Below are 115343 nucleotides of genomic sequence, written 5' to 3' on the forward strand. Positions count from 1 at the left end.
CCCCCCCCCCCCCCCCCCCCCCCCCCCCCCCCCCCCCCCCCCCCCCCCCCCCCCCCCCCCCCCCCCCCCCCCCCCCCCCCCCCCCCCCCCCCCCCCCCCCCACCAAGCGCATGCGTGGCCCACGCAACGCGGCAGGCAGGAGCAGGATCCTGCCGGGGCAGTTACTGCAGCGCGGAAGTGAGGCGAGAGAGGTTGTCGAGCAGTTGCGAGCGCAGGGGCTGCTTGCTCCACTCTTCCAGCGTGAGCTCTCGCGAGTTCTCGTGGTAACACGCCACGACCTCGTCGAGCTCGCGGACGAAGATCTCGCTGTAGACCACCATCGAGATCTCCATGTTCAGGCTGAACGAGCGCTCGTCCATGTTGGAGGAGCCGATGACCGCGACCGAGTCGTCGATGCTGAAGTGCTTCGAGTGCAGGATGTACGGCGGCTTGAACATGAAGATGCGCACGCCCGCTTTCAACAGTTCCTCATAGTAGGAGCGTTGCGCGTGGTACACCATCGGCTGGTCGCCGATCTCAGACACGAACAATTCGACCTCGACGCCGCGCGCCGTCGCCGCGCGCAGCGCGTTCATAATGGACGACTCGGGCACGAAGTACGGGCTCGTGATGCTGACGCGCTTGCGTGCCATGTACATCAGCGAGACAAACACTTGGAGGTTGTTCTCGTCCGAGAAGCCCGGTCCGCTCGGCAGCACCTGGCAGTGCAGGTTCTGGTCGCAATGCTCGACCGCCTCGAGCACCCACTCCTCGCTCAGGAGCTCGTCGGTCTCGAGGTACCAGTCGCTCACGAACACCGCGTTGAGGCCGAGCACCACCGGTCCCTCGACCCGGACCATGAGGTCCTTCCAGTGCAGTCCGCGACGAATGTTGGACTTCTTGTTGTAGGTCGAGTCGACGAGGTTCTGCGAGCCCATAAAGCCGACCTTGCCGTCGACCACCATGATCTTGCGGTGGTTGCGGAGGTCCGGCCGCTGGTACTGCCAGCGCCAGGGGCGCACCGGCAGCATGTACGACCACTCCGCGCCGACCTGCTTGAGCATGCGCACGGTCTTGCGGTTGCCCGGCGCACGCACCGCCGCGATGTGATCGAGCAGCACCCGAACGGTGACGCCGCGGGCGGTCGCCTCGCGGATGGCCTCGAAGAAATCGGCGGTCGCCTGGTCGTAGGAGAGGATGTAGAACTCGATGTGGACGTAGCGCTTCGCCGCGCGAATCTCGGCGGTCATGTCTGCGATCGAGCCGTCGTAGTCGCGGCTAATGGTGGCCGAGTTACCCGAGAGCATGGGCTGCGCGCCGAGGTTTCGCCCCAGCACCGTGATGTCGTGTAGCCAGGGGTTCGCGTCAGTGTCGGTGTCGGGGCCGACGTGCTGGTCTTCAAACGCCAGCTCAGAGCGATCGGCGACCTCCGCGATGAGCTGATGGATCTTGTCTTGCTTCGCCACCCGCCCGCGGGGCAGACGGTTGCTCCCGATGATGAGGAACAGGATGATGCCGGGCACCGGGAGGAAGAAGATCGCCAGCAGCCAGGCCATGCCCGAGGTCGGCTTACGATTGCGCGGGACGACAAAGAGGGCGACGATACGGATGGTCATGTCGATGGCCAGCGCAATCATCGCTGAGTTTGCGGGCAGCACCCAGGTGAATTCCACGTCTGCCCCTTCGTCGACGGATAGTATGCACCACCCTATCGGCGCGCGGGCCGTCCCGCGGAATGCCCCGCTCAGAGCACGGGGCTAATCTTTCGCGGGCAGGCCCAGCTTTGCCCGTTCCTCAGCCTCGATCTCGCTGTACACCTTCCGCGCCGTGCGGTCGGCACGCAGGATGATGCGGATGACGTAGAAGAAGAAGATACCGATCAGCACGGTCGGGGTGAGCGACCAGAGCGCGTTGACCCACCAGTTTTCCATGAGGACAGACTACCTGGTCAGCTCCTCGCAAAGCTGGGCGACGCCGGATACAACAGGCCCGGCGCCACCCACCGCGCTACTTGACGAGCGGGAAGAGGATCGTCTCACGGATCCCGAGGCCCGTGAGCGCCATGAGCAGGCGGTCCATGCCCATGCCCATGCCGCCCGACGGCGGCATGCCGTGCTCGAGGGCGCGCAAGAATTCCTCGTCGATGGGCATCGCCTCGACGTCGCCCTTGGCGCCCATCGCGGCCTGCTCGACGAAGCGCTCGCGCTGCACGACCGGGTCCACCAGCTCGGAGTATCCGGTGGCGAGCTCGAACCCTCGAATGTACAGGTCCCACTTCTCGACCACGCCGGCGATCGAGCGGTGCTGACGGGTGAGGGGGCTCGTCTCGACCGGGAAGTCCATCACGAAGGTCGGACGCGTCAGCCCGTCCTTCACGAAGTGCTCCCAGAGCTCTTCAACGAGCTTGCCGTGGTTGGGCAACGGCACCTCGACGCCTTCCGCATCGGCCAGCGCCTGCAGCTCTTCCACTGACGTGGAGGGCGTGATCTCGCGGCCGGCCGCCTCAGACAGCGTGCCGTACATCGAAATGCGGTCCCACTCTCCGCCCAGGTCGAACAGCGTGCCGTCCGCCCAGAGGACGACCTGGGTGCCCTCGCGCTCGGTGCCGCGGTTGACCGCCAGGGCGGCCTTTTGGATCAGTTCCTGCGTGAGGTTGGCAATCGATGTGTAGTCGCCGTACGCCTCGTACGCCTCGAGCATCGCGAACTCAGGGCTGTGCGTCGAGTCAGCGCCCTCGTTGCGGAAGTTCCGGTTGATCTCGAAGACGCGCTCGAGGCCGCCGACGACCGCGCGCTTGAGGTACAGCTCCGGCGCGATGCGCAGGAACAGCTCGGTGTCGAACGCGTTCGAGTGGGTGACGAAGGGACGTGCCGAAGCGCCGCCGTGCATCGTCTGCAGCATCGGGGTCTCGACCTCGAGGAAGTCGTGCTCGGCGAACGTCTCGCGCAGGCTCGCCATGGTCTTGGCGCGCGTGAACACGTTGGTGCGTGCCTGCTCGCGCACGATGAGGTCAAGGTAGCGCTGACGCACCCGCGTCTCCTCGTTCAGCTCGCTGTGGAGGTTGGGCAGCGGGACAACGGCCTTCGCCGCGATCTGCCACTCGGACACCATGATCGACAGCTCGCCGCGGCGGCTCGAGATGACCTGGCCGCGCACGAACAGGTGGTCGCCGAGATCGACGAGCTCCTTGTAGCGCGCGAGCGACTCCTCGCCCACCTCGGCCAGGCTCACCATGGCCTGGATCCGGGTGCCGTCGCCCGACTGCAGCGACGCGAAGCAGAGCTTGCCCGTATTGCGCTGGAAGACAACGCGACCCGAGACGCCGACGATCTCGCCCGAGGCCGTGTCGGGGACCTCCTCGAGGTGGCCAAACTGCGCCCGGACCTGGCCGATCGTGTGCGTGACCGGCACCGACACCGGGTACGCGCCGCCGCCGAGGTCGGTGGCCTCGGCGTTGAGCCGATCGCGCTTCGCGAGACGCACGGCCTTCTGCTCGAAGATTTCCTCTTCGCTCTGCAGGGCAGAGTCAGTGGGCGCGTTCGCGGGCGTAGTCTGATCGCTCATCGTGGCGGGGTCCTCCGGGGGTTGGGTTTCGGACCAGTCTACCGGGGGTCTTCCTCGACAAACGGCCCGTCAGGATCCTGCCTGGCCGCGATCAACAACGCCTCGTCGACGGACGCGCGCACGAGCCCGCTCACGACGCGACTCGGGCGGTCGAGCCCGAGAGCGCGCAGCGCGTCGGTGGCCTGGCGCACGACGGCAGCCGAGAGCTCGACAGCAGCATCGATGGCCTCGCCGTAGGCCGCCCGATCCGCCTCGGCCACGACCACTGGTTCCGCGCCGATCTCGACCGCGAGGGCCTGGCCGATCGGCAGCACGGGGGCCGGTGCCGTGACCGCGACCGTCGCCTCGTGCAGGCGACTCACGTCCATACTCGTGCCGGTGAACACGAGCGCGGGGTGAAACGCGATCGGAATCACGCCGGCGGCCATCGCCGGGGCGAAGACCCCGATGCCGAGAGACGCGACGGTGTGGAGCACGAGCTGCCCCGGCTGCCAGGCACTCGTCTCGGTCAACCCGCGCACGAGCCCCGGGAGTTCGTCGCCGGGTACCGCGAAAATCACGAGCTCGGAGCGGCGAACGACCTCCGGAATATCGAGCACCGGGACCCCCGGCAGCATCGCCTCGACGCGCTCGACGCGATCCTCCCCGACGGCGGTGATGCCGGTGATCGCGTGGCCGGCCCCCGCGAGGGCGCGGCCCAGGACGGGCCCGACCTTCCCGGCACCGATGATCCCGACGCCGAGGCGCCCCGCGGGACTCATCGCTCGGCCCCCGGGGCCTCTGACTTGTGCGAGTCCTCCCAGCCGGCCTCGACCGCCGCCGCAACGATTGCAGAGAATGCCGCCTGCGCGTCGACAAGCGCGAGGCCCGAGACGCGGGTCCGCACGGGGCCGAGCACCGTGTGCGTGGTGAGTGCCGCGAGCCCCAGCGGGCGATGGAGCAGCCCGCGGTGTAGCTGCACCGACTGGATGCGCACCATCGGCACGAGCGCCAGCCTCCGGGTCGCCACTCCCCGGCGCAGTCTCACGTGCGCCGCGTCTGCCGAGGTCGCGGCCGAAACTTGCAGACCGTTCCTACGTCGCGCGAACCACAGGATCCAGGCCGCACGCTTCGGCGAGCCGACGAAGCCGCCCGAGCGTCCCATCATCGCCTCGCCCAGTTCGTCCGGCGACATGCCATGCGCCGGCAACAGGACATCGAGCACGCGCGCGGCGTCCGCGAACTTCCCGACGGGCAGCATGGTGTTGAGCAGTACGCCAGTGCCGCCGCCGCTCGTCGGGCCGAGACCCGCGGTCGTGATGCGCACGTGCCACCAGCCGAATGGGCGCCAGCCGAGCGGCTGGAAGACCTCGATGGCGTGGATGCGGCCGCGCGGAATGGTCTCGGTGACGGTGGAGAGCAGGCCGGTCGAGACCCGGACACCCTGTTCGCTCAGCGAGAGGTGGAAGTTCATGCTGCGGGTGAAGCTCGCGAAAGTCACACCGAAGAACGTGATCACCGTCGGCACCAGCATGAAGAGCAGCACGCTCTCGCCGAGGATGCCGGCGATGATGATGCCGGCGATGCCGACCACGAAGATGATCGTCGGCCACGACAGCAGCGTCGCCCCCAACAGGCGACCGGCCGGCACGGAGACAAGAGAGTCGCCGGCGCCCGCGTCTAGGTCGAGGTCAGCGAAATCCTCAACGCGGTTCGCCAGTTGACCGGGCATTGCCGCGAGGGCCGGATCGCGGTGCGGCAGGGTCTCCCCCGCGGGCGAGCCTTCCGGCGAAAGGGCGGACGCGGGCACGGCCGGATCCTGCGGACTTGGCGCGACCCCCGCGCCCGTCCGGCGCGCCGCGACCTCGGCGAGAATGTGCTCTCGCTCGGCCTTTGCATCTCGATGTCCGAGGTAGTTGAGCTTCACCTTGCCGTCTTGGCCGGCGGTCGCGACCTCGAGCATGGTGAGCCCGAGCAGCCGCGCGAGCAGCGGGCGCTGCAGGTTCACCCCCTGAATGCGGTCGAGCGGGGCGCGACGGTGCTGACGGAACAGGATCCCGCTGCGCGACTCGACCGACTCGCTCGTGATGCGATAGGTGTGCATGCGCCAGCCGAGCCAGGAAAACAAGACAACGAAGAGCAATACCCCGAACACTGCGAGGAATGCGACGAGGACGAGGTTGCGTTCCAGGATGACATCGATGAGGTCACCGCTGCTCCCCGATTCCTCAGCCCAGGGCACATCGACGAGCACGATTGCGACCAGCCGGTCGCGCAGATTCGCGAGCACGATGCCCGCGACGACGAGCACAAAAAGCCCGCCGCGCAAGAGCGGCGACAGCGGGTGCAGCCGCCGCCAGCCGTCGGACGGTTCGGGCGCCGCGGCCTCGGGCACCGGGGCCCCGGGCGTCAGATCGGTCACAGGCCCGACCGGCGGGTCTCAGCGAGTGCCACGAGCTGATCGCGCAGCTCGAGCGCGTCGGCCTCGCGCAGCCCGGGCAGTTGGACATTGGTCGCGGCAGCGGCGGTGACGAACTTCAGCGTCGTGAGGCCGAGGGCGCGCAGCACTGGCCCGCGGTGGGTGTCAATGAGCTGCATGCGCCCATAGGGCACGGCGACCACGCGCTCGAACATGATGCCGCGCCGGAAGAGCAGGTCGTCCTGGCGCAGCTGGTAGCCGATCGCCCGCACCCGGCGCACTCCGAAGGCGGCGTTGACCAGGATGAGCGCGGCGACAGCGCCCAGGATCCAGGGGAAGAACGGAGGGAGCTCGTCGTCGGCCAGGACCGGCACCACCAGCCACAGCACGCCGACGATCAGCAGCGGAACGACGTTGCCGACGAGGTCGACCCAGACGTAGGAGGGCGACACCCGGCGCCACTGCCCGGAGTCGCTGGCGGGCACGGTCTCAATTGCCGAGTCGGTCATTGATGAGTCTCTCTGCGCATCTGTCACGCTCCCATTCTGCCGGACGGGCGCCCGCGAGGGGGAACTGACCTACGCCGGCTGATCGGCCGGGTCTGTGCCCCGATCGGAATCGCGTGCCTCATCCTGGTCCTGCGGGGGCACCCGGCAGAGCCGCTCGGCGATGACGCCGCAGACGAGCAGGGCGACGGCGGCGATCAGGGTTGCGAGCATTGGCACCCAAATGCTGACGCTCGTCGGGACGGGACGCCCCGCGAGCGAGAGCAACAGGCCGGCCCCGAACCCGCCGATCAGCCCGCCCACGAACTGCGAGGCGCGCGCCGCGGCGAGCACCCGCACCGCTTGGAACGGGTTCACCGGGCCCGTTTCCGGGCGGCTCACCCGCCGGCGCAACAGCACCGCGAGAGTGAGCAGCACGGCCCCGAGCACGACCATCGTCGCCGGCAGCGAGTAGGGCGGGGCGAGGGGAGGCTGACCCGAACCCGAGCGCGCGAACTGCACGACCAGGCCGACCGCGAGACCCGTCGCCGCGAACGCGAGGACGACGAGTGGGTGAGTGCGCTGCAGCTTGGGGTTCATCGGGTCTCCCGCACCGCGGCGTCGGCGGCTTCGGTCGTGGCTGAGAGTGGCAGGGTCGTGTCGCCCACACGCGCGAGCAACTCGGCCACGCGGCCGTGGCCCATCAGCACGGCGTCGGGTTCGAGCGCGAGCCAGGGCGCGAGCACGAAGTCGCGTTCGAAGGCGCGCGGGTGCGGGACGGTGAGGCGCTCGTCCTGCACCACACGACCGCCGAAGAGGATGAGGTCGACGTCGAGCGTGCGATCGCCCCAGCGGGCCTCGCGCGTGCGCCCGTGGGTTGATTCCATGCGCTGGAGCAAGTCGAGCAGTTCGTGCGGCGACAGCGTGGTCGTGGCCCGCGCGACGCCGTTGACATAGCGGGGCGCCGACTCGTCCGGGCCGTCGAGGGTGAGCGCGATGGTTTCGCGCAGCGGCGAGGCAGCGAACTCAATGATCCCGTGGCTACCCGCGAGCTCCCGCTGGGCCGCCGCGATGGTGCCGCTGCGGTCGCCCAGGTTCGACCCGAACGCGAGCAGGATCGGCACGACCTGCGCGATCATCGGGCGCCCTCGGCGGCGGCGAGCCGCACGACGGTCACGGACACGTCCGCAAACGGGACCGTGATCGGGGCGTTCGGCTTGTGAACGGTGATGCGTGTCGCGGTGACGCCGGCGAAGCCGAGGGCGACGGCGGCGACCCGCTCGGCGACGGTCTCGATCAGGTCGACCGGGTCGCGCTCGACCGAGGCGACGATGGCGGCTGCGAGCTCGCCGTAGTGCACGGTCCGGGCAAGCTCGTCGCCGGCCGAAGCCGCCGCGAGGTCGACCGCGACGGTCGCGTCGATCACGAAGCGCTGGCCGTCCGAACGCTCGTGCGCAAACACGCCGTGGTGGGCGAAGGCCTCGAGGCCGACGAGGTCGATCCGGTCGCCCGCAAAGTGGTTCATGAGCGCTCCCCCGGCTCGTTTCGGTCTTCCGCGAACGCCCACGCGCGTTCCACCGCGAGGGCCTGCACTGTGCCGGGCACGTCGTGCACACGCACCGCCCAGGCGCCGGCCCGCGCCGCGAGCGCCGATACGACCGCGGTCGCGAGGTCGCGGTCGCGGGGGCCGAGCTCCGCTGCGGCGTGCGCGCCGGCGGCAGCATGATCCTGGGCCGCGCCGGCGGCGGGCAGCGCCTCAAGTAGCTCGCCGAGCATCCGCTTGCGCGACGCCCCGACGAGCACTCGCGTGCCGGGGTCGGCGAGTTCGCCGAGTCGGGCCAGCAGCGCCCAGCCCTGTTCGGAGGTCTTATCGAAGCCGAGGCCAGGGTCGACGATGATGCGCTCGGCGGCGATGCCCGCTTCGCGGGCCGCGGCGACCCGCAGCGCGAGCGCACCCCGCACCTCGCGCACGACGTCGCGGTAGTCCGAGCGGCGATGCGCCACGTCAGGGATGCCGCGCCAATGGCCGAGTGCGATCTCGGCGCTGGAATCGGCGACGACGCGCAGCATGTCGGGGTCGGATTCACCGCCCGAGACGTCGTTGACGAGGCGCGCTCCGGCCGCGACCGCGGCCTCAGCCGTGCGTGCTCGCAGCGTGTCGATCGAGACCGGGATGCCGCCCTCGGCGAGCGCACGCACGACGGGGAGTACCCGGCGCAGCTCGTCGTCGGGGGCCACACGGGTCGCCCCCGGTCGGGTTGACTCGCCACCGACGTCGATGAAGTCGGCGCCGAGGCGCGCGAGCTCGAAGCCGCGCGCAATGGCCACGTCGGTGGCCGCGAAGTCGCCGCCGTCGCTGAACGAGTCAGGGGTGACGTTGAGCACCCCGAGGACGAGGGTCATCGGGTGGCCCCGGCCGACTCTCCTGCCCGGTCGGTCGACCGGTCGCCCATCGAGATCAGGGCCATCACCTCGGCGCGTTCGACCGCGTCGACGTACACACCGCGAGACGCGATCGTGACTGCGGAGCTGTCGGCCTGGCGCACGCCGCGATCGGTCACGCAGCCGTGCTGCGCCTCGATCACCACGAGCACACCGTGTGGGGCAAGCGCGGTGTCGACCGTCTCGGCGATCTGCTCGCCGAGGCGTTCCTGCAGCTGTGGGCGTGCCGCGAGCACTTCGACGACGCGGGGCAGCGCCCCGAGGCCCACGACCCGCGCGTGGGGGCGGTAGGCGATGTGGACGCGACCGCGGAACGGGAGCAGGTGGTGTTCGCACACGGACCGCAGCGTGATGTCGCGCATCAGCACCAGCTCGCCGGTGTCTTCGCCGACCGGGACTGCCTCGGAGAGCAGCTCCGCCGGGTCAACCCCGACGCCCGCGAAGAACTCTGCGTACGACTGGGCGACCCGGTCGGGAGTCGCTGCCAGCTCCTCCCGATCGGGGTCCTCGCCGATCGCCAGGAGCAGTTCACGCACTGCGGCGCGGATCCGCTCCTGATCGATCCCCGCCGCGTGCGTCATGAACCGGCCGGATCGGGCGAAGTCGCGGGAGGATCCGCAGGAGGCGCCGCGGGCGTGCTTTCCGCGGTGTCTGCTTCAGCGGCGGGCGCCGCGTCGCTCGAAAGGCGAGCCGCATCGGTCGATGCCGAGGCGGGCACCTCGATCGGCGGACGCGTCGAGACCGGGCGTTCGTCGTTTGACAGCCAGACGGGGCGGGGGTCGAGGCGGCGGACGTCCTTGAAGATCTCGGCCAGCTGGTTGTGGTCGAGCGTCTCCTTCTCGAGCAGCTCGAGCGCGAGCTTGTCGAGTACGTCGCGGTTCTCGACGAGCACTCGGTAGGCCTCGTCGTGCGCCTGCTCAAGGATCGCGCGCACCTCGGCGTCGACCTTCTCAGCAATGCCCTCGGAGTAGTCGCGACTTTGGCCGAACTCCCCCATGAACGCGCCCCCCTGTGCCTGGCCCAGGCGGACCGGGCCGAGCGTCGCGGACATGCCGTACTCGGTCACCATCTTGCGCGCTGTCGAGGTCGCCTTCTCGATGTCGTTCCCGGCGCCGGTGGTGGGGTCGTGGAACACCAATTCCTCGGCCACGCGTCCGCCGAGGGCGTAGGCGAGCTGATCCTGCAGCTCGTTGCGGGTAATGGAGTAGCGGTCCTCCAACGGAATCACCATCGTGTACCCGAGGGCGCGTCCGCGGGGCAGGATCGTGACCTTCGTCACCGGATCGCTGTGGTTCATCGAGGCCGCCACCAGCGCGTGACCACCCTCGTGGTACGCGGTGATCAGCTTTTCCTTGTCGCGCATGACGCGCGTGCGGCGCTGCGGGCCGGCGATGACGCGGTCAATCGCCTCGTCGAGCGCGCGGTTGTCGATCAGCTGCGCGTTCGAACGGGCGGTCAGGAGTGCCGCCTCGTTGAGCACGTTCGCGAGGTCGGCACCGGTGAACCCAGGGGTCTTGCGCGCGACGACGTCGAGATCGACATTCTTCGACAGCGGCTTGCCCTTCGAGTGCACCTCGAGGATCTTCTTCCGGCCAGCCATGTCGGGGGCGTCGACGCCCACCTGGCGGTCGAAACGACCCGGGCGAAGCAGCGCGGGATCGAGCATGTCCGGGCGGTTGGTCGCCGCGATCATGATGACGTTCGCCTTGGGGTCGAAGCCGTCCATTTCGACAAGCAGCTGGTTCAGCGTCTGCTCGCGCTCATCGTGGCCGCCACCCATGCCCTGGCCGCGACGCTGGCCGACGGCATCAATCTCATCGATGAAGATGATGGCGGGGGCGTTCGCCTTCGCGTCCTTGAAGAGGTCGCGCACCCTGCTCGCGCCGACGCCGACGAACATCTCGACGAAGTCCGATCCGGAGATGGAGTAGAACGGCACACCGGCCTCGCCGGCCACCGCGCGGGCGAGCAGGGTCTTGCCGGTTCCGGGAGGGCCGTACAGCAGCACGCCCTTCGGGATCTTGGCACCGACGGCCAGGAAGCGGGCGCCGTCCTGCAGGAAGTCCTTGATCTCGCCGAGTTCTTCGACGGCTTCGTCCGCGCCAGCGACGTCGGCGAAGGTGACCTGCGGGGTCTCCTTCGTGGTGAGCTTGGCCTTCGACTTGCCGAACTGCATGACCTTGTTGCCGCCGCCCTGCATGGAGGACAGCATCCACCAGAAGAACAGGCCGATCAGCAGGATCGGCAGCATGAAGCCGAGGATGGACCACCAGACGTTGGGCTGGGGCACCATATCGGTGAAGCCGTCCTTGGGCTTTGCCTCGTCCACCGCGGCAACCACGGCGTCGCCCCGCTGCGAGACGTAGTAGAAGTACACGTCGGTGCCGTACTTCTTGTCGGCCTCGGTCAGCGTGAGGTTGACGCGCTGGTCAATGTCGACGATCTCGGCGTGAGCGACTTTGCCGTCTTGCAACATCTCGAGGCCGTCTTGCGTGCTGACCTCACGCACGCCGCCCCCGGCGAGCAGCGACCAGCCGATGAGCACAATGATCGGCGCCAGGATCAAGTACAGGAGGGGACCGCGAAAGATCTTCTTGCCCGCGGGGAGTGTCTGTGCCAAATCGGCGCCTTTCTGGGATGCATGAACCGCTTGGTTCGGCACTTGTCAGAGTAGCCGGTGCTTCCCACACGACCGCTGGGTTTCTGCCGAGGGCGAAACGCCCGGCACCCAGCAGTCGTGTGGGACAGCCCGTGCTACATGTGGGGCTACTCTCCGGAGTAGACGTGCGGCGCGAGAATCGCGACGTCGCGGAGGTTGCGGTAGTTCTCGGCGTAGTCGAGGCCGTAGCCGACCACGAACTCGTTCGGAATGTCGTAGCCGACGTACGCGACATCGACCTCGACCTTGAGCGCGTCGGGCTTGCGGAGCATCGTGCAGATGCGCACGGACTTGGCTCCGCGGTTCTCGAGATTCTCCTTGAGCCAGCTCAGCGTCAGGCCCGAGTCAATGATGTCCTCGACGATCAGGACGTCGCGCCCCATAATGTCGGCATCGAGGTCCTTGAGGATGCGCACAACGCCGCTCGACTTGGTGCCCGCGCCATACGAGCTGACAGCCATCCAGTCCATCTGGGCCTGGAAGCGCAGCGCACGGCTGAGGTCGGCCATCACCATGACGGCGCCCTTGAGCACGCCGACGAGCAGGGGCGGAGTGTCGCCGTAGTCCGCCTCGATCTCGCGGGCCAACTCCTGCAGCCGCTGGTGCAGTTCAGCCTCAGTGTGCAAGGTGACCGTGAGGTCGCCTCCGAGATCGTGAGCGTCCATCGATTTCCTACTCTCCGTGATCCTGCGAGTCCGCCCCGCCTGGGGTGACGCCTAAGGCGCGTTCGGGTGCGGTCGCCGCCGTAAATACCAGCCGGTCGCCAGTACGTACAACTCTAATGCCGGGCAGGTGCAGGGTTCCCTGTCCGTGCCAATTGGTCACGAGCTCCGCGACTGCGACGGTGTGCCCGCGGGCGAGCGAGACCCCGAACTCCGCCTCGGCGACTGTCCGAATGATGCGATGCCGAAGCGCCGCAGGGTTCGCCGCGAGCGCCGCGACCGACACCGAGATTCCCGCCTCGGCGTGCTCGACGATCTCCTCGATCGTCTCGGCGATCATCTCATCGAAGGCCTCCGCGTCCTCGCGGGCGAGCTCGGCGGTGCGAGCGAGCGCCTCGGCGATTCCCGGCCCCAGCTCGCGCTCAAGCATCGGGAGGACGCGCTCACGCACCCGCACGCGCGAAAACGCGGGGTCTGCGTTCTGCGGGTCAACCCACGGCGCTAGGCCAGCATCGGCGCAGGCGGCAAGCGTCGCGCTGCGAGGTAACCCCAAGAGGGGGCGCAGGATCCTGCCCCGGCGCGGCGGGATCCCGGCGAGGCTGCGGGTGCCCGAGCCGCGGGCGAGGCCGAGCAGCACCTGTTCGGCCTGGTCGTCCCGGGTATGCCCCGTCAGGATCCAGCTCGCGCCGAGCGCCGCTCGCGCCTGTTCGAGCGCGGCATAGCGGGCGTCTCGCGCTGCCGCCTCCGGACCGCCGGCGCCCGGCGTGCCGTTGACGTCCACGGCGACGACGCGCACCGGGTCCAGCCCGAGCCCACGCGCCGTCCCGGCCACTTGCTCGGCGACCCGGGCGGATCCTGTCTGCAGCCTGTGGTCGACGACGATCGCGCCAGCGGCAAGGCCCAGGCGTGGCGCCTCGAAGGCCGCCGCGGCCGCGAGGGCCAGCGAGTCGGCACCGCCCGACAGGGCCACGAGCACGAGCTCCCCGTCGCGCGCTCCTGCGAGTTCGAGGGCGGCTCGGACGGCGCGGCGGGCGTCAGCGATCGCGGGGGTCAGTCGGGGGCGTCGGGTCACCCCTCCACGGTACTCGCCTCGCGCACCCCCGAGCCCGGCCGCGAAATCCCGCGCTCCCACCGAGATCCAGTACCCTGGATCGCGTCGCCCGCCGCGTTTCGCCGCGGGCAGCACCCACCCACCGCGCCGAGCAGCCTCTCTTCTGGGGCCGGCGCCCAAGCACGAGGAGCTGGCATGACCGCCGAGTTCGATGCCGTCATCGAAATCCCCAAGGGGAGCCGCAACAAGTACGAGGTCGATCACGAGACCGGCCGGGTGTACCTCGACCGTGTGCTCTACACGGGCTTCGTCTACCCCACCGACTACGGCTTCTTCGAGGAGACCCTGGGCGAGGACGGCGATCCGCTCGACGTGCTCGTGCTGCTCGACTTCCCCGTCTTCCCGGGCGTCGGCATCAAGGTGCGCCCCGTCGGCGTGCTCAAGATGAGCGACGAGGCCGGCGGCGACGACAAGGTCATCGCCGTGCAGTACAAGGACCCGCGCTGGAGCCACATCCAGGACGTCGCGGACATCCCCGAGTACACCCGCAAGGAGATCGAGCACTTCTTCGAGCACTACAAGGACCTCGAGCCGAACAAGTGGGTCAAGGTCGACGCGTGGGGCTCGGCGGCTGACGCCGAGAAGCTCATCGTCGAGGCGCAGGAGCGCCTCGCGGCTCAGGGTCACTAAGACCGAGACGAAGCAAAAAGGCGGGGATCATGTGATCCCCGCCTTTTTCATGCCCCGAACGGCATCACCCTGTTACCAGTACAGCCCACGCTGCGCCATGAACGCGCGCGGATCGACGTAGCCACCGATGAGGACCTCGTAGTGCAGGTGCGGCCCGCTGGTGTTGCCGGTCATACCGACCCAGCCGATGACCTGGCCGACGTTCACCCACTGGCCATTGCCGACGTTGACCCCGTCCATGTGCGCGTAGCGGGTCTGCACGCCCCCGTCGTGGTTGATGTGCACCATGATGCCGCCGTAGTTGTCCTTGTAGCCCGCGTACGTCACGGTGCCGCTCGACGCGGCAACGATCGGGGTGCCGCGGCCCACCGCGAGGTCGAGCCCCGTGTGGCCGTAGTAGCCCCAGTAGTTTGTGCTGACCCAGCCGCCGACGGGGCGGGCCCAGGCGCCACCGCCGCCGCCACCGTTGTTGCCACCCCCGTTGCCGCCGCCGGTCTGCGGCGGGTTATTTGCAGCCTCCTCGGCAGCCTTGCGCGCGGCCTCGATTTCGGCGAGGCGCTGCTGCTCGGCGCGATACGCTACGCCGGCTTCGTAGTCGGCCGCCGTCTTCGCGGTCTTGTCTTGCAGCGCCGCGAGCTTCTCATTCAGGTCGGCCTGCAAATCGAGGTTCTTCTGGTACTCGACCCGCGTCTGCTCGACCGCCGCGGCGGCCGCCTCAGCCTTCTGCTCCTTGTCAGCAAAGAGCCGCTCGCGCTCAGCGCGCGCGGCCTTCGCCTGGTCGCCGAGCGATTGGGCGGCGTTCTGGGCAACCTGCGCCTCTTCCGACAGGCTCGTGTTGCGCTCGGTCGCCTTCGTCATCATCGCGAGGCGCTCGAGCAGCACGTCCGCCGTGCCCTCCTCCGCGCCGAGGAAGAGTTCCATGTTCCGGTCAACGCCGCCGGAGCGGTACATCTGCGAGACGAGCACGGCCGCCTGCTCGGCGGTGCGCTCGGCCTCGACCCGGCTCGCCTCGGCCTGGGCCTCGAGCGCGGTCGCCTTCTCATCGGCTCGCAGGAACTCCTGCTCGGCGTCGACCGCCTCCTGGTTCGCGACCGCGGAGGCCTGTTCGAGCCGGGCGAGCTCGGCCTGGACGTCGGCGATGTAGCCCTTGATCTCGCTGACCTTGGCCGCCACCGCGGCCTGGTTCTGCTTCGCAGCGACTACGTCATCCCAGCTGGGGTAGTTCACCGCGACGGCAGCGGGCGCGCCGAATGCCACACCGGCAAGCAGCACCGCGCTCGTCGCAAGCGCGGCCAACGCCGCACTCCATCGTCTCGATCGGCTCACCTGTAGCGCCTTCATTCCGCCCCCGCTATCGTCGTCAATCCGCGCGCCAAGGACGCACAATCGGGTTCCACGCTAGCAGGTGGCGTTTCAGGGCCTTTTCGACACGCGCTCGGGCAGGATCTGACCGGGTACTAGTGCCGCTCCCCCAGCGATCCGATGCGGTCGCCCGAAGCGGGGTCGAAGAGGTGGACGCGGCCCGTCGCCGGCAGCACGGTGACGCGCTCCCCTGCCTCGGGGTGCTCGCGTCCATCAACTCGTACGACGACCTCGGTGCGCGTGCCCGCAATGTCCGCGTGCCCGTAGAGGTAACCGTCCGCGCCGAGTTCCTCGACCAGGTCGACCTCGATCTCGAGGCCGGGCTCGCCGGCCACGGCGATCTTGAGATCCTCGGGGCGCACGCCCGCGATGACCTGGCCCCCGGTGACCCGCGGGCGAACGTCTGAAGCGATCGGCAGCGTCGCTGCGCCGAAACGAAGCCCCGCCTCATGCACGTCGACCGGGAAGAGGTTCATTGCGGGGCTGCCGATGAAGCCGGCGACGAACACGTTGCGCGGGCGGTCAAGCAATTCGCGCGGAGTGCCCACCTGCTGCAGCACCCCCAGCTTCATCACGGCGATCCGGTCCCCCATGGTGAGCGCCTCAGTCTGGTCGTGCGTGACGTAGACGGTGGTGACGCCCAGCTCGCGCTGCAGCGACGCGATCCTGGTGCGGGTCTGCACCCGCAGCTTGGCGTCGAGGTTCGAGAGGGGCTCGTCCATGAGGAACACCCGGGGCTGGCGGACGATCGCGCGGCCCATCGCGACGCGCTGGCGCTGGCCGCCCGAGAGCGCCTTGGGCTTGCGGTCGAGGTACTCGACGAGGTCGAGCTGCTCGGCGACGGCGCGCACGCGCTCGGCTCGTTCAGCCTTGTCGACGCCGGCGATCTTGAGCGCGAAGCCCATGTTCTCGGCGACCGTCATGTGCGGGTAGAGGGCGTAGTTCTGAAACACCATCGCGATGTCGCGATCCTTGGGTGCTGCGCGCGTCATGTCCTCGTCGCCGATGAGCACTCGGCCGCTGTCGACCTCCTCGAGCCCGGCGAGCATGCGCAGCGCGGTCGACTTGCCGCAGCCCGAAGGGCCCACCAGCACTAGAAATTCGCCGTCGGCGATCTCGAGGTGGAGGTCGTCCACTGCGGGACGTTCGGTCCCGGGGTACTGCAGGGTGACGCTGTCATAGGTGACGCTAGCCATGGTGCTGCTCTCTTTCACCGGCGGTACGTGCCGGGCGATCCTTCGTGAATGGGAGTGCCGACGACAGTGTCGGCGCGGCCAGTCTGCCACCTTGGGCGCGCAGTGCCAAGTGGCCCGGCAGGATCCTGCGGGTGCGCGCTCTCTCGGCGTCCGGCCCAGAGGGCGCGAGGTCACAACTCGGTATCACCTGCCCAAACCGGCGGAACTCCCGCTTGCATCAAATTAGTTCGTACGCTTTACTAACCACCATGACACGCACGGACGCAATGACGCGATCGGCCGACAACGCCGCCCCTGGCAGAAGCCTTCGCCAGCACGCGAAGGCGCTCCCCGAGCACGCCCGGTCGACGAACCGCACGCTGCTCCTGCAGACGCTGTACCGCTCGGAACCCATCAGCCGAGCGGACCTCGCCCGCGTCACCGGCCTCACCAAGGCCACGGTGTCTGACCTCATCGGCTCGCTGCTCGGGGACGGCCTGGTTCGCGAGCTCGGTCAGCGTGAGAGCGTTCGCCCGGGAAAGCCGGCCGTGCTGCTCGACATCAAGCGCGACGCCTACGTGATCATCGGCATTGACCTGAGCGAGCACGACCGCTTCCGCGGCGCGGTGCTCGACCTCGACGGCCGCGTGCTGCACGAAAGCGCGATTCCGCTGGACGGCGCGACCGGCGAGGATGCCCTGTCGCGCGTGCTCGCGCTCACGGACGCTCTCCTCGCGCTCACCACGGCCCCGGTGCTCGGGATCGGCATCGGGACCCCGGGCGTCGTCACCCTAGACGGCGTCGTCCGCACCGCCCCGAACCTGGGCTGGAGTGAGCTCGCGCTGCGCGACCGGGTCGCCGCGCACACCGGCCGCGCCGTCTCGGTCGGCAACGACGCAAACGTCGCGGTGCTGGCCGAGCACAACTACGGCGACTCCGGCAGCGACCTCATGCTCATCACCGTCGGCCACGGCATTGGCGCCGGGCTGCTCGTCGCGGGCGCACCGGTGCACGGCAGCCGCTTCGCTGCGGGCGAGATCGGCCAGGTCATGGTCGGGACCGACCTCGGCCTCGACGCCCCCTATACCCGCGAGCAGGTGCTCGAGCACTGGCTCACCGTGCCCGCGCTCACCGCCGCGCTCGCAGGAACAGACGATGCGGGGCGGAGGGCAGTGCTCCGAGAAGCGGGGCAGCGCCTCGGAGTGGCCCTCGCCCCGGTCGTCGGTGCGCTCAACCTCGCCGAGGTGGTGCTGGCGGGCCCCGAAGACCTGCTCGACGGACCGCTCGCCGATGCAGTGCTCGAGACCATCCGGCACCGCACCATGCCCGACTCGCACGACGACCTCGTCCTGCGGATGACGTCGCAGGGCGCCGACATCGTCCTCCGCGGAGCCGCTGCCCTCGTGCTGCACACCGAGCTCGGGCTCACCTAGACCTCCACATTTCTCCATTCGATTGACCCCGATGGTGCAGCAACCGCCGCACCGCCCCTCTGAAAGGAATTCACAATGAAGAGAAAGCTTGCGGGCCTCGCCGCCGTGGCCACAGCTTCCGCTCTCGTGCTGACCGGCTGCACGCCCTCGGGCGGCGACGCCGGAGCAGACGCCAGCGACAAGACCATCACGATGTGGGTCATTGGCGGTGACACCCCGGACGAACTTCGCACATATCTCAAGGATGAGTTCAAGAAGGAAACCGGCGCCACCCTCAAGATCGAGGAGCAGGGCTGGGGTGACATCATCACGAAGCTCACCAGCTCGCTTCCCGACGAAAACAACACCCCCGACGTCACGGAGATCGGCAACACGCAGTCGCCGACGTTCACGAACGTTGGCGCCTTCCTCGACATCAGCGACATGTACGACGAGCTCGGCGGGTCGGACCTGTTGCAGTCCTTCGTCGACGCAGGCGCGGTCGACGGCAAGAACTACACGCTGCCGTACTACTTCGGTTCGCGCTACATGTTCTCGCGCACGGACGTCTGGGATGCCGCGGGCGTCGCCAAGCCGACGACGCTTGACGAGTTCAACGCGGCGGTCAAGACGATCACCGAAAAGAACCCGAAGGGCATCGAGAATTTCTCGGGCTTCTACCTCGGCGGCCAGGACTGGCGCGACGGCATCTCCTGGATCTTCGCGAACGGCGGCGATATCGCCACCCTGCAGGACGGCAAGTGGGTCGCGACACTCGATTCGCCCGAGTCGCAGAAGGGCCTCGAGCAGTTGCAGGGCATCTACCGCGACGCCTCGCGCGCGCCGAACGACGCTAAGGACGCGAACCAGTACCAGTTCCTCAACGACTCGGACACGGTGACCGCCGAGGACGGCAGCACGACCGACCTCTCACTCGCCGCCGCCACCATCATGGCGCCGGGCTGGGCGCACTGGTCGATCGGCGACCTCGTCACGGGCGAGGATGGCAAGCCTGCCCGCGAGTGGAACGACGCCACCTTCGGCGCCTGGGTGCTGCCCGGCAACGACGGAAAGCCCGCCCCGGTCTTCGCCGGCGGCTCGAACATCGGCATCTCGGCCAAGACTCAGAACCCCGAGCTCTCGAAGGAACTGATGAAGATCATCTTCTCCGAGGAGTACCAGACCATGCTCGGCAAGAACGGTCTGGGCCCGGCGAACCAGCAGTACACCTCGTCGCTCGGGGACGATCAGTTCGCGAAGGCGCTCATCGAGTCGGCGTCGAACTCGAAGCTGACCCCGGCCGCTCCCGGCTGGGCCGCCGTCGAGGCCGCCAACGTCATGGAGGAGTTCTTCTCGAAGATCCGTGACGCTGATGACCTGAACGCCCTGGCGCTCGAGTACAACGCAAAGCTCGACGCTCTCCTCAACACCCAGTAGTTCACCGATCGAGTGGGCGGGGCCGCGCAGGCGGTCCCGCCCGCCGTATCCTGGCACCCCACACGAATCGAGGCGCACGTGAGCCAGACCGCAGCCCGCCCACGCAGGCGAAGCCTCACCCCCTACCTCCTCCTCCTTCCCGCCATCGTGATCGTGCTCGTCGCGCTGGGCTACCCCGTGCTGTGGCAGGTATCGACCTCGATGCACAGCTTCGGCCTGGCCCAGCAGTTTGGCCAGCCGGCGCCGTTTGTCTGGTTCGAGAACTACCTCACGCTGTTCAGCGACCCATACATGTGGGTCGTGGTCGCGCGCTCGGTCGCCTTCTGCGCGGTCACCGCGACCGTCACGATGGCGATCGGCATTCTGCTTGCCCTCCTCATGAGCTCGGTCAGCGCCGCTGTACGCATCACCCTGCAGATCTCGCTCCTGCTCGCCTGGGCAATGCCCGTCGTTGCTGCGATGACCATCTGGAACTGGCTCTTCGACTGGCGCCGCGGCATGATCAACTGGCTGCTCACCCAGGCCGGCCTGCCGTTCAACGGCCACAACTGGCTCGCCGAGCCACTGTCATTCTTCTTTGTCGCGATGATCATCGTCGTCTGGATGAGCGTGCCGTTCGTCGCATTCTCCGTGTACGCCGGCCTCACCCAGATCTCGGGCGAGGTGCTTGAGGCCGCGCAGATGGACGGCGCGAGCGGCTGGCAGCGGCTGCGGCACATCATCCTGCCGCTCGTGCGGCCCGTCCTCGGGATCGTCTTCCTGTTGCAGCTGATCTGGGACCTGCGGGTCTTCACACAGATCAAGCTCCTGCAGGATCAGGGCTCCATTCAGAGCGAAACCAACCTGCTCGGCACCTACATTTACCAACTCGGAGTTGGCTCGAGCGACTTTGCGATGGCGAGCGCCGTCTCGATGTTCGTGCTCGTGCTCACGATCGCGCTCAGCTGGGCGTACGTCCGCCACCTGCTCAAGGAGGACTCAGCCTCATGACCCACGCACTCTCCCGGCCCGCGACCCTCGCCGAGGCCTCCCCCGAAGCATCGGCGACGGCCCCGCTGAAAGTCGTCTCCGCCCGCGGGCGCGGACGCGGACGGCGCCCCGCCAGGATCCTGCTGGGCGTGCTCGGCGTCGCGGTGGCCCTCGTCTGGGCGGTTCCCGTCTACTGGATGATCAACTCGTCGCTGCTGCCGAACGTCGTCCTGCAAAAGACCACGCCGACCTTCCTGCCGTTTGGCGGATCCCTCGACAACTTCGCCTCGGTACTCACGAGCGGCAGCTTCTTTCCCGCGCTCGGCATCTCGGTCGTCGTCGCACTGATCACCGTGGTGTTCTGCCTCGCGTTCGCCTTCCTCGCGGCGCTCGCCATCAGCCGTTTCCGGTTCCGCGGCCGCAAGAGCTTCGTCGTGGCGGTACTCCTCATCCAGATGCTACCGGCGGAGGGGCTGTTTATCGCGCAGTACAAGCTCATGGGGTCACTCGGACTCCTGAACTCGGTGATCGGCGTCAGCATCATCTACATCGCCGCCGTTGTCCCCTTCACCATCTGGATGCTGCGCGGGTTCGTCGCCGGGATCCCGAAGGACCTCGAGGAGGCCGCGATGGTCGACGGCCTCAGCCGCACACAGGCGTTCTTGCGCATCACTTTTCCCCTGCTCGCCCCGGGGCTCGTCGCCAGTGGCGTCTACGCCTTCCTGCAGGCATGGAACGAGTTCACGGTCGCGCTCGTGATCCTGCAGGACTCCAGTTCGCAGACCCTTCCGCTCTGGCTGCGCGGGTTCATCCAGCAGTCCGCCTCGCGGGCAATCGACTGGGGCGAGGTGATGGCCGCGTCGACCCTCGTCGCCCTCCCGGTCATTGTCTTCTTTATGTTTGTGCAGGGGCGCATGACGAGCGGGCTCGTGAGCGGGGCGGTGAAGGGGTGACCGGGGATCAGCGGCCGAACGACCAGCTGCTCCGCGACGTTCGCGCGACCCTGATGCCCGGCTTCGTCGGCACGACCCTGCCGGCCTGGCTCGAACGGCGGCTCGCGGGCGGGCTCGGCGGCGTGGCCATCTTCGGCGGCAACGTCGACACGCTCGCCCAGCTGCGCGCGCTCACCGACGCGGTGCGCGCCGCGAACCCCGAGTCGGTCATCGCGATCGATGAGGAGGGCGGCGACGTCACCCGACTCTTCTATACCGAGGGATCGCCCTACCCCGGCAATGCCGTGCTCGGCCGCATCGACGATGTTGGCTACACCGCCGAGGTGGCCGCACGCGTCGGCCAGGCACTTCGCGCCGCGGGCTGCACGCTCACGATGGCCCCCGATGTCGACGTGAACGCGAACCCGCGAAACCCCGTCATCGGCGTGCGCAGTTTCGGGGCGGACCCCGCGCTCGCCGCGCGCCACTCGGCAGCCTGGGTACGCGGCGTGCAGGGCACCGGCATCGCCGCCTGCCCCAAGCACTTCCCGGGTCACGGGGATACTGCGCAGGACTCGCACCTCGCGTTACCCGTCGTCGACGCGTCGCCCGAGCTGCTCGCTGCGCGCGACCTGCCGCCGTTTGCCGCCGCCATCGACGCGGGCGCGCGCTGCATCATGACGTCGCATATCCTCCTCCCCCAGATCGACCCCGCAGGGCCCGCGACCTTCAGCGCCCCCATCCTGCAAGGGTTGCTCCGCGATCAGCTCGGCTTCACCGGGGTGATCGTTTCGGACGCCCTCGACATGCGGGGCGCGAGTGGGGAGATCGGCATCCCCGAGGCGGCGGTGCGCGCGCTGGCCGCCGGCTGCGACCTCCTCTGCATCGGCACCGAGAACACCGACGGGGAGCTAGCCGAGATCGAGGCCGTCCTGCTCGCCGCGGTCGACGCCGGCAGGCTTCCGGCCGCGCGCGTGCGGGAGGCTGCGGCCCGTGTGCGGGCGCTCGCGAGCCCGCTGCCCGCGGCGGACGAGCAGCCCGGACCAGCGGCCGCGATCCTGGCCGAGTTCCCCGAGGAGGACGAGGTACAGCGTGTGCTGGCGTCGTTTCGCGGGGTGACCGAGGCGCGGGCGTGGATCGCCGCACACCCCGGCGCGGCGATCGTGCGGGTCGACACCGAGGCGAACATCGCGGTGGGCGTCGCCCCGTGGGGGCCATTCGCTGCCGCGCTGCGACCCGCGGACTCGGCCGACGCCCGCACGGCCGCGTCTGACTTTCTGGCGCGCACGCTGGTCCCGGTCAACGCCGAGACGCCGATACCCTGGGACTGCGGCGCGAACGCCGTGCTGGTGCTGGGGCGAGACCTGCATCGACACGAGTTCGCACGCGACGGCATCGACGGACTCCGCGAGAGCGGAGCATCGGTGTTCACCATCGACACCGGCTGGCCCGGGCCCGACCGCGGGTACGCCGAGCTCGCCACCTATGGCGCGTCCCGACTCGTCGGCGCCGCCCTGCTCTCGCTCGTTCAGGAGGATCCGAGATGACTACCCCCACCCTGCTGCGCGTCGGCCTGGACATTGGCGGCACGAAGACCGAGGCGGTGGCGCTTGACCCCAATGGTCGGCTCGTCGGGCGGCTCCGCATGCCGACCGAACTCGGGGCCGAGCGCGTGCTCGCGACCGCCGAGCGCGCGGTGCGGGGGCTGAGCTTCCAGACCGGCCGGCCGCTGTCGGCTTTCGCCTCGATCGGCATCGGGATCCCCGGAGCCGTGGACCGTGAAACGGGTGAGGTGCGGCACGCGTTCAACTTGGACCTCGCCGAGCTGCAGCTCGGTCGCCTCCTCTCCGAGCTGGTCGGCGTGCCCGTGCGCGTCGAGAACGACGTCACCGCCGCGGCGCTCGGCGCGAACCATCTGCTCGAGCTCGACGGCACCATCGCTTACCTGAACCTCGGCACGGGCCTCGCGGCAGGAATCGTCGTCGACGGCGCCCCGTGGCGCGGTGCTCACGGAGTCGCCGGCGAGATCGGCCACCTGCCCATCGATCCCAACGGCTATGCGTGCCCGTGCGGACAGTTCGGCTGCCTCGAGACGGTTGCGAGCGGCTCGGCGATCTCCCGCGCCTGGCCGCACGGCGGCGAACACCCGGCACAAGACGTCGTGCGCGCCATGGAGGCGGGCGACGTTGAGGCAGCCGCGGTGGTGGCGCGCCTCGTACAGGGCGCCGCATCGTGCGTGCGCGTGCTCGCCCTCTCGCTCGACCCGCAGTCGATCATCATCGGCGGGGGCCTGCGCCTGCTCGGTGAACCACTCATCGGCGGCATTCGGGCGACCCTCGAGCAGTGGGCCGAGCAGTCGAGCTTCCTCGCGGCGCTCGACCTGCCCCGCCGAGTGCGCGTGCTCCCGAAGCACTCGTCGGCTGCCGCGGTCGGCGCCGCAATTATCGGGGCATAGCCCGAAGCTCGAGCCGGCGCGCGTCCTCGCGCACCCCGGCGACCCACACGTCGCGCACGTTCCAGTCGGCGTCGAAGCGCACGAGGTCGGCGGTGAATCCCGGCCGGAGGGCGCCGAGCCGGAGCTCGCCGCCGGACCTGTCGAGCCCCAACAGGCGCGCCGGGGTCATGGTCGCCGCGGCGACCGCGGCGCTCGGGGTGCAGTGTGCATCCGTCACCGCGCGCCGAACTGCCTGGTCGAGGGTGAGTGTTGATCCTGCGATCGTGTCGGTCCCTGAGAGCCTCGCGACGCCTTCCGCAACCGAGACGTCCTGCCCGCCGAGCTGGTATGCGCCGTCAGCTTCGCCCGCCGCGGCCATGGCGTCGGTGATGAGCGCGACGCGGCCGGGCGCGAGGGCGAACGCAAGCGCCGCGATGCGCGCATCGAGGTGCACCCCGTCGAGGATCAGTTCCAGCGTGACTTCGGGCCGATCAAACGCGGCCGCCACGGGGCCTGGGTCACGGTGACCGAGCCCGGGCATGGCGTTGAACGCGTGGGTCAGCAGCCGGGCGCCAGCGTCGAAGGCGCGCTCGGTGTGCTCGAGGTCGGCGGCCGTATGGCCGATGGCCGGGACCACCCCGGCGGCGGCGAACGCCGCAATGGCGTCGAGGCCTCCCGGCAGTTCGGGCGCGATCGTGATCTGGCGCAACACACCGCGCCCCGCCTCGATCAGGGCGGTCACCACGTCCGTGTCTGGCGCGCAGAGCGCCTCCAGGCGATGTGCGCCCTTCCGCTCGGGCGACAAGAACGGCCCCTCGAGGTGCGCCCCGAGGACGGTCGGGTCCTCCGCCACGAGCTCGCTCGCCCAGCCGAGGCGATCAATCAGCTCAGGGACCGGAGCCGACACAAAGCTCAGCAGCGAGCGGGTCGTGCCGTGCGCCCGATGGGTGGCGATCGCCGCTCGCGCCGAGGCGGCCCCGTCGTCGACGGAGGCCCCTCCCCCACCGTGCATGTGCAGGTCGATCAGACCCGGGCTCACCCGGTCACCCTCGGCGTCAACCACCACGGTCGCGTCCCCCACAAGGGAGCTCCAACAGCCGCCGGTGCCCACACCGGAAATCCGCCCGTCCGTCACCGCGATCCAGGCGTCAGGATGTTCGCCGTCGACGTCCACCTTGCGTGCTCGATGCAGGATCAGCTCGGCCGGGGCGAAGGTCATGCCCCAACATTACTCAGGAGAGGCCCCCGCCCGCAGTACTTCTGAGCAGGAATCTTAGGCGCGCTCCTCTCGCTCAGCACGCGGCACGATGAGCTCTGGCCCGTCGCCCGTGATCGGCCGGACTGCGACCGGGTTGAGCAACGCGGCAACGCGCTCGGCGCCGCCCGACACCGCTCCCAGCATGGCGTGATCGGCACGCTGCTCGGGGTCGAGCCAGTCTGCGGCGAGCGCGTCGTCGAGGAACACCGGCATGCGGTCGTGAATCGACGCGAGGGGCCCGGTGGACTCGCGCGTCAGCACGGTCGCCGAGAGCCGCCACCCTTCCCCCTCGGGTGCACCGGGCTCCCGCCACCAGGAGTAGAGGCCGGCGAGCGGGAGTAGGCCGTGCCCGCCGATGACGTGCGGGGTTTTCACCTTTCCCTCGGTCAGCCATTCGTAGTACCCAGTCGTCAGAACCGCACACCGTCGCGCGACCAGCGAGGTCGCGAATGTGCGCTTCTCGGCGACGCTCTCGATGCGCGCGTTGAACGTTGGGTACTTCGTACCGAAGGCTTTCTCCCAGGGCGGGACGATGCCCCACCGGGCAAGCTCAACGCGATGCGTTTCGGGCGCCTTTCGCGGGCGGATCAACAGCGGCACCGGCTGCGTGGGGGCCAAGTTCCAACTCGGCGTGGGCGGCGTGCCGAGGGCTTCGAGCCCCTCGCCAACCCACCGGACGATGTCCCGATCGGACTCGCCGATCGCCATCCCTTCGTAGTCCACCACAACTCTGCCGCACATGTGCACAGGGTACGCCCGACGCCCGACACGGAACCCATGCGCAGGCCCGACATCGCCGCCGATTGGATGCGGGAGTTCCTCGGGCGCGGGCCGAAACGGGGAGGCCACCGGCTACACTAAATCCCGCATGAGCTGGGGGGCGCTGCAACAGGACACGACTGGGGGCCGTCTGATGCGCGCGAATTCTGCGGTGGACCCCGCACAATTGCTCGATCGCCCCCGCCTCCGGCTCAGGCTGAGCACGTCCGACGGCGGTCCCGCCGGCTTCATCCTGCTCAATGCCCCGGCCGGCTACGGGAAGTCCACCCTCGCGAAACAACTGCTGGACTCTCTTCCGGCGCACGAGTATCGGACACTCTGGATCCACACGACGGCAAGGACCAAATCGTCGTTCTGGCGACACCTGCGTGCGCAGTTGGAGGAGCGCCCGCACCCCACTGGCGAACCAGACGACGAATCGCGAGCGCACGAGTGGGTCCTCAACCACGTTTCACTCCTGCCCGCACCCCTCATACTGGTCATCGACGCCTACCATCGCGTCAGCGACGCTCAGACCGACCTCGCGTTGCTCGAGCTCAGCGGCGCGAGCGCCCGTATTCATCTGGTGGTACTCGCCCGAAGCGTGCGCCTCCTTGACGGTCCCCTGTTTGCCGACGAAGTACTCACGATCGGTCCGGAGGAACTTGCGTTCGACGCGGAGGAACTCGGAACACTCGCGTGCCACTGCCGCACGCCACTGCACTCGCGCCTGCGTCAATCGCTTGAGCTCACGGGCGGCTGGCCCCGTGCGGCGAGCGCGGTACTGCGCGCAGAGTCCCGTGATGCGGTCGCTTCTTCGCGGCCGTCAAGCGCCGAGCGTGCGTCAGCTTCCCCCGCGCTGCATCCGCAGCTGGCACGCCTGGCGATCGATTCGCTCGATCTCCTGAACGACGAAGCCCGTGCCGTGATGCTCGCCGCATCGGTGCTGGACACGATCAGCCTGGAGCAAGCGGCTGAACTCCTGGAATCGACCGAGGACGAAGCGATCCTGCAGATTCAACCGTTGCTCGAGCACGGGCTGTTGTCGCTGACCGGGCTGACTCACCGAACGGTGTATCGAGCGCACCCCGCAATTCGGGCCGGGCTTGCCGACCTTGCCCGGCGTTCCTACAGTGCACTCGACCACGCGACGCTCCTGCGCGGCTCCGCCCGTGAGCGCGCCTCACAGGATCCGCTCAGCGCGCTCCGCATGTATCTCGAGTCCTCGTCTCTTGCCGATGCGGAAGCGGTACTCGCCGCACACTTCACCACACTCACCGATCGCGGCGAGGAGTGCACCCGGCTCCTGCGTCCCCTCACGGATGAAACGCTGCGGGAGTTCCCGACGTTCGCCGCGGCCCGGATGCTCCTAGAGTTCTCAGATCGCACCGTCTCGCACGAACACCTGCACCGCCTGACGCGGCTGATGCAAGAGGGGGCATCGCGCCGCCTCGAAGCAGATTTGCACTCGGCTCCGACGCTCGCCATCGCGCATCGCGTGCAAGTCATGATCGGCGAGCGCTTGGGTGGAAATATGCCCAGTGCCCTCGCGATCGCCCGTGAACTCGAGCCACTCATCATGTCGCGCGCGCACTCCCCCGAGGAGGTTCCGGGGCAGGATCACCGAGACAGCCCTGGCACCCAGCCGGTGTTCCTCGAGGAGCTGGGGTTCACCGCCTTCATGGGTGGCGACCGAGCGCTCGCCCGGCGCGTCTGGCAACGCCTCGACCATCAGATACAGGTCTCTTCGAGTGACCTCGTCCCGCCGGCTGTCGGCGTCACGAGCCGGCACGCCGCGTGGCGCCTCGCCGCCTTGTACGGCCTCGCCCTGGTGGAGGCCGACGACGGGGACTTCATCGTCGCCGCCGAGATCATCGCCCAAGCCGACGCACTCCAGGAAGAGTCCGGCGTGAGCGCCCCGTCGCTGAGCTGGATCAACGGCGAGGTCGCCCGAGCACACCTGTCCTACGAGTCCCTCGATGCGGACATGCTCGCCCAGGCGATGGCACGCGTCGCACCGTGGAACGATCGCTTCGAACAGTGGCCGATGATCCTCATGGCGGACGTTGAGGCGACCCGGTATCTGCGCGGCCCCGATTGGGCGATTCCGCACCTGCGGGCCGGAATCTCGCAGATCGAGCGCGCCCGACACGGCGTCGGCGTCTGGGGCGGGTATCTCGCGCTGTACCAGGCAATGCTCAACACCACGCTCGGGGATTTCACCATCTCCGGGCGGATCCTGCGCTCGTTGCCCGCGGAGAATCTCTTCGTGCAGATCGAGCGAGCCCGGCTCTCCCTTTTCTCGGGAGACAACGTTCGCGCACTGCTCGAGGTCCAGCAGATTGGTCTCGCCGGCATCTCGAAGCGGCAACGCATCGATAAGTTCTTGATGGCCGCAATTGCTGCGTGGGGATGTGGCCTGCGCGACGAGGCAATCGAGTCCCTGAAACATGCGGGTGAGCTCGTCGAGCGCAACGGTTTGTCGATGATGTTCCGCACGGTCCCGTTCGAGCCCCTGCGAGCGATCGCCGTCGCAGCGCGGGCTGCTGGAGCGTACGACCTCGTCGAGCGCATCGACCGCGTCCCGATACAGGCGCGCGGCGTGGTGCGAGAGCGCCTCACCACCATGGAGCAGCGCGCCCTCGAGACGATGGTGACGCATCCGTCGCTCGCGGCCGCCGCCGAGCACGTTTCGATCGCTCCAGCGACGATGAAGCGGCATCGCCTCGCGGTGTATCGAAAACTGCAGGTGGGAGGTCGCGAGGAGGCGATCCTGCAGGCCACCCGCATGGGACTGCTCGTGCAGCAACGACCGGCTGCGGTCGAACCGAACCCCCACTAGCGGTTGCCCCGGTTTGCGTGCAGTTTCGCGTCGGCGAACCCTTGGCGTGAGACGTAGGTGGCAATGACCGTCAGCCCTCCGGTGGCATAGAGCGCCCACCAGGGAACGCCCGGGATCGTCGGTGCGTCGCCCGCGCGCTTCGAGTCTTCAGACGGCGTCGGAGTCACCCGCTCGCCGGTGAGGACGATGCGGTGCGAATTGATGCCGAGCGGCGTGCAGGTAATCAGGGTCACCCAGTCATGCCCGGGTTCCGCCCGCAGCGAGTCGGTCTCGGCGGGTTCGATAACCTCTTTCGCCCGCACCTCATAGGTCAGTACTTCACCAAACACCTCGACCGTGAACCGGTCCCCCAGCTCGACCCCGTCGAGATTGCTGAACATGGTCGCGTTCGCGAGCCCGCGGTGCGCAGTGATGACGGAGTGCGTGTCGACACCGCCCACGGGAAGACTCGACCCCTCAAGGTGCCCGGCCCCGAGCAGGAGCACCTCATCGCTCGTGCCGTGATAGATCGGAAGATCAACGCCGATTCTCGGGATCTTGATGCGCGCCATGATCCCGTCGTCAGTGGCCCGCAGGATATCGTCGTAGCGAAATGAGTCGTCGGTCATCACGCCCTCGCCGACCGGCATGTTGGCGTTCGCCCCCAGCAACACCCCGGCGCTCATCGCGTCGTTGTAGGCGTGCGCCGTCGCCAACTGCTCTGCCGCGGTCGGGCGCACCCGACTGACCGCCTCACCGTATTCGCGAATGGCCTGCGACTGGTTGTAGGACGACAGCCAGGCGGCGGTCATGGGGTACAGGCCGGCCACCATTGCAGCCAGCAAGATCACGCCGACCCCGATGGTCAAGATGCTCGGGCGCCATCCCTGCTTCGGCCCGCCGCCCCGCCGCGGGCCAGAGCCGTGTCCCCCGGCACTACGCATCTTGCTGCGCTCGCCCTGCGAGGCGCATCTTGCGGCGCTGCAGGATCAGGGCGACCACGGCCAGCAGGCCGAGGCCGCCGGTGCTGCCCCAGAACACGGCCGCTCCCATTCCGCCGGTCAGCGGGAGCGTCGGCACTGGCGCTTGCCGGTTCACGATATTGCCGTAGTCGAGCTCGCTGTACACCTCGATGTCGATCGGGCTGATGCGGAGATATCCTGCCGGGGCCTGCGACTCGGTCAGGCGATACTTCCCTATCGTGAGGTCACGGACCGTGAACTTGCCCACCGCAGGGTTCGAGTCGGGCCCCGTGCACTCGGCTGCCGAGGCCGCGACGCAGTCAACCACGCTCATCGCCCTCGACGGGTCCAGCATCGGCACCGCCGCGCGGTCGAACGGCGTCAAGGTCCACGCCGAGCCCGCCAAGAACTGGGCCGGCGTGTGATCGTTCACCTTGTTCCACGACAACGACACCCGCACCGGGTGCTCGGTGCAGTGTGTGCTGCCAGGAGCACAGACGGGCGGGGGCTCCTCGCCGAGCGCCATCAGGAAGTTCCCGAGTTTGCCGGTCGCGTGGCTCGGGAGCACGGTCTTCACACGCACCGAGTAGGTCACCGTGGCGGTCACGCCCCCGTTGAGCTCGCCGGTGATATGCAGCGCAGAAGTCGGCTGGTTCAGCGGCTGCGAGGCGGCCGTGAGTGCGGCATGGCTGACGATTGCTCCGTCAAGCTCCGCGTCGTCGACTACGTCCTGCAGCAGGTCGACATGGTTCACGTCGACGGGGGTGAGCCCCGCGTTTGTGAACGTCAGCGTGTACTGCACGAGTTGCCCCGGGACGATCGTCGTGCCCGACGCCGGGTTTGACGTCTTCGCGAGTACAAGTCTGCCGGGGTGAGGCACCGCCGTGGTAGTGCTCGAGTTGTTGTTCAGGTTGGGATCCGCCTCATTGCCCAGCACCTGCGCGGTGTTCACGATGTTCGGCAGCGGCGCTACCAGAGACGTCTTGACGGCGGCCGTCACCACGATTTCTGTGCTTGCCCCGGCAGCGAGCGCGCTCAGTCCACAGCTGAGCTCACGTTCCACAGCACTGATGGTGCACCCGGGGGTTGTCGTGGCCGGGTCGACCAGCTCATCCGGAATCCGGTCGGTCACGATGCTGCCGCTCGACTGGCCGGGGCCGTGATTCGTCACGGTCATCGTGTACCGAACGGCGTCGCCCGGAGCGTACTCCGCCGGCCCAGTCTTCACGATCTCGAGGTCAACCGGCGCACCGGGCGACGAAGCACCGTCGTTGTTGCTGCTACTCGTCCCCCTAGTCGTGCCCACGAGGGAGAAGGTTGGGCTGTCTCCGTTGGGGTCTTCGATGGCGATCTGATACAGATTTCCAGACGCATTGTCCGACAGCTGCAGGTTGCCGTTGCCGAGCGTCCACGCTGCGCCGAAGGTCTTGCCGCGCAGAGCGGCGAGGGGGCCAGCGGCCGGAATAGCCCAGCTGGCAACATCTCTTTCATCGGGGTTAATGCGATAAATTCTGGTGCTCGAGACTCCCCAGATCGCATGCCCGCTCCAGACGATATCGGCGACGCCAGGAACTGGGGATTTGAGATCGATTCGTTCCGCCGTGTACTGGCCGTTGTCATTGGGCACGACGTTGACCTCCCACAACCGGCTGTCCGCGGCGTAGCTGCGCACGTAGAGGAAATTGTTGTTCGTTATTTCACCGCCGAAAGTGCCCTGCATGTACGAGTCGTTGGGGTTGGTGATTGCCGGAAGCCCGACGACTGATCCGAGTACCTCAGCGATCATGGCATCGGGGGCGGTCGACACGGCCTTGGTCTTGCGCCCAATCTGCACCAGCCTGTTTCCGGCTGCATCGCCTTTCTGAATCGCGTACAGCAGATTGTCGTTCGTGTTGTAGCCCATGGCATTGAACTGAAGCGTGTTCTGGAAGCCCAGGTTGTCAAGCACAAGGGTGCCGACTCCCTGCTGGCCAGCAAAGAGGGTCGTCGGATCCCCCTGGCCGACGAACACCTGCGGCCTATTGGGGTCGAAGGAGTCTTTCGCAACCGCCTGCGCCGGGGGAGCCGCAACCAGCGCCTGCCCGCCAAACGTCGAGAGTCCGAGAGCGAGCACCAGCAACGCGCGAGTGGCGCGTAACCGACGGGTCGTCGGTCGGGATCCTGCGGTGCTGCGACGCATAGTGCGGCCTTACGCTTTCGAAAACTGTGCCAACGGACTGCGGGGGCGCTCAGGTGATCATGCACCCCCGCAGAGTGACCTGAGCTAGAGCTGTGCCCGCGTGCGGCGGCGGTTCACCAGCATCAGGCCACCGGCGATGGCGACGCCAGCGATGCCCGCCGCAACCAGCAGCACCTGTCCCGCAGCACCGGTGAGCGGCAGTTCGGGAACGTCCTGCTGGGTGTTCGTGATCACGGGGTTGAAGTTGCTCGCGATCGTGGTCACGCCTGTCTTGACCTGCACCGGGGTGAATGCGCTCGAGGGCAGCACGTACCCTGCGGGAGCCTTCGTCTCCTTGAGCACGTAGCACCGCTGGCTCGCGTTGATCGATGTATTCACGCTGTCACTCACGAACAGGCCAGGAATCGTGACGACGCCGTTTGCATCGGAGACGAACTTGGTCGCGCCACCGACACTGATGGGGCCTTCGTTCTCGACGGGCTTTGCTACGCCACAGTTTGGCGCGTACGGGAGATCGGCGTTGTACACCTCGAACTCGGCGCCCTTGAGCACACCATTTGCGTCCAGAGTGCCGGCCGCGCGCTTCAGGACCTCAATGCTGCCCCATCGGGTGGTCACGGGGTTTGAGTCGAGCGACTGCCCCGGTGTGTTGCTGAACTGGGCAACGTTCTCAATGACGCCGGAGCCAATCGAAACCACCGTGGCGACAAACTCAATCGTGATGACGCTGCCCGCCTGCGCATCCTTCGGCGTGGCATTCAACCAGGCAATACCCGCCGGAGTGAAGGTCACCTTGACGGTGTTGTCTGCAATGGGGGCCCCGACCGAGTAGTAGCTCGCGTCGAGCACCTGCGTGCCGACCTTGACGGACTGCACACCCGTGCCGACCGGCTCGAGCCGCGCGTCCAAGGCATCGGATATCTCAAACTTGGTCCAGGCGTTCTCCTGCTGGGGAATCGTCATCGTCACGGGGAAGGTCAGAGTAGACCCGAGTCCGGTGCCGGGTCCGATCGGCTTGACCGTCTTGACGAGCGTGCCCGCGCCATTCTTCGGGAAGGCGTGTACGTCGTACACCCAGCCGTTCTCGTGGGGCATGGGCACCGTGAGGACAAACGGCGCTGCCCGGTCGACGATATTCGAGGGCGCATCGGTCTCGCAGACCATGTATACGCCGATCGGCAACGCCTGGGTCGCTGTGCCAGTGGCGCTCGTCAGGGGCATGACCTGTCCGGTACCGATCGAGTATCCAGCGGGCGCGGTACACCCAGCGCCCGGGACGATCGCGTTCAGGGAATCCCAGGTGGCTGGGTCTTCCAGGTCTATCTCAGCGCCCAGCGTCGTGAGCAACGGGTAGACCGTGAACTCGACGCCCGCGACCGGATTGGTGTAGTCATCAGCGTCGGGAGCGGCGCTGATGTCGCCGACGGTGGGGGTACCCGTCTGATGCAGGTACTTGTGCACGGTCAACGAGCCGGGCTTCGAGAAATCGATGTTCCCGAAGCTCGGGGGCTCGGCAAATGCTGCGGTGGCGCCACCCGTCAATGCAGCAGCGCTGAGCGCGAACGCGCCCAGCAGCGCTGCGACGCGCGAGGTCTTGTGGTTCTTCATGGGGTTCGGCTCCATTCGAGATTGGTGCAGAACGCACCACCTGGCAAATGAAGTGCAGCGGCGAATCTTCAGCAACACTGCTCGCCGAATACCTCAGCGCATGACTTCTGTACTCATCTAACGTCGTAAGTAACGACTGACCCCCATCGTCTACACCCACTTCTACACCTGTGGCGAGAGGCGCCGACGGCGCACAACAGAGGCCGTTGATACCCCCGGGGGGTGGGTATCAACGGCCTCAGCTCAATGGGGCATCAGCCCGGTCAGTTTGCCCTCCGGCGGAGCAGGCGAAGCGAGAGTGCTCCGCCGCCGATCACGAGCAGCGCAGCCGCGATCATCACGGGAGCGAGGCTGCTCGTTCCGGTCTGCGAGAGGACCGGAGCGGCGGCACCCGGCGTCGGGATCACGGCGATCGTTACGCTCGCGCTCGCTCCGCCGTACTCAGCGGTAACCACGTGCGAACTCGCAGTGAGAAACGTCACCGTACTGCCATCGATGACGTCTCGCGAATGATCGCTCGTGAACGTCGCTTCGTCAGAGACGTCGCGGGTGTTGCCGTACGCGTCCTCCACCGTTGCGGTGAGCGACACCGACGAACCCTGCGAAACCTGGTTCGCGCTGGCTTGGAGCGTCAGCGTGGCGAGGCTTCCCGCGCGGACGATCGAGCCGGCCCGCGCCTCGATCGCAGCGTCGCCCCGCAGCGTCGCGGTGAATGTCCGTGATCCTGCCCGGGTAACGGTGGCCTGGTCGCCGTCCAGCACATCCGACGCCTCGGAGCTCGCGAAAGTTACCTGGTCAGTCACATCGCCGAGGCTCTGCCCGCCCGCGGCAAAACCCTCCGCGCTCAGGGAAATCGTGTCGCCCGCAGCCGCCGATGACGGCACGGTCAGCACCAGCGATGCGAGGGCCGCAGCGGTCACCTCGATCTGGGTGGTGGCGCTCAGCGACCCGGCAGCCGACGTGATCGTGAACGCTCCAGCCGAGTGGAAGCTGAGCTGGTTGCCGTTCACATCCACTCCCCCGGGGGCGCTGGAGAGCACCGCGGTGGCGGACACATCAGCGACCTGGTTCCCGAACTCGTCACGCAGGATGGAGACGAAATCGAGCTCGCCAAATTGGTCGACGATTGTGGCACTCGGGGTGAGCTGCAGTTGCGAGGCCTGCGCCGGGGTGACCACGGCGGAGGTGCTCGCGCTCAGCCCCCAGCCCGAGGCGGTCAACGTACGGGTCCCTGCCGCAGTCGCGCGAACAGCGTTGCCGGTCACCACGTCACTCGCAGTATCGCTCCCGAAAGTGACGTCATCCGTGCAATCACCAAGCGATACGTCGTCAATACCTAAGCACTCTGCGCTGAGCGTTATGCTCTCGCCGGCGGCGCTCGTTTCGGGCTCCACAGACACGGCAATACGTGAGGGGACCCACTGCGCGAACAGGCTGACCGCTGTGCCGTCAATACCGGTGGCCTCGGGCCGAGGCACCATCACCGTCGCCTCAGTGAAGGGCTCACCGCTGCCATCCGCGGCAGTATTCCACCCGGCGAAACTCCAGCCGGTCGCGGAGGAAAGGACCGGAAGCGGGCGGTCACCCGCTGCAAAGGTGGGCGCGAGCACGCGGGTGGCACTGTCGGGCACGCCGGCGAGGTTGCCGTTCAGCGCGACAACGAAGTGATTCTCGTTGATGTCGGCCGCCGTCACCAGAGCGTTGGGGAGCGTAATGGCGCCCAGATTGTTCCAGACCCCCTGCGCACGCAACCCGCCCGAGCCCGTGATGAGGCCCGTGGCACCGATCGTGTTTCCCGCGAGGTTTGACCGCAACGATCGCACGAAGGTGCTCGCGGGAACTCGGAGGGTGCCGTGTACGGTGAGCGCCCCATCGAGTTCTCCGTAGCGCCCGGCGCCAATCGCCGGAACGGTTGGTTCGCTCGAGAACGCGGTGACGACCGCGCCAGCTCCAATCGTCACGGTCTTGGCGCTTCCGAAGTACCCACCGCCGATCCCGGCAGCCTGCGCTGAACGAGCGTTGACGACCGCGTTGCCGCTGATCACGATGTCAGAGATATTGATCGAGTTCACGGCGGACGCGCGCGAGCCGCCGCCGATGCCTGCTCCGGACACGCTCTGCGCATCGACGACGCCTCCGCTGACCGTGATGGTGGGGCGCGCATATGAAGTGAGCCCGGCAGAGCCGATCCCGGCGCCTCGCTGCGCGCTCGCGTGTACCGAACCCCCAGTGATCCGAATGGGAAAGTCCCCCGTGGCGATGTCATTCTGGGTAGTCCCGATGCCTGCACCGCCCGCTGCGGTGGCCGTCACGGTCCCTCCGGCAATCGTGACCCCCTGCGGCGCTGCGGTGGGAACGGGGTAACCGCCAATACCCGCTCGCGAGTGCGTCCCGCTCGCGTCGGCGAAGATTGTGCCGCCCGCGATGGTGAGATGCGCCCCCGTGGTCGAAATCGCGGCACTCGGGGTGTACGGCACCCCCGAGGGCTCAACGTAACTCGCATCGAGCCTGCCGGTGCCCGCCGCGGAGCGATCATCGATCGAGAACGAGGTTCCCGGCTTCAACGCGATCGACTGCGTCGCGAGCGAGAATCCGTTCAGGTCGAGGGTCGCGCCCGATTCGAAGGCCAGGTAACCGATTCGTGCACTCGTTGTTCCGATGTCTGCAGTGAGCCGAATCGTCTCGCCGGCGGGGGTGGTCGCCGCCGCGATTCGCAGGGCTCCTTCATCCGCGACATCGTGGATCCCCGTCGCATACGCCGGAGAGGCGGGCAGGAGCGCGGCGGCGAGCGCCACGACAATCGGAACCACCAAGTGGCGGGGTCTGGTCTGCATCGGCTCACCTTCGGCATTGCGTGAGAGCCGCGAGATGTCGTCCCGTGGCCCAGAGCGATCCGCCGTGCATCCGCAACAGACGAGGCGCTCAGTCCCCATCCAATGTCACCCGAGCGCGAGCGCGCGATTGATCTACACCCGTTTCTGCACCTCGGAGCCCGTGCGCCGCGCTGGCCCCGTTACCTGGTCCGGGCGGGGAGCAGCGTCACGCTGCCAGCCGACACCTGCGCCTCGATCACGTTTGCTGACCCCGGTCGCGTCTGCAAGCGGTTGTCCAGCTGCCCGGCCGAGACCTGCGATTCCACCGCGTACGCAACGTCGGCAACCGTGAGCTCCAGAGACCCTGCGCTGACGTCGAGATCCACCTCTCGCGGGGCGGCGCCGGTGAGCTCGGCGACGATCTTGCCTGCCGATACGTCAAAGCTTGCCTCCTGCACGCCGTCGAGTCGGAAGTCCGCCCGGCCAGCGCCAAGCCCGACGCTGAGGGAGCGGGCCGAGCCCGTCGCCACTGCCTTCCCGGCAGAGACATCCACGTCGAGATCACGGAATTCGCCCGCTGCGGTGAGGCTTCCCGCACCAAGTGTCAGATCGGCGTCGAGCTTGCCCGCGAGCGAGTTCGGCAGGGTGAGCACGACCTGGTCGTCGCCGAAGTTGCAGCCGAAGAGACAGAAGCCATCCCCGAACCAGCTGCCGCCCGAGCGCACGACGAGCTCGTCGCCCGATCGCTGCATCCGCCAGTCTTGGCGGTTGTTCCCGGTAATCTCGAGCTCTGCCTCTCGAACATCGGCGAAGCGAAGCTGGAACTGCCCCGCATTGGCGTCGACGCTCAGTTCGGTGATTCCCGCGGGGTCGACCGTCTGCACGCTGTCGCCGCTCGGCGAGCCGACTTGGTGCAAGATCGAGCCGGTCGTCCCGATCGCGGCGGTCGCGCCCACTGAGATGAGGGCCAGCCCGCCCACGATGGCGGTGCCAATCGCGACGGCTGACGCCCCCGTGGAGCGGGGACGCTGAGCGTGTTCGTCGGTGGGGCGGGGTGAGTCGTTCATGATCCGATTCCTGTCTGCGTGCCCGGTTCTGCCTGTCGCATGATCCCGGTGTTTTCAATGTGGGCGATGGCGGCGAGCACCCGGCGGTTGCCGGTCTCGTCTGCCTCGAATCCGAGCTTCTGGAAGATGGCGGTGATGTGCTTCTCGATGCTTCCTTCGGAAAGGAACAGCAGCGCGGCGATCGCCTGGTTGGATTTGCCCTCGGCGAGGGCCGCGAGCACCGTTCGCTCGCGCTCGGTGAGCCGGCGCATGCGTTCGTCACGGCTGCTGCGCGCGAGCAATTGAGCAACCACCTCGGGGTCAAGCACGTCCCGTCCCGTGGCAATCTGCTCAACGGACGCGACGAACTCGGCCACGTCGGCGACGCGATCCTTCAACAGGTAGCCGATGCCGCCCCCGCGGGCCGCGATGAGGTCACTCGCGTACCGTTCCTCGACGTACTGCGAGAGCACGAGCAGCGGCAGCTGCGGGCGAGTGCGGCGCAGCTCGAGCGCCGCACGGATCCCCTCGTCGGTGAACGTCGGCGGCAGGCGGACATCGAGGATGCAGAGGTCGGGGGCGTACTCCTCGACCGCCTCGCTCAGGCCCTCCACGTCAGGCAGGGCGGAGACGACTTCGTGCCCGGAGTGCTCGAGCAGCCGCACGATTCCTTCGCGCAAGAGCACCGAGTCTTCGCAGATTAGGATGCGCATGGGACGCTCACCTCCAGCGTGGTCGGGCCGCCAATGGGGCTCTCGAGCCTCGAGGTGCCGCCGGCGGCGAGCACTCGGTTGATGATGCCGTCGAGACCGCCGCCCGGCTGCACGGTCGCGCCGCCGATGCCGTTGTCTTCGACCCGGGCCCACAGCGTCGAGGCGTCGGGGGCCTCGCCTCGCACCCGCAGCGTCACCCGACACTCGCTTGCGCGCGAGTGCTTCGCCGCGTTCGTGAGGGACTCCGCGACTGCGAAATAGACGGCCGCCTGGGCGTCGCGCGAGATGGTCGCGCTGCCGATACGCACGTCGAGGTGGACGGGAATGTGTGACCGTCCGGCGAGTGCCGAGAGCGCCGCGTCGAGGCCGCGGTCGTCCAGCACCGAGGCGTGGATCCCGCGGGCCAGCTGTCGTAGCTCCGTCACCGCTGCCTTGGTCGACGTGTGCGCCTCGTCGATCAGCGCCTTCGCTCCCTCGGGGTCGCTGTCGAGCTGCTGCTTGGCAAGGCCGAGTGTCATGCCGATCGAGACGAGTCGCGGCTGCACCCCGTCGTGCAGATCGCGCTCAATGCGCGTGCGTTCGACGTCGGCGGCCCGCACCGCCCCCTCGCGCTGCTCGGCGGTCGCACGCACCTGCTCGCGCAGCACCGCTTCGTGGGCGCCAGCCTCAATCAACGCGCAGGAAATCGTCCGGTGCAGCATGGTCAGCAGCAGGATCCCCGCCGGAGCGATCAGTACCCCGAGGACCCCGGCGATAATTCCGCCGGGCGCACCCAGTCCCCCGGGCATCGATGCGAACCCCAGGCCAAGGCCGCCGGCGACGATGCTGCCGATCGACCAGAAGAAGAGCTGCGTGAGCCAGAGCACCACGAGCCCGAGCGTGCTCGCGATGCCGAAGTTTGCGACCGCCCGCCACATGCGCGCATCGATGACCTGCGACCACAAACCCTTCAGGTAACCCTTGAATCCGGAGCCGCCGCGGCGCAGGCCCAGCGGCGGGGCGTCGAGGCGATAGAGGCCGCTCACCCGGGCAACCTCGAACCACCCCAGACCGAAGAGCGCGTACACGCAGCCGACCAGGATGACGAGCCCGATTCCCATCACGATGATGAGCCCGGCGCCGGTGGCCAAGAGCGTGACCAGGGTCGTCAGCAGCGCCCACCCCATCGTGCCCATGGCGGCGAGGTGCAGGGTCGTCATGAAAGGACGCAGGGGGCGCTGGGGTGCTGGGCCGTCCTGCGGCGGGAGCGGCGTTGGTGTACTCATGGCTCCTACGCTACGGCCGCCGACACCGGGCGGACACCGGGGCACCCGGAGAAGCGCGTTCGGGTTTTCCGGAACGCTCCGAGATCCGCACGGAGTGACCGGCGTTCAGCTCAGTCGTTCTCGGCTCACGAGCTGCCCTGCGAAGCTCACCCGCTGAAAGGTGAGTGCATCGGGTGTCCCGTCTCCGTTCAAGTCACCGACCCATAGGCAAGCGGCAGGCAGGATCCCCGGGTAGGGGTTCGGGAAGTCCTCACGAACATGGCCCACCCGGAGCGCCGGAGCGGGTGACAGGTGCTCGTCTTGCTGCACTGGCGCGGCGGTCGGAATGCTGGCCGGGGCGAGATCCTGCAGGTGAATGTAGCCAGTAAAGGCATCGGCAGGGACGATGCGTGCGCCGTATCGTCCCGGCACCGCGCCGGCGTTGTACTCCTCAATCACTGCTCGGCCGTCGTCGAGCACCTTCGCCACCCAGGCGACGTGGCCAGCCGATCCTGAACCGTTGGTGCCGGGGGCGCTATACGCGATCGCACCAGCTGCGGGCGTCGTGTCGACTCGGATGCCGAGGCTGCGCGCCGAATCTCCCCATTGACCCGCGTTCCCCCACCGCACGAGTCCGCCGTATTGATTGTCGAACGGCACCCCATTGACCTGGTTCAGGCGCCAGGAGACGAATGACGTGCACTGGCGATGCGCAAAGTTCCACTCGTCCCAGACGACCGGGTCGAGCGGCATGTTCTTGTAGAGCATGGGGTAGTTGTCGCCGATGAGCCCGTCGACCCCGATTGCGGGCACCCCCTGGTCGCCTGATCCTGGGAACTCGTCAACGCCAGGATTGCCTGGCGACCAGGCCGTGTTCGGTGGCTGGTCGATGGGGGCGGGCGGGATGGGCGGCAGCGCCGCGGGGGCAGGAGCCGAACCCGGTGTCGTTGGGCTTGCGGGCTCAGGCGTGTCCGAGGGCGTCGGCGTCTCGGGTGGCTCGGTAGCCGGATTCTCGGGATCCCCCGTGGGAGGGGTGCCCGGGTCGGGGTCACCCGGTTCTCCGGGCGGGGCAGGATCAACAGGATCGACCACTTCGACGGGTGGTGCCGGCTCGTCCGGGGGATCCGGCACGGCCACCGGGTCTGGCGCCGGCGGAGGCACCTCCACGACTGGCGGCGGGGCCTCGCTCACCGCGACAGGTTCAGCAGGTGGGGCCTCGACAGGAGCCTCCTGGGCAGCGACGTCGGGAGTGATTTCGTCCACGGCGAAGGCAAGTGGCGCTGGTGAAAAGAGGGTGACGAGCGAGAATGCGAGCGCTGTCGCGATCACAACCGTGATACTCGGTGCAGGCATGCTCCTTGACGACATGACGACTCCCCTGGTCTCACTCGCGCCATCGCAAGTGAGTTGTGAATCTACCGCGGGGGTGGGCGAGGCGCGTCGGCAAGAATTACGTAGTTGGCCGCGTGTGTGATTTGATTACGCCACCGGATCGGAGCGCCGCGCTCGATCTCGCTTCTGCATCATCATCATGAGGTCGGAGCGTTCGACGAACTCATCTCCGGTTTCACCGGGACGAAACTCTGCAATGCCAAACGACCAGCCGCAGGCGGTCACGACGCCCTTCAGGCGTTCGGCGAGGAGCTGCGCCTCCTGGGCGGCGGTGCGCGGAAGCAGGACGACGAATTCGTCGCCTCCGATGCGCGCGACGCTGTCCCCGCTGCGCACCCCTCGCACGAGCTCGTCGCTTACTTGGCGAAGCACGCTATCGCCCCCGATGTGCCCCCGGGTGTCGTTTACTGTCTTGAACTCGTCCAGGTCGATATAGAGCAGCGAAAGCGGCTCGCCCGTGCGGGCGACCGTGCTGATCTCCTTCTTGAGCAGCAGTTCAAACCCGCGCCGGTTCCAAACGTCACAGAGGTGATCGTTTAACGACGACTTTTCAAGGTTCGCTTTGAAGCGCCCGAACACCTCGGTCAACAGTACCGCCAGGGAAACGAGCGCGACCGCGGTCAGGTACGCGTCGTTGGACTGGTAGCGAAACATCATGATGATCGCGTAGAGCAGCAGGGCGGTGTAACCGACCCATCGGGCGTATTTCATCGGAAGAAACCAGGCGTACAAGACGATCACGACGACGCTGAGCATGGCGGCGACGGTGGCGCGACCCAGGCTGGTGCTGTTCGCAATCAGCCAGAGCAAGAAGACGAGGTAGATCCCGCTGATCACCGCGGCGGATCCGACACGAAGCCGGCGCCCCCGCCAGAGCACCAGCAGTGAGATCAGGATCCCTGAGCCCGAAACGAGCACCGGCACCCAGAGCGGCGGCCGATGCTCGGGCGGAAACACCGTGGCAGCGAGGCCGGCAAACAGGCCGCCAGAAAGAAACAGTGCCGCCACCGCAAACGACAGGTCGGACTGGCCCTTCAGGACCCGAGACGATGGATGGTTCGACACCATGTCAGTGTAGGTCTTGGGGCCCGGTCCTGACCGCTTGGCACCGGGGTGAAATTGGCATTTCACCCCGGTGGGTCGCAACGGCTCTCACGAGCATGCCCGCGCCTGAAGCGCCACGCGTCCCTCGGTGCGGCGGCGTCGCAGCCCGCTTGCTTCACATTGACTCGACCCAGTAGTTTGGATTCCAGTCTCGGTCGCGAGCTTCAGTTCCCAGTGACGCTGTGAACGCTCCTCCCAGATGAACTGCTCCGCTCCAAGGCTTGTCGACCTGAGGAAAAACAATGACGTTCGCCCTGCACCGCCCTGCTCGCCTGACCGCCGCGGCTCTCGGCCTCGGAACTCTCGTCGCGGGGATCGGTCTCGTATCTGCTGCGGCGCCCGCGCACGCGGCGTCGGTCAATGTGACCACGCAGGCGGACGTCTCCGACTCCGCTGGTTGCTCCAGCGGCTTGCTCGACCCCGGCCCCGATGGCCTCTGGAGCCTCCGCGAAGCTGTCTGCTTCACCAATGCGCCTGGCGGACCCGACACGATCGCGCTGCCCGCCGGCGTGTACCCGCTGAACGCGCCGCTCGAGATCACGGGGGACGTATCGATCAGCGGCGCAGGGATGAATACGACGACCATCGACGCCTCGGCGACGCAGAAGGCGATTGAGGCGTACCCGTCCATAGGCAGCATGGAACTGGGCCTCGACCAGCTCACGATCATCGGCGGCAACGCCGACGGCAGCGCGTTTACCGACGGCGGCGGCATCAGCACTTTCCTCGTGGACACCTTCCTCAACAGCGTGAGGGTCACCGGCGGAACCGCGGCGAGCGGCGGCGGCATCGCGTCTATCTATGGCAGTCTCACCATGCTGGACTCGATCGTCGACGGGAACACTGCGAGTAGTTCCGGCGGCGGAGTCTTCGTCGTCGGCGAGCTCTACATGCAGCGCACCACCGTGTCGGGCAATAGCGCTCAGACGGGCGGAGGGCTCGTACTCGAATCGAACGGCCCGGATGTCTCGACGATCGAGCAGTCGACGCTCTCGGGCAACGCCGCGAGCGGCAATGGCGGAGGCATAGCGCTTCCGCCCACCCACCGGGGCCAGACCATCGTCACCGACACCACGATCGTCGGCAACACTGCGGCGGGCAGCGGAGGCGCGGTGCACTCAGCGGGCGGCGCCGTTGGAGAACTCCTGCTCACGAGCACCACCGTCACCGGGAACACCGCAGCGACAGGCGGTGGCATCGCCCAGAGCTCCGGGACAGTGATCGTGCAGCACTCGATCGTCGCCAAGAACACTGGCGGCGACCTGTCCGGCGCGGCCGGCGGTGCCGGAAACATCGTCGGCGTCGCCGGCGGCACGGTCGTCGACGGGGCGAATGGCAACCGGGCCGGCACCTCGGGTGCCCCGCTGGACCCGCAACTGCGCGCGCTCGGATCGTTCGGCGGTCCGACCGAGACCCGGGTCCCGCTGCCAAGCAGCCCCGCCATTGACACCGCCCTCTCCTGCGGCGCCATCGATCAGCGCGGAGAATCACGACAAGGGGGCGCCGGCTGTGATGTCGGCGCCGTCGAGCTGACTGCGGCACCCGATACCACGATCGTCACCGGTCCTACCTCGCCGATCGCCTCGGGGGACGCGACGTTCTCGCTCTCCGCCTCGGCAGGAACGGGCCCGTACACCTTCGAGTGTGACCTCGGACAGACCGGCATCTTCGAGATCTGCCCGACCGGGCCGACCTTCAGCGGGCTCGTCGATGGCTCCCACACACTCGCTGTGCGCGCCATCGATGCGCTCGGGGCGACCGATCCGAGCGCATCCGAGTACACCTGGACGGTCGACCTGACCGCTCCGGTGGTGGCTTGGGATTCGGTGTCGCCGGGTACCGCGTCGGGCTCCACCTCGACGTTCGCCTTCTCCGCGACGGACGCCTCCGCGATTGCCGGCTTCGAGTGCTCGCTCGACGGCGCGGCCTTCACGGCCTGCACCTCGCCGGTGACGACGCCCGCTCTCTCGGCAGGCGCGCACAGCTTCCGGGTGCGAGCGAGCGATTCGGTCGGCAACGTGAGCGAGATTGCCGAGCAGTCGTGGACCGTCGCAGCGGCAGCGTCGACGGGCGGAAATACACCGAGCGTCGATGAGATCGCGAAGACCGGTGGGGAACGCCCCGATGCCCTGGTGGCGGCGGCTATCGTCCTGTTGTTCGCCGGATCACTGATCCTCGCGACGCGCCTCCGTCGCCGCGCCTGATCGACTTCTCGCGCCCCTGCGCGAGGCTGAGGCTGTCACGGGGAACACCACTTCCGGAATCGGACGCGTGGCGAGAAACCGTCACCGAACCGCGCAGCAGACCCGTTCGACACCATTTCAGCGTCGATCTGGGGGCCGGCCCTGACCGCTCGGCGACGGGGTGCGATGGTGATTTCACCCCGTCGCAGGAACACTCTCGGACATTGTTTCTGAGAGGACTAAATCCCAAACATTGGACTGCGTCTGATAAATTTGGGCCATGAGTATGAGGAATCTGGGCATGGTTGCCGCAGGCGTCATCGGGGCGCTGCTCGCCTGTTCGGTGTCGGCGGCGGCGCACGCCAACGGCGGCGTCTCTCAGGTGCGTGCCGCCGAGGCCGTCGAAGCACCATTTTCGCTGGGCGACGCAGTCGACCTCGGTGATGGGCTCGTCGATATTGACGAGCCTGAACTCGACGCGCTCCTGGCCGCAGCGGAAGACGCGGAGGGCGCACCCATCCTGGTGGACGGCGACGCGCACCCCACGCTGGGCCTCGCCGAGAACCCGGCACCCGGGCAGGACGCACAGCTGTACGCATTGATTGAGCCCGTGATCGCTGACCACCCGGAGATTGCCTTCCAATCGGTTGACCTCCTAGCCACGGACGTCGACGCGATCCTCGCGATGGCGACTAGCCGGGCAATGGCACTCGAGGGCGAAATCTCACGCCTGATCGCGGAGATCCATTCGGGAGCCCAACAGCTGGACTCGCTAGAAGCGTCACTCAGGGCCGTGCAGGAGTACCGGAGCGACCCAACCGCCGACCTCCTCGCGCGAGCACAGCAGGCGATGCTCAAGGCACACGTGACGGAGGCGTTTACCGGTGGCCCGACCCCCGAGGAGGCGCGCCGGGCCGCGGAACTGGCCTTGGAGCAGTTGCGATCGGCCACAGACGCCCTCGCCAGCAGTCAGCAGTTGCGTCTGTTGCAGATGCAGACCCTCCTGAGCAAGCACTCCCAGGCACGCGAACAGGTCGCTGCGCTGACCAAGATGCTCCGTGGCGGCAAGACTTCCGTCGTGGGATCCATGCGTTCGACCCCGGTCGCGCTCGGTTCCGCCGAGTGGGACAAGGGCGTGGTTTCCGGGGCACTCGACCTCTCGCGGGTGCCGGACGGCGATCACCATCTGATCCTGGACTTCGCGGACGCGGGCGTCACCGTCGTCGCCAGTGTCACGGTGGCGCGAGATCCTGCCTCGGCACTGGCCGAGGACGCGGCTTGGGCCTGGAGCCTCGGCGGCGTGGCACTGATTACGGCGGCCGTATTCGGCGGTGTGGCGCTCTGGCGACGCCGGACTCGCAAGACTCGTTTGTAGCAGTCCCCCGTCCGGGCACGAAAATGCCCCCACGAGTAAAAGCCTCGTAAGGGGCGGTGGCTCCGACCGGCGTCGATCCGGTGACCTTTCGATTCAGAATTTTTGTCATCTCGAGGGTTACTGCGGGGGTGCAGCCTCTTCGCTTTGCGCAGGTCAGATTTGTAATCTGATGTTCATCATTGTTTTCCCTTGCTGAAGAATGTGCGGGATAGATGCGGGATTTGATCCAAGTAGCTCATGCCGCATCTCCATCTCAGCGTTATCGCCCGCCTCGCCCACGCACGTCCCCACGACAAAACACGGCGTTGTTCAACGCAGCTACTGCAAGCGCGGACGTCATTTGCGCATCGATGGAGTAACCTACGATCTGGTTCGAGCACACGTTCTTCACCGCACAGAGGTATAGCTTGCCTTCACCAGTCCATTGCTCGGTAATGCCCGAAAGCCACAACTTGTTCGGGGCAGCCGCCGCGGACTCGCGCTGCACGAGATCGTCATGAACGGGCGGGCCAGGCTTTCTGCCATTCCCGCGTGCTTTCTTCTTCCCGAATGCGGACCATCAGCCTTGGTCTCGGCAGAGCCGCCACGCAGTATGGTCAGCCACCGGTTCACCGAGAGTCTTCGCTTCGTCGGCGAGGAACCGGTACCCGAACTCGGGGTCCTCAACGTGGGCATCGTGGAGTGCATTCACTCGATACGCCTGTGTGAGGTCCCGCCCAGTTACTGGGCTGTGGAGCCAGCGGTAGTAAGGCTGGCTCTGGAGATTGAGTACCCGGCAAGACGCCTGGATGTGGATCCCGTCGCCAACGAGCTCTTTCACGAGCGGGTAGAGCCTTTCCCGGCAGGTGCCGCCTGTGAGAGATACGCGGCCGCACGGCGGAGCACTTCGACTTCTTGTTCGAGGAGCCAGTTGCGTTTGCGGAGCTCACGAAGTTCAGCATTCTCAGAACAGGTCACGCCGGGTTTCTGGCCTGTTTCGACGAGTTCTGCTCGGAGCCACTTGTCGAGCGTTCCGACGTGGATGCCGAAGTCCTTCGCGATCTGCGCGAGCGTGATTTCCGGGCCGCAATTGAACGCGATCCGGATGACGTCGTCGCGGAATCCCTTGAGGCAACGAGGGGGTACAGGTTCATCCCTTCAGGCAAGCCGAAACTAGCCCTGTCGAATGTCACTTAAACGTGCATCAGATCCCTGCGTGTTCCCCGATGACGGTGTAGTGCTCCCCTTGCGTAAAGCGATGGTTGCGACGCCGGGCCACGCACGACGCAATTGGCGCTTCTTTCGTTCGCAAATAAGGTGGTCGCATGAAGAATCATGTGGCACCCGACACTTTGCCTTCAGTGGAAGCGGCCAGCGGCCTTCTGTCAGGACGTAGATGGTGGTGGATGCTTGCTTTGGCGTCGATGGTCCTTGTGGCCATCTACCTCTTGGCTGTTCAAACTGCTCCTGGTCAGGCGCTTGAGAACGCGGCACTCAGGGGCGCGGATCAAGTCTCTGCCGATGATGAGGCGCAGGCCTGGAACAGTCTCGGGATGATTACTGTGTGGAGCCTCGCGATCGCGACGGCAACGGTGGGGATCATCGGGGTTCTGAGAAGGAAGTACTTGCTCGCGGTTGTCGCGGTGGGCACGATCGTCGCAGGGCAGGTGATAACGCAGAGCCTGAAGCGGTTCATTTTGCCGCGCCCTGAACTCGTTCCAGTAGTAGGTGACTTCACTGGGAATTCGTTTCCGAGCGGGCACACGACAATTGCCATGACTGTGTTCGTCGCGGTCTTACTTGTCGTGCCGTTTCGGTTCCGTGGTCTGGCGATGTTTGTTGTCATGAGCTGGGCTGTGGCCATTGGTGCTTACACCGTTACAGCGAAGTGGCATCGTTTCTCTGACACGCTTGGTGCAGACATGGTGGCCTTGATCGTGGGTGCGCTTGCTGCTCTTGTGCTCTTCCGTGCGGGTCTTATCGAGAGAGTCGACAGCCGCCCAAGACTCCGTGTCATCTACGTTGTAGCGATGGCCCTGTCTGGGTTTGTAGCTCTGGCGTTGGGCACGTTCATTGCGGCATTCACTGTAGGTTCCGACCTACGCGACTCTGTGATTGAGTGGGACGCTTACCTTGCAGCGAATTCTCTAACCTTTGGATGCTCTGTCTTGGCTGGGCTCATGTACTGGGGAAGCTGGCGTCGCCTTCAGGTTCGCTAGAAGAGCCGCAGCCCTCGCAGGGAAGGCAGGCGAGAGGGTGGAGAGTTGAGGTCGACTCTCTCGACTCACCGCGGCGATTTGAAAATGAGGAGGCCCTCGAGCGTCCAGCAGCGAGTGCGGGAGCGAGTAGGACCTCGCGACATGATCGTGCGTGGTCCCTCTTCCATTTCTAGCCCTTGCTGCTCCTTTGCTTCCCAAGAAAAGGGAAGGGGGCCAGGTGTGAACCACGCCCCTTCCCGAAACTGTGTGAGAGCAACACTGCGGATTCTGCCTGCAGCGCCAACGCGAAGCCGCCACCGAAGGCAGGTGCCTCGGCGGTCGTGAGGTACGTCGACGCCCCGCTCAATGCGCTCGAGCGCCGAACGTTCTGGACCTGCGCATTGAAAGCTCCAGCGACTTCCGCGATTGTCGCAGTGAGGCGCGCCTGCTCAATGACCAGTTGCCCGGCCGGATCGGTTACGAGGTCCCCTTGCAGGGTCCGCACCGAATCGGCCCGAGCGGCTGCACGTGCTTCGGCGTGCTTCTTCTCCTCGTGCCCGCCCTTACCGACGTTTCCTCGCGCCCAGTTCGGCCCGAACCGATCGACAGCGTTCAAACCATCAGTACCCAGGGACTGAATGATCTCGATTCTCAGATCAAGCATCACCGACCAAATCTCGCCTATCTTGCCGCGCTGGCGGGCAGAGTGGAGCGAAGGCGTCGGCCCGCACGCGCGGCGGCGCGAGGACGGACGGCTCGCACCGCTCCACCACCTCGCAGCAATTGCAGGGCTTGGCAGTTCGACATGAGCAGCAGCGAGGAAGAGGTTGCTGCACGGGGATGCCCGCGACCGATCAAGCTGTCCTCCGGAATCTGGGTTCGCTGTGGCTCGCGCGTGAAGTCCGCGTGTGCGTCTTGCGCAGAGCTATTCCGGTTGGACTGGGCCGCAATTGCACGCTCGGGCGTATTCGACGGACCGGTTGAGAACTTCCGCTTCTACCTGTTGACGCTCACGGCACCTTCTTTTGGGGCAGTGCACCGTGTCCCCCGCAGCGGCGGGCCGCAAAATTGCCGCTGCGGTGAGACTCATTCCGTGGAGACCGCCCACCTCCGCGGGGTTCCGCTCAGCAGCCGCACCTACGATTACGCAGGCCAGGCCGCTTGGAACCGCGACGACGGAACCTTGTGGACGAACACGGTTCGCCGCATGCGTGACCGGTGGGACACGCTCGAGTTCTTCCTTGTCCGCGAGTGGCAGGATCGCGGCGTTGTGCACCTTCATGTAATCGTTCGGATTGCGCGCCACGAAGCCCCTGCTGCGGACCAGTTGCGAGACGCCGCGCGCTCGCCCAACGCCATCTCGAAAACTGATGGAGCGGTTGTTGAGTGGGGTGCGCAGGCGAAGCGCGATACGTTCCGGGCGGACATCGACGGCGCAAAGACAATTTGGTATCTCTCAAAGCCGCTGAATTACCTGCTGAGAAACGTGGCTTTCGACGCGGGCGAAGACTCCCCCAATATTGGCGGCATCTGACGCGACTCGACGCCACAGCATGCTGTATGCGACGCAGCCCGCCGCGGTGCCGCTGCGCTCAATGCGTTCTAGGCGAATGAGGAAAAACTAGGTCACCAGCCCTCGGTCGACAACGTTGCCGATTTCTCGAAGCGGGAGGAGCTGTGATGCGCTCAACCTCCGCGACAATACAAGCAGGTACGAAAAAGCCCCCCACGAGTAGAAGCCTCGTGAGGGGCAGTGGCTCCGACCGGCGTCGATCCGGTGACCTTTCGATTTTCAGTCGAACGCTCTACCAACTGAGCTACAGAGCCATTTTGGGCAGTCGCCCGAAACGAAGGAGCCCTCCCGAAGAAGAGCTCCATTCATCTCAGCGACCCTGACGGGACTTGAACCCGCGACCTCCGCCGTGACAGGGCGGCGCGCTAACCAACTGCGCTACAGGGCCATACTCATTATTCAATTGTGGCAGTTTCAGTGACCCCAACGGGATTCGAACCCGTGCTGCCGCCGTGAAAGGGCGGTGTCCTAGGCCACTAAACGATGGGGCCGTGACACTTTCGCGTCATCAACTACCGAGATAAATATTACGGATCCAGCACCATGGGTGCAAATCGAGGCCGAAATACCGAAATCCCTGGCGTGTCGCAGCCGAAACTTCAGCAGCAAAAGGCCCGCTCTAACCGGCGATTGCGCGCTGGACTCGCGAGAGCGGAACGTTCTCGTGCAACATCACTCCAGAACCGGTGCGCTGCTCGAAGGTGAAGCCGAGCTGCCCCTGGGTCAGAATGCCGATCAGGAACGGCTGCGTCGGGTTCCACATAATCCAGGTCAAGCGCCCCTGGGCGTTGGTTCCCAGGAACGTAACCTCAATCTGCTTTCCGCCGATGTTCTCGACGACGGGGACATTGCGGCGCGTGGAGAACGCCGCACCGGGCTGGCGCTCCTGCTGGATCTCGTTCATGGCTTGATCCTATTCCCCCCACCAGATCAGCGCCCGCGAAACGAGCGGCGTCGGGCACCAGCGAAAGCAAGTTTGGCGCTTGATAATCCCAGCTAGTTCACGGCTAGGGGCTGGCTTCTGCATCACCGATCTGCTTATACTCCGAATCCAAAGTCAGTCACTGGGGGGTGAGTGCGGAGAGAGATATGCACGGCGAAGCGGCCCACCTGGGCCGCACCCCTGAACTCTCCTCCGCGGTGGCAACGCTCCTCCCCGCAGGATCGTGCCTGATCGTGACTGGGCCAGCCGGCATCGGGAAGACGCACTTTGCCCGCCAAGCCGCCAGGATCCTGCGCGAAGACGCGCCCGTCGAGGTGGTCCGCATTCGCGGAAGCTGGGGCGCGCGTTCGACGCCGTACCACGCGTTCACCGGCCTGATTCCGGCACTCCTGCACGACGAGTTTCCCACCCCGATTGCGGCGCTCGAGTCGGTGACGGACGTGCTCGTGCGACCGGGCGAGGACGTCCTGCTCATCGCGGACGACGCGCACGAGTACGACGCGGCAAGCCTCGAGCTGTTGGGGGCTCTTGCCGTCGCCCCGGGACTCCGCGTCATCATCACGGCCCGCAGCGTGCCCGGCGATGCACTGTGGCTCCTTGAGCGGCTCGAGCGCGACGGCTACGCCGCCCACCAGCGCCTGGGACCGCTGTCCCTAGCCGAGTCGAGCCAGCTCGCCTGCAGCCTCTTCCAGAGCGAAGCGATCGAGGGGCCATCCGCGCTGCAACTGCACAGCAAGAGCGGCGGTAATCCGCTCCTCCTCAGCCGCTACGCTGCGGCGCTGTTGCGCAGCGGCGCCATCACCGTCTCTGGCCCGCTCGCCTACTGGAACGGCGCAGCCCCGCTCGCGGGAACGGTCGCAGAGCTCTTCGCCGCTGAGCTGCATCAGCTCAGCCCCGCCGAACGCAGCGCCCTCCTCGCGATCGCACTCGCCGAGCCCATGCCCGAGGCGATCGCCCGCAGACTGTGCGATGCGGAGGCTCTCGACTCGCTCGCCCGCTCGTCGTTCATCACGCTCGCGCACGATCAGAGCGAGCCACGGTTCTCGATCGTGCACCCCCTGATCGCCGAGGCAGTGCGAGACGCGGCGACCCCGGGAGAGCGCGTCAGCGCCGACCTCACCTTTCTCGACGCGCTCCCCCCGGTCATCCCGGAACACGCTCCCGAGCTCGCGCTTCGCTCTGTGGCGATCAGCATCGAGCACGGCCAGCCGATCCGGCTCTCGCTCCTGCGGCGTGCGTTCACCATCGCGTGCGCCGCCGCCGATCGGCCCCTCGCGGTGCGCCTTGCCGACCTGCTGATCGAACATCCGTCGTCCACTCTGTTCGAGCGTCTCGATGCTCGAGCTCGCCGACTGCGCATGATGCGATCGGTCGACCTCAAGCGCTACCGCGCGACCTCGGTGCAGGACGAGCTGCGCTGGACAACACCCCAGCCCGGCGACGACGACGCGCTCCTCATGCGCCGCGTGGCCCTCGCCTTCGCGGTTTTCGATCTCTTGCTGCGACGGGACGACGACCCGGCTCAGGCCCTGCTGGTTGCGCGAACGCTGCACGCCCAGCTGCCGCCGGACGCCCTACCTGTGCACGAGTACTTCGCGCTGAAGCTCACCCCGCGCCTCGGCACCATCGGGCACTTCGACGAGGCGATGACGCTCGACGAGACCCCCCAAGTATCGACGACGAGCCGCGTCTCCCGACTCACCAGCGCGGCCGTGCGCTGCGCGATCCTGGGTCAGCAGGGAAAGGTGAGCCAGGCCCGCGAAATCGCCATCCGCGAGCTGCCGCTGGCCACGTTGCACCTCCCAGACGTGCCCGACGCCGTAGGCGAGCTCTTCGCGAGCTGGTACCTGATTGCCAGCGTTTCCGGCAGGATCCAGACCATCTCGAATCTGCAGCGCAGCCTCGATGCGCATCTCGAGCAGCGCCCGGCGAAGTTCCTCACTGAAGCAGGCTTCTCGGAAATGACTGCAGGGGTGCTCGCCTCGGCGCAGGGGCAGTGGCAGGTCGCGAGTGGCCAGTTCGCGGCGGCGATCGCCCGGCTCGAGATTTCCGATCCCGTCGGGTACCTCGTCAACGTTTCGGCAGCCGCCGCCTTCGCCTACGCGGCGGCAGGGAACTCGGCCGCGGCCCGCGCAGAAATCGAGCGCTGCCTGTCCTTGCCGCTCGGTGAGTCACGCATCGTCGAGGGGATCATTCGCTTCAACCTCGTGCGTGCGAGGTTGTGGCTGGGCGACCGCCAGCTGGCGGCGGCGGGGGCCGGTGAGCTCGCCCAGTGGGCACGCGAGCGCCACTTCTCCCTGGTCGAGCTTCGCGCGCTGCACGTGCAAGTTCTCGCGGGCGAACGCGATCCCGCGTTGCTGGCCCGCGCCGAGATTCTGCGGCCCCAGATCGACGGCAGGATCGCCCCGGCGATCGTCGACCATATCCATGCACTGCACGAACAAGAGCGGCTCTCTGAACACCCCAGCACACGGGCCCTCGCCCGGCTCGGCATCTGGATGCCGCTCCCTGCCGGCACCGACTTGACCGGGCGCGAGCGCGAGATCGCGAACTTCGCCTCGCTCGGGTACTCGAGCAAGTGGATCGGAACGACCCTGCAGATCTCACGGCGCACCGTCGAGACCCACCTCGCTCACCTCTACCTGAAGCTCGGCGTGACCGAGCGCGACTCTCTCGCGGACCGGCTGTCTGAGCTCAGCGAGCAAGCGGAGCTCACGCTCTGGCGGGCCGCCTAGCGGCCGAGGAGACCGCCAGCCACCCCGAGGGGTGCCGGAGCGCCCGTCAAGGCCGCCTAGGCCCCTGCAAAGAACGCTGCGGCCGCTCGGGCGAGCCCGTGCAGGTCGTCGACGTGCGCCAGTTCGCGCGCCGAATGCATGGAGAGCAGCGGCACGCCGACGTCCACCGTCCTGATACCGAGTCGGGTCGCGGTGAGCGGACCGATCGTCGTGCCACAGGGCACCTTGTTGTGCGACACGAACTCCTGGACCGGCACTGCCCCGGCTGCGCACACCCGCGCCCAGAGCGCGGCACCGTGGGCGTCGCTCGCGTACCGCTGATTGGCGTTCACCTTCAGGATCGGTCCCGCGCCGGCGCGGGGTCGCACGTCCGGGTCGTGCTTCTCGGGGTAGTTCGGGTGCACCGCGTGCCCAGCATCGGCCGAGAGACACCACGACGCGGCGCGGGCTCGCGCAGCGTCCTCGGTCGTCGCGCCCAGGCCGGCCTGGATGCGGTCGAGCACGTCTTCGAGGAAGGGGCCCGCGGCACCGGAGCGGCTCTCCGAACCGAGCTCCTCATGGTCAAACACGGCAAGGATCGCGATGGTGTCGGCGGCCGGCGTCGCAAGCGCGAGCGCGATGAGCCCCGCGTAGACCGAGCTGAGGTTGTCGAGGCGTCCCGACGCCAGCAGCTCCCCGGACGCACCAATGCGCGCGGGAGCCTGAGTGTCGGCGAGGAAGACGTCCCAGCCGACGATGTCATCCCGCTCAACTCCTGCGGCCGTCGACAGCAGCTCGACCGGGTCGATCTCGCCGATGCCCAGGATCGGCTGTGTGTGCCGCTGCTTGTCGAGCTCGAGCGCGGTGTTGCTCGTGCGATCCAGGTGGATCGCGAGCTGGGGGATACGCGCAACGGGCGACGTGCGCGCGAGGTGTTCGGATCCGTCGTGCGTCACGAGGCGTCCCGCCAGGCACAGGTCGCGGTCGAGCCACGAGTTGATGAGCGGCCCGCCGTACACCTCGACGCCGGCCTGCGCCCACCCCTCAGCGGTGTGTCCGGGACCCGGCTTCAGCTTGAACGTCGGCGAGTCACTGTGTGCCCCCAGCAGCCGGACCGGCGATGTCGGGCCGACGCCCTCCCCCGCGATCCACGCGATGAGCGCACCATCTCGCCGCACGAAAGACCCCGCCCCGGCCTCAGTGCGCTCCCAATGAGCTCGCTCGTCAACCTCTTCAAAACCCGCGCGCACCAGCAGCCGGGCCGCGGCATCGACGGCGTGGTACGACGAGGGCGATGCCTCGACGAAACCCGCGATCCCCTCGATGTAGTCAGCGATGCCAGGCAGCGCCGCACGCACCGTGTCGGGAGTGATCGGGTGGGAGTTGATCGGCTGGGCAGCACTCGTCTCGCTCATTCCCCCATCCAATCATCTGAACCGCGCGGGCCCGGGAACGCCGGTCCGTCGACCAGCAGACTTACCGCGGAGCCTCACCGCCGAGTCCTTCGGAGCCGATCACCCGGTCAGTGCGGAGTTCCGTCAGCCGCGCGAGCAGCGCGCCAGCCTCGTCCGGGTCGGCCACCCGAAACTCGGCCGCGGACTCCCCCGGCCCGACGCGCACCCCAACGTCGCCGGGCCGGAGCGCCCGGAACCCATCCTCGTCGGTCACGTCGTCTCCGATAAAGAGCACGGGCCCCTCGGGCAGGCGGTCGCGAATCTGGGTCAGGACGGCGCCCTTATCCGAGTCGCGCACCGCCATCTCGATGACCTCTTTGCCGTGGCGTGTGCGCAATGGGTGCCCCGCATCGGCGAGGCTTCGCGCGATCCGTTCTGCCTCGGTGATCGCCGCGCTGGCCGCATCCCGGTCAGCGACCCGCCTGGTGTGTACGCCAACCCCGTAGGGTTTGCGCTCAATCTTCAGCCCGTCGATGTGGCCGAGCGCCTGCTCAAGCTGCACCTCGAGCAGGTCGCGCAACACGAATTCCTCTTCGGTCGGCTCGGCCGGATCCCCCGAACCGTCCTCCCAGCGCAGCTCGGCACCGTGCGAACCGGCCAGGATCCTGCCGGTGGTGCGCACGCCGGTCGAGGCGAGACTTTCGAGCGAACGTCCCGAGACGAGGGCGACCCGCACCCCGGGCGCCTCCTGCAGCACCTCGAGCGCGCGCTCAGACCGGGGCAGGATCCTGGCATCCTCTGGCCGAGACACGAGATGCGCGAGCGTGCCATCGAAGTCGAGAGCAATGAGCACCGCGGGGGCCGTCGCGAGGCGCCGCAGCGCCGCATCGATTCCGGTGGGCAAGAAGATCGGCCGGGTCGGTGGCGCCGCCTGCGGTCGCTCGGGACCCGAGACCAACGGGCCGCGAGCGGCGGCGTCGACCGCACGCAGGAACTCGCTCGACCAGCGCAGCACGTCGCTACTGTTCAGGGTGCGCTGCATGACGTGCATGCGGCGGCGCTGCTCCTCTTCAGGCATATGCAGGGCCTTGAGCAGCCCCGCCTTGAGGCCCTCAATGTCGTGGGGGTTCACAATCACCGCGCGCGACAACTCGTCGGCGGCGCCTGCGAACTCGCTCAACACCAGCGCCCCACGACCGTCGGTGCGGCACGCGACATACTCCTTCGCGACGAGGTTCATCCCGTCGCGCAGCGCAGTCACCGCGAGCACGTCCGCCGCGAGATACAGCGCGGCCATCTCCTCGCGCGGGTACCCGCGGTGGAGGTAGACGACCGGGGAGTAGCCAATCGCCCCGTGGTCGCCGTTGATGCGGCTCACGGTCAGCTCGATCTCGTCGCGCAACTGCTGGTAGGCCACGACCCGCTCTCGGCTCGGGCTCGCCACTTGGACGAGCACCGTCTCGCCCGGCTCGAGCGACCCGTCCGCGAGCATCTCGGCGTAGGCCTTGAGCCGGTGCCGGATCCCTTTGGTGTAGTCGAGCCGGTCGACTCCCAAGATGACCCGCTTCGGGTTTCCGAGTTCGGCGCGAATCTCGGCGGCCCGCTGTTGCACCTCGGGACGCTCCGTGAGCTCGACAAACTGCCGCACGTCGATAGAGATCGGAAACTCCTGCGCGACGACGCGGCGAGGCGCCTCACCCGAACCATCCTCCGGCAGCGAGACCACGTTTCCGTGGGCGGGGACACCCAGAATGCGTCGGACGACCGAGCGGAAGTTCGCGGCATCCTGCACCCGCTGAAAGCCGATCAGGTCTGCGCCCAGCAGGCCCTCGAGAATCTGGCGGCGCCACGGGAGCTGCGAGAAGATCCCGTTCGCGGGGAAGGGAATGTGCAGAAAGAACGCGATGACGAGGTCCGGGCGCTTTTCGCGCAGCATCGCCGGGACGAGCTGCAGCTGGTAGTCGTGTATCCAGACGGTCGCGCCGTGTTCGGCGGCGGCAGCAGCCTCGGCGGCGAAGCGCTCGTTGACCTCGCGATACCGTTCCCACCATTCCCGGTGGTACTGCGGCGGAGAGATGACGTCGTGGTAGAGCGGCCAGATCGTATCGTTTGAGAACCCCTCGTAGTACTCCTCGAGGTCTCGGGTGCTCAGCGCGACGGGCTGCAGCGAGAAGCCCCCGGCCTGAAACGGCTCGGTAGCCTCGTCGACGCCGCCAGCCCACCCCACCCAGGTGCAGCCGAGCTCACGAACGACCGGCTCCATCGCGGTGACGAGCCCGCCGGGCGACGTACGCCAGGTGTCGGGGCCGCCGTCAGGGTCTGCGACGCGGTCGACCGGCAGCCGGTTCGCGACCACGACGAGGGGGCGCGATGGCGACTCCGACCCCTCGGTCTCGTGTGACCAAGTGACCCATTCCGCCGCCATCGCGTCCCCCGCGTCCCGCACTACTTTTCGGTGACCGGGCTCGTGAAGCCGGCCGCGAACTCGGCGAGCAATCTCGCGCCAAAGCCGGTCGAGCCGGCCGAGCGCCAGAGCTCGTCGCGATCGCTCTTCATGGTGCCCGCGATGTCCAGATGACCCCACGGGATCCCGTCGACGAACTCGTTCAGGAAGAGCGCCGCGGTGGTCGTGCCCGCGTACTCGCCGCCCATGTTCGAGATGTCGGCCACCTCGGAGTTGAGCTGTTCGCGGTAGTTGTGCTCAAGCGGCAGGCGCCAGATGCCCTCTGCCGTGGCGGCAGCGGCGGCCTCCAGCTGGCCGGCAATCTCGTCGTTGTTCGCGAGCATCGCAGCGGTGCGGGTACCGAGGGCTGCCATGGCGGCGCCGGTGAGTGTCGCGATGTCAACGATCGCGTCGGGGCGCTGCGTCTCTTCGGTGGCGAGCACGAGCCCGTCAGCGAGCACGAGGCGGCCCTCGGCGTCGGTGTTCTTCACCTCGACGGTGGTGCCGCCGCGAATGGTGAGCACGTCACCGAGCTTCGTCGCGCTGCCCGACGGCATGTTGTCGGTGCACATCAGCCAGCCCGTGACGGCGGTGGTCGCGCCGAGGTCACGCAGGACGGTCATCGCGGCGAACACCGCGGCGGCACCCATCATGTCGAACTTCATCGCGAGGTGCATGGCGTTCGACGGCTTCAGGCTGATCCCGCCGGAGTCGTACATGATGCCCTTGCCGACAAACGCGAGGTGGGCGCTCGCGCCCTCGGGACGGTAGCTGAGCTTGATCATGCGCGGCTCTTCGGTGCTGCCGGCGTTGACGCCGAGCAGCCCGCCCGTGCCGAGCGCGATCAGCTGCGCGCGATCGAAGACCTCGACCTCAAGCCCGAACTGCGGGCCGAGACGGGTGGCCACCTCGCCGAACTTCTCGGCGCTCAGGTGACGGGGCGGGGTGTTCGCGAGGTCGCGCGAGATGGTCGTCGCGCGGGCCAGGATCTTGCCGTGCGCCGCGCCGGCCTCTGCCGCGGCCCGGTCGGCCTCGGACACGGTGAGCGACAGCGACTCGAGCGCGACCGTCTTCGGATCGCTCTTCAGCGCGTCATAGCGGTACCGGGCAAGGATCGCGCCCTCGGTTGCGGCGCGCGCGGCGTCTGCGGCATCGAGCGGGAGCGCCCGGAGGTCGACGGCGAGTGCGCCCGATTCACGAGCGGCCCGGGTGAATGCGGCGACGGCATCACGCAGCGCGTCCGCGTTGTCGATCCCGGATCCGGTGCCCACAAGCACGGACACGGGAGTCTTGCCCGACGGCAGCAGCAGGGTCTGGCCCTTCGCCCCGGTGAAGCCCGCTGCGGCGAGCGCCGTGCGGTCGAGGCCCAGGCTCGCGGGGAGCGCGCCCTCGAGCGTAATGAAGACGGCGGCAGCCTGCGCTGCGTCGTCGAGGGTCGAGCCCACGCGAACGTCGTGGTTGGCAGCAAGCGAGGGAACCGGCTCAAAGGCCGGATCAATGATGACGGTCATGATTCTCCTTAGTCAGTCCTCACGATACCGGCGCAGAGGTTTCCGCGGGGACCGGGAATAACATTCACGTGAATAGAGTTTTACCCATCATGCACGCATTCGGATTCCTCTCATTTGGCCACTATGGCGACGTCCCCGGCACCGCCACGCGCAGCGCGAGCGACATGATCCTGCAATCGATCGATCTCGCCCAGGGCGCCGACGAGCTCGGCGTCAACGGCGCATACTTCCGGGTACACCACTTCGCACGCCAGGCGGCATCCCCGATGCCCCTGCTGAGTGCGATCGCCGCGCGCACGCAGCGCATCGAGGTCGGCACGGGTGTCATCGACCTACGCTACGAAAACCCGCTGCAGCTCGCCGAGGAGGCGGCGACGCTCGACATCATCGCGGGCGGGCGCATCGCACTCGGCATGAGCCGGGGATCACCCGAGCCGGCGCTGCGCGGCTACGAGGCCTTCGGCTACACCGGCTCGGAGGACCCCCGAGGCGCCGACATCGCCCGCGAGAAGTTCGCCCTGTTCCTCGAAGCGATCGACGGGAACGGGATCGCCCCGGCCGACCCGAAGCAGTATGGCCAGGGCGTCCAGCTGCCCATCGAGCCGCGCTCGGAGACGCTGCGCGATCACATCTGGTGGGGCTCGGCGAGCGCCGCGTCCGCGGAAGACACTGGCCGCCTCGGCCTCAACCTCATGAGCTCGACCCTGCTCACCGAGGCCGACGGGCGCCCCTTCCACGAGCTGCAGTACGAGCAGATCATGGCGTTCCGGGCCGCCTACCGGGCCGCCGGCCATACGGGCGCCCCGCGCGTCTCGGTCAGCCGCAGCGTGTTCCCGCTCATGAATGAGACGGACCACGCCTACTTCGGCCTGCGCGGCCAGGACTCGGGCGACCAGATCGGCATCATCGACGGCATGCGCTCGACATTCGGCAAGACCTACGCGGCCGAGCCCGATGTGCTCATCGAGCAGCTCAAGCGCGACCCCGCCGTGATGGCGGCGGACACGCTCATGCTCACGATTCCGAACCAGCTCGGCCCGGAGTACAACCTCCACGTGCTCGAGTCGTTCGCGAAGCACGTCGCGCCGGGGCTCGGCTGGAAGCCGAACTTCGAGGGACCCGTGCAGGGCGTGGCGGTCTGACCGCATTCTCGATGAGCACGCGTTGCCGGGGTGCGCACCAGCCCACCCCGGCAACTCACCCTCGAGGAATCACCAGGTCGAATCGCCGCGAATCACGACATCACTGCCACCGTCAATGAAGATCACCTGCCCACAGAGGTGACTGTTCTCCACGCTGGTAAGCCAGACGAGCAGGTTTGCAGGCACTTCAGGCCCGGCAAATCCATTGAGCGGCATCGGCACCATAGCGACTTGCGCTCGGCCCTCCTCGGTCGAGAGCAACGGCGCCGTCATCGGCGTCTTGATGACCCCCGGCGCGATGGCGTTGAGCGGGATCGAAGCCCCGGCCCACGCCGCGGTCGCCGCATTCCGGCGAACCCAAATCGCGAACGCCTTCTTGGTCGAGGAATAGATGTGATTCTCAGTTGCGGGATCACTCGCAAGCACGGCGGTCCGCGCGAGGGCCCCCGCTTCGTCGCCAGAGAGCATGAGCTCAACAAGGGTGTCGTCGACGGGAAGAATCGATGCCATCGAGGCGACGCCCACCGCACGCGGGGCGTCGGATCCGGCGAGAAGCGGACGCAGCCCCTCGAGGGTTGCCACCATCCCAAAGTAGTTCACGCCCACGGTCGCGGGAATGGCTGCCGCGAGGCCCGCGATCGCCAGGACGGCGTCGATATTGCCGCCGCTCAGACGAGTTGCTTCGGCTACGAGCGATTCTCGACCGGTCGCTGTCGTCAAGTCCACGTTGATGTCTGCGTCGTGAAGGTCAACGCCGATAACAGTATTCCCCTGCGCTCGCAGCAGTTCCGCAGTGGTCTTGCCGATTCCGCTCGCGGCCCCGGTTACAACATAGGTTCTCGACATGCTGGTCCTTCCCTCGGTGCTGTGCGCCGCGACGTTGCGACTGTCTCAGCATCTCCTATGAGGGCTCCGTGCGGTGAGAAACTTTCGAGGCATTCAGACTGACCGGAATTCCGAGGACTCGCTCGAGTCGGTCACCGGGCGTCGGCGCGCGCTACCTTGGCCCGCGATCCACCGCCTCGATCACCGCGGCGAGCTCGTCGCGGAGCGCCATCAGCCGCTCAATCGGCATGCCAAGCCGGTCGATCACGGCGGGCGGCACATTCAATGCTTGCTCCCGCAGCGCCACGCCCGCCGCGGTAGGCGCGAGCGTGAACGTGCGCTCGTCACCCTCGAGCGGGGCGCGCTCAATCAGGCCCGACTGCTCGAGCCGCTTCACGATGGGTGTCAGCGTGGCAGGATCAAGCCGCAGCATGTCCGCGAGGTCCCGGAAGCGCACCGGCGGCTCTCCCCACAGCGCCAGCATGACGAGATACTGCGGGTGCGTCAGCCCCAGCGGCTCCAAAATCGGCCGATAGATCCCAATCACTCCCCGGCTCGCGACCGCGAGCGCGAAGCAGACCTGTCGATCAAGTTCAAGGGCGTCGATCGGGAGTTTCTCCATAGCTCAATGCTATCTCGTTTGCCCACAAACAAACATGATAGGGTTTTGTTTGTGGGCAAACGAGAGAAGAAGCTACGGCTCTGGCACAGAAGTCCCTACGACGGCGTTCCGGGGGCCTACGCGGCCGTGCAGCGATTTCTGTACCAAATCGAGGGACCCTCGCAGCTCGGAGACCGCAACGAGCCAGCACCCGTCGCTCCGGTAGATCCGAGGTGTCCCGTCTGCACGCAGCCGATGAAGGACCACCGGATCGACCGCGGTGGCCCCGGCCTACCGACGCAGCTGAAGTGCCCGGCACCAAAGCCGCCGAGCACAGAGGGCGCGAACTAGCCCGATAGCGGGTGCACGAGCCGAAACCGCTCGCACACCACCGGCATCTCGGGCTCGAACCCGCGCGGGTTCTCGGAGTACAGGCGCCAGTAGCGCTCGTGCACCTCGCGCCAGTGCGCGAGCGTGCGATTCCCCTCGCCCTCGGCGTGCGCGTGTTCCGCGGACACCTCGAGGAACGGGACGACCCGGATCTCGGTGGTCTCGATGACGGCCTGCGGCACGCCTGCCCCGTCGAGGATGATGCTCAGCTCACCCTCGGTCGGGAGGGGGTCACCGGTCTCCTCGTAGTCCCAGAGCGATGAGGCAGTACCGGTTTTCGTCCCGGCGAGCACGAGGGCGAGCAGCCCATCGGCTTGCGCTGAGGTTGCGCCAAACGCCCAAACCTCGGGGGTTTCTTCCGAAAGCTCTGGTCGCTCGGCGCGAATCGCGCGCCAAAACTCTTCGATCGCCGATGACGTGTCCATTCGACTCAGCATACAAATCCGCCCAGCCTCCGAGCTTTTCTTTTGAGCCAGCGCCGGTAGACTCGAACTCGTGAAGATCTAACTCCGCACTGTTTCGCGCCTGAGGCGTCGAAGCTGCCGCGCCCCACATCTCCGCATCCCGCCCCAGGTCGATGCGTCCGAGATCGGCGACGGCGCTCGGCACAGCCCCGCGAGACTCGCTTGCTACCGCGCCCGCTGCGGTGCACTTCGGAGGCTCAGTTGCCACACTCATCTCTCACGCACACCCCCACCCGCCCGCTCGTCATCGACGGCGTGTCGCGCAGCTTCGGCGATCGCCGGGTGCTGAGCGACATCAGTTTCACCGCGTCGCCGGGCGACCGGCTCGCCCTGATTGGCGAGAATGGCACCGGCAAGTCGACCCTGCTGCGCATCGCCGCGGGGCTCGACACCGCCGACGCAGGATCTGTCTCGCGCCCACCGCGCACCGGGATGCTCGCGCAGGAGCTTCCCTTCTCGGCGATCACCCCGGTGCGGGCCGTCCTCGACGACGCCCTGGCCGAGCCGCTCGCGGCCCTCGCGGACATCGAGCGCGCCGCGGCCGGCCTCGCCGCCGATCCCTCGGACGACGCGAGCGCTGAGCTCTACTCGGCCGCGCTCGACCGGGCTGAGCTGCTCGGTGCCTGGCAGATTGAGCCACGGGTCGCCGCCGTGCTCTCCGGGCTCTCACTCGGTGCCGTGCCCCACGACCGCCCCATCGGCGAGCTCTCCGGCGGCGAACGGGTGCGCCTCGCCCTCGCGGCGCTCCTGCTCGCCGCCCCCGACGCCCTACTGCTCGACGAGCCGAGCAACCACCTGGACGACGCGGCCATCGCGTACCTTGAGAGCGTACTCACCGACTGGCGCGGCCTCGTCGTGTTCGCGAGCCACGACCGCACGCTGATCGACCGGGTCGCGACACGGGTGCTCGACCTCGACCCGCGGGCGCTGCGCTCAACTGAGCTCGCCGATGCGGCGAGCTTCCTTGGGCAGGATCCTGCCGGCGCAGAGCCTGCCGCGAAAGATCAGGGGGCCACCGAGCGGGCGACCACCGATGACCCGGGCGCGGGCATGGGCGTGCGCGTCCACGGCACCCGACCGGGCGGGTACTCCGCCTTGCGCGCCGAGCGGGCCGCCGAGCTGCGCAGGTGGCGCGATCGCTACGCCGCCGAACAGCGCTCGATCGCTGATCTCACGCACGAGATCGAAGTGGGCTCACGCGAGGTGAACCGCAAGCATGAATCGAAATCCGAGTCTCGAATCAGCAAGAAGTTCTACTCCGACAAGGATTCCCGCGTCACGGCCCGGCGCGCACGCAACGCGACGGTACGCCTCGAGACACTCGAGCGGGACCGTGTGCGGCGACCGCCCGAGCCGTTGCAATTTGCGGGGATCGGGGACCCTGACGAGCCGCGGGCGGATACGCCGACGCTGCTTGAAGCCACAGACCTCTCGGTGCACGGCCGGCTCGCGCCCGTCTCGCTGGGGGTTTCGGCGGGTGGGCGGATCCTGATCACCGGACCCAATGGCAGCGGGAAGTCGACGCTGCTGCGCGTCATGGCCGGCGAGCTGGCCGCGGACGGCGGCGTGGTCACTCTGGCTGACGGCATGAGCTGCGCGCTGCTGCACCAGGAGACCACGTTCGTCGACCCGTCCCGCACCGCCGAGGCCTGGTACTTTGCCACGCTGGGAGCAGACCTCGCCGAGGAGCGACCCCTCGCGGGCGCCGGGCTGCTCTCGAGGCGCGATCTCGGTCGACCAGTCGGGCAGCTGAGTATCGGTCAGCAGCGGCGGGTCGCGCTCGCAGCTCTTGTCGCAAGGCCGCCCGAGATCCTGTTGCTCGACGAACCCAGCAACCACCTGTCGCTCGCGCTCGTCGACGAACTCGAGGAGGCGCTCTCGACATTTGCCGGGGCCGTCGTCATCGCGAGCCACGACCGCTGGCTGCGCGAGCGCTGGGCGGGCCACGAGCTGCGCATCTCGCCCGCGCAGCCCGCCGGGTCGGGGCACAGCACGGCTCCCGTACAGTGGATTCGTGACCTTCCTGATGCGGGTCACCAGCCCGTCACCCGCCCCGAGGGAGCCCACCGTTGAACCCAGCAGTCCTCGCGCTCTACCGCGTTCGCGGCGCGATCTTCTTCGCCGCGACGGCCGTGCTGGTCGCGGTGGCCCTCTTCGGGCGCTTCCTCGAAGGTGAGGTCGCCGACGCGATCCTGCTGGGTCTGGTCGTCGCCGGGCTCGCGGGCTGGCTGCTCTGCCTGTTGCTCGCCATGTTTGGCGCGAAGGCCATTCCTCAGCGGCAACGGGTCACGGTGCACTCCCCCGTGAGCGGGCGCTGGCTCGCGATGAACAGCCCCGCGTCTCAGACGCCGAGCCACGGCACGCGCGCCTACGGCCAGGCTCACGCCGTCGATCTCGTGTTCGAGCCAGAGGGATACGCCCGGCCCGCCTTCGGCACCTGGCCCGCAATGCGCGAGCCGCAGGAGTTCAAGGCCTTCGGCCAGCCCGTGGTCTCGATGGTCGACGGGGTCGTGGTGCGTGCGAGCGACTGGCGCCGCGACCACCGCTCCCGCACGAACCTCATCGCGTTCGCCTACCTGATGGCCGAGGGCGCGGTGCGCGAGCTCGGCGGGCCCGGCTTCGTCGTCGGCAACCACGTCGTGGTTCGCGACGCGAACGGCGACTTCGCGGCGACGGTACACCTGTCTCAGGGCTCGAAGACGGTGAACGTCGGCGATACCGTGCGTGCCGGGGATATTGTGGGCGCCTGCGGCAACTCGGGCAACAGCTCCGAGCCGCACGTGCACGCACAGCTCATGGACCGCGCCTCGTTCTGGACGGCTCAGGGCGTCCCGTTTGCCTTCTCAGAGATTTCGATCGACGGGCAGGATCCTGCCGACGGGATGCCCCGCAACGGACAGCACCTGACGGGCGGAGAGCCCGAGCCTCGGGCGGAGTAGTTCCGGCGGGTTCCTGACGGGCCCGCATGAAATGTTCGCCGAGACGAACTTTTTCTTCCGCCCCAAGCAGCCCGCAACCAGGCTTCTCCCTCTGCCGCCGAACTTGCTACCGTGGCCAGTTGACCGCCACACGGCGGCAGGATTCTGGAGCCATTCATGCCACGCGACGCCTCACCCGAGGACTTCGAGCTTTCCGACCCGCACGCCTACGACCACTCGCACGCAAACGTGTCGTCGGGCTGGCTGCGCGCCTCGGTGTTTGGCGCCATGGACGGGCTCGTCTCGAACATCGGCCTGATCGCGGGTGTCGCGGCGGCGGGCGCCGCCCCGGGCATTGTCATCGTGACCGGCGTCTCGGGGCTCATCGCTGGCGCGATCTCGATGGCGCTCGGCGAGTACACCTCCGTCCGCACCGCCAACGAGCAGGTGGACTCGGAGGTCCGCACCGAGCGCGCCGCTCTCGCGCGCAACCCGCAGGGGGAACAGGCGGAGCTGGCCGTGCTGTTCACAAAGTTCGGCATGCACGCCGACGTCGCGACGCTCGCCGCATCTCAGGTGCACTCGAATGACGAGAACGCGTTGCGCGTGCACCTCACCCACGAGCTCGGGCTCAACCCTGACGACAAGCCCTCACCGTGGGTCGCGGCGGTCTCGTCCTTCGTCTTCTTCTCGTTCGGCGCGCTCGTCCCGCTGATCCCGTTCTTGTTCGGCTCTGGCGAGCTGTGGCTCGGCCTCGCCTTCGGCGGGGTCGGCCTGCTGGTCGCCGGCGGAATCGCGGCGACCTTCACCCGGAAGAACTGGCTGCGCGGCGCGCTCCGCCAGCTGGTCTTTGGCGGCATCGCCGTGGCCGCGACGTTCGCGATTGGCACGCTACTCGGGGTCGACTCGATGTAGCTTGCCGGCTCGATTGCAGCTGACTACCCCGCCGCCACCGGGGTCGCCTCGATCCCACACCGCTCTGCGAGCTCGCATGCGAGCCGCTCGGCCGCTTCGGCCGCCCCGGTCTCGTACGCGATCCAGTACATCGGCGGGGCGACATCGAGCGCCGTCACCTGAACGATCAGCTCCGCGAGCACCTCCGAGTCGCCGAGCGGCAACACGAGGACCGGCTGAAACCTGGCTCGGTCAATCCCGCGCAACAGATCCGTCCAACCGAGCGGCGACGCCCCATCGAGTGGCACCCGAATCGGCAAGATATGCGGGGCCCGGGGCGCCGGGGAGAGCGGCGGCGCACTGCCCGGATCCTGGTGTGAGGCGATCGACCGGAACAGATCTGACCGGCTGCCTAGGTTCTTGACCAGCAGCGGGGTCACGCTGAGGCGGGGCAAGGATGGCCCGCTCGCCGGGGCCCGCCGCATCGCCTCCACGAGCGCCTCACCTTTGGCCCCCGCGTCGACGATCCGCTCGTCGCAGGCCATCAGCGGGCGCACCCGGCGCCGAAAATCTGCTGGCCGCTCGCCGAACCACGCCCGGAACGCCCGTGTCAGGTACTTCGCGTCTGAGAACCCGCAGTCCGAGGCGATCCGAGAGACCGTCGCGTCGGACTCGAGCAGCGCGACCTCGGCCTCGGCGACGCGCAGGAAGGTCAGGAGGTCACTAAAGCTCACCGCCGTGGCGTCGCGCACGATCCGGGACAGCGAGTTCTTGTGATAGTGCTGCGACTCGGCCACCTGATCGAGCACGTCGCGCTCCGCGAGGCGGGCACGCATCGCCCCCACGATCTCCCGAAACTGCACCCGGCGCATCGTGCTGAGCCGTTGCCGCCGCTCGTAATAGTCCTCGTAGGCGTACCCGCCACAGAGCTCGGTGAGTAACTCGGCGACGCGAGACCGCGCCACCTCCTCGCCCGCCTGCAGCACCCCCAGTAGTTGCTGGCGAAGCGCGTCCTCCTGCCCGCGAGACCGCACGAGATCGAACGACTCACAGGCGAAGATCACCCCGTCGATCCCGGGCACCGCGTCCGAAAAGTCCGAAAGGCGCGCGTGCACCAGGGCGGTGACGTTGTCGTCCGAGCCCACGAGCAGGTGCGGATCACCAGCGTTCAGCACCGCAAAATCGCCCACCGTCAGACTGAACTGCTCGCAGCTCACGGTGACATGGAGCGAGCCACGCAGTACCAGGACAATCTCGGCGACGCCCGGGTGCCGATGCATCCGCGTCCGACCGACCGCTACAGTGCGCCTCGCGAAGCTCTCGTCGTCCCTAAGCATGGTGAGTTCAGGGTACGCGGCCCTCTCGCTACCAGACGAATTCGCCGTCCCGCACGGTGAGCTTGCCATCGCAATACACGCGCGCGTGGTTCGCCACGTCGTAGACGACCTCGGCACTCGACGTCGGGTCGGCCCGCAGCACGAGCAGGTCCGCGAGCTTGCCCGTCTCGAGGGTGCCGATCACGTGCGACATTCCGACGGCCTCGGACGACACCGCGGTCGCCGCGTGAATCGCCTGCGGCACCGTCATGCCGCACTGCACGAGCGCGCGGAACTCGAGCGCGCTGTACTCGCCGTACTTCGTGAGCGGCTCGTACACGGTGTCCGAGCCCAGCGCGATCTTGACCCCGGCGGCGAGCGCCGTGCGGAAACTCGTCTCGGCCGCGGCGCCGTACGCCTCGCCCATCTCCTCGGTGCGTTCCTCGTACAGGTCCCGGTAGAGGAAGGCGTCGGGCCTGATCTGCGTTCGCTCGCCCTCGCCGAGCGGGATGAAGTCGCGGTACCAGTTGACGATGAGCTGCAGCGTCGGCACCAGAATCGTGCCATTCGCAACCATCTTCTGGGCGAGCGCCTCGTCGATGTCCTCGCCGTGCTCGATCGTGTCGCAACCGGCGTCGATCGCCATCTCGATCGCTTCCCGATTCTCGGCGTGGGCCGCGACGATCGTCCCCGTCTGCCGGTGCGCCTCGTCGACGCACGCGCGCACCTCCTCCATCGAGTAGTGCACGTCGTCAATGCGATCGTGGGGCCAGTTGTCCCCGCCGCTCACCCAAATCTTGATGGCGTCGGCGCCCTCGCGAAGGTTTCTCCGCACCGCCTTGCGAACCTCTTCCGGGCCGTCAGCAATCAGGCCCCACACCCCGGCCTCGGCGACATAGTCAGGGGTGAACTGGTGTAGGTCGGCGTGGCCGCCGGTGCGGGAGAGGCCGGGGCCGCAGGCGACGACCTTGGGGCCGGGAATCGTCTGCTCGAAGAACAGCCGCTTGAGGTACAGCCCGTTCCACGAGATGTCGCGGACAGTAGTGAAGCCGCGCTTGAGGAGCTGTTGCGCCTCGTACACCGAGCGCATCGCTTTGAGGAGCATCGGCTCGGCGACGACTCCCATCTCCTGGTCGTCGACGTCGGCACGGCCGCCCGAGAGGTGCACGTGCGCGTCGATCAGCCCGGGCATCACGAAGTGACCCGGCAACGAGACCACGTCGATCTCTGGCCGCGCCACGAAGTCGGCCATTGGCCCCATCGCGGTGATCCGTTTGCCCCGCACCTCAATGAACGAGTCAGGGCGCGGCTGCGCATCAGCTCCGGTGCCGTCGACAATCGTCACGTCGCAGAGCGCGAAGCCGTGGGGAAGTGTCATCTTTTTCATCTCCGTCCCCTGCGCCTAGAGGCCCAGGACCTTGAGGAACTGTCCGGTGTACGTCTTCGTCTCCGCGGGCGTCAACAGTCGGAAGTCGTAGATCCGCTCCGCGTCCTTTTCGCTCGGGAACAGCATGGGGCTGTCCGCCAGCGCGGGGTCAATCTTCGCGAGTTCCTCCCGCACCCCGGTAACCGGCGGCACGCTCGCGGTGTACGCGGTGACCTCGGCCATCACGTCGGGCTGGTAATAGAAGTCGATGAGCTGCTCGATGTCGGCCATGCGCTCGGTTCCGCGCGGCACCAGGATCGAGTTGACGTACTTCGTCCCGCCCTCCTCCGGAATGACCCATTTGAAGAGTTCCTCGCCCGCCTCGTCGTTGAGCACCTGCACGTCGCCCGACCAGCACATCGCGGCCCAGATGTTGCCGCTCTGGAGGTCCTGCGTGTACGAGTTTCCCTTGACCTGGGCGTACTGCCCCGACTCGACGCGCTCACTGATCTCGGCGAGCGCCCGCTCGAACTCCGCATCGCCCCAGTCACCCGACACGTCCACGCCTTGCCCCAGCAGTGTGAGCCCCACGGTGTCGGTCATCTCGGACAGCACGCTCACGCGACCTTCGAGCGCGGGCTCGGTCAGGTCGGCCATGCTCCGGATCCCCTTCGGGTACAACTTCGTGTTGTAGCAGAGCCCCGTCATCCCGCCCTGCCACGGCACGCTGTACTGCAGCGTCGGGTCGTAGGCGGGACTACTCATCAGCGGCAGCACGTTCGCAAGGTTCGGAACGTTCGCGTGATTGATCTCCTGCACCTCACCGTTCTCGATGACGCGCGCCGTGAAGTCGTCGGCGAAATTGAAGAGATCGTAGCCGGGGAAGCTCCCCTTTTGCAGCTGCTCCCGGATCTTCGCGTAGAAAGTCGCACTGTCGTCAATGTCCTCGAGGAAGTCGACCGGAATGCCCGATTGCTTCGTGAACTGCTCAAGCGTCGGGTAGCTCTGGGTCTCCTCGTCGAAGTCCATCGTGAACGTCCAGTTTCCCCAGACCAGCGGGGAGGATCCCGGAGCCGAGGGGGCGCACCCGGCAAGGGTCGACAGTCCGAGCAGCCCGGCCCCGGTTCCCGCCAGGCGCAACAGGGTCCGCCGGCTCAACTGCGGCAGCTGCGTTCGTGTGCTCGAAGTCATGACGCCTCCAGGGGTCGATTTCCGGGTTCACCCGAGGCTACGAAACTGTGAGCGCCCAGAACATGCCGATTCGGACGGAAAGACATGCCAATCCGCACCGCGTAGTCTGAGTGCGTGCCCAGCCCAGAGTTTGTCGACGCAGTGCTCGCCACGGTGACGCGCATTCCCGCTGGGCGCGTCATGACGTACGGCGATGTCGCCTACGCGATTGGGTCAAACGCCCCGCGCGCGGTCGGTCAGGTACTCGCACTGTACGGACACGCCGTACCCTGGTGGAGGGTGGTGCCCGCAAGTGGCCTGCCGCCCCAGGGCCACGCCAGGCTTGCACTGCCGCACTACCGCGAGGAAGACACTCCGCTGCGCGGGGTCCTCGCCCCCGATGACTACCGGCTCGCGCTCTCGAGCGCGCGGCTTCCCTATTCCCACGACATCTACGCGAAAGTTGCGCCGTGAACGAGACCCCGACCACTCCAGCTACCCAGGGGCAGGATCCTGCCGAGGCACTTCCGCTCGGCACCGAGTTCGACCTGACCCCGCCGCCGCTGCGCCTGGGCTTCGCCCGCGGTATCGCGCCCAGCAAGTGGGAGCGCCGCTGGCGCGCCGCCGTCCCCGGTCGCGTCCTCGAGATGGTCCCGCTCAACATGGCGTTTGGCCGCACCTCCGAGCTCGCTGCTGACTGCGACGTCGTCATCGAGCGCACCGCCCCGGGCGAGATCCCTGAGGGTGCGGCCGAGCACGGCAGCGTCATCTGGACGCCGGACTCGGACACAGACACGGAGGCGAAGATCACGCGCCACGCGATGTTCCTCTACACCGAGTCGATGGGACTCGTCGTGCCCAAGGGACACGAACTTGCGGACGAGCCGGCCGTGCGGATGACCGATATCGCGTACACGCCGCTGCTCGATCACCCCGACCACTCCCCCGAATGGCCGGACGCCGAGCCGTGGGCCGACCCCGCATGGATGCCGAAGAACATCCGGGCCACCCTGCAGCTCGTCGCGACCGGCGCCGGTTCGATCCTGATGCCGATCCCGCTCGCGCGGCACCTCATCAACAAGAAAGAGCACGTGATCATCCCGATCATCGCCGACCCGCCGCTGATCGGCAGCAGCGTCTGGGCAACCTGGCGCGTCGGCCGTGACTCGTCTGACGTGCAGCAGCTCGCCGGGATCCTGCGCGGGCGCACCTCGCGCAGCTCGCGGCCCGAGCCCGAAGACGTCCAGGCCGCACCGAAAAAGGTCGCGAAGCCGCAGCTACAGGTGCCCAAGAAGCCGCAGCTCAAGCGCAACTCGCGCGGCGCTCAGCTCGCCGCGGTGCAGGAAAAGGCCGAGCGCAACAAGGCCATCAAGCGCCTCGACAAGCGCAAGAAGAAGTAGCGCAAACAATGGCGTCGGTGCCCGGGAAACCGGAGCACCGACGCCATTGGTGTCTCTGCGGGGATGCTACAGCTGCGAGCCGTCGACGTCGAACGTCGCGCAGGCCGTCGGGCCCTGGTCATAGCCGGTCTGGAACCAGCGCTGGCGCTGCTCCGACGTGCCGTGGGTGAAGCCCTCGGGGTTGATGCTGCCGGTCGAGCGCTGCTGGATGCTGTCGTCGCCCACCGCGGCCGCCGCGTTCAGCGCGTCCGCGATCTGCTCGGTCGTCACGGGCTTCAGGAACGGCACGCCGCTGTCGTCCGAGACGGTCGAGGCGCTGCGCGTCCAGGCTCCGGCGAAGCAGTCGGCCTGCAGCTCGAGGCGGACCGAACCCGAGGTCGGGCCGGAGTCGCGGCCCGCGAGGTTCATCGAGCCGATGAGGTTCGAGATGTGGTGGCCCCACTCATGCGCGAGCACGTACATCTGGGCGAGAGATCCGCCCGAGGCCCCGAAGTCGGTGCGGAGCGTCTGGAAGAAGGCGGTGTCAACATAGATCGACTCGTCGGCGGGGCAGTAGAACGGTCCGACGTCCGCGGTCGCCGGGCCGCAACCCGACTGGGTCGAGCCGTCGTACAGGACGACGCCCGGCGCGCGATAGTTCCCGACCTGGGTCGCCCAGTAGCGGTCGATCGAGTCGCTCGCGGCCGTCATGCGGCAGACGTCGTCGACGTTCGCCGCCTCGCCCGTCTGGCACTCATCAAGGTTGTCGGTCGTGACCGACTGGGTGCTCTGGTCAGAGACGGTGCCGAGGCTCCCCAGCCCGCCAATTCCTCCGCTGCCCAGGAGGTTCACGCCGAGCAGCTGGCCCACGACGAACAGCACGATAACGCCGACGAGACCGCCGCCGGCGATCTTCAGACCGCCACGGCCACCGCCGCCGCTTCCACCGGTACGGCGCTGGACCTTGCTGGTGTCAACGCGGACGTTGTCGTTGAACGTCACTTCGGCCTCCTCGGCTCGGCTGCTCGGCGGTCGCCGAAACTGTCGTCAGTCTATCGACGGCGCGGTACCTCTATGGCGTGGTGAATCGCTCGGTCGCGCGCACCAGGGCATCGACAATTCCGGGCTCGCTCGAGGCGTGGCCCGCGTCGCCGATCATCTCGAACTCGGCCTCGGGCCACGCGCGGTGCAGGTCCCATGCGGTGACCGCCGGCGTGCATACGTCGTACCGCCCCTGGACGATGACGCCCGGGATCCCGGCGAGCTTCTCGCGCGCCTCGCGAATGAGCTGACCGTCTTCCATCCAGCCCGCGTTCGTGAAGTAGTGGTTCTCGATGCGGGCGAACGCGACCGCCGCGTCGACGTCCGCCCGGGCCTCCGCGATGCCCGCGGCGTCCGGGACGAGCCGGATGGTCGAGTTCTCCCACACCGTCCACGCAACACCCGCGGGCACGTGCACCGCCGGGTCGGCGTCGAACAGGCGTCGGTGGTATGCGGCGACCAGGTCGCCGCGCTCGGCCTCGGGGATGGGCGCGAGGTACTCCTCCCAGACATCCGGGAAGAGGAACGAGGCGCCTGACTGATAGAACCAGTCGATCTCGCTCTTGCGGAGGGTGAAGATGCCCCGCAGCACGAGTGCCGTCACGCGCTCGGCGTGCGTCTGTGCGTAGGCAAGCGCGAGCGTCGAGCCCCAGGATCCGCCGAACACCTGCCACCGATCGATGCCGAGGTGCGTGCGCAGCCGCTCGATGTCGGCTACGAGGTGCCAGGTGGTGTTCGACGTGAGGTCCGCGCCAGGGGCACTCGCGTGCGGGGTGCTGCGGCCGCAGCCGCGTTGGTCGAACAGGACGATCCGGTACTTCTCGGGGTCGTGATAGCGGCGGTGATCGGGCGAGCAGCCGCCCCCGGGGCCGCCGTGCAGGAACACGACGGGCTGCCCGTCCGGGTTTCCGCACTCCTCGAAATACACCTCATGCCCGTCGCCGACCGGCAGCATCCCGGTGAGGTAGGGCTCGATCGGGGGGAACATCTCGCGCAGCGTCTGACTCATGCGGCCAGCCTAATCGAGTCCCCTCTCAGGCCCCCTAGATCCAGCCCTGCTGCCAGGCCTGCTCGGCCGCGGCGTGCCGGGAGCTCGCGCCCAGCTTCGTGATTGCGGACGACAGGTAATTGCGCACGGTGCCCGGCGACAGGAACAGCTGGTCAGCGATCTCCTGCACGCTCGTCGTCGCACGGCTTGAGCGCAGCGCGTCCAGCTCACGGTCAGTGAGCGGGCAGCGCTCGGCCGAGAGTGCCGCCGCCGCGATCTCAGGGTCGATGTAGCGCTTGCCCGCGGCGACGTCGCGGATCACGTCGGCCAGGTCTCCCGCCGCGGTCGACTTCGGCACGAAGCCGGACACCTTGGCTGCGAGGGCGCGGCGCAGCACCCCCGGCCGGGCGTGGCGGGTCACGATGATGACGCGGGGAAGCGGACGTTGCGAGTGCCCGGGCTCCGGCGTCTCCTGCAGGATCCGCGCGGCCGCCTCGAGCCCGTCCGCCTGCGGCATCTCGAGGTCGAGCAGGCAGATGTCGGGCCGCGTCTCGCGAGCGAGCCGCACGGCGCACACGCCGTTGTCGGCGCTCGCGACGATCTCGATGTCGGGCTCGAGCCCGAGCAGCGCCTCGAGGGCGCCCCGAATCAGGTGCTCGTCGTCCGCGAGAAGCAGGCGAATCTTCCCGGTCATGCGGGCACCCCCGCGCGAACCGGAACCCAGACGAGCAACTCATGCCGATCGGAGCTTGGATCGACGCTCGCCTCGAGCGAGCCGCCGAGTTCCACGACCCGCTCGCGCAGGCCGGCGAGGCCGGAACCCGGGGCACGAGCGGCGGGATCCTGCACAGGCGCAAGCCCGTCGTTCGTGACCTGCAGGGTGCAGCCCTCAGCGGTGGCGCGCAGCACGATCGACGCGGACCGCGCGTCGCTGTGCCGCAGGATGTTGGTGGTCGCCTCGCGCACGCAGAGCGCGAGAGCCCGGCGCACCCGCCGGTCGGCGGGAAGGGGGCCGAGGTCGAGCGCGCAGTCGGCGCCGGCGAGGGCGAGCACCTCGCGCGCGTTCTCGAGCTCGGCATCCAACGTGACCTCGCGGAGCCCCGCGACGAGCGAGCGCGTCTCCTCCATGGCCGTCTTCGCAATCATGCGCACCTCGTGCAGTTGGTCGGCGGCCGCCGCAGGGTCGCGTTCGAGCAACCGTTCGGCAAGCTCCGCCTTGAGCGCGATGACTTGCAGGTGATGTCCCTGGATGTCGTGCAGATCGGCGGCGAAGCGCAGCCGCTCCTGGGTGACCGCCAGCTCACCGGCGACCAGCCGGCTCTCATCGAGCCGCAGCACGACGCGCCAGAACCACAGACTCAGCAGCAGCATGAGGGGCAGCATGAGGGCGTAGACCACCACGAGGAGGTCCGGGCCGCTCCCCCAGAGATTCAGCGGTTCGACTCCGAGGAGGGCGTGCACCGCGACCGGGAGCGCGGCGAGCACCCCCGCCCCCGCGAGCAAGGGCAGGCGACGCGAGCGCGGCAGGAGGCACACGACGAGCGAGCAGCTCAGCCAGACCGGGAGGGCGGCGAAGAGGGTATGTGCAGGAAGTACCCACGCGAGCGTCCAGCTGAGTGCCGCCGGGGCAACGAGCGCGACGGTCCACCCCGTCGACAAAAACCCGCCGCCCGCACCCACGCGCAGAAACCAGCAGTACCGAATTTGGACGACCGAGGCAGCAACGATGGCGAACAGCAGCAGGTACTCCAGCGGCGCTCCCGATCGCGTCGCGCTTTCGGCAAGGCTCACCAGCATCAGCGCGTCGATCATCGCGAAGAAGAAGACGATCGAGCCGAGCGTGTAGGTCCAGGTGGCGTGCACGCCATCCCCTGGCCGGGTGGAATGGTGAGGGCCGGTCATTGAATCAAGCCTAGGCCGCGGCGCGCCTGCCGACCCGTGACAGATGTCACGAATCGACCGTGCACAATCGCTCGCTAACACGTGACAAGGGGGCACTAGTGCGGTGTGCTGCGCCCCGGAAGGATTGAGTCATCGCCGCACACCCCTGCTCTTGCAGGCGGCGCGGCCGCAATCATCGCTTCGAAAGGCTCACCATGTTCCAGACGCTCCAGGACTTCACCGCTTCGCTTCCCGAGATCTTCCAGTGGCTCGGGGTGCTCCTCATCTCGGCGATCCCGTTTGTGGAGTCCTACTTCGGCTCGGCCATCGGGGTGATTTCAGGAATCAACCCGGTCGTCGCGATCGTCGCGGCGATCGTCGGGAACATCGCCTCGATGCTCGCGTTTGTGCTCGGGACGCATGGTGTCCGCGAGAAAGTCACCGCGAAGCGCGCCCCCCAGGAGCTGTCGCCCCGCCGCGAGAAACTGCGTCAGCGCCTCGAGCAGTACGGGGTTCCCGGCGTCAGCCTGCTCGGTCAGGTGTTCCTGCCCAGCCAGATCACCTCGGCTGCGATGGTGTCGTTCGGTGCCTCGAAGAACGCGGTAATCCTCTGGCAGATCATCTCGATCATCCTCTGGGGCGTGGCGTTCGGGGTGCTCGCGACGCTCGGCGTGGCAGTGCTGCGCTAAGCGCCGAAGAACGCAGCGAGCCCGGGCCGGATCCTCCTTGCCCGGGCTCGCTGCGCTCTCGCGGAGGCCCTCGCGCCTACTTCGCCGCGCGCAGCGTCTTCTCCTGCACGGGCCAGGTTCCTGCGGCCTGCGCCGCAGCAACATACGCCTGCGCCTCGTCCTGGCGCTCGCGCTCGATGCCGGTGGCGATCTCGGCGCGCACCAGCTCCGGGGTGAGCCCGAACGCGTCGACGAGGTCGAGCGCGTGCTCGCGGATCCGGCCGATCAGGCGATCCGTATAAGCGGTAACCGCCTCGGTGCGCTGACCGGAGAGGCGCCCGTGCACGAGATACCACGCCGCGTGCCGCTCGAGCAGCGAGAAACCGAAGAGGTCGCGCAGCCAGGTCATCACCGTCAGGGTGTCGCCGCTGAACTGCTCGAGCGCCTCGGTGAATGCTTCCCACTGCAGGAGCTCGCCGTGGGCGCGAGCCGCCTCGATCAGGCGGTGCTGCTGGGCGTTGAAGGCCTCGGCCTGTGCGGCCTTGCCCACCTTCCGTGCGGCGTTCAGTACCTGGGCGACCTCCGCGACCATGGTCTCGACCCGGTCGGTCAGTAGCTGGCGCTGCGCATCAGTCTCGCGCAGGCTCTCGACCGAGCGGGCCACCTGGCCGAGGTCCGAGACGCTCTGTGCGAGCTGGCGCAGGCCAAACTTGCTCGCCCGTTCGCCGAGCTGTCCGGCCGCCGCTCGCGCCAGGGTCGCCGCGTCAGCGTCCTTGAACTGCGCCGCGTAGTCGGTGAGCAGTCGCTTGCCGACGAGCTGCAGCAGCACATTGTTGTCGCCCTCGAACGTAACGAAAATGTCGAGATCGGCACGGAGCCCCGTGATGCGGTTGGACGCCATGAAGCCGGCACCGCCGCATGCCTCGCGAGTCTCTTGCAGCGTGTCGAGCGCCGCCCACGTCGACAGCGGCTTGAGCGCGGCGGCCAGCGTCTCGAGGTCCTCACGGTTGGCGTCCGAGTCGTTGGCACCCGAGAACACCTCGTCGAACGTCACGAGCAGCTTCTCGCTCGCGAATGCCATCGCGTAGGTCTCCGCGAGCCGCGGCAACAGGCGGCGCTGGTGCAGGCCGTAGTCGAGCAGCACCTGTTCCTTCCCATCAGTCCCGGCGAACTGGCGACGCTCGAGGCCGTACCGGATCGCGATGTCGAGACCGACCTTCATCGCGTTCACCGCCGAGCCATCGAGCGACACGCGACCCTGCACGAGGGTGCCCAGCATGGTGAAGAACCGGCGCCCGGGGCTCGCGATCGGCGAGCTGTAGCTGCCGTCGGGGGCGACGTCGCCGTAACGGTTGAGGAGGTTCGTGCGAGGGATGCGGACGTTCGTGAAGTGCAGGCGCCCGTTGTCGATGCCGTTCAGGCCGCCCTTCACCCCGTCGTCGGCGCTGCCGATGCCGGGGAGGCACTCGCCGTTCTCGTCACGGATCGGCACGAAGAAGCAGTGCACCCCGTGGTTCACGCCGTTCGTGATGAGCTGAGCAAAGACCGTCGCGGCCCGCCCGTGCAGCGCGGCGTTGCCGAGATACTCCTTCCACGCGCCCTTGAACGGCGTGTGAATGACAAATTCCTCGGTCGCCGGGTCATAGGTCGCGGTCGTGCCAATCGAGGCAACGTCCGAGCCGTGTCCGATCTCGGTCATGGCGAACGCGCCGGGAATCTTGAAGTTCACGACGTCCGGCAGCCAGCGCTCGTGGTGGGGCCGGGTTCCGAGGTGCAGGATCGCGGAGCCGAAGAGGCCCCACTGCACGCCGGCCTTGATCTGCAGCGACGGGTCGGCGAACACGACCTCCTGGAAGGCGGCGATGTTGCCGCCGTGGTTGTCGGAGCCGCCGAGATCGCTGGGGAACGCGCGCTGAATCGCGTCCTCGTCCACCATGATCTGCAGCTGCCCGAGCACGCGCTCGCGCTGTTCCTGCATCGACTGCCCCGGGATGGAGTGCATGCGCGGGTCAGCGCAGAGCGTGCGGGATTCGAGGCGTTCGGTCTTCCAGCGGCCGAGCAGGACCTCGCCCACGCGGGCGACGTTGAGGCGGGGCTGGCGTTCGGCGTTCGGCTGGGCCGGGGTGGAGGCGCTGGCAGTGGAGACGGCAGTGTCGGTCATCGAGCATCCTTTGTGTTCGCGGTGACGAAGTGCCTCCAGGCTAGGCCTGCCCCGTACACGCGACAAGGCCGCGGCGCGCTCCCCACAATCGTGGAGAACCGCACCGCGGCCTTGTTGGACACATGCTCTAAATCAGAGCTTGCCGAGTTGTTCGATAACGCTATACGGCCGCGGTGCCCTCGGGCTCTACGGCGGCGGTCCCGACGGTCTCGGCCGCAACGTCTTCCGCGGGCTCGTCGACCACAAAGGTCGCCTCCACCTGCGAGTTCAGCGCAGCCTCGTCGGCCGCAGCCTCGGCGGCACGCCGCGCGGCCTTCTTGAGTGCCTTCTCGGTCGGAGCCTTCTCGACAGGAGCCGACTTGAACTTCGCCGCGGGAAGCTCGTCGCCCGGGTAGAAGTCCGAGAAGAAGCTCGGGGTGATCTCGGCGCGCGCCAGCAGTTCGCTGGTTCGGCTCTGACGCTGACGCGGGATGATCGTGAGCACGGTGCCCGACTTACCCGCACGGCCCGTGCGGCCGGCACGGTGCATGTACGTCTTGTAGTCGTCGGGCGCATCGGCCTGGATGACCAGGTCAATGTCGTCCACGTGGATGCCACGTGCGGCGACGTCGGTTGCGACGAGAATGCTCGCGCGACCCGAGGTCAGGCGCTCGAGGTTGCGCGTGCGACGTGCCTGGTTGAGGTCACCGTGCAAGGCAACGGCGGAAACGCCGATGTCCTCGAACATCTCGGTGAGCTGCTCGGCGTACGCACGGGTGCGGGTGAAGACCAAGGTCTTGCCGTCGCGGTCTGCGAACTGCTTGAGCACCGCAATCTTGTCTTCGCGCGTGACGACGATGACCTGGTGGTCGATCGTGCTCGAGTCCTGATCTTCGCCAGCCACCTCGTGCACGGCGGGATCCTGCAGGAACTCATTGACCAGCTTCGCCACGCCCTGATCGAGGGTGGCCGAGAAGAGCAGCTTCTGCGACTTGTGCGCAGTGCTGCGCAGGATGCGCTGCACCGGCTCGAGGAAGCCGAGGTCGCACATGTGGTCGGCCTCGTCGAGCACCGAGATGATGACCTCGCGCAGGTCGAGGTGCCCCTGACGCATCAGGTCCTCGATGCGGCCGGGGGTGCCGATGATGATGTCGACGCCACGCTCAATCGCGCCCACCTGGCGTGCCTGGGGCACCCCGCCGTAGACCTGAGTCGTGTACAGACCCACCGCGCGAGCAATGGGCTGGACGGTGCGGTCGAGCTGCAGCGCGAGCTCGCGAGTCGGGGCCAAGATGATGGCCTTCGGCTTGCGGGCAGCAACACGACGATGCTTCTTCACCGGACGCTCGCCGCGCACCATGCGCTCGGGGCGCTCACGGGGCGGGTCGTTGTCGAACGCGCCCTCAGCCTTGAGCTTGAGCAGACGCTCGACGAGCGGGGCGCCGAACGCGATGGTCTTGCCCGAGCCGGTGCGGCCGCGGCCGAGCACGTCACGGCCAGCGAGCACCTCGGGAATCGTGGCTGCCTGAATCGGGAACGGCGCATCCGCACCCATGCCGGCCAGAACGCGGACGATGTTGTCGCCGAGACCGAGGTCAGCGAAGGTCTTGCCTGCGGCATCCTCAGCGACGATCTGCTTCGCCTTGAGCCGCTCGAGCACTACGTCCTCGGACGGCGTAAAGCTGCCCGGGGTGCGGTTCTCACGGCTGACGTAGCCCTGCGCGGGGCGACCGCTATTGAAATCGCGACGGGGACGATCCGACTTGAAGTCGCGGGCCGGAGCATCGCTGTTGTAGTCACGACGGGGACGATCGCTGCCGAAATCGCGAGCGGGACGATCCGAGTTGTAGTCGCGCTTCGGACGGTCGTTGCCGTACTCGCGGCGCGGGGCATCACTGCCAAAGTCACGGCGCGGGCGATCGTTGCCGAACTCACGGCGCGGAGCGTCACTGTTGAAGTCCCGACGGGGACGGTCGTTGCCAAAGTCACGACGCGGGCCGTCCGACTTGAAGTCACGACGCGGGGCCTCGCCACCGAAATCGCGGCGGGGGCGATCTGAGTTGAACTCACGGCGCGGGGCGTCGTTGGTGAAGTCACGACGCGGACGATCGCTGCCGAAGTCGCGGCGGGGACGATCCGAGTTGAACTCACGACGGGGAGCATCATTGGTGAAATCACGGCGGGGACGGTCGTTGCCAAAGTCACGACGCGGGCCGTCCGACTTGAAGTCACGACGCGGTGCGTCGGAGCCATAATCACGACGCGGGCGATCGTTGCCAAAATCGCGGCGCGGGCCGTCGTTGGTAAAGTCCCGACGGGGGCGATCGGAGTTGAACTCACGACGCGGGCCATCGTTGTTGAAATCACGACGCGGACGATCGTTGCCAAAGTCACGGCGCGGGCCATCCGACTTGAAATCGCGACGGGGAGCGTCGGAGCCATAATCACGACGCGGACGATCCTGCGATCCACCGCGGCGCTCGGCGCCTGCCTCGTCAAAGTAACGACGCTGCGGGCGGTCACCGCCGGTGCTGTTGCGGTCGTTCGAACGCGCATCGCGACCTCCGCGGAAGCCACCGCGATCGTCGCGCGGAGGGTGATTCTGCCAGCCGCCGTCACGCTCGGGGCGGGCTGAACGGTCGCCGCGGTCGGCGCGGTCGTAGCCGCGGGCCGGGCCGCGATCCGAGCTGCGCAGAGCCCGATCGTCCTGGCTCCAACGGCCCTTACCGGGGGTCTCATCGGGGCGGTGGCCCCGGTGCTTGGGGCTGGCCGAACCCGTCGCGCGACTGGGTTCGTAGTTCTTGGCGGGCTTGAAGCCGCGCCCGTCTTTCTTCGACAAAAGGGTGCCTTTCGTGCGGTGAACGCATGGCAACACCGAGCCGCGAGCGAGTCAGCGCACGTAAGACGTGGCTGATCCGCTGCACTTGCAGCAAGATGGGGTTGCTCCCCGAGCAGTCTTTGGCCGGGCCGATCACAGAGTGAGTTGAGGGTCTATCCGCCCTCAGGAACCGGCCTAGCGGATGCATACGGGCGTGCCACCTCATTTCGGGGCGCGCCAACATCCAAGCCGACGAATTGACTGTACCCGATATCCGCGGGAAAAGCCCGAGAAACTTTCGAACGAGCTAGAACTCCGACTCGTCCTCGTCCGCAATCTCGGCACGAATCTGCCCGATCACCGCGAGCTCGCCGGCAGCGTCCTCTTCCTCGCATTCCTCCAGCAACCAGGTGAAGAACGCCTCGGCGCCCTCGAGCAGGCCACGGATGAGGCTTGGCGCGTGCACGTCGAGTTCGATGTCGCCCACCGCGAAGTAGCTCGTGTCCTCGCGGTCACGCAGCACGATGTGCACCGGACGGTTCGGGAACGCCGCCTGGCCGACGCCGTCCGCGAGGTACTCCTCGATCATCGCGAGCAGGTACGACCACAAGGGCCATAGTTCATCGCTCAGGCGCGCATCGGCGAGCAGCAGGCCACCGTAGGACAGCTCGATCACGCCGGTGCTCGCACCCGGCCGCGCAGCACGCATTTCCCGCCAGCGCGTACCGGCGACGCCGGGCTGGTCCTCAACCGAAAGCAGCAGCTCCGGGTCGTCGAAGAGCTCGTCCACCGACTCGACGTCGCCCGAGATCATCGAGCTCCGGGCCACTACATCCTGGTTCGCGAGACTCATCGGGCATCCTCTTCTGGGTTGTTCGTCGGTTCAGTCTCGGGGGCAGCCTCGACCTCGGGGGCAGGATCCTGCCGGTCGCCGGTCAAATCAGCCCACTCGCGCGGAGCAGCCACCGGGGTGTCCCCCGAAATCGCCGGCCTGGCTGGTGGCGCCTCGGCAGTATCTACCGCTTCGGCCTCAGCCGTCGCGGCATCTTCAGCCCGCACGGCGTCCGCAGCGGTCTCGGCCTCGGTTGCATCGGCCTCGGTTGCATGGGCCTCCGTCACGCCATTCGCTGCCGACACCGCCGTCGCGGAAGCAGCTGCAGCTGCGGTTGCAGCCTGCTTCGCGGCGCGGCGGTCGTCGCGTGCGTCGAGGCGCGCCTCGCGTCGCTCCGTTCGCCGCGCAGCACCACGCTCGCGCGCGCCCTCGACGAGGAAGTAGAGCGTCGGCAGCACGACGAGCGTCAGCACCGTCGAGGACAGCAGGCCGCCGATCACGACGATCGCGAGCGGCTGCGAGATGAAGCCTCCCTGACCGCTGAGGCCGAGCCCCATCGGCACGAGCGCCAGGATCGTCGCGAGCGCGGTCATCAGGATCGGGCGGAGCCGGCGGGCGCTGCCCAGCGTGACCGCCTCGCGCAGGGGAACCCCTCGTTCGCGCAGTTGGTTCACGAGGTCCACGAGCACGATGGCGTTTGTCACCACGATGCCGACGAGCATGAGCACGCCGATCAGCGAGGGCACCCCGAGCGGCGTGCCGGTGAGAATCTGCAGCGCGATCGCGCCGGTCGCGGCGAAGGGCACCGAAACCAGCAGGAGTAGCGGCTGGAGCAGGCTCTTGAACGTCGCGACCATGATGATGTAGACGATCAGGATCGCGGCCAGCAGCGCGAGCCCAAGCTGCCCAAACGCCTCTTCCTGGTCGGCCATCACGCCGCCGATGCCGGCGGTCGCCCCGTCGGGCAGGTCGACGCTGGCCAGGGCCGCGGTTACCTCGGCGCCGGCGGCGGTGAGGTCGTCGCCGACCGGAAGCGCCGACACGGTTGCCGACCTCGCGCCCGCCACCGTAGTGATCGAGACGGGGCCGTCCGCGACCTCCACGGTCGCGATCGCGTCGAGGCGCTGGGGGCCAACCACGCTGGGAATCTCGATCGCGGCCACCGCGTCGCGATCCGCCGGCACGGCCGAGTCGGTCAGGTAGACGCCGACGCTCGAGTTGTCGAGCACGATCTGGCCGATCCGGGACGGCTGCATGCGCTGCGCGACGAGGCCAGAGACCGCGGCCTCGCTGAGGCCGACCTCCGCCGCAGCTTCCCGGTTCACCGTGATCGCCAGGTACGGCCGCGAGGTGCCGAGGTTGCTCTCGACCTCCATCAACGTCGGCTGATCTTTCATCGCCGCAACGATGGCGTCGGACGCCTCGGCAAGCGTGTCCTGGTCAGGAGCCGTGATCTCGACCGCGATCGAGCTCGAGAAGCCCGAGCCCCCGCCCTGTCCGAGGGTGAACTCGCCGGCATCACTGAGCCCGTCGACCGCGTCACGAATCTGCTGCTGCAGCGCGACCTGGTCGGCATCGGGGTCGGTGGTGATCGAGTAGCTCACGGCACCGTCGCTGCTGCCACCGGCAAAGGCGGACATGCCACCGGATCCGCCGATGGTCACCTGCACGGTCTCGACGCCGTCGACGTCCGCGAGCACGCTCTCGACCTTCTCGGCCTGGGCGAGCTGCGCGTCCAGACTGGTGCCGGGGGCGAGCGTCTGGGTGAGGCCGATCGAGTTTTGCCCGTCCGCGCCAATGAAGTTCGTCTTCATGAGCGGCGCGGCCGCGACCGTGGCACCGAGGGCCACCACGGCGATCAACATCGTGACGACCGGGCGGCGCAGCGTCCAGGCGATGACCGGCAGGTAGCTGCGCTGCAGCGCGGTCACGCGCTCTTCGCCGTGCACCGCGGGGGCCGGCTCGGCCCTGCCGTCCGAACCGTCGCCGGCGGCGACCGTCTTGACGCGGTCGGGGCGCAGGAACCAGTACGCCAGCACCGGCACGATCGTCAGCGAGACGATGAGCGAGGCCGCAAGCGCCAGCGTGATCGTGAGCGCGAACGGGCGGAACAGCTCGCCCACCATGCCCGCGACGAACGCCATCGGCAGGAAGACTGCGACGGTCGTGAGCGTCGAGGCGGTGATCGCTCCGGCAACCTCGCGCACCGCGGTGACAATGGTGGTCGCCTTGTCGACCCCCGGTGCCAGGTGGCGCTTGATGTTCTCGATCACCACGATCGAGTCGTCCACGACTCGGCCGATGGCGATGGTCAGCGCGCCGAGCGTGAGGATGTTCAAGGTGTATCCGGCGAAGTTCAGCCCGATGAAGGTCATCAGCACCGAGGTCGGGATCGAGATGGCGGTGACGAGTGTCGCACGCACCGACAGCAGGAAGACCAGGATGACCAGGATCGCGAAGACGAGCCCGAGCATGCCCTCAATCGTGAGCGTGTGGATCGACTGCTCGATGTACGGCGCCTGATCGAACACGACCGTCAGGGTCGCGCCGCCGAGCGCCTTCTGCAGTTCAGGCAGCGCGTCGGACACCTGGTGCGACACCTCGACCGTGTTGGCAGTCCCGAGCTTCGTCACCGCGATCGTGATCGCGGGCTTGCCATCGACACGCGAGATCCCGGTGACCGGGTTCGCTTCGAGGCGCACGTCTGCGACGTCGCCGATGGTCAGCGGGGTGCGGGGTGCCGGCGCCATGGTGGGCGCCTGCGCGGCGGCCTGACCGGCCGCGGCGGCAGCAGCCGCGGCAGCGGCAGGATCCTGCAATGCGGGATCGCCCGCGCCCGCAGCGGCACCTGCGTCGGGAGCGACGGGCGCGACCGGCTGCATGTACCCCTCGGGGCCCCATACGAGCGGGAGCGCTGCAACCTCGTCGACCGATTCGATCGTCGCGCCCGCCTGAACGGCAAGCGTGCGGTCGCCCTCGGTTACCGTTCCCGCGGGGATCAGAATGCCGTTCTGCTGCAGCGCGTCGCTGATCGCGGTGGCAGAGAGGCCGTTCGCCGCGAGGGTCTCGGCGTTCGGGGTAATGGCGATGCGGTCGCCGCGAGCACCGACCAGCTGGGCCTCGCGCACACCGTCAATATCGCCGAGCTCAGGGATCGCGATGCGCTCTACGAGCGCCGCGGTCTCTTCCGCGTCGCTCCCGTCCGCGGGCGTCACCGCGATCTGAATGACGGGGAAGTCGTCGAGCGATCCCGACATGACCTGTGGCTCGACGCCCTCCGGCAGCACCGCGGCAATGCGGCTGACGGCGCGTTCGACCTTCTGCTCGGTGGAGGCGAGATCGATCCCGTAGGTGAACTCGGCGAGCACCACCGAACTGTTGGTCGATGACGTCGCTGTGGTGCGCTCGAGGCTCGGGACGCCGCGGAGGGCTGCCTCAATGGGTGCCGAGACGTCTTCGTTCACCACCTCGGGGGAGGCGCCGGGGTAGCTCGTGACAATCGCGATCGTCGGGAACTGCACCGACGGCATGAGCTCCTGCCGCAGACCACCCATGGAGATGACGCCGAAGAGGGCCACCACCACCGTGACAAGCGCAATCAGGGCACGGTTCTTGAGACTCGCGATCGCGAAGAGATGCATAGCTGCGAGTATGCCACGCGCGCCTCGGGTGAATCTGGCGGCGAGGTGTGGGCTGAGCGGCCCTGCGGCGGCGTCAGGCAGAGCATAATGAGGGAATGCCCCTGGCCCGATCCTCACGCACTCTGGGTGCCGTTACGCCCGACGATTTTCAGCGCCTGGCAGGACTGCGGCGCATGCAAGCGATCGCGCTCGGCCTGCTGCTCGCCATGGCAGTGGTGTTCGTCGTCTCGTTTGCCTTCCAAGAGTACGTGCCGTGGCTGGCATATGTTCGCGCGGCCAGCGAGGGCGGCATGGTGGGCGCCGTCGCCGACTGGTTCGCCGTCACCGCGCTGTTCCGCCGCCCGCTCGGCCTGCCCATCCCCCACACCAACCTCATCTCGCACAAGAAGGACGAAATTGGCGCGGGGCTCGGCTCATTCGTCGAAGAGAACTTCCTCTCGGACGAGGTCGTGCACGAGAAGCTGTCTCGGATCAGCGGTGCTCGGCTCGCCGGCGAATGGCTCGGCCAGGAGAAGCACGCCAAGAGCGTCGCCGACGCGGTCGCGAGCGTGGGGCTCGGCGCGCTCACCGTCCTGAATGACTCGGACGTGCAGGAGCTCATCGAGGCACTCGTGCGCAAGCACGTCATCGAACCGGCCTGGGGGCCGACCCTGGGGCGCGCCACCGAGTCGTTCGTCGCCGGCGGCCACCACGAGGCACTGCTCGACATTGCCGCCGATCACCTGGGCGACTGGCTCGAGGCGAACCCTCGCGTGTTCGACAAGGTCGTCTCCTCACGCTTGCCGAGCTGGGTGCCGAGCGTCGTCGACCGATTCGTCGACGACCGCCTGCACTCCGAGGCGGTCCGCTTCGCCCGCCAGATTCGCTCCGAGCACGACCACCCGTTCCGCCTTGCGGTCGGTCAGTTCCTGCAGGATCTTGCCCGCGACCTCGGCGACAAGCCGTCGCTGAACGAGCAGCTCGAGTCGTACAAGCGCGAGGTCTTCGACAGCCCACGGGTGCGCGCCCTCGCGGCGAGCACCTGGAGCACCGCCCGCGGAGCGCTGGTCGAGATGCTGCAGGATCCCGAGAGCGAGCTGCGCCGCCGCATCGCGCGCGCCACCCAGGATTTCGGGCACAAGCTCGAGCAGGATCCGACCCTGCAGTACAAGGTCGACGTCTGGGTCATGGGCGTCGCCGAGCACCTCGTGCGGACCTACCGCGCCGACCTCAGCGGCGTGATCGTCGAGACCGTGCAGCGCTGGGACGCCCAGGAAGCAGCGGAGAAGATCGAATTGCAGATCGGCAAGGATCTGCAATTTATTCGGATCAACGGCACCATTGTGGGATCGCTCGCCGGACTCGCGATCTTCACCTTCGCGCAGCTCGTGATCGCTCCGCTGGTCGGTTAGTCTTCGGCGAAACCGATCGCGAGGTGCAGATCCTGCACCCGGTCGGCGGCGGCCGTGTGGTCGTTGCGCGTCGTGATGCCGCAGCGTTCCGCCCGGCAGTCGAGGCCATTCGCCTCGGGCTCCGGGACGACCAACCGCGCGGTGAACGTGCCCTTCTCGCCGTCGTCGAAGCCCCCGGTGGCGAACGATCGCCACGCCCAGTTGTCAGTGAGCCAGACGCTCTCTGCCGCGTCTGCGCCTGCTGCGGGGTGCTCCTTTTCCGCTCGTGCGTCCTCGGGAATGCCGCCGAGGCAAGGCGACGGCTTCACCTCTGGGCTGTCGGGAATCCGGCAGAAGCCGACATAAATGCCGTTTGCGGAATTGAAGCCCGAGCCGGTCACCAAGACCTCATCGCCGGGCGACAGCTGCGACAGGTCCACCTTCGCGCCGTCCGGAGTCTGTGCGGAGAGGGTGCGTGTGCGGCCGTCCGCGCCGTCCGCCGACACGGAATCGGGGAAGCCCTCGGACGCCACCTGGCCCGAGCCGCCGGAGTTTTGGTGCGTGAAAATCGGGAGAACGATCGCCGCGACGAGCACCAGTACGATTGCGGCGACGGCAATGAGCACGAGCAATACAATTCGGGTGCGATTTCGTCGGGGTCGGGGCGTAGCGTCGGTCACCCGCCTCATGTTACTCGGGGGGTCCACCATGCTAAGCTCGGACCAAATCGTATTCACGAGTATTAGCCTCGCCTCGCGGCCCATTTCCCGCGGGGCCCGAATGTGTAAGGGGGTCTCGCATGGGGCGTGGCCGTCAAAAAGCGAAGCACACAAAGGTCGCTCGGGAACTGAAGTATTTCAGCCCCGACACGAACTATTCCGCTCTGGAGCGTGAGCTCGGAATTCCCGATCATCACACGCAGATGCCGGTAGCGGAACGTGTCGCAGAGCCGGAACCTGACCTGTGGTCGGAGTACGCCGAGAAGTACAACGGCGACGACGACGATTCTGACGACGACAGCGAACGCTGAGTTGCCTCAACCGTGAGTTGACCTCAACCCCAGCAGCGCGGTGTGAGTGAAGGCCCCATACGAACCTCGGTTCGCTGGGGCCTTCGCCGTTTCTGCTAGCTGCGGTAGTCGCCGATGAGGCGAACAGCGCCGCCGTTGACACCCTTCGCGCCCTGCTCAAACCCCGTGAAGTCGCGCGTTGACGTCGCAATCGTGCCGGCGGTCCAGGCGGTCAGGCCAGTCTCGCGCAGCTTGGCGAGCACCGCGTCAGCGCGGGCTGCCTCGACGACCGCGAACATGCCAATGCCCAGGTTCCAGGCCTGCTCGAGGCTCGGGAGCGTGTGCTCACCGAGTTCGGCGAGGTGACGGAAGACGGGCAGCGGGGACCACGAGGCGCGGTCGACCTCGGTCCAGGATCCGGTCGGGAGGACGCGTGCCAGGTTGGCCGCAATGCCGCCGCCGGTGACGTGACTGAGCGCGTGTACCGCGCCGTCGAGCGCCGGGTCTTCGAGGACCTTCAGGAGCGGGCCGGTGTAGAGCATGGTCGGCTCGAGCAGTGCCTCGCCGTACCCCATGCCGAGGTCATCGCTGTGGTCGGTGAAGAGCACGTCGTTCTTGGCGAGGATGTGTCGCACGAGCGAGTAACCGTTCGAGTGCAGCCCGGAGGCGCCCATCGCGATGACGACGTCGCCGTCCCGCACGCGATCCGGTCCGAGCAGACGGTCCGCCTCGACCACGCCCACCGCGGCGCCCGCGACGTCGTACTCATCGACGCCCAACAGGCCGGGATGTTCGGCGGTCTCGCCGCCGACGAGCGCGGTGCCCGTGGCCTCACAGGCGAGGGCAATACCACGCACGATGTCCGCGATGCGCTCGGGCACGAGGCGCCCGCATGCGATGTAGTCGGTCATGAACAGGGGGGCGGCTCCCACCACGATGATGTCGTCGACGACCATGCCGACGAGATCCTGCCCGATGGTGTCGTGCTTGTCGATCGCCTGCGCGATGGCGACCTTCGTGCCGACCCCGTCGGTCGACGTCGCCAGCAACGGCCGGCGGTACTTGGTGAGTGCCGTCGCGTCAAAGAGACCAGCAAACCCACCTACTCCGCCCAGCACTTGCGGGCCATGGGTCCGCGCGATGGCGGACTTCATTAGCTCAACTGCGACATCACCTGCGGCAGTGTCGACTCCAGCTTCGGCATAGATCGATGCGTTCTCGCTCACGTGTCCAGCCTAGCGCGCTCGGAAAGGTGTGCGGTGTGCGAGACTGGATACGCCTTCCCACCGAGGGATCTCCCCCACTCCAAGGAGTCAGCTCAGCGCATGTGCGGCATCGTCGGCGTCGTCTCAACTCAGCCCGTCAATCAGCAAATCTACGACAGCCTGCTGCTCTTGCAGCATCGCGGTCAGGACTCCTCCGGCATCGCCACCGCCGACGGAAGCCAGTTCCATATGGTCAAGGTCAAGGGACAGGTCCGCGAGGCGTACCGCACCCGCGACATGCGCATGCTTGTAGGCAATGTCGGCCTCGGCCACGTGCGCTACACGACCCGCGGCAGCGCGGCCAGCGACGAAGAGGCCCAGCCGTTCTACGTCAACGCGCCCTACGGCATCACGCTCGTCCACAACGGCAACCTGACGAACACGCGTGAGCTCGCCGCTGAGCTGTACAACGTCGATCGCCGTCATCTGAACACCCACTCTGACACCGAGCTGCTGCTCAACGTGCTCGCGAACGAGCTGCAGTCGAGCATCGGCGGGCTCTCGCTCGACGCCGCGCAGGTGTTCGACGCGGTCGCCGGCGTGCACTCGCGCGTCGAGGGCTCGTACTCGGTGATCGCGATGATCGCCGGCCACGGCCTGCTCGCCTTCCGCGACCCTCTCGGGATACGGCCGCTCGTGCTCGGGCGCCGCCACACCGAGCTGCACCGCGAAGAGTGGATCGTGGCCTCGGAGTCGCTCGTACTCGAGTCCGGCGGCTATGAGATCGTGCGGGACGTCGCTCCCGGCGAGGCGATCCTCATCTCCCCCGGCGGCGAGATGCGCTCACGTCAGTGCGCGACCACGCCCCGGCTCGTGCCCTGCGCATTCGAATACATCTACCTCGCCCGCCCCGACTCGGTGCTCAGCGGCATCGCGGTCTACGACGCGCGCCTGCGCCTCGGCGACGCGCTCGCTGACCAGATCGTCAGCGAGATGTCGATCGATGACGTCGACGTGGTCATGCCGATCCCGGACTCGGCTCGCCCGAGCGCGATGCAGGTCGCGCAAAAGCTCGGCCTGCCGTACCGCGAGGGGTTCTTTAAGAACCACTACGTCGGCCGCACCTTCATCATGCCCGGGCAGGCGGTCCGCAAGCGCAGCGTGCGCCAGAAGCTCAACGCGATGAGCGTCGAGTTCAAGGGAAAGCACGTCTTGCTCGTGGACGACTCGATCGTTCGCGGCACGACGTCGCGGGAGATCATCGAGATGGCGCGCGCCGCGGGCGCCCGTCGGGTGACCTTCGCGTCGGCGGCCCCGCCCGTGCTCTTCCCCCACGTGTACGGCATCAACATGCCGACCCGCACCGAACTGGTGGCGCACGGTCGCACCTACGACGAGATCGCTCGCGAGCTCGGCGCTGACCAGCTGATCTATCAGCGGGTCGAGGACATGAGCCGAGCCATCCTCGCCGGGCAGGACGCGGTGGAGGAACTCGAGATGAGCTGCTTCACGGGCGAGTACCTCGCGGGCGACATCGACGCCGAGTACCTCGCCTGGGTCGAGGACAACCAACGCAGCTAGCGCCGCGAAGGCGAAAAAAACGGGCGCCGCCCCTGGAGTGACTTCCAGGGGCGGCGCCCGTTTAACGAGGCGCTGACGGCTAGGCGCCGGCGGCTTCGTCCTTCTTCGGGGCGGCAGCATCGTTGCTCGCGCCCGCTGCGTCTGCGTTCGTGGAGGTCTCGGTGTTCGAGACTTCCTTCTTCAGGATCCGCATCGACTGCCCGAGGCTCTTGGCGAGACCCGGAAGCTTCGGCGCACCGAAGAGCAACAGGATGATGAAGAGGATGACAACGAGGTGCCATCCGGACAGGTTTCCAAGCATGAGGAGATCGCTCCGATCGTCAGTGTGTGGTCATTATCGCACGTCGGACTGAATCGCGACGGCAGTACCTCGGCGACGCTGTGCGGCGGCCGAGAGAATGAGGGAAAGGATACCCGCGAGGCTCAGCCCGATCGCGGCACCGATCAACAGCATGAAGCCCATGATCTGGGCCATCGAGTAGTCCGCCTCGAGCGCGATCGGGAAGAACACGCTCGCGAGGCTCGCGAGCGCGGCGCCGAGGATGGCCCCACCGATCAGGATCCTGCCGTAGCGCACCGAGCGCTCGATCGTCACCTCGACCTCCTGCTCGGCAACGACGACTGGCTCGTGCGGCAGCTCAGCTTCGACGCCAGCTTCGACGGGATCGACTTCAGGGGTGCTCATATCCCCATTCTCGCAGGAATTACTCGGCGCCCGCTGGACGGCGCACGACGGGCAGCAGTCCGGCGAGCGTCGCTCGGGTGCCCGAGGCGACGACGCGCGCGTCGCGCAGGGCGTCGTCCCACGCAAGCGAGCCCGTGGCGAGGGCGATCCAGGTCGCCGCGTCCATCTCCACCACATTCGGTGGGGTGCCGCGGGTGTGCTTCGGGCCGGCGATGCACTGCGTCGCGCCGAAGGGCGGCACGCGCACCTCGAGTGTCCCGCCGGGGGCCCGTTCGGCGAGTTCCTCGAGCAGATATCGCACGGCCGTCGCCTGCACCGCCCGGGTAGTTTCGCCCGAAACCGCCTGCGCGAGCGCGGCGCGGCCGTCCAATATCGGGATCCTGCGATTTGCCATGGGGCGAGCCTAGCCCGCGCCCCGGTATCCTGAGGGTGTGAAGATTCTCGTGCTGGGCTCGGGTGCCCGCGAACACGCCATTGTCCGTGCGCTGCTGAGCGAGGAGACCCGCCACGAAGTCGTGTGCGCTCCCGGGAATGCCGGCATCGCCGCCGAGGTCGAAACGGCCGAGCTTGCGATTACCGACCCGTCCGCGGTCGCCGGCTTCGTCGAAGCCACCGGCTTTGATCTCGTGGTGATCGGGCCGGAGGCGCCGCTCGTCGCGGGCGTGGCCGACCCGTTGCGCGCGATGGGCGTACCCGTGTTCGGCCCCGACGCCGCGGCCGCTCAGCTCGAAGGTTCGAAGGCCTTCGCCAAGCGCATCATGTCCGAGGCCGGCGTGCCGTCGGGCCGCGCCGAGCGCGTGGCAACCGTCGAGGCCGCGGCCACCGTGCTCGACACCTACGGCGCCCCCTACGTCGTCAAGGCCGACGGCCTCGCGGCAGGCAAGGGCGTGCTCGTCACCGAGGACCGCGCGGCGGCTCTCGATCACGTGGCCACCTGGGCCCCCCACGGCGAAGTGCTGATCGAGGAATTCCTCGATGGCCAGGAGGTCTCGCTCTTCTTCTTCGCGGACGGCACCTCAGTGCGCCCGCTCACCCCCGCGCAGGACTACAAGCGCATCTTCGACGGCGACGAGGGCCCCAACACCGGCGGCATGGGCGCGTACTCTCCGCTGCCGTGGCTGCCCGAGGGCTTCGTTGAGGAAATCACCGAGACGGTCGCGCTGCCGACGGTGCGCCAGCTCGCGAGCGAGGGCACCCCGTTCGTCGGCCTGCTCTACTGCGGCCTCATCGTCACGAAGGACGGCGTCCGCGTCATCGAGTTCAATGCGCGCTTCGGTGACCCCGAGACGCAGGTCGTGCTGCCGCGCCTCGCGTCGCCGCTCAGCGAGGCGCTGCTGGCCTCGGCCAACGGCGCGCTCGACACGCTCGCTCCGCTTGAGTTCTCGGACGAGGTTGCCGTCACGGTCGTACTCGCGAGCGAGGGCTACCCCGGCGAGATCGCGACCGGGCGCGAGCTCACGGGTCTGGCGCAGGCAAACGCGATGCCCGGCGTTCACCTCGTGCACGCCGCGACCGCGCGCGACGCGGACGGCGGTTGGGTCGCAACCGGCGGGCGTGTCCTGTCGGTGGTCGGGCGCGGCGCGAACTTCGCCGAGGCGCGAGCGCGCGCATACGCGGCGATCGAGCTCATCGGGCTTGCGGGTGGCCAGCACCGCACAGATATCGCGGCTCGGGTCGCCTAGCGGTCGCTGTCTGCGCTGACAGCGGCGACGAGGTCGTCGAGCAGCATGTCCCAGCCCTCGGCTGAGGCGCGGACCCGATATGCGGCGTCAGAGAACGCGTCGAAGCCGGTCTCGGTGACCGTGACGATGGTCTCGCCGCTGTCCGACAAGAGCGAGATCAACACTGAGGTGGCGGATTCGTCGCCGGCCGCGCTCCAGCGGAATCCGATCGCGTGCCCGACGATCCACACGTCGACGTCGCCCGCGGCGTCGCGTTCGACGCGGTCCTCGCCCTCACCCTCGGCCCAGTACTCGGCGACACGACCTCCGACGCGGGGCTCGATCTCAAGGTCGGGCCACCAGCTTGCGCGCTGCTCAGGATCCGCAAGCCACGGCCACACGGACTCGCGCGGCGCCTCGAGGTGGCGACGCGCGGTGACAGGACCGACCGGGATCATGCCGCCTCCTTCTCCTTGGCTCCCCACAATAGCGGGCGCCGCGTGGTGACAGAATAAGAGTGTGACGAACTCTTCCACTCTCGATCTCCCCGGCTGGCGCCACACCTACTCGGGCAAGGTCCGCGACCTCTACGTTCCCGAAGACGGGAGCGGGACGCACCTGCTCGTGGTCGCGAGCGATCGCGTCAGCGCCTTCGACCACGTGCTCGAGCCGCCGATTCCTGGCAAGGGCGCGCTCCTCACCGCGCTGTCGCGCTGGTGGTTCGCTCGCCTCGACGTCGCGAACCATCTCGACCCGAGCGGTCCCGCTGCCCCCGCGGCGGTCGCGGACCGCGCGATGGTCACGCGCCACCTCGACATGTTCCCCGTCGAGTGCGTCGTACGCGGCGCTCTGACGGGCTCCGGCTACAAGGAGTACGTCGCCACCGGCGCGGTGTGCGGCATCGAGCTGCCCGCGGGCCTGTCCGACGGCGACCTGCTGCCCGAGCCGATTTACACCCCGGCCTACAAGGCCCCCATGGGCGAGCATGACGAAAACATCACCTTCGAGCAGAGCGTCAAGCTCGTCGGCCGCGAGTACGCCACCGCGCTGCGCGACGCTTCGTTGGCGATCTTCACGGCGGCGCGCGAGCGGGCTGCCGAGCGCGGGATCATCTTGGCGGACACCAAGTTTGAGTTCGGGGTCGTCCCCGGCTCCACCGAGCTGGTGCTTGCGGACGAGGTGCTCACGAGCGACTCGAGTCGCTACTGGGACGCGGCCGTCTACACCGGCGGCGCGACGGGTGCCGCCCGGCTCGAGAGCTTCGACAAGCAGATCGTGCGCAACTGGCTCTCGGCGAACTGGGACGGCACCGGCACTCCCCCGGCGCTCCCCGCCGAGGTCGTGGCGCAAACGCAGGATCGCTACCGCGAGCTGCTGACGCGCTTGACGGGCGAATAGATTTCACACGCTCTCTAGACACTTGAAGATTCAAGTGTTTTACTAGGGGTACCCAGCGAAAGGCGGACCCCTTGCAGACTCCTGATTCCGAGCGCCGGCTCCCCGATGCCACCGGCATGGGCGCCGTCACCCTCACGGTGCGCGACCTCGACACGATGATCGACTTCTACCACCGCGGCCTCGGCATGCAAGTGCTCCGTCACGAGAAGGGGACCGCGGCGCTCGGTCGGCAGGGCGTCGCGACGATCCTGCTCGACCAGGACGGCAGCCTCGCCATGGCCCCCGCCGGGGCAGCCGGGCTGTACCACACGGCGTTCTTGTTCCCCACGGCCGCCGAGCTCGCCTCGGTCGTCTACGCCGCGGCCCGGCACTCCCCCGGCAAGTTCCAGGGGTCGAGCGACCACCTCGTGTCCGAGGCGTTTTACTTCGGCGACCCCGAGGGCAACGGTGTCGAGCTGTACGTCGATCGCCCGCGTGCCCAGTGGCGGGAGCTGCCGACGGGCGGCGGGGTGCAGATGGGCTCGGCGTTCCTCGACCCAAATCGCTACCTGCAGCAGCACCTGACCGAGCAGGGCGCGGCCGCCGTGGCGGACACCCCCGCGACAGTGGGCCACGTGCATCTCAAGGTCGGCGACATTCCCACCGCGAAGGCGTTCTACGTCGACACCCTGGGCTTTGACGTCACCAACGTGTACGGCTCCCAGGCGCTGTTCGTCTCGGCCGGCGGGTACCACCATCACCTCGGCATGAACACATGGGAATCGAAGGGCGCCACCGACCGCACGCCCGCGCTGGGCCTCGGCGAGGTCCGCATCGAGCTGCCGGGCGACGGCACCCCCGGCGGATCCAGCGAGGCGCTCGCGGCGCTCGACGCACGCCTCGCGGCCGCCGGGATCGCGCGCGAGTTCGACGGCGCGGAGCTCACCGTGCTCGACCCCTGGCGAAACCGGGTGCGGGTACGGGAAATCGACGGCGAAAACGCCTTGTAGACTGGTCCCGGAAGCGCGTCGCGCGCTCTCCCGGCTGATTTAGCCCGAAGCCCGCGAAATACGGAGGCCACCGGTGCCCACGATTGTTGTTGAAGTCATGCCCAAGGCCGAGCTGCTCGACCCGCAGGGCAAGGCCACCTCAGGTGCGCTTGATCGGCTCGGGAAGGGCCAGTTCCACGGCGTGCGCGTCGGAAAGCGCTTCGAGCTGACCGTCGACGGACCCATCACCGACGAGGTGCGTGCCGCCGCCCGCGAGGTTGCCGAACAGGTGCTCTCAAACCAGGTGATCGAGGACGTCGTCGCGATCCATTTCCCCGAGGAAGCGGGCGCGTAATGAAGATTGGCGTCGTCACCTTCCCCGGTTCGCTCGACGACCGTGACGCGCAGCGCGCGATCCGGCTCGCGGGCGCCGAGCCCGTCGCGCTCTGGCACGCCGACCACGACCTACAGGGCGTCGAGGCGATCGTCCTGCCCGGCGGATTCAGCTACGGCGACTACCTGCGCCCCGGGGCGATCGCCGCGGTCTCGCCCATCATGGCCGAGGTCATCGACGCCGCGAACTCGGGCATGCCTATCCTCGGCATCTGCAATGGTTTCCAGGTGCTCGTCGAGGCGAAGCTGCTTCCCGGCGGCCTGATCCGCAACGCGAACCAGCAGTTCATTCGCCGCGATCAGAAGCTCATCGTCGAGAACGCGGACACCGCGTGGACGCACAAGTTCGCGAAGAACGAAGAGATCGTCATCCCGCTCAAGAACGGCGACGGCGGCTATGTCGCGAACGACGAGACGCTCAAGCGGCTCGAGGGCGAAGGCCTCGTCGCGTTCCGCTACGCGGGCGTCAACCCGAACGGCTCACTGAACGACATTGCGGGGCTCACGAACGAGCGCGGCAACGTCGTCGGTCTGATGCCCCACCCCGAGCACGCCGTCGAGCCGGGCTTCGGCCCGAACACGCCCGAGGCCATGCGCTCGGGCCTCGACGGGCTGCGCTTCTTTGAGGCGGCAGTCGAGGCGCTCGCGGCCCGCGCCGCGTAGTCACGACGCACACAGAGCGGCCCCGGGATTCGTCCCGGGGCCGCTTTGTTCGTTTAGCCGGCCGAAGCGTCGATCCCGTACGCGAGCAGTCGGAGGGTCGTGCCGTCCGGGCGTTCGATGTCGAACTCGCGCTCCGGCATCCGGGCGAACCCCATCCGTTCGTAGAGCTCGTAGGCCGCCACCATGTCGGTGCTCGTGTTCAGTACGACGCGGGAGTTGCCCCGGATCCTGGCGAGCCGGAGCCCGTGGCGCATGAGGAGCGAGCCGATCCCGCGGCCGCGTGCACGGCCGGCGACCCCCAGCAGGCGCAGGTCCATCTCCCCCGGCCGCGCGACCTCGCTCAGCGTCTCGCCCGGCCGGGGAGTCGTGACCGTGCCAAGCAGCACGCCGGTGGCACGCTCCGCCGCCACCCAGACCTGATGCTGGGCGACGCGCTCGGCCACGTTCGCGATCTCCGCGAGGTAGCCATCCGGCAGCCCGGCATAGTCGTCGCGGTAGGCGGCCAGCACGAGCTCGCTGACCGCTGAGATCTCCTCGGCCCGGATCTCACGCACGCATACGTCAGCGCGCCCCTGCAGCGGGTAGACATAGCTGAGCGAGGACCCATAAGACATCTCGTCGAGCCGCGCGTCCAACTCGGGCGTGCGCTCGAAGCCGAGCCGCTCATAGAGCGACGCTGCGGGGTTCTTCACGCCGGTGTCGAGCCGCACCACGGTCGACCCCCAGCTGAGCGCAAGCTCCATGCCGGCGCGGGTGAGGGCCGCGCCGAGGCCCGCTCCTTGGGACTCGGGCGCCACCGAGAGGAGCCGGAGTTCGGCCTCGCCGGCGCCCGCGAGCTTCGCATAGGCCGATCCGCCGCGCAGCACGGTCACCGCGCCGACCAGCCTGTCCCCGGCGACGGCGACGAGGATCCGGCCCGCGGCGTCCCGGCCCGCGCTGTCCTGCTCCGTGGCGGCCCACGCCTCGTCGTGCGCCAGCTCGTCCCGGTAGGGACCCGCCGCGTAGGCCGCGCGGACCAGATCGGTCTCGCGCGCGTACTCGGCCGGGTCGATGGGGCGGATGTGGAACACGGGCGCGGCAGACGGGGTCACCCGCGTAGCTTACTCTCGCGAGCCGCCACTCGATCGCGGGATGGGGGCTGGGCTCAGAGGTCAGGGCCGGGCGGGCACATCAGGGCGCGCGCAGCATCAGTCCTCCGCGGGAAGCGCCTCCGGGAGTTCAGCTGCGGCCCGCGCCGCGGCAGGCAGCGCCTGGGCAATGCGCTCGATTGCGCGGTCATCGTGCGCCGCCGTAACGAACCAGGCCTCGTACGGGCTCGGCGGCAGGTGCACCCCACCGTCGAGCATCGCGTGAAAGAACGCGCGATAGCGCCCAGAGTGCTGCGCGCGGGCCTCGTCGTAGGTGCGAATCGGCCCCGGAGCGAAGAACACGCTGAACAGCGTCCCCGCGCGCTGGATTCGGTGGGCGACGCCGGCCGCACTCAGGGCGTCCGTCACGAGCGCGATCGTGCGCTCCGCCGCCGTGCCGAGCCGCGCATACGCGTCGTCGTCCGCCCCGCGCAGGGTCGCGAGCCCCGCGGCGACCGCCACGGGGTTTCCCGACAGCGTCCCGCCCTGATAGACGGGGCCGAGCGGGGCGAGCAGCTCCATGATGTTCGCCCGGCCGCCGACCGCGGCGAGTGGGAGCCCGCCGCCCACGACCTTGCCGAACGTCACCAGATCGGGAGTGGGGGCCTGTTCGAGGCCCCAATATCCGGCTGGGCCCGCGCGGAACCCGGTCAGCACCTCGTCGCTGATGATGAGTGCCCCGTGGCTGTGGGCGATGGCGGTGATCGCCGCGGTGAAGCCGGGATCCGGCGGCACAACCCCCATATTGCAGGCCGCCGCCTCGGTGATGATCGCGGCGATCCGGTCACCGTGCTGGACGAACGCCGCCTCGATCGCCGCCGGGTCGTTGTACGGGAGCACGAGCGTCTGGCCAGCGGTCTCGGGGGTCACGCCGGCGGATCCCGGCAGCCCGAAGGTCGCAAGCCCCGACCCCGCGGCCGCCAGCAGCCCGTCGGAGTGGCCGTGGTAGTGGCCGGCGAACTTCACGATGAGCGAGCGGCCCGTCGCCGCGCGCGCCAGGCGAATTGCGGTCATCGTTGCCTCGGTGCCCGTCGACACCAGCCGCACGCGCTCGATGTGCGGCACGCGCGCCGTGATCTCCTCGGCGAGCTCGGCCTCGCTCGGGTGCGAAGTGCCAAAGCCGAGGCCGCGCGCCGCCGCCTGCTGCACCGTCTCGATGACCGCCGGGTCCGCATGCCCCAGCAGCGCCGGCCCCCAGGCCGCGACGAGGTCGACGTACTCGCGCCCGTCGGCGTCGGTGACCCACGCGCCCGAGCCGCTGACCAGGTAACGCGGAGTGCCCCCGACCGCGCCGAAGTCGCGCACCGGGGAGTTCACCCCGCCCACGATCACGCGTCGCGCCCGCTCGGCGAAGCCCGCGCTGACCGGGGAGGACTGCTCCGCCCCGCTCATCGCTGCCACCCCGCGATCTCGAGCGCGAAGTAGCTCAGGACGGCGTCCGCCCCCGCCCGGCGGATGCAGATCAGTGACTCCTCGATCGCCGCCCGGCGGTCGATCCAGCCGTTCGCGGCGGCGGCCTCGATCATCGCGGCCTCCCCCGACACCTGGTAGGCCCAGACGGGCACCGGGCTGGTCGCGGCCACGTCGGCGAGCACGTCGAGGTAACTCTGCGCGGGCTTCACCATCACGATGTCGGCCCCCTCGGAAATGTCGAGCTGCGCCTCGCGCAGGCCCTCGCGGCGGTTGGCGGGATCCTGCTGGTAGCCCCGACGATTGCCCGCCAGCTGCGAGTCGACCGCCTCGCGGAACGGACCGTAGAACGCCGAGGCGTACTTCGCGGCGTACGCCAGGATCGCGGTGTCGGCGTGGCCGGCGCCGTCGAGCGCCTCGCGCACGCGGCGCACCTGGCCGTCCATCATGCCCGAGAGACCGAGCACCTCGGCCCCGGCCCGCGCCTGCGCGACAGCGATGGATGCGTATCGTTCGAGCGTCGAGTCGTTGTCGACCTCGCCGCGCTCGTCGAGCAAGCCGCAGTGGCCGTGGTCGGTGAACTCATCCAGGCACAGGTCGGCCTGGACGACCAGGGCGTCGCCCACCTCGGCGCTCACCGCGGCGAGCGCTCGGTTCAGGATCCCGTCGGGCGCGTCCGCCGCGCTCCCGGTGGCGTCGCGCGCCGCGGGCACGCCGAACAGCATGATGCCGCCGAGCCCGGCCTCGGCGGCCTGCGCACTGATCGCTCGCAGCGAGTCCATCGTGTGCTGCACGACCCCGGGCATGGCCGAGATGGGTCGCGGCACGTCGATGCCCTCACGCACGAAGACGGGCAGGATCAGCTCCGCCGGGTGCAGCCGCGTCTCGGCGACGAGTCGGCGAAGCGCCGGGGTGCGCCGGAGCCGCCGGGGCCGAATTGCCTGGGCAGTCTGATCTAGCGGGTTCATGAGGACTCTCCTGATAACGGTGAGGGGTCGAGAATCGCGGGATCTTCCGCGTGGGAGGCGGCCGCCTCGTGCCCGGCGAGGAACTCCGAGGACACCGCGTCGAGGAGCCCGTCCGTGGTGGACAGCTCGGCGACCACGTCGGCCCGCAGCCCCTCCGCCAGGAGGGCGGCGGCGGTGGGCCGGCCGATGGCTGCGAGCCGAGTGGTGCTCGGGAGCGGCGTCAGTCTCGCGGAGACCGCGCGTGCGGCGGACCCGCTCGTCACGAGAACGACATCGATGCCGCCGCCCGCGATGCGCTCGCGGAGCCCCGGGACCTCGGGGGCCTGCGCGGTCGAATAGGCGCCGACGCGATCCACCTCGTGGCCGGCGGCGCGGAGCGCCCGCTCGAGCCGGGTGTCGGCGAGCTCCGAGACGGGCAACAGGATCCGCGCCGGCCGGTCGCCACTCGGGATCGCGGCGAGCAGTGAGACGGCGAGCCCATCGCCCGAGAAGTCGCGACCGGGAATCACGTGGATCCGAAACCCGACCAGCTGCATCGCCGCGGCCGTGACCGGGCCGACGACCGCCGTCTTCGCGCCCGGCTGCGCCCGCGCGCCCGCGCGCTGCAAGACCGACGCCGTGGTCGCGCTCGTCACCACCATCCAGTCGTACGCGCCCGCGTTCCATCGTGCGACGGCGGCATCGAACGCGACGGCGTCGCTGGGCGCGACGGTCTCGAGCAGCGGCGCCACGGTGGCGATGCCCCCGCGCTCGGCGACCTTCTCTCGGAGCGCCTCACCCAGGTCACCCCCGCGCGGGATGAGGATGCGCAGGCCGCGAAGCGGCAAGGGCGGGGAGGGGAGGAACGGGATCATCGTTGGTCCTTCGTGGAGTGTGCGAGTGGGGCGCCCGCGTGTGCGCGCAGCCTGGCTCCGGTGAGCAGGGTCAGCGGGGCCAGTTCGGCCGCGCCGTGTGCGAGCAGCTCGCGGGCGATCGCGATGCCGAGCCCCGTGGCCGCGGCGTCGGCGTCAGCGTCAGGCAAGGGGCCAGTGCGCGAGCTCGGGGTCGAGTCCGCGTGATCATCCGGATCCTGCGCGGAACCGGGCCAGGAGATCGCTTGCTGTGCCTCGCGGCTCTCGCTCCCGTCGGGTCGGTAGACCGCCCCCGAGAGGGTGAGCCGGCCGTCGGCCAGGCGCGCCCAGGCGGCCACCGGCGCCTGGCAACCCGCCTCAAGCTCGGCAAGCATCGAGCGCTCGGCGAGCGCGCAAGCGCGCGCTTCCGGGTCGTCGAGGGCGCGGAGCCCCTGCCCGATCAGCCCGACGAACGCGTCTTCCGAGCGCGCCTCGATCGCGAGCGCGCCCTGCCCCGGAGCGGTCGGCGTACTCGCAAGCGGGAAGTACTCGGTGATCGCGGCGTCACGCCCGATGCGGGTCAGCCCGGCGGCGGCCAACACCACCCCGTCGAGATCCGCGCCCACCCGCGCGAGGCGGGAGTCGACGTTGCCGCGAAGATCGCACACCTCGAGGTCGGGGCGCGAGCGCTTGAGCTGTGCACCCCGACGCGGGGATCCCGTGCCGACGCGCGCGCCGGGCGGGAGCTCGCCGAGGGCGAGCCCGTCGCGGCCGCAGAAGGCGTCGCGCGGGTCGACCCTGGGCGGGATTGCGCCGAGAATGATGCCGGGGCAGTCCCCCGTGGGCAGATCCTTGAGCGAGTGCACCGCAAGGTCGCACCTGCCCGCGATCAGGGCGTCGCGCAGCGCGCTCACGAACACGCCGGTTCCCCCGAGCTGCGCAAGCGGCGCGGGCGAGGTGTCGCCCTGCGTGGTGATGATGACGAGCGCGACCTCCACCCCCGTTGCCTGGGCGATCAGCCGGGCGACGCCCGTGGTCTGGGTGACCGCGAGCAGGCTGCCGCGGGTGCCGATCCTGATGAGTCCCTCGCGGGCCGCGAGCGGGTCTCGGGTGACCGTGATCTCGTTCACGAATGCGCCTCAGTGGGCTGCGCGGTCGCCGCCGCGCGGCCGTCGCGAGCCTGCACCTGCGCCATCCGCTCCGGGGTGTCGCAGCAGCCCTCGCCGCAGACGTCGAACCAGGGCCCGAGCGTCGTACGTGACGGACGGTCAGCGACCGGCACCCCGTCCCGGCGCTCGAACACGAGGTCGATGAGCCCGCGCACGTACGTCGGGTCGACCCCTGGTGTCGGCACCCGGATGGCCGCGAGGCCGAGGCGCGCGCAGGTGTCCAGCGCCTCGGTGTCGAGATCCCAGAGCACCTCCATGTGGTCGCTGACGAAGCCGACGGGCACGATCACGACGGCCTTGACGCCCTGTGCTGGCAGCTCCTCGATCGCGTCGTTAATGTCGGGCTCGAGCCACGGCTGGCTGGGCGGTCCGCTACGCGACTGGTACACGAGGTCCCAGGTCACCCCGGGGCACGCCGCCTCGGCGATGTCCGCGCTCGCGGCGAGGTGCTGCGCCTCGTAGGCGCCGCGCCCGTCAAGGGCAGCGAGGTCGGGGCCAAACTCCCCCGAGTACGAGCTCGGCACCGAGTGCGTGGCGAAGAGCACGCGCACGTCGCGCTGCGGATCGAGGCCTGGCGTGCGCGCGCACAGCTCGTCGATCGCGCGGCGGGTGGCGGAAATCCAGGGGTCCAGGAAGCCGGGGTGGTCGAAGTACGGTCGCACCTTGTCGGCTACGATGGTGTGCCCCAGCGGAGCGAGCGCCGAATCGATGTTCTCCTGGTACTGCTTGCACCCCGAGTACGAGGCGAACGCGCTTGTCGGCAGCACGAGCACGCGCCGGTGGCCGTCCACGGAAGCCGTGCGCAGGACGTCCGGGAAGTACGGGTCCCAGTTGCGGTTTCCCCACAGCACCGGGAGGTCGCTCCCGCGCGCGCGCAGCTCGGCCTCGAGCGCGGCCCGCAGTTCGCGATTCTGCTCGTTGATCGGGCTGATCCCACCAAAGTGACGGTAGTGGTGCGCGACCTCCTCGAGGCGTTCGTCCGGGATCCCGCGGCCCCGCGTCACGTTGCGCAGATACGGAATGACATCGTCCTGCCCCTCGGGCCCGCCGAAGCCGAAGAGCACGAGTGCGTCGTACTCGGCGGGCTCGGTCGCGAACTGGGCGCGGCTCATCGCAGCACCTGGGCGACCTGCGCGACCGAGATGCGACGCCCGGTATAGAAGGGGGTCTCTTCCCGCATGTGGCGCCGCGCGTCGGTGGCGCGGAGGGCACGCATCAGGTCGACCAGCTCGGTGAGCTCGTCCGCCTCGAGGGGCAACAGCCACTCGTAGTCGCCGAGCGCGAAAGACGCGACCGTGTTCGCGACGACGCCGCGGAACTGGGCGCCCAACTGGCCGTGTTCGGCGAGCATGCGGCCGCGTTCGGCTTCGGGCAACAGGTACCACTCGGTGTCGCGCACGAATGGGTACAGCACCAGCCAGTCGCGCGGCTCGACCCCGCGCAGGAAACCGGGCACGTGCGCCCGGTTGAACTCGGCGTCGCGGTGCACCCCCAGCGCGTTCCAGGTCGGCAAAAGCGGAGCGAGGAGCTCGGTGCGGCGCAGCTCGCGAAGCGCCGCCTGCAGCACCTCGGCGGTATCGCCGTGCAGCCACACCATCAGGTCGGCGTCGGCGCGCAGCCCAGAAACGTCGTACCAGCCGCGGATAGTGACGCCGCTGGCAGCGACCCGATCGGACGCACGCCCGAGCTCGTCGATCGCCGATGCCATCGGTGCTGCAGGCGTTTCTGTCCGTCCAGGGGCGCGGCGGAACACCGCCCAGAGGGTGAAGCCGGCGGCGGCCGGCTCTGCGGCTTCGACCGAGTGGTGAGTGGTCATGGTGATGATTCCTTTCAGGGGCTGCGCTGGAAAGTGCTGCTCAAAGCGACAAAATTGCGGTCGGTGTGGTTCGCTCGGGCGGATCTCGTTCGTCGATCAGATCGGCGGCTCACGTCGGTGACTCTTACTCAGGGCCGAGATCACGGTGCGGGCCGCAGCTCTCGCGTGCGGCACCACACTTGCGAGCCCGGTTCCCGCGTAGGCCTCGCCGGTGACGACGACGCCGGGCGCGGGTGCCGACGCCGACGACCGCGGCGGGATCACCCAGCGCGCGCGGGCGTGCGCCTGCACGTTGTCAGGATCGAGCCGAATCCCAAACACCTCCGAGGCGTCACTCAGCGCAAGCTCCGCAGCCTCGGCGCCGCTCAGCGCCTCGGTCGCCGGTGTGCCACCTCGCGAACCGTACGAGAGGCGAAGCACGTGCGTTCCGGGCTCCACGGCTTGGTCGAGCCATGCCCACTTGGCATTCATATGGGTGAGCGCCTTCGCTCGGATGCGGGGGTGCCCAGCACGAATGAGCGCGCCGGTGCCGCGCGGGGCGGACAAGAGTCGAGGTTCCGTGACAACAACGACCACGGTTTCCACGGCGGTTCCGACCGCGTTCGACTGGCACGGGGTCGCCTGCGCCGAAGGGTGCTCCGCATTCGTGTCCGAATTCGCGAGCAACTGCTCGCTGACGCTCGGCGGGACCGCCAGCACGACCGACTGGGCAGAGCACTCGCCTCCGGCCCAACGCACCGCCCAGCCCTTCCCGTCGCGGTCGAGCGACAGGTCTTGCACCCCCGTGTGAACGGCCGCGCCTTCGGCGCGAAGCTCTCGCACGAGGCGTGCAATCAAGACGCTCATGCCGCCCGCGAGGCTCTGCACTGCGCCGCCGGCTGCGCTCCGCGACGCACGAGCTAATCGAGCGGAGCGCAGCAGCGAGCCCGTACGCGCGTACTCCCGTTCAAGCTCGGGGTGAGCGTCCAGCCTCAGGGCGTCCGGCGAAGCCGAGTGCACCCCCTCAGTCACGGGTGCGATGAGCTTTTCGAGCACATCCTGGCCGAGGCGCTCGCGAGCAATCTCGGCCAAGGACGCCGTGGCGGGGAGTAAGGAACGGGGCCGCCACGGCTCGAGCGCGAGGCCCCATGCCCCGCGCAGCCCGAGCACCCTTCTGGTGTCCGCGGCGAACGGGTGCACAGGGATCCCGAGTGCGCCTGCCGCTGGCATGCGATAGCTCGCTCCGCTCGCCACTGTCCACGCGGGGCGCCGTCTCGGCGTCACGATGGAGGCGGCAAGGCCAAGCTCGCCCAGCAGCGCAGCGACTGCTCCCCCACGGGTCGCGAACGATTCTGCTCCGAGCTCAATGGGCAGCCCCGCGAGTGAGATCGCATGCATGCGTCCCCCCACCCAGTCAGATCGCTCGAGAACGCGCACCCGATATCCCAGGCGCGCGATGTCCCACGCAGCTACGAGTCCGGCGATGCCGGCGCCGATGACAACGACCTCGGTGTCGAGGTCAGCATTCGCCTCGGTGCGCAGGTCGCTAGCGCACACCGTGCACTCGTTCGACGATCCGCGCGAGTCGATCGGGGTCGGTCTCGGGCGGCACACCGTGGCCGAGGTTCACGATGTGCGCGGGGGCGGCGGCCCCGCGGGCGAGCACGTCGTCGACGTGGGCGTCGAGCACCGCCTCGGGCGCAGCCAGGTACGCGGGGTCGATGTTGCCCTGGAGCGGGAATCGGCCGCCGAGCGCGTCGTTGGCTTCGTCCAGCGGCGTCCGCCAGTCCACGCCGATGGCCTGACCACCAGCCTCCGCAAGCGAGGGAAGCAGATGTCCGGAGCCCACCGCAAAGTGGATGGTCGGGATCGGCAGCGGAGCCGCCGCATACCCCTCGGCCTGCGGGTCGCGGTACGAGATCGCCCGGACGGGGGCCAGCGTCTTCCGCGACGCCGCGGCGACGTGGGCCTCGTAGTCTGCGACCGAGAGCCCGCCCGCCCACGAGTCGAAGAGTTGGACGGCGCTCGCCCCGGCCCGCACCTGGGCCTCGAGGAACGTGCCGCTCAGTTCGGCGGCCCAATCGAGCAGCGCCGCCCAGGTCTCGGGATCGCTGTGCATGAGGGTGCGGGCGCGCAGCTGGTCCTTCGACGGCCCGCCCTCCACGAGGTACGCCGCCAGGGTGAACGGTGCCCCGGCAAACCCGATCAGCGGCGTCTCGCCCAGCTCGGCGACGGTCAGCTCCACTGCCTTCCGAATCGGGTCGAGGGCGCCTCTCAGGCGATCGGCGGGGTGCTCGCGGCGCAGCTTCGCGACGTCCGCCGCGGTGCGGACCGGCTCGGCAAAGACGGGGCCGCGGCCCGGCTCGAGCCGGACGTCAACCCCGGCGAGCGACAGCGGAATAATGATGTCGCTGAAGAAGACCGCGGCGTCGACGCCGTGGCGACGCACCGGCTGCAGGGTAATCTCAGCGGCAAGATCGGGGGTGAGGCAGCACTCGATCATGTCCCGGCTGCTGCGGAGCGCGCGGTACTCGGGCAGCGATCGGCCCGCCTGCCTCATGAACCAGACGGGGGTGCGCGATGCGCGCTCACCGTGGATCGCCCGCACAAGCGGAGCGCCGGAAGTGTGGCCGCTGACGAGCGGGTGGGAGTCGTTTAGCTCATTCATCAGATGAATGCTAGCTTATTCATCTGATGAACTTTTCCACCGCACACATGGATCTCTCAGGAGCGAGCCCCGCGTCAGAACTCGGGCTCTCGTGCCTGTCGTTCGACCACCACAGCGCCAACTTCGCGCTGCTCGAACGCATCGAGCGCCACACTGTCGCGCTCACGAGCGCGCTCGGCACGGTGCACGCCGACGCCCCCGGAGGGGCAGTCATTCTCGCGACCTGCAATCGTTTCGAGGCCTACTTCGACCAGGCACCCGGCGCCCCCGAGCGGGCGCTGCAAGAGGTCGCCGCGCTCTCCGGCATTTCTGTCGCCGAGCTCGCTTCAGCGGCGAGGATGCTCCGCGGAATAGACGTCGCCCATCACCTCTTCTCCGTCACCAGCGGGCTCGAGTCCATGGTGGTCGGCGAGGGTGAGATCTCGGGCCAGGTGCGTCGCGCACTCAGCAATGCCCGGCGCGCCGGGGCGACGACACCGACCCTCGAGCAGCTGTTCCAGCGCGCGGCAGGTGTATCGAAGGACGTCAAGCGCCGCACCCGCGTGCAGACTCGCGGGCGTTCCCTCGTGCGCCTCGCCCTTTTCCTGGCCGAGAGCCGCGTGGGCGACTGGGGCGGCACCCGGATCCTGCTCATCGGCACCGGGGCGTACGCCGCCGCCACGCTCGCCGCCCTGCGCGATCGCGGGGCGGCCCACATCGCCGTCCACTCCCCCTCCGGCCGGGCCGAGACCTTCGCCGCGGCGCGCGGCGTGCGGGCAATCTCCCCTGAGGATCTGGAGTCGGAGCTCGCGGCCGCCGATATCGTCATCGCGTGCAGCACCGCGCAGGATCCGCTAATCGACGTCCCCCTCATCGAGCGCACGGTGACGCCCACGGCCCGCCCCTACTGCACCGCCCTCATCGGCCGAGCCCCCGGGGGCAGCGCCACCCCGTTCAGCGTCACCACTCCGCCGCGGCCGCGACTCTTCATCGACCTCGGCATGCCCCGCAACATCGCGCCCGACGCCGCGCAGATCTCGGGCATCGAGCTGCTGGATCTTGACATCGTCGCCCGCCACGCCGGGGTCGAAGAGCTCAGCGCCGAGGCCGAGGCGCGCAAGATCGCGAGCGATGCGGCCCAGGAGTTCGCGGCGGCGCAGGCCGAGCGCGACACCGTCCCGACGGTGCGGGCGCTGCACGAACACGTGCACGCCGTCCTCGCGGACGAGCTCGCCCGGCTGCGCGGCAACCCCGCGGCCTCCGAGCTCCTCGAGCCAGCCCTCCGGCACTTCGCCGGCCGCCTGCTGCACCAGCCCACCCTCCGCATCCGCGAGCTCGGACGGGCGGGCAATGCCGACGCCGCCGATGCCGCAGTGCGCGCGTTGTTCCCGGTGTCGGATCCAGACCAGCACGCGGCCTGACCAGCACACCACCGGGCGTGTGCTCTGCCGCGGGCGGGCACACCCTCGCGGCTCAGCGCATCGCGACACCCTCGCGCCAGTACCCCATGAAGGCGACCTGGTGACGGCTCACGCCGAGGTCGCGCACCAGGTGTCGCCGCAGCCGCGTCACGACGCTGCTCTCCCCGGCGATCCAGTAGTAACGCTCCCCGCGTTCCCGTGCCGCGTCGAGCGGTTCGCCGAGCCCCGAGAAGCTCGGCGTCTCCCAGAGCAGCTCATCGCCCGCGGGCTCGCCCGCGCCGGTCAACCCCTCGACGCTCGACCCCACGCCGCGCTGCCCGTAGCCTTCGAGCGCCGCGGCACTCGTGCCGAGGCTCGCCAGCACGCTCGGGACCAGGGCGGATCCTGGCGCCTCTGAGAATCGCGACAGCCAGCGCAGCTCGACCCCGCGCGGCGCCCGAATATCGAGCCGTTCGCCGTCCCCGGGCATCTCGATGAAGGCGTCGCCGACGAGGTCGTGCGGGGCGTCCTCGAGGATGCGCGCAATCGCCGGGGCCGCCGTCTCGTCGCCCGCGAGCAGTACACGCGGCGCCGCCCCCGGGTCGAATTCGATTCCGCCGCCGTCGAGACGACCTCGCCGCGGGCCCACGAGCAGCACCTCGTCGCCGGCGCGCGCGCCGCTCGCCCAGAGCGCCGCGGGGCCACTCGTTCCCGGCGCCAGGTGCAACACAAAGTCAACAACCACCTCGGTGCCCGTCGCATCCACGCACACGTCGCGAATCGAGTAGGTCCGCATGGCCCCGCGCGCCTCCTCCGGCAGCTCCAGCCACTCCGGGTACCAGGTGTCGGGCGCGAGATCCGGCAGATCGCCCGCGTGCGGCGGGAAGATCACCTTGATGCGCTGGTCGAAGGTGCGCCCCGGGGTGCCGAACCATTCCAGCTCGGGCCCGCGGAACGCGACGCGTGCGAAGGTCGGGCAGGGGCGCTCGACCCATGCGACGCGCGCCCGCGCGATGACCGTGGGTGATTCAGACATGGTGCCTCCCCAGGGGCACCACGATGGGCGCCCCGCTAACCGGATCCAGAATAATTTCGCTCTGCAGCCCGATGACCTCGCGCACATACTCACGCGTCACGACTGTTCGGGGCTCCCCCACCGAATGGATGCGCCCCTCCACCACCGCCACCAAACGCTCGGCGTAGCGCGCCGCAAGGTTCAGGTCGTGCAGCACCATCACGACGGTGGTGCCGCGGGCGCGGTTGATATCGGTCAGCAGGTCGAGTACCTCGATCTGGTGCGCGATGTCCAGGTAGGTGGTGGGTTCGTCCAACAGCAGGATGCGCGGATCCTGCGCGAGCGCCATCGCGATCCACGCGCGTTGCCGCTGCCCTCCGGACAGCTCATCAACGGGGCGGTCCGCGAACTCGTGCATCCCGGTCAGCGCGAGCGCCTCGCCGACCGCGGTCGCGTCGGCTGCGCTCCAGCGCCGCATCAGGCTCAGGTGCGGGTGCCTGCCGCGGCGCACGAGGTCCCGCACGCTCACGCCCTCGGGCACGAGCGGGCTCTGCGGGAGCAGCCCGATCACGCGGGCCACGGCCTTCGCCGGGCGGGTGTGCAGCGCCTCGCCATCGAGCAGCACCGACCCGCCCGCGGGCGAGACGACGCGGGCGAGCGCGCGCAAGAGCGTCGACTTGCCGCAGCCGTTCGCGCCGATGATGGCGCTGATCTTTCCCGGCTCGACCGCGTACTCGAGACCCTGCAGGATGGGCAGATCGCCGTATGAGACCGTGAGGTTCTGGGCAGAAAGCATGTGACTGTGCGTCATCGTTGTCCTCTTCGTTTCCCGGCACCTACGAGCAGCGCGATGAGTACCGGTGCGCCGATGGCGCCCGTAATGACGCCCACCGGGTAGCGGTGGGCGAAGGCGAGCTGGCCGACGAGATCGGCCCACAGCACGAGGGCCGATCCGACGAGCGCGGAACTCACGAGCGGCGCCGTACCTCCGCCGTGCAGCCGCGCGGCCACCGGCCCCGCGAGGAACGCGACGAACGCGATCGGCCCGGCGGCGGCCGTTCCGGCGGCGAGTAGCACGACGGCGAGCAGCATGAGCGCCCACCGCGTCGCGGCGGGGCGCACCCCGAGCCCCATCGCAGCATCGTCCCCGAGGCGCAGGACGGCGAGCGAGCGCGTGCCGAGCAGCAACATCGGGACCACCACCAGGCAGGTCAGCGCGAGCGGCAGAATTTGCTCCCACGCCGCGCCGTTCAGGCTCCCGGCGAGCCACTGCATGGCACCCTGCAGGTCCCAGGTCGACGCCCGCGATAGCACGAGTGTCAACAGGCTCTTCAGGATCGCGGCGGCGCCGATGCCCACCAGGATCATCCGCGCGGTGGCCGACCCCGGGCCCGCGGCCAGCAGCGCGATCGCGGCGGCGGTGGCGCACGCGCCGATGAGCGCGAGCAGCGACACCACCGTGCCACTCGCGCCGAGCACGACGATGCCGAACGCGGCGGCCGCACTCGCCCCGGCGCTGATACCGATGATGTCGGGCGACGCGAGCGGGTTGCGCAGGAGCGACTGGAACACGGAACCGGACATGCCGAAGGCGGCGCCGGTGAGCACCCCCAGTACGGCTCTCGGCAGACGCAGCTCGAGCACGGTGAAGGTTGCCCCGCCGTTTCCCGAGAGCGCCTGGATCACCTCTGGGATCGGCACCACGGTCGTGCCGAGCACGAGGGTCGCGGCGAACCCGGCGAGGCACACGAGCACCAGGATGACCAGTACTTTCGCGCTGCGTGCGCGCCGCGCGGAGGTGGCCGTCGGGGCGTACTGAGCGATGCTCATCGCACGCGCCCCGGGCGCCGGCGCACGATCCAGATGAGCACGGGCGCGCCAATGATGGCCGTGATGATGCCGGCCTCGATCTCGCTCGGCGGCAGCATGACCCGGCCCAGTACGTCCGCCCCGACGAGGAGGGCGGCGCCCACGAGCGCCGAGAGCGGCACGAGCACCCGGTGGTCGGGGCCGACCACGAGGCGGCACAGGTGCGGCACAATGAGCCCGACGAAGCCGATCGGCCCGGCGACCGCCGTCGCGGTGCCCGCGAGCACGATCGCGCCCGCGGTGATCGCGAAGCGCGCCCCGCCCAGGCGCTCGCCCAGGCCGGCGGCGAGCTCATCACCCAGCGCGAGCGCGTTCATCGCCCGCGTCGACGCGAACGCCGCGAGCACGCCCAGCACGATCACGGGCAGGATCCAGCCGACGGTGCCCCACCGGGCGCCACCGACCCCGCCGACCTGCCAGAACCGAAACGCCTCCATCGCGTCCGGCCGCGGCAGGATCAGAGCGCTCGTGACCGACACGCACATGGCGGAAATCGCCGCCCCGGCCAGCACGATCTTGAGCGGCGAGGCGCCGCCGACGCCGACGGTGGAGAGCGCGTACAACAGGCCAGCCGCGGCGGCGGCACCGATGATCGCGGCCACCGTGGTCGCGGCGGGCCCGCGGGCGCCGATCACGGTGATGGTGATGACGACGGCGAGTGCCGCACCGCTCGTGATCCCCAGGATGCCGGGGTCGGCCAGGGGGTTGCGCGTCACCGCCTGCAGGCCGACGCCCGCGGTGGCGAGCGCCGCCCCCACGAGCATGGCGAGGGCGGTGCGGGGCAGGCGCTGCGCGGTCGCGGCTTCTCCGATCGTGTCGGTCTGCCCGAGGAGCGCGCCGCCCAGGTCAGCGAGGCTCACCCCGCGCGCGCCGATCAGCACCGAGGCGACGACCGCGGCCGCAAGCACCAACAGCGCGAGCGCGAACCCCAGCGTGGGCAGCGCGAGCGAGCGGGCCGTCCTCGGCCGGGCCTCACTCGTGCGCGCCGCCAGCTGGATCGTCGCCACTAGATCGCTGCGGCGAGCGCGTCGAAGTAGCGGTCAATCCCCCACTGGATCGACAGCGGCGACGGGTTTGCCGACGCGGCGAGCGGGGTGGATTCCGCGAGCACCACGACCCGGCCGGCGGCCACCGCGGGAATCTGGGACATGAGGGGGTCCGCCTGCAGCTGCTCCACGAGATTACCCTCGGGGTCTCCGTAGGTCACCAGCACGTCCACGTCCGCCAGCCGGTCCGCCTGCTCGGCGCTGATCTCGGCGTAGAAGGCGTCGGTCTGCTGACTCTCCGCGACTACGGCGTCGGGCAGCGGAAGTCCGAGGTCCGCGAGGAACCCGGGGCGCGTATCGTGCGAGGTGTAGAAGCCAATCTGGCTGAGGTTCGCGGGGTCGATGTACGAGAACAGGAACTTGGTGTCCTGCATCTTGGGGAGTGCGGCAAGGGCCGTCTGGACCGCGCCGTCGAGCGACCCGATGAGTTCGTCGCCCTCGTCGGCAAGGCCGAGAGCCGCCGCGTTCAGCTCGATCATTTGCTGCACCGTGGTGCCCCAGGCAACCTCGGGATAGGCGACGACCGGGGCGATCTTCGACAGGGTGGCGTACTCCTCCTCAGTGAGTCCCGAGTACGCGGCGAGGATGACGTCGGGGTCGGTGGCCGCGACGGCCTCGAAGTCGATTCCGTCGGTCTCGTCGAACAGCACCGGCGTCTGTGCGCCGAGCTCGTCGAGCTGGTCTTCGACCCAGGGCAGCACGCCGTCTCCGTCGTCGTCGCCCCAGGTCGCCTTGCTCATGCCCACCGGCACCACGCCGAGCGCGAGCGGCACCTCGTGGTTCGCCCAGGCGACGGTGGCGACGCGTTCGGGTCGCTCGGGGACGATCGTGGCGCCGAAGGCGTGCTCAATGGTTACCGGGAACTCCCCGGACGCAGTCGCGCTTGCAGCGTCGCCGACACTGCCGCCCCCGCCCGATGAGCAGGCGGCAAGCGGGATCGCCAGCAGGGCAACCCCGGCGAGAGTAAGGAGACGTGAGACGCGCATGGGCGTTCCCTTCAATCGTTCGAGCGGACTCGAGCATTCATCAGATGTTGGTAAGGCGAGCCTAAGTTAGCATTCATCTGATGATTGAAGCAACCCGAGCCGCCTGCCGTGAACGCCGCACCGCCCGGGCCGGAACTACACTGAGCACTGTGCCGATCGTCCCCATAGCGTCGCTCGACGACCCCCGACTTGCCGACTTCTCGCGCCGCACGGACGTCGCCCTGCGGCACGATCAGCAGAGCGAACACGGAATTTTTCTCACCGAGTCGGCCCTCGTCACCTCGCGTGCCCTGGACTCCGGCTACGTGCCGCGCGCGGTGCTCGCGCTCGACGGGTCGCGCGCCGAGGCGGAGCGTCTGCTCGCCGATTACCCCGACGTCCCCGTGTTCACGGGCAGCGACGAACTCCTCTCGGGCCACACCGGGTACCAGCTGCACCGCGGCCTCATCGGCTCGTTCGATCGGCCTGCACGGCAGGATCCTGCGGAACTTTTGGCGGGGCCCGGCCGTCGTACCGTCGTCATTTTGGAGAACATCGCCGACCCGACGAACGTCGGCGCCATCTTCCGCTCGGTCGCCGGCATCGGCGCCGACGCGGTGCTCGTCACCGAGCGCTGCAGCGACCCGTTCTATCGCCGCGCGATCCGTGTGAGCATGGGCTCGACCCTGCTCGTCCCCTGGACGCGGACGGCCGGCTGGGCCGAGACCCGCGCCGCGCTCGACGCGGCAGGATTCCACCTCGCCACCTTCGACCTCACGGACGGCGCGGTACCGCTGCGCCAGTTCGCGGCGAACCGACCGGAGAAGCTCGCGATCGTGCTGGGTGAGGAGGGTCCCGGCATTACCGCCGAGGCGACGGCCGCGGCCGATACCGTCGTCACGATCCCGATGCGGCACGGCGTTGACTCGCTGAACGTTGCGGCCGCGAGCGCCGTCGCGATCTGGGCGCTCGCGGGCGGGTAGGCCGACTCGCGTTCGCGACTCGCGGGGCGCACCCCAACTGAGGACCTAGGTCACGTTTCTTCGCATTCGATCCTCCATACGCTGGAAAGGCTGTCAACCATTCCAGGGGGAAACCATCGTGCAGAAAATCGTCCTTACCGGGGTCGCCGCAGCCGGCATCCTGTCACTCGTCGCCGCTCCGGCATTCGCGGCGCCCGCCACCACATCGGTCACGCACGACGTCACCGCCGACACCGCGATTGAGATTGCCGACGACTACGATCGCTGGGGCGACGCGGCCCCCTTCGCCCCCACTGGCGCGGTCAGCCTCCCGCTCACCGTCGGGAACCCCGACAACGACTTCACGCACCAGAGCTTCGCCATGTCGACCCGGGCACCTGCCGGCTGCGTGCGCACCGTCAACAGCTTCACCGTCGGGTACACGCTCGAGTCATTCAGGGATCTGAACGAGGACCAGCTGATGATCGGTGCGGGTGTGGGCACGGGCGAGCCGCTCGAACTCGACACTCTCGCAGAGTCCGGCGTTGTCTTCAGCGGCACGGGGCGTATCGGCTACGTCGAAAACAACGGCACGGGATCCGATCGTGCGTGGCTGTACCTGCCCAGTTGGTCGCCTGCGGCACACAGCGCCTCGGCCACCCTGACCTTCCCCGAGCCGGTGACCGTGGAGAACGCCCGCGGCTACATCGGATTCTCGGAACCGCTGGAAGCCGACTGGGTCGTCGACACGGCGTCCTTCTCGGTGACGGACGTCTGCGCGGGCGACGCCGCCCTCCCGGCCATCGTCCCGCCGCGCCGCGTCGAAACCGGTGTCGCTGGTACCGATGTGTCGCCGCTGATCACGGGCACCGCAGCCGTCGGCCTGCTCGGCGCCGCGCTCGCCGCTCGCCGCGCTCGCCGCGCAGGGGCTCGCTAGGTCCGCTGCACGCCCGTATCGGGTGACGGGCCTACTCAGCGTCGAGCAGCCCCGTCACCCGATACGGGATCACCTCGCGAAGGAACAAACTCGTCGAGGTGCGCATGATGCCCGGACAGAGCCGGATCACCTCGCTCACGCGGTAGAGGTCGTCGGGGCTCCGGGCGACCACGCGCAGCAATAGGTCCGTGCTGCCGGCGGGCGCGAAGCACTCGAGCACCTCGGGGATGTCGGCGAGCGCCGCGATCGCCTCCTGGATCTGGTGCTGATCGAGCTCGACCTGCACGCTGGCCGCGACCGGGCGACCGAGCGCCGCCGGAGTGATGCGCGAGCTGTTGCGCCGGAGGTGCCCACCCGCAGCGAGCTTCTCCAGTCGGGCCTGCACGGTGCCCCGGGCCAGGCCCAGCCGCATCGCGATCATTGCGGTCGGCATGCGCGCGTCCTCGTCCAGCACACCCAGGATTCGCCGGTCTGTCGCATCAAGTTCGCTCATCGTGATCACTTCCTGCCTCATCTGGCCTCTACAAATTGATCAATCTGCTCAATTATGCACGCGCCGGTTGCGCGATCCGCAAGGGCTCGTTTGAATGTTCCTGGTAGCCGACACATCCCGTCGCTACAGTCCCACTGCCCGCACCACCCCGCGAGCATCAGGAGGCGCCTCACCCCGGCGCCGCAAGGAGTAGTCATGCGCACCCTCGACGCCCCACGGCTCACCACCCCGAGCCACCCACCCGCTCTGGTGGCGGCTTCGATCAGGCCCCGGGCGCGCATCATCATCACCTCGCTCGCGCTGTTCGCGCTTCTCGTGAGCGCCAACCTCAGCACGCCGCTGTTTCCCCTCCTCGAGCAGAAACTCGGCACGGGATCGATCGGCACCTCGCTCGCGTTCTCGAGCTATGTGCTCGCGCTGATCGTCGGTCTCCTGCTGTTTCGCAGGATCGCCGACACGGTGAATCGCCGCACCGTGCTGCTCGTGGCCCTGGCCACCGCGGCCGGCGCAACGGCGGCCCTCGCCTTCGCCCCCTCCCTGGGCTGGTTCTGCGCTGCCCGCGCCGCGCAGGGGGTCGCCGTCGCCTGTGCCACCGGCATCGGCGCGGCGTCCCTGCGCGCGCTCCTCCCGAGCAAGCCGGCACTCGTGGGCCGCCTCACGCTGCTGGCGACCTCGGGCGGGGTCGCCGCGGGCCCCATCCTGGGCGGGCTCCTGTCCGGGATGGGCGAACCGCTCGTCACGCCCTACCTCGTCGTCGCCGCGGTCATCGCGGTGATCCTGCCGGCGATCGTCGTGATCGCGCCGCACTGGGCGTGCGCGCAGGTGCCGCCGCACCGCGGTCTGGCCCTCGCCGATGTTCCACCGCCCGCGACCGACGACCGCGCCGGGGCCCCAGCCCCAGACCCCGCCGCAACGCGCGCTTTCCGCATCGCGGCCGCCACCGGCTTCCTGAGTTTCACCGTATTCGGGTTCTGCCTCTCGCTCGCCCCCGCCCACTTCGCCGGCATCGCCGGGACGAGTTCGCCCGTCCTCATTGGCCTGCTCGCCGCGACGACGCTCGGGGCCTCCGCGCTCACCCAGCTCGTGCCGCTGCGCGGACGCTGGCGGACGCCGGTGGGTCTCGGTGTGCTCGCCTTCGCGCTCGTCGGCCTCGCGGCGGCGGCCCCGCTCGACAGCCTGGCGCTGCTGATCACCGCCGGTATCCTCGCCGGCATCGGCCAGGGCGTGGCGTTCCAGGCCACGTTCACCGCGGCCATCGCGGCGGTGGCCCCCGAGCGCACCGGATCGACCGTCAGCGCGATCTATACGGTCACCTACCTCGGCAGCGCGCTGCCGGTCATCGGGCTCGGCGTGCTCGCCGAGCACCTCGGTCTCTCGGTCGCAGTGCCACTCTTTGCCGGGGTCACGGCCGTGGCCTGCGCGGCGCTCGCGTTGGCGACA

100 protein-coding genes and 3 tRNA genes (1 of these 103 running past the window's edge) are annotated in these 115343 nt (G+C 68.4%); 32 read left to right on the top strand and 71 right to left on the bottom strand.

Annotated features, from left to right (window positions below):
* Positions 1 to 161: 161 nt before the first annotated feature.
* The 14 genes from cls to tilS all read right to left on the bottom strand — a co-directional run bounded on the left by cls (position 162) and on the right by tilS (position 13261).
* Entirely contained in the window at positions 162 to 1616 is a 1455-nt protein-coding gene (cls, locus tag KOE53_RS11795; RefSeq protein WP_188058765.1) for a cardiolipin synthase, read from the bottom strand.
* A 120-nt stretch (positions 1617 to 1736) separates the two neighbouring features.
* A complete protein-coding gene (locus tag KOE53_RS11800; protein ID WP_188045786.1) occupies positions 1737 to 1910 on the bottom strand; it encodes a hypothetical protein in 174 nt (57 codons plus the stop codon).
* A gap of 76 nt (positions 1911 to 1986) precedes the next feature.
* Positions 1987 to 3543 (bottom strand): lysine--tRNA ligase, encoded by a 1557-nt coding sequence (lysS, locus tag KOE53_RS11805; RefSeq protein ID WP_188045787.1) that lies wholly within the window; start codon positions 3541 to 3543, stop codon positions 1987 to 1989.
* A gap of 38 nt (positions 3544 to 3581) precedes the next feature.
* Complete coding sequence (locus KOE53_RS11810) at positions 3582 to 4304, bottom strand: Rossmann-like and DUF2520 domain-containing protein (RefSeq protein ID WP_188058616.1); 723 nt, start codon at positions 4302 to 4304, stop codon at positions 3582 to 3584.
* Positions 4301 to 5944 (bottom strand): PH domain-containing protein, encoded by a 1644-nt coding sequence (locus KOE53_RS11815; protein ID WP_188058617.1) that lies wholly within the window; start codon positions 5942 to 5944, stop codon positions 4301 to 4303. Before KOE53_RS11815 ends, KOE53_RS11810 begins: the two co-directional genes overlap by 4 nt.
* A complete protein-coding gene (locus KOE53_RS11820; RefSeq protein ID WP_188045845.1) occupies positions 5941 to 6450 on the bottom strand; it encodes a PH domain-containing protein in 510 nt (169 codons plus the stop codon). The genes KOE53_RS11815 and KOE53_RS11820 overlap by 4 nt, the downstream gene beginning before the upstream one ends.
* A gap of 69 nt (positions 6451 to 6519) precedes the next feature.
* On the bottom strand, positions 6520 to 7026 hold the full coding sequence (locus KOE53_RS11825; protein ID WP_188045790.1) for a DUF3180 family protein: 507 nt from the start codon (positions 7024 to 7026) through the stop codon (positions 6520 to 6522).
* Entirely contained in the window at positions 7023 to 7565 is a 543-nt protein-coding gene (folK, locus tag KOE53_RS11830; RefSeq protein WP_188058618.1) for a 2-amino-4-hydroxy-6-hydroxymethyldihydropteridine diphosphokinase, read from the bottom strand. The genes KOE53_RS11825 and folK overlap by 4 nt, the downstream gene beginning before the upstream one ends.
* Positions 7562 to 7951, bottom strand: a complete 390-nt coding sequence (gene folB / locus KOE53_RS11835; protein ID WP_188045792.1) for a dihydroneopterin aldolase — start codon at positions 7949 to 7951, stop codon at positions 7562 to 7564. The genes folK and folB overlap by 4 nt, the downstream gene beginning before the upstream one ends.
* Positions 7948 to 8829, bottom strand: coding sequence for a dihydropteroate synthase (gene folP, locus KOE53_RS11840; protein WP_188058619.1), 882 nt, complete (start codon positions 8827 to 8829; stop codon positions 7948 to 7950). The genes folB and folP overlap by 4 nt, the downstream gene beginning before the upstream one ends.
* Entirely contained in the window at positions 8826 to 9449 is a 624-nt protein-coding gene (gene folE, locus KOE53_RS11845) for a GTP cyclohydrolase I FolE (RefSeq protein WP_188058620.1), read from the bottom strand. Before folE ends, folP begins: the two co-directional genes overlap by 4 nt.
* Positions 9446 to 11488 carry an ATP-dependent zinc metalloprotease FtsH gene (gene ftsH, locus KOE53_RS11850; RefSeq protein ID WP_188058621.1) on the bottom strand — a complete coding sequence of 681 codons (2043 nt, stop codon included), beginning with the start codon at positions 11486 to 11488 and terminating at the stop codon, positions 9446 to 9448. The genes folE and ftsH overlap by 4 nt, the downstream gene beginning before the upstream one ends.
* Positions 11489 to 11634: 146 nt before the next feature.
* A complete protein-coding gene (gene hpt / locus KOE53_RS11855) occupies positions 11635 to 12192 on the bottom strand; it encodes a hypoxanthine phosphoribosyltransferase (protein WP_188045795.1) in 558 nt (185 codons plus the stop codon).
* A gap of 7 nt (positions 12193 to 12199) precedes the next feature.
* Positions 12200 to 13261 carry a tRNA lysidine(34) synthetase TilS gene (gene tilS, locus KOE53_RS11860; RefSeq protein ID WP_188058622.1) on the bottom strand — a complete coding sequence of 354 codons (1062 nt, stop codon included), beginning with the start codon at positions 13259 to 13261 and terminating at the stop codon, positions 12200 to 12202.
* Between the two features lie 174 nt (positions 13262 to 13435).
* Here tilS and ppa point away from each other — a divergent pair, with 174 nt between their 5' ends.
* Positions 13436 to 13930 carry an inorganic diphosphatase gene (gene ppa / locus KOE53_RS11865; protein ID WP_188058623.1) on the top strand — a complete coding sequence of 165 codons (495 nt, stop codon included), beginning with the start codon at positions 13436 to 13438 and terminating at the stop codon, positions 13928 to 13930.
* A 72-nt stretch (positions 13931 to 14002) separates the two neighbouring features.
* Here the strand turns inward: ppa and KOE53_RS11870 are convergent, their stop codons facing one another.
* Complete coding sequence (locus KOE53_RS11870; RefSeq protein ID WP_353055648.1) at positions 14003 to 15256, bottom strand: peptidoglycan DD-metalloendopeptidase family protein; 1254 nt, start codon at positions 15254 to 15256, stop codon at positions 14003 to 14005.
* Between the two features lie 131 nt (positions 15257 to 15387).
* Complete coding sequence (locus KOE53_RS11875) at positions 15388 to 16488, bottom strand: ABC transporter ATP-binding protein (protein ID WP_188045799.1); 1101 nt, start codon at positions 16486 to 16488, stop codon at positions 15388 to 15390.
* Between the two features lie 248 nt (positions 16489 to 16736).
* On the opposite strand from KOE53_RS11875, the gene KOE53_RS11880 reads away from it, so the two are divergent.
* The 6 genes from KOE53_RS11880 (at position 16737) to KOE53_RS11905 (ending at position 23672) form a co-directional block, all read left to right on the top strand.
* Positions 16737 to 17900: an ROK family transcriptional regulator gene (locus KOE53_RS11880; protein ID WP_188058625.1), complete on the top strand. Its 1164-nt coding sequence runs from the start codon at positions 16737 to 16739 to the stop codon at positions 17898 to 17900.
* 75 nt (positions 17901 to 17975) lie between these two features.
* On the top strand, positions 17976 to 19316 hold the full coding sequence (locus KOE53_RS11885) for an extracellular solute-binding protein (RefSeq protein ID WP_188058626.1): 1341 nt from the start codon (positions 17976 to 17978) through the stop codon (positions 19314 to 19316).
* A 78-nt stretch (positions 19317 to 19394) separates the two neighbouring features.
* Positions 19395 to 20306, top strand: coding sequence for a carbohydrate ABC transporter permease (locus tag KOE53_RS11890; RefSeq protein WP_353055649.1), 912 nt, complete (start codon positions 19395 to 19397; stop codon positions 20304 to 20306).
* The gene (locus KOE53_RS11895) at positions 20303 to 21238 is read left to right on the top strand and encodes a carbohydrate ABC transporter permease (RefSeq protein WP_188058627.1); all 936 of its coding nucleotides are present in this window, start codon (positions 20303 to 20305) and stop codon (positions 21236 to 21238) included. The genes KOE53_RS11890 and KOE53_RS11895 overlap by 4 nt, the downstream gene beginning before the upstream one ends.
* A complete protein-coding gene (locus tag KOE53_RS11900; RefSeq protein WP_353055650.1) occupies positions 21235 to 22764 on the top strand; it encodes a glycoside hydrolase family 3 N-terminal domain-containing protein in 1530 nt (509 codons plus the stop codon). The genes KOE53_RS11895 and KOE53_RS11900 overlap by 4 nt, the downstream gene beginning before the upstream one ends.
* On the top strand, positions 22761 to 23672 hold the full coding sequence (locus KOE53_RS11905; protein WP_188058628.1) for an ROK family protein: 912 nt from the start codon (positions 22761 to 22763) through the stop codon (positions 23670 to 23672). The genes KOE53_RS11900 and KOE53_RS11905 overlap by 4 nt, the downstream gene beginning before the upstream one ends.
* Here KOE53_RS11905 and nagA read toward each other — a convergent pair.
* Positions 23659 to 24870, bottom strand: coding sequence for an N-acetylglucosamine-6-phosphate deacetylase (gene nagA / locus KOE53_RS11910; RefSeq protein ID WP_188045805.1), 1212 nt, complete (start codon positions 24868 to 24870; stop codon positions 23659 to 23661). The two genes, KOE53_RS11905 and nagA, sit on opposite strands and share 14 nt — an antisense overlap.
* A 54-nt stretch (positions 24871 to 24924) precedes the next feature.
* A complete protein-coding gene (locus tag KOE53_RS11915; protein ID WP_188058629.1) occupies positions 24925 to 25650 on the bottom strand; it encodes an SOS response-associated peptidase in 726 nt (241 codons plus the stop codon).
* Between the two features lie 127 nt (positions 25651 to 25777).
* Between KOE53_RS11915 and KOE53_RS11920 the strand changes: the two genes are divergently transcribed.
* Entirely contained in the window at positions 25778 to 28510 is a 2733-nt protein-coding gene (locus tag KOE53_RS11920) for an AAA family ATPase (RefSeq protein ID WP_188058630.1), read from the top strand.
* On the opposite strand, the gene KOE53_RS11925 is transcribed toward KOE53_RS11920, so the two are convergent.
* The 9 genes from KOE53_RS11925 to KOE53_RS13885 all read right to left on the bottom strand — a co-directional run bounded on the left by KOE53_RS11925 (position 28507) and on the right by KOE53_RS13885 (position 41511).
* Positions 28507 to 29433: a class C sortase gene (locus KOE53_RS11925; RefSeq protein ID WP_215401707.1), complete on the bottom strand. Its 927-nt coding sequence runs from the start codon at positions 29431 to 29433 to the stop codon at positions 28507 to 28509. The two genes, KOE53_RS11920 and KOE53_RS11925, sit on opposite strands and share 4 nt — an antisense overlap.
* Positions 29426 to 31630, bottom strand: coding sequence for a DUF6923 family protein (locus KOE53_RS11930; protein WP_188058631.1), 2205 nt, complete (start codon positions 31628 to 31630; stop codon positions 29426 to 29428). Before KOE53_RS11930 ends, KOE53_RS11925 begins: the two co-directional genes overlap by 8 nt.
* Positions 31631 to 31714: 84 nt before the next feature.
* Positions 31715 to 33238, bottom strand: a complete 1524-nt coding sequence (locus tag KOE53_RS11935; RefSeq protein ID WP_188045809.1) for a SpaH/EbpB family LPXTG-anchored major pilin — start codon at positions 33236 to 33238, stop codon at positions 31715 to 31717.
* Positions 33239 to 33501: 263 nt separating this feature from the next.
* Positions 33502 to 36072, bottom strand: coding sequence for a beta strand repeat-containing protein (locus tag KOE53_RS11940; RefSeq protein ID WP_188058632.1), 2571 nt, complete (start codon positions 36070 to 36072; stop codon positions 33502 to 33504).
* Between the two features lie 179 nt (positions 36073 to 36251).
* Positions 36252 to 37118, bottom strand: a complete 867-nt coding sequence (locus tag KOE53_RS11945) for a hypothetical protein (RefSeq protein WP_188058633.1) — start codon at positions 37116 to 37118, stop codon at positions 36252 to 36254.
* Positions 37115 to 37810: a response regulator transcription factor gene (locus tag KOE53_RS11950; protein ID WP_188058634.1), complete on the bottom strand. Its 696-nt coding sequence runs from the start codon at positions 37808 to 37810 to the stop codon at positions 37115 to 37117. The genes KOE53_RS11945 and KOE53_RS11950 overlap by 4 nt, the downstream gene beginning before the upstream one ends.
* On the bottom strand, positions 37798 to 39075 hold the full coding sequence (locus KOE53_RS11955) for a sensor histidine kinase (protein ID WP_188058635.1): 1278 nt from the start codon (positions 39073 to 39075) through the stop codon (positions 37798 to 37800). Before KOE53_RS11955 ends, KOE53_RS11950 begins: the two co-directional genes overlap by 13 nt.
* A 105-nt stretch (positions 39076 to 39180) precedes the next feature.
* Positions 39181 to 40407, bottom strand: a complete 1227-nt coding sequence (locus tag KOE53_RS11960; protein WP_188058636.1) for a CHAP domain-containing protein — start codon at positions 40405 to 40407, stop codon at positions 39181 to 39183.
* Positions 40408 to 40533: 126 nt separating this feature from the next.
* Positions 40534 to 41511, bottom strand: coding sequence for a sensor domain-containing diguanylate cyclase (locus tag KOE53_RS13885; protein WP_188058637.1), 978 nt, complete (start codon positions 41509 to 41511; stop codon positions 40534 to 40536).
* A gap of 281 nt (positions 41512 to 41792) precedes the next feature.
* Here KOE53_RS13885 and KOE53_RS11970 point away from each other — a divergent pair, with 281 nt between their 5' ends.
* Positions 41793 to 43754, top strand: a complete 1962-nt coding sequence (locus KOE53_RS11970) for a choice-of-anchor Q domain-containing protein (RefSeq protein ID WP_188058638.1) — start codon at positions 41793 to 41795, stop codon at positions 43752 to 43754.
* A gap of 259 nt (positions 43755 to 44013) precedes the next feature.
* A complete protein-coding gene (locus KOE53_RS11975; protein WP_188058639.1) occupies positions 44014 to 45108 on the top strand; it encodes a hypothetical protein in 1095 nt (364 codons plus the stop codon).
* A gap of 259 nt (positions 45109 to 45367) precedes the next feature.
* On the opposite strand, the gene KOE53_RS13890 is transcribed toward KOE53_RS11975, so the two are convergent.
* The gene (locus KOE53_RS13890) at positions 45368 to 45595 is read right to left on the bottom strand and encodes a DDE-type integrase/transposase/recombinase (protein ID WP_353055651.1); all 228 of its coding nucleotides are present in this window, start codon (positions 45593 to 45595) and stop codon (positions 45368 to 45370) included.
* Between the two features lie 817 nt (positions 45596 to 46412).
* Between KOE53_RS13890 and KOE53_RS11980 the strand changes: the two genes are divergently transcribed.
* Positions 46413 to 47306: a phosphatase PAP2 family protein gene (locus KOE53_RS11980; protein ID WP_215401708.1), complete on the top strand. Its 894-nt coding sequence runs from the start codon at positions 46413 to 46415 to the stop codon at positions 47304 to 47306.
* 169 nt (positions 47307 to 47475) lie between these two features.
* On the opposite strand, the gene KOE53_RS11985 is transcribed toward KOE53_RS11980, so the two are convergent.
* Positions 47476 to 47949 (bottom strand): hypothetical protein, encoded by a 474-nt coding sequence (locus tag KOE53_RS11985; RefSeq protein ID WP_188058640.1) that lies wholly within the window; start codon positions 47947 to 47949, stop codon positions 47476 to 47478.
* Positions 47950 to 48090: 141 nt separating this feature from the next.
* Here KOE53_RS11985 and KOE53_RS13895 point away from each other — a divergent pair, with 141 nt between their 5' ends.
* Positions 48091 to 48819, top strand: a complete 729-nt coding sequence (locus tag KOE53_RS13895; RefSeq protein ID WP_353055652.1) for a replication initiator — start codon at positions 48091 to 48093, stop codon at positions 48817 to 48819.
* Positions 48820 to 49039: 220 nt separating this feature from the next.
* On the opposite strand, the gene KOE53_RS11995 is transcribed toward KOE53_RS13895, so the two are convergent.
* The 4 genes from KOE53_RS11995 to KOE53_RS12010 form a co-directional block, all read right to left on the bottom strand.
* Positions 49040 to 49112, bottom strand: a tRNA-Phe gene (locus KOE53_RS11995).
* A 60-nt stretch (positions 49113 to 49172) separates the two neighbouring features.
* Positions 49173 to 49246 (bottom strand) — tRNA-Asp (locus KOE53_RS12000).
* Between the two features lie 30 nt (positions 49247 to 49276).
* A tRNA-Glu gene (locus KOE53_RS12005) sits at positions 49277 to 49349 on the bottom strand.
* 128 nt (positions 49350 to 49477) lie between these two features.
* Positions 49478 to 49762 carry a hypothetical protein gene (locus KOE53_RS12010; RefSeq protein WP_188045818.1) on the bottom strand — a complete coding sequence of 95 codons (285 nt, stop codon included), beginning with the start codon at positions 49760 to 49762 and terminating at the stop codon, positions 49478 to 49480.
* Positions 49763 to 49947: 185 nt separating this feature from the next.
* On the opposite strand from KOE53_RS12010, the gene KOE53_RS12015 reads away from it, so the two are divergent.
* Entirely contained in the window at positions 49948 to 52536 is a 2589-nt protein-coding gene (locus tag KOE53_RS12015) for a LuxR C-terminal-related transcriptional regulator (protein ID WP_188058642.1), read from the top strand.
* Positions 52537 to 52592: 56 nt separating this feature from the next.
* Here the strand turns inward: KOE53_RS12015 and KOE53_RS12020 are convergent, their stop codons facing one another.
* The 3 genes from KOE53_RS12020 to KOE53_RS12030 all read right to left on the bottom strand — a co-directional run bounded on the left by KOE53_RS12020 (position 52593) and on the right by KOE53_RS12030 (position 57863).
* Positions 52593 to 53930, bottom strand: coding sequence for a M18 family aminopeptidase (locus tag KOE53_RS12020; RefSeq protein ID WP_188058643.1), 1338 nt, complete (start codon positions 53928 to 53930; stop codon positions 52593 to 52595).
* Between the two features lie 61 nt (positions 53931 to 53991).
* Positions 53992 to 56355, bottom strand: a complete 2364-nt coding sequence (locus KOE53_RS12025; protein WP_353055653.1) for a bifunctional alpha,alpha-trehalose-phosphate synthase (UDP-forming)/trehalose-phosphatase — start codon at positions 56353 to 56355, stop codon at positions 53992 to 53994.
* The gene (locus tag KOE53_RS12030) at positions 56355 to 57863 is read right to left on the bottom strand and encodes a leucyl aminopeptidase (RefSeq protein WP_188058644.1); all 1509 of its coding nucleotides are present in this window, start codon (positions 57861 to 57863) and stop codon (positions 56355 to 56357) included. Before KOE53_RS12030 ends, KOE53_RS12025 begins: the two co-directional genes overlap by 1 nt.
* 89 nt (positions 57864 to 57952) lie before the next feature.
* On the opposite strand from KOE53_RS12030, the gene KOE53_RS12035 reads away from it, so the two are divergent.
* Positions 57953 to 59005 (top strand): LLM class flavin-dependent oxidoreductase, encoded by a 1053-nt coding sequence (locus KOE53_RS12035; protein ID WP_188045822.1) that lies wholly within the window; start codon positions 57953 to 57955, stop codon positions 59003 to 59005.
* A 69-nt stretch (positions 59006 to 59074) separates the two neighbouring features.
* On the opposite strand, the gene KOE53_RS12040 is transcribed toward KOE53_RS12035, so the two are convergent.
* The 3 genes from KOE53_RS12040 to KOE53_RS12050 all read right to left on the bottom strand — a co-directional run bounded on the left by KOE53_RS12040 (position 59075) and on the right by KOE53_RS12050 (position 61246).
* Positions 59075 to 59851, bottom strand: a complete 777-nt coding sequence (locus KOE53_RS12040) for an SDR family oxidoreductase (protein WP_188045823.1) — start codon at positions 59849 to 59851, stop codon at positions 59075 to 59077.
* Between the two features lie 151 nt (positions 59852 to 60002).
* On the bottom strand, positions 60003 to 60452 hold the full coding sequence (locus KOE53_RS12045) for a MarR family winged helix-turn-helix transcriptional regulator (RefSeq protein ID WP_188045824.1): 450 nt from the start codon (positions 60450 to 60452) through the stop codon (positions 60003 to 60005).
* A 326-nt stretch (positions 60453 to 60778) separates the two neighbouring features.
* Positions 60779 to 61246: an ASCH domain-containing protein gene (locus KOE53_RS12050; RefSeq protein ID WP_188058645.1), complete on the bottom strand. Its 468-nt coding sequence runs from the start codon at positions 61244 to 61246 to the stop codon at positions 60779 to 60781.
* A 240-nt stretch (positions 61247 to 61486) separates the two neighbouring features.
* On the opposite strand from KOE53_RS12050, the gene KOE53_RS12055 reads away from it, so the two are divergent.
* The 3 genes from KOE53_RS12055 to KOE53_RS12065 all read left to right on the top strand — a co-directional run bounded on the left by KOE53_RS12055 (position 61487) and on the right by KOE53_RS12065 (position 65118).
* Positions 61487 to 63358, top strand: a complete 1872-nt coding sequence (locus KOE53_RS12055; RefSeq protein ID WP_188058646.1) for an ABC-F family ATP-binding cassette domain-containing protein — start codon at positions 61487 to 61489, stop codon at positions 63356 to 63358.
* Complete coding sequence (locus KOE53_RS12060; RefSeq protein ID WP_188058647.1) at positions 63355 to 64224, top strand: M23 family metallopeptidase; 870 nt, start codon at positions 63355 to 63357, stop codon at positions 64222 to 64224. The genes KOE53_RS12055 and KOE53_RS12060 overlap by 4 nt, the downstream gene beginning before the upstream one ends.
* Positions 64225 to 64380: 156 nt before the next feature.
* On the top strand, positions 64381 to 65118 hold the full coding sequence (locus KOE53_RS12065) for a VIT1/CCC1 transporter family protein (RefSeq protein ID WP_188045828.1): 738 nt from the start codon (positions 64381 to 64383) through the stop codon (positions 65116 to 65118).
* A gap of 23 nt (positions 65119 to 65141) precedes the next feature.
* Here the strand turns inward: KOE53_RS12065 and KOE53_RS12070 are convergent, their stop codons facing one another.
* Genes KOE53_RS12070 through KOE53_RS12080 form a run of 3 tightly spaced genes read right to left on the bottom strand, consistent with a single transcriptional unit; the run spans position 65142 to position 68970 of the window.
* The gene (locus KOE53_RS12070) at positions 65142 to 66434 is read right to left on the bottom strand and encodes an AraC family transcriptional regulator (RefSeq protein WP_188058648.1); all 1293 of its coding nucleotides are present in this window, start codon (positions 66432 to 66434) and stop codon (positions 65142 to 65144) included.
* Between the two features lie 28 nt (positions 66435 to 66462).
* Positions 66463 to 67791, bottom strand: coding sequence for a metal-dependent hydrolase family protein (locus tag KOE53_RS12075; protein WP_188058649.1), 1329 nt, complete (start codon positions 67789 to 67791; stop codon positions 66463 to 66465).
* Positions 67792 to 67815: 24 nt separating this feature from the next.
* Positions 67816 to 68970, bottom strand: a complete 1155-nt coding sequence (locus KOE53_RS12080) for an ABC transporter substrate-binding protein (RefSeq protein WP_188058650.1) — start codon at positions 68968 to 68970, stop codon at positions 67816 to 67818.
* A gap of 114 nt (positions 68971 to 69084) precedes the next feature.
* On the opposite strand from KOE53_RS12080, the gene KOE53_RS12085 reads away from it, so the two are divergent.
* Together KOE53_RS12085 and KOE53_RS12090 are read left to right on the top strand one after the other, a co-directional pair.
* Positions 69085 to 69423, top strand: a complete 339-nt coding sequence (locus KOE53_RS12085; protein WP_188046417.1) for an MGMT family protein — start codon at positions 69085 to 69087, stop codon at positions 69421 to 69423.
* Positions 69420 to 70349, top strand: a complete 930-nt coding sequence (locus KOE53_RS12090; RefSeq protein WP_241095519.1) for a LysR substrate-binding domain-containing protein — start codon at positions 69420 to 69422, stop codon at positions 70347 to 70349. Before KOE53_RS12085 ends, KOE53_RS12090 begins: the two co-directional genes overlap by 4 nt.
* Positions 70350 to 70415: 66 nt before the next feature.
* Here the strand turns inward: KOE53_RS12090 and ypfJ are convergent, their stop codons facing one another.
* The 4 genes from ypfJ to KOE53_RS12110 form a co-directional block, all read right to left on the bottom strand.
* Positions 70416 to 71330 carry a KPN_02809 family neutral zinc metallopeptidase gene (ypfJ, locus tag KOE53_RS12095; RefSeq protein WP_188058651.1) on the bottom strand — a complete coding sequence of 305 codons (915 nt, stop codon included), beginning with the start codon at positions 71328 to 71330 and terminating at the stop codon, positions 70416 to 70418.
* A gap of 70 nt (positions 71331 to 71400) precedes the next feature.
* Complete coding sequence (gene pip / locus KOE53_RS12100; RefSeq protein WP_188058652.1) at positions 71401 to 72378, bottom strand: prolyl aminopeptidase; 978 nt, start codon at positions 72376 to 72378, stop codon at positions 71401 to 71403.
* Between the two features lie 34 nt (positions 72379 to 72412).
* Positions 72413 to 73051, bottom strand: coding sequence for a response regulator transcription factor (locus KOE53_RS12105; protein ID WP_188058653.1), 639 nt, complete (start codon positions 73049 to 73051; stop codon positions 72413 to 72415).
* Positions 73048 to 74259: a sensor histidine kinase gene (locus tag KOE53_RS12110; protein ID WP_188058654.1), complete on the bottom strand. Its 1212-nt coding sequence runs from the start codon at positions 74257 to 74259 to the stop codon at positions 73048 to 73050. Before KOE53_RS12110 ends, KOE53_RS12105 begins: the two co-directional genes overlap by 4 nt.
* 194 nt (positions 74260 to 74453) lie before the next feature.
* Here KOE53_RS12110 and KOE53_RS12115 point away from each other — a divergent pair, with 194 nt between their 5' ends.
* The gene (locus KOE53_RS12115) at positions 74454 to 74927 is read left to right on the top strand and encodes a small multi-drug export protein (protein ID WP_188046412.1); all 474 of its coding nucleotides are present in this window, start codon (positions 74454 to 74456) and stop codon (positions 74925 to 74927) included.
* A gap of 76 nt (positions 74928 to 75003) precedes the next feature.
* Here KOE53_RS12115 and KOE53_RS12120 read toward each other — a convergent pair whose 3' ends face one another.
* From KOE53_RS12120 to KOE53_RS12135, 4 genes are all read right to left on the bottom strand, one after another.
* A complete protein-coding gene (locus KOE53_RS12120; RefSeq protein WP_188058655.1) occupies positions 75004 to 77067 on the bottom strand; it encodes an acyl-CoA dehydrogenase family protein in 2064 nt (687 codons plus the stop codon).
* A gap of 160 nt (positions 77068 to 77227) precedes the next feature.
* Positions 77228 to 79885, bottom strand: coding sequence for a DEAD/DEAH box helicase (locus KOE53_RS12125; protein WP_251364329.1), 2658 nt, complete (start codon positions 79883 to 79885; stop codon positions 77228 to 77230).
* 286 nt (positions 79886 to 80171) lie between these two features.
* A complete protein-coding gene (locus KOE53_RS12130) occupies positions 80172 to 80717 on the bottom strand; it encodes a hypothetical protein (RefSeq protein WP_188058656.1) in 546 nt (181 codons plus the stop codon).
* Positions 80714 to 84337 (bottom strand): efflux RND transporter permease subunit, encoded by a 3624-nt coding sequence (locus KOE53_RS12135; RefSeq protein WP_188058657.1) that lies wholly within the window; start codon positions 84335 to 84337, stop codon positions 80714 to 80716. Before KOE53_RS12135 ends, KOE53_RS12130 begins: the two co-directional genes overlap by 4 nt.
* A gap of 173 nt (positions 84338 to 84510) precedes the next feature.
* Between KOE53_RS12135 and KOE53_RS12140 the strand changes: the two genes are divergently transcribed.
* Positions 84511 to 85728, top strand: coding sequence for a DUF445 domain-containing protein (locus tag KOE53_RS12140; protein ID WP_251364330.1), 1218 nt, complete (start codon positions 84511 to 84513; stop codon positions 85726 to 85728).
* Here the strand turns inward: KOE53_RS12140 and KOE53_RS12145 are convergent.
* Positions 85725 to 86387, bottom strand: coding sequence for a hypothetical protein (locus KOE53_RS12145; protein ID WP_353055654.1), 663 nt, complete (start codon positions 86385 to 86387; stop codon positions 85725 to 85727). The genes KOE53_RS12140 and KOE53_RS12145 overlap by 4 nt on opposite strands.
* Before the next feature lie 119 nt (positions 86388 to 86506).
* Here KOE53_RS12145 and KOE53_RS12150 point away from each other — a divergent pair, with 119 nt between their 5' ends.
* Positions 86507 to 86737: a DUF3073 domain-containing protein gene (locus tag KOE53_RS12150; protein ID WP_188058659.1), complete on the top strand. Its 231-nt coding sequence runs from the start codon at positions 86507 to 86509 to the stop codon at positions 86735 to 86737.
* 95 nt (positions 86738 to 86832) lie between these two features.
* Here KOE53_RS12150 and purM read toward each other — a convergent pair whose 3' ends face one another.
* Positions 86833 to 87942: a phosphoribosylformylglycinamidine cyclo-ligase gene (purM, locus tag KOE53_RS12155; protein ID WP_188058660.1), complete on the bottom strand. Its 1110-nt coding sequence runs from the start codon at positions 87940 to 87942 to the stop codon at positions 86833 to 86835.
* A gap of 99 nt (positions 87943 to 88041) precedes the next feature.
* On the opposite strand from purM, the gene purF reads away from it, so the two are divergent.
* Complete coding sequence (gene purF, locus KOE53_RS12160) at positions 88042 to 89502, top strand: amidophosphoribosyltransferase (protein WP_188058661.1); 1461 nt, start codon at positions 88042 to 88044, stop codon at positions 89500 to 89502.
* A 79-nt stretch (positions 89503 to 89581) separates the two neighbouring features.
* On the opposite strand, the gene tatA is transcribed toward purF, so the two are convergent.
* The 3 genes from tatA to KOE53_RS12175 are packed head-to-tail and all read right to left on the bottom strand — an operon-like array spanning position 89582 to position 90581.
* Positions 89582 to 89803, bottom strand: coding sequence for a twin-arginine translocase TatA/TatE family subunit (tatA, locus tag KOE53_RS12165; RefSeq protein ID WP_206348616.1), 222 nt, complete (start codon positions 89801 to 89803; stop codon positions 89582 to 89584).
* Positions 89804 to 89836: 33 nt separating this feature from the next.
* On the bottom strand, positions 89837 to 90187 hold the full coding sequence (locus KOE53_RS12170; protein ID WP_188058662.1) for a hypothetical protein: 351 nt from the start codon (positions 90185 to 90187) through the stop codon (positions 89837 to 89839).
* Between the two features lie 19 nt (positions 90188 to 90206).
* Positions 90207 to 90581, bottom strand: a complete 375-nt coding sequence (locus KOE53_RS12175) for a sterol carrier family protein (RefSeq protein WP_188058663.1) — start codon at positions 90579 to 90581, stop codon at positions 90207 to 90209.
* A 37-nt stretch (positions 90582 to 90618) separates the two neighbouring features.
* Here KOE53_RS12175 and purD point away from each other — a divergent pair, with 37 nt between their 5' ends.
* Positions 90619 to 91869: a phosphoribosylamine--glycine ligase gene (gene purD / locus KOE53_RS12180; RefSeq protein ID WP_188058664.1), complete on the top strand. Its 1251-nt coding sequence runs from the start codon at positions 90619 to 90621 to the stop codon at positions 91867 to 91869.
* Here the strand turns inward: purD and KOE53_RS12185 are convergent.
* On the bottom strand, positions 91866 to 92306 hold the full coding sequence (locus tag KOE53_RS12185) for an SRPBCC family protein (RefSeq protein WP_188058665.1): 441 nt from the start codon (positions 92304 to 92306) through the stop codon (positions 91866 to 91868). The two genes, purD and KOE53_RS12185, sit on opposite strands and share 4 nt — an antisense overlap.
* A 61-nt stretch (positions 92307 to 92367) precedes the next feature.
* Between KOE53_RS12185 and KOE53_RS12190 the strand changes: the two genes are divergently transcribed.
* The 4 genes from KOE53_RS12190 to purQ all read left to right on the top strand — a co-directional run bounded on the left by KOE53_RS12190 (position 92368) and on the right by purQ (position 95270).
* The gene (locus KOE53_RS12190; RefSeq protein WP_188058666.1) at positions 92368 to 93246 is read left to right on the top strand and encodes a phosphoribosylaminoimidazolesuccinocarboxamide synthase; all 879 of its coding nucleotides are present in this window, start codon (positions 92368 to 92370) and stop codon (positions 93244 to 93246) included.
* Positions 93247 to 93362: 116 nt separating this feature from the next.
* Positions 93363 to 94235 (top strand): VOC family protein, encoded by an 873-nt coding sequence (locus tag KOE53_RS12195; protein ID WP_188046428.1) that lies wholly within the window; start codon positions 93363 to 93365, stop codon positions 94233 to 94235.
* 73 nt (positions 94236 to 94308) lie between these two features.
* On the top strand, positions 94309 to 94569 hold the full coding sequence (gene purS / locus KOE53_RS12200; protein WP_188046399.1) for a phosphoribosylformylglycinamidine synthase subunit PurS: 261 nt from the start codon (positions 94309 to 94311) through the stop codon (positions 94567 to 94569).
* Entirely contained in the window at positions 94569 to 95270 is a 702-nt protein-coding gene (gene purQ / locus KOE53_RS12205) for a phosphoribosylformylglycinamidine synthase subunit PurQ (RefSeq protein ID WP_188046398.1), read from the top strand. The genes purS and purQ overlap by 1 nt, the downstream gene beginning before the upstream one ends.
* 53 nt (positions 95271 to 95323) lie before the next feature.
* Here purQ and KOE53_RS12210 read toward each other — a convergent pair whose 3' ends face one another.
* The 9 genes from KOE53_RS12210 to hemE all read right to left on the bottom strand — a co-directional run bounded on the left by KOE53_RS12210 (position 95324) and on the right by hemE (position 105237).
* On the bottom strand, positions 95324 to 96361 hold the full coding sequence (locus KOE53_RS12210; protein ID WP_188058667.1) for a GNAT family N-acetyltransferase: 1038 nt from the start codon (positions 96359 to 96361) through the stop codon (positions 95324 to 95326).
* A gap of 96 nt (positions 96362 to 96457) precedes the next feature.
* A complete protein-coding gene (hemL, locus tag KOE53_RS12215; RefSeq protein WP_188058668.1) occupies positions 96458 to 97789 on the bottom strand; it encodes a glutamate-1-semialdehyde 2,1-aminomutase in 1332 nt (443 codons plus the stop codon).
* On the bottom strand, positions 97786 to 98775 hold the full coding sequence (hemB, locus tag KOE53_RS12220) for a porphobilinogen synthase (RefSeq protein WP_188058669.1): 990 nt from the start codon (positions 98773 to 98775) through the stop codon (positions 97786 to 97788). Before hemB ends, hemL begins: the two co-directional genes overlap by 4 nt.
* Positions 98772 to 99629: a uroporphyrinogen-III synthase gene (locus KOE53_RS12225; protein ID WP_188058670.1), complete on the bottom strand. Its 858-nt coding sequence runs from the start codon at positions 99627 to 99629 to the stop codon at positions 98772 to 98774. The genes hemB and KOE53_RS12225 overlap by 4 nt, the downstream gene beginning before the upstream one ends.
* Positions 99626 to 100726 (bottom strand): hydroxymethylbilane synthase, encoded by a 1101-nt coding sequence (gene hemC / locus KOE53_RS12230; protein ID WP_370566980.1) that lies wholly within the window; start codon positions 100724 to 100726, stop codon positions 99626 to 99628. The genes KOE53_RS12225 and hemC overlap by 4 nt, the downstream gene beginning before the upstream one ends.
* 5 nt (positions 100727 to 100731) lie before the next feature.
* The gene (locus KOE53_RS12235) at positions 100732 to 101886 is read right to left on the bottom strand and encodes a ferrochelatase (protein ID WP_188058672.1); all 1155 of its coding nucleotides are present in this window, start codon (positions 101884 to 101886) and stop codon (positions 100732 to 100734) included.
* Positions 101883 to 102590 carry a hydrogen peroxide-dependent heme synthase gene (gene hemQ / locus KOE53_RS12240; RefSeq protein ID WP_188058673.1) on the bottom strand — a complete coding sequence of 236 codons (708 nt, stop codon included), beginning with the start codon at positions 102588 to 102590 and terminating at the stop codon, positions 101883 to 101885. Before hemQ ends, KOE53_RS12235 begins: the two co-directional genes overlap by 4 nt.
* Before the next feature lie 96 nt (positions 102591 to 102686).
* Positions 102687 to 104126 (bottom strand): protoporphyrinogen/coproporphyrinogen oxidase, encoded by a 1440-nt coding sequence (locus tag KOE53_RS12245; protein ID WP_188058674.1) that lies wholly within the window; start codon positions 104124 to 104126, stop codon positions 102687 to 102689.
* Entirely contained in the window at positions 104116 to 105237 is a 1122-nt protein-coding gene (gene hemE, locus KOE53_RS12250) for a uroporphyrinogen decarboxylase (protein ID WP_188058675.1), read from the bottom strand. Before hemE ends, KOE53_RS12245 begins: the two co-directional genes overlap by 11 nt.
* 26 nt (positions 105238 to 105263) lie before the next feature.
* Here hemE and KOE53_RS12255 point away from each other — a divergent pair, with 26 nt between their 5' ends.
* Positions 105264 to 106637, top strand: a complete 1374-nt coding sequence (locus tag KOE53_RS12255) for a glutamyl-tRNA reductase (RefSeq protein WP_188058676.1) — start codon at positions 105264 to 105266, stop codon at positions 106635 to 106637.
* 52 nt (positions 106638 to 106689) lie between these two features.
* Here KOE53_RS12255 and KOE53_RS12260 read toward each other — a convergent pair whose 3' ends face one another.
* The 5 genes from KOE53_RS12260 to KOE53_RS12280 are packed head-to-tail and all read right to left on the bottom strand — an operon-like array spanning position 106690 to position 111532.
* On the bottom strand, positions 106690 to 107652 hold the full coding sequence (locus KOE53_RS12260; RefSeq protein WP_188058677.1) for a siderophore-interacting protein: 963 nt from the start codon (positions 107650 to 107652) through the stop codon (positions 106690 to 106692).
* Positions 107645 to 108442: an ABC transporter ATP-binding protein gene (locus KOE53_RS12265; RefSeq protein WP_188058678.1), complete on the bottom strand. Its 798-nt coding sequence runs from the start codon at positions 108440 to 108442 to the stop codon at positions 107645 to 107647. Before KOE53_RS12265 ends, KOE53_RS12260 begins: the two co-directional genes overlap by 8 nt.
* Positions 108439 to 109461 (bottom strand): FecCD family ABC transporter permease, encoded by a 1023-nt coding sequence (locus tag KOE53_RS12270; protein ID WP_188058679.1) that lies wholly within the window; start codon positions 109459 to 109461, stop codon positions 108439 to 108441. The genes KOE53_RS12265 and KOE53_RS12270 overlap by 4 nt, the downstream gene beginning before the upstream one ends.
* A complete protein-coding gene (locus KOE53_RS12275; RefSeq protein WP_353055655.1) occupies positions 109458 to 110507 on the bottom strand; it encodes a FecCD family ABC transporter permease in 1050 nt (349 codons plus the stop codon). Before KOE53_RS12275 ends, KOE53_RS12270 begins: the two co-directional genes overlap by 4 nt.
* A complete protein-coding gene (locus KOE53_RS12280) occupies positions 110507 to 111532 on the bottom strand; it encodes an iron-siderophore ABC transporter substrate-binding protein (RefSeq protein WP_188058680.1) in 1026 nt (341 codons plus the stop codon). The genes KOE53_RS12275 and KOE53_RS12280 overlap by 1 nt, the downstream gene beginning before the upstream one ends.
* A 149-nt stretch (positions 111533 to 111681) precedes the next feature.
* Between KOE53_RS12280 and KOE53_RS12285 the strand changes: the two genes are divergently transcribed.
* Entirely contained in the window at positions 111682 to 112494 is an 813-nt protein-coding gene (locus KOE53_RS12285; RefSeq protein WP_353055656.1) for a TrmH family RNA methyltransferase, read from the top strand.
* A 118-nt stretch (positions 112495 to 112612) separates the two neighbouring features.
* The gene (locus tag KOE53_RS12290; protein WP_188058682.1) at positions 112613 to 113410 is read left to right on the top strand and encodes a hypothetical protein; all 798 of its coding nucleotides are present in this window, start codon (positions 112613 to 112615) and stop codon (positions 113408 to 113410) included.
* Between the two features lie 31 nt (positions 113411 to 113441).
* Here the strand turns inward: KOE53_RS12290 and KOE53_RS12295 are convergent, their stop codons facing one another.
* On the bottom strand, positions 113442 to 113903 hold the full coding sequence (locus tag KOE53_RS12295) for an Lrp/AsnC family transcriptional regulator (protein ID WP_188058683.1): 462 nt from the start codon (positions 113901 to 113903) through the stop codon (positions 113442 to 113444).
* 195 nt (positions 113904 to 114098) lie between these two features.
* Between KOE53_RS12295 and KOE53_RS12300 the strand changes: the two genes are divergently transcribed.
* Positions 114099 to 115343: the 5' portion of an MFS transporter gene (locus tag KOE53_RS12300; protein WP_188058684.1), read on the top strand. Its footprint extends 30 nt past the window's final position; only the first 1245 of its 1275 coding nucleotides appear in the window; it begins with the start codon at positions 114099 to 114101; its stop codon lies beyond the right edge, outside the window.

This window comes from Leucobacter sp. CX87 (assembly GCF_018682295.1).
GTDB lineage: Bacteria > Actinomycetota > Actinomycetes > Actinomycetales > Microbacteriaceae > Cx-87.

Coding starts and splice junctions, on each gene's coding strand:
- KOE53_RS11960 (WP_188058636.1), bottom strand. CDS start 40,407: ATGCCTGCACCGAGTATCACGGTTGTGATCGCGACAGCGCTCGCATTC.
- hemQ (WP_188058673.1), bottom strand. CDS start 102,590: ATGACCACTCACCACTCGGTCGAAGCCGCAGAGCCGGCCGCCGCCGGC.
- KOE53_RS12050 (WP_188058645.1), bottom strand. CDS start 61,246: ATGGACACGTCATCGGCGATCGAAGAGTTTTGGCGCGCGATTCGCGCC.
- KOE53_RS11800 (WP_188045786.1), bottom strand. CDS start 1,910: ATGGAAAACTGGTGGGTCAACGCGCTCTGGTCGCTCACCCCGACCGTG.
- KOE53_RS12020 (WP_188058643.1), bottom strand. CDS start 53,930: ATGAGCGAGACGAGTGCTGCCCAGCCGATCAACTCCCACCCGATCACT.
- KOE53_RS12015 (WP_188058642.1), top strand. CDS start 49,948: ATGCACGGCGAAGCGGCCCACCTGGGCCGCACCCCTGAACTCTCCTCC.
- KOE53_RS11880 (WP_188058625.1), top strand. CDS start 16,737: ATGACACGCACGGACGCAATGACGCGATCGGCCGACAACGCCGCCCCT.
- KOE53_RS12070 (WP_188058648.1), bottom strand. CDS start 66,434: ATGCTTAGGGACGACGAGAGCTTCGCGAGGCGCACTGTAGCGGTCGGT.
- KOE53_RS12185 (WP_188058665.1), bottom strand. CDS start 92,306: ATGATCCCGGTCGGTCCTGTCACCGCGCGTCGCCACCTCGAGGCGCCG.
- folB (WP_188045792.1), bottom strand. CDS start 7,951: ATGAACCACTTTGCGGGCGACCGGATCGACCTCGTCGGCCTCGAGGCC.
- KOE53_RS12065 (WP_188045828.1), top strand. CDS start 64,381: ATGCCACGCGACGCCTCACCCGAGGACTTCGAGCTTTCCGACCCGCAC.
- KOE53_RS11895 (WP_188058627.1), top strand. CDS start 20,303: ATGACCCACGCACTCTCCCGGCCCGCGACCCTCGCCGAGGCCTCCCCC.
- KOE53_RS11985 (WP_188058640.1), bottom strand. CDS start 47,949: ATGCTTGATCTGAGAATCGAGATCATTCAGTCCCTGGGTACTGATGGT.
- lysS (WP_188045787.1), bottom strand. CDS start 3,543: ATGAGCGATCAGACTACGCCCGCGAACGCGCCCACTGACTCTGCCCTG.
- KOE53_RS12225 (WP_188058670.1), bottom strand. CDS start 99,629: ATGATCCCGTTCCTCCCCTCCCCGCCCTTGCCGCTTCGCGGCCTGCGC.
- KOE53_RS11885 (WP_188058626.1), top strand. CDS start 17,976: ATGAAGAGAAAGCTTGCGGGCCTCGCCGCCGTGGCCACAGCTTCCGCT.
- KOE53_RS11970 (WP_188058638.1), top strand. CDS start 41,793: ATGACGTTCGCCCTGCACCGCCCTGCTCGCCTGACCGCCGCGGCTCTC.
- KOE53_RS11920 (WP_188058630.1), top strand. CDS start 25,778: ATGAGCTGGGGGGCGCTGCAACAGGACACGACTGGGGGCCGTCTGATG.
- KOE53_RS12135 (WP_188058657.1), bottom strand. CDS start 84,337: ATGCATCTCTTCGCGATCGCGAGTCTCAAGAACCGTGCCCTGATTGCG.
- folK (WP_188058618.1), bottom strand. CDS start 7,565: ATGATCGCGCAGGTCGTGCCGATCCTGCTCGCGTTCGGGTCGAACCTG.
- KOE53_RS11940 (WP_188058632.1), bottom strand. CDS start 36,072: ATGCAGACCAGACCCCGCCACTTGGTGGTTCCGATTGTCGTGGCGCTC.
- folE (WP_188058620.1), bottom strand. CDS start 9,449: ATGACGCACGCGGCGGGGATCGATCAGGAGCGGATCCGCGCCGCAGTG.
- KOE53_RS12035 (WP_188045822.1), top strand. CDS start 57,953: ATGCACGCATTCGGATTCCTCTCATTTGGCCACTATGGCGACGTCCCC.
- KOE53_RS12260 (WP_188058677.1), bottom strand. CDS start 107,652: ATGTCTGAATCACCCACGGTCATCGCGCGGGCGCGCGTCGCATGGGTC.
- KOE53_RS12295 (WP_188058683.1), bottom strand. CDS start 113,903: ATGAGCGAACTTGATGCGACAGACCGGCGAATCCTGGGTGTGCTGGAC.
- KOE53_RS11980 (WP_215401708.1), top strand. CDS start 46,413: ATGAAGAATCATGTGGCACCCGACACTTTGCCTTCAGTGGAAGCGGCC.
- KOE53_RS12140 (WP_251364330.1), top strand. CDS start 84,511: ATGCAAGCGATCGCGCTCGGCCTGCTGCTCGCCATGGCAGTGGTGTTC.
- KOE53_RS11825 (WP_188045790.1), bottom strand. CDS start 7,026: ATGAACCCCAAGCTGCAGCGCACTCACCCACTCGTCGTCCTCGCGTTC.
- KOE53_RS12115 (WP_188046412.1), top strand. CDS start 74,454: ATGTTCCAGACGCTCCAGGACTTCACCGCTTCGCTTCCCGAGATCTTC.
- KOE53_RS12270 (WP_188058679.1), bottom strand. CDS start 109,461: ATGAGCATCGCTCAGTACGCCCCGACGGCCACCTCCGCGCGGCGCGCA.
- ppa (WP_188058623.1), top strand. CDS start 13,436: ATGACCGCCGAGTTCGATGCCGTCATCGAAATCCCCAAGGGGAGCCGC.
- KOE53_RS11945 (WP_188058633.1), bottom strand. CDS start 37,118: ATGAACGACTCACCCCGCCCCACCGACGAACACGCTCAGCGTCCCCGC.
- KOE53_RS12265 (WP_188058678.1), bottom strand. CDS start 108,442: ATGACGCACAGTCACATGCTTTCTGCCCAGAACCTCACGGTCTCATAC.
- KOE53_RS12030 (WP_188058644.1), bottom strand. CDS start 57,863: ATGACCGTCATCATTGATCCGGCCTTTGAGCCGGTTCCCTCGCTTGCT.
- hpt (WP_188045795.1), bottom strand. CDS start 12,192: ATGGACGCTCACGATCTCGGAGGCGACCTCACGGTCACCTTGCACACT.
- pip (WP_188058652.1), bottom strand. CDS start 72,378: ATGAGTCAGACGCTGCGCGAGATGTTCCCCCCGATCGAGCCCTACCTC.
- KOE53_RS11820 (WP_188045845.1), bottom strand. CDS start 6,450: ATGACCGACTCGGCAATTGAGACCGTGCCCGCCAGCGACTCCGGGCAG.
- KOE53_RS12255 (WP_188058676.1), top strand. CDS start 105,264: ATGAACTTTTCCACCGCACACATGGATCTCTCAGGAGCGAGCCCCGCG.
- KOE53_RS12280 (WP_188058680.1), bottom strand. CDS start 111,532: ATGCGCGTCTCACGTCTCCTTACTCTCGCCGGGGTTGCCCTGCTGGCG.
- hemL (WP_188058668.1), bottom strand. CDS start 97,789: ATGAGCGGGGCGGAGCAGTCCTCCCCGGTCAGCGCGGGCTTCGCCGAG.
- KOE53_RS12080 (WP_188058650.1), bottom strand. CDS start 68,970: ATGACTTCGAGCACACGAACGCAGCTGCCGCAGTTGAGCCGGCGGACC.
- KOE53_RS11935 (WP_188045809.1), bottom strand. CDS start 33,238: ATGAAGAACCACAAGACCTCGCGCGTCGCAGCGCTGCTGGGCGCGTTC.
- KOE53_RS12040 (WP_188045823.1), bottom strand. CDS start 59,851: ATGTCGAGAACCTATGTTGTAACCGGGGCCGCGAGCGGAATCGGCAAG.
- KOE53_RS11905 (WP_188058628.1), top strand. CDS start 22,761: ATGACTACCCCCACCCTGCTGCGCGTCGGCCTGGACATTGGCGGCACG.
- KOE53_RS12075 (WP_188058649.1), bottom strand. CDS start 67,791: ATGACACTTCCCCACGGCTTCGCGCTCTGCGACGTGACGATTGTCGAC.
- KOE53_RS12120 (WP_188058655.1), bottom strand. CDS start 77,067: ATGACCGACACTGCCGTCTCCACTGCCAGCGCCTCCACCCCGGCCCAG.
- KOE53_RS11950 (WP_188058634.1), bottom strand. CDS start 37,810: ATGCGCATCCTAATCTGCGAAGACTCGGTGCTCTTGCGCGAAGGAATC.
- KOE53_RS12170 (WP_188058662.1), bottom strand. CDS start 90,187: ATGAGCACCCCTGAAGTCGATCCCGTCGAAGCTGGCGTCGAAGCTGAG.
- cls (WP_188058765.1), bottom strand. CDS start 1,616: ATGATTGCGCTGGCCATCGACATGACCATCCGTATCGTCGCCCTCTTT.
- KOE53_RS12045 (WP_188045824.1), bottom strand. CDS start 60,452: ATGGAGAAACTCCCGATCGACGCCCTTGAACTTGATCGACAGGTCTGC.
- KOE53_RS11915 (WP_188058629.1), bottom strand. CDS start 25,650: ATGTGCGGCAGAGTTGTGGTGGACTACGAAGGGATGGCGATCGGCGAG.
- KOE53_RS11810 (WP_188058616.1), bottom strand. CDS start 4,304: ATGAGTCCCGCGGGGCGCCTCGGCGTCGGGATCATCGGTGCCGGGAAG.
- folP (WP_188058619.1), bottom strand. CDS start 8,829: ATGACCCTCGTCCTCGGGGTGCTCAACGTCACCCCTGACTCGTTCAGC.
- KOE53_RS11875 (WP_188045799.1), bottom strand. CDS start 16,488: ATGGCTAGCGTCACCTATGACAGCGTCACCCTGCAGTACCCCGGGACC.
- KOE53_RS12195 (WP_188046428.1), top strand. CDS start 93,363: ATGGGCGCCGTCACCCTCACGGTGCGCGACCTCGACACGATGATCGAC.
- nagA (WP_188045805.1), bottom strand. CDS start 24,870: ATGACCTTCGCCCCGGCCGAGCTGATCCTGCATCGAGCACGCAAGGTG.
- KOE53_RS12105 (WP_188058653.1), bottom strand. CDS start 73,051: ATGACCGGGAAGATTCGCCTGCTTCTCGCGGACGACGAGCACCTGATT.
- purQ (WP_188046398.1), top strand. CDS start 94,569: ATGAAGATTGGCGTCGTCACCTTCCCCGGTTCGCTCGACGACCGTGAC.
- KOE53_RS11975 (WP_188058639.1), top strand. CDS start 44,014: ATGAGTATGAGGAATCTGGGCATGGTTGCCGCAGGCGTCATCGGGGCG.
- KOE53_RS13895 (WP_353055652.1), top strand. CDS start 48,091: ATGAGCAGCAGCGAGGAAGAGGTTGCTGCACGGGGATGCCCGCGACCG.
- hemE (WP_188058675.1), bottom strand. CDS start 105,237: ATGAATGAGCTAAACGACTCCCACCCGCTCGTCAGCGGCCACACTTCC.
- KOE53_RS11925 (WP_215401707.1), bottom strand. CDS start 29,433: ATGCGTAGTGCCGGGGGACACGGCTCTGGCCCGCGGCGGGGCGGCGGG.
- KOE53_RS12130 (WP_188058656.1), bottom strand. CDS start 80,717: ATGAGTCTCGCGAACCAGGATGTAGTGGCCCGGAGCTCGATGATCTCG.
- KOE53_RS11930 (WP_188058631.1), bottom strand. CDS start 31,630: ATGCGTCGCAGCACCGCAGGATCCCGACCGACGACCCGTCGGTTACGC.
- KOE53_RS12175 (WP_188058663.1), bottom strand. CDS start 90,581: ATGGCAAATCGCAGGATCCCGATATTGGACGGCCGCGCCGCGCTCGCG.
- hemB (WP_188058669.1), bottom strand. CDS start 98,775: ATGAACCCGCTAGATCAGACTGCCCAGGCAATTCGGCCCCGGCGGCTC.
- KOE53_RS12150 (WP_188058659.1), top strand. CDS start 86,507: ATGGGGCGTGGCCGTCAAAAAGCGAAGCACACAAAGGTCGCTCGGGAA.
- purF (WP_188058661.1), top strand. CDS start 88,042: ATGTGCGGCATCGTCGGCGTCGTCTCAACTCAGCCCGTCAATCAGCAA.
- KOE53_RS12235 (WP_188058672.1), bottom strand. CDS start 101,886: ATGAGCCGCGCCCAGTTCGCGACCGAGCCCGCCGAGTACGACGCACTC.
- KOE53_RS12110 (WP_188058654.1), bottom strand. CDS start 74,259: ATGACCGGCCCTCACCATTCCACCCGGCCAGGGGATGGCGTGCACGCC.
- KOE53_RS12010 (WP_188045818.1), bottom strand. CDS start 49,762: ATGAACGAGATCCAGCAGGAGCGCCAGCCCGGTGCGGCGTTCTCCACG.
- tatA (WP_206348616.1), bottom strand. CDS start 89,803: ATGCTTGGAAACCTGTCCGGATGGCACCTCGTTGTCATCCTCTTCATC.
- KOE53_RS11955 (WP_188058635.1), bottom strand. CDS start 39,075: ATGAGTACACCAACGCCGCTCCCGCCGCAGGACGGCCCAGCACCCCAG.